112 protein-coding genes and 1 tRNA gene (2 of these 113 cut by a window edge) are annotated in these 115,343 nt (G+C 38.9%); 111 read left to right on the top strand and 2 right to left on the bottom strand.

Annotated features, from left to right (window positions below):
* Both gltX and BM097_RS02785 read left to right on the top strand, forming a co-directional pair.
* Positions 1-744 carry the 3' portion of a glutamate--tRNA ligase gene (gene gltX, locus BM097_RS02790; RefSeq protein WP_090545671.1) on the top strand. The gene continues 705 nt to the left of window position 1, outside the view, so 744 of the gene's 1,449 nt are visible here — the last part of the coding sequence; its start codon lies off the left edge, out of view; its stop codon occupies positions 742-744.
* Positions 745-798: 54 nt separating this feature from the next.
* Entirely contained in the window at positions 799-2,625 is a 1,827-nt protein-coding gene (locus BM097_RS02785; RefSeq protein WP_090545668.1) for an ATP-dependent helicase, read from the top strand.
* Here BM097_RS02785 and BM097_RS02780 read toward each other — a convergent pair.
* The gene (locus tag BM097_RS02780; protein ID WP_090545666.1) at positions 2,598-2,909 is read right to left on the bottom strand and encodes a DUF1292 domain-containing protein; all 312 of its coding nucleotides are present in this window, start codon (positions 2,907-2,909) and stop codon (positions 2,598-2,600) included. The two genes, BM097_RS02785 and BM097_RS02780, sit on opposite strands and share 28 nt — an antisense overlap.
* Before the next feature lie 143 nt (positions 2,910-3,052).
* Here BM097_RS02780 and BM097_RS02775 point away from each other — a divergent pair, with 143 nt between their 5' ends.
* From BM097_RS02775 to BM097_RS02445, 67 genes are all read left to right on the top strand, one after another.
* Positions 3,053-4,906 (top strand): alpha-amylase family glycosyl hydrolase, encoded by a 1,854-nt coding sequence (locus BM097_RS02775; RefSeq protein WP_090545664.1) that lies wholly within the window; start codon positions 3,053-3,055, stop codon positions 4,904-4,906.
* The gene (locus BM097_RS02770) at positions 4,907-5,440 is read left to right on the top strand and encodes a DUF5662 family protein (RefSeq protein ID WP_090545661.1); all 534 of its coding nucleotides are present in this window, start codon (positions 4,907-4,909) and stop codon (positions 5,438-5,440) included.
* 20 nt (positions 5,441-5,460) lie between these two features.
* Entirely contained in the window at positions 5,461-6,468 is a 1,008-nt protein-coding gene (gene trpS / locus BM097_RS02765; protein ID WP_090545659.1) for a tryptophan--tRNA ligase, read from the top strand.
* A 90-nt stretch (positions 6,469-6,558) separates the two neighbouring features.
* A complete protein-coding gene (locus BM097_RS02760) occupies positions 6,559-8,091 on the top strand; it encodes a YifB family Mg chelatase-like AAA ATPase (protein ID WP_090545656.1) in 1,533 nt (510 codons plus the stop codon).
* Positions 8,091-9,197, top strand: a complete 1,107-nt coding sequence (dprA, locus tag BM097_RS02755) for a DNA-processing protein DprA (RefSeq protein WP_090545654.1) — start codon at positions 8,091-8,093, stop codon at positions 9,195-9,197. The genes BM097_RS02760 and dprA overlap by 1 nt, the downstream gene beginning before the upstream one ends.
* Before the next feature lie 116 nt (positions 9,198-9,313).
* Positions 9,314-11,386 (top strand): type I DNA topoisomerase, encoded by a 2,073-nt coding sequence (gene topA / locus BM097_RS02750; RefSeq protein ID WP_090545652.1) that lies wholly within the window; start codon positions 9,314-9,316, stop codon positions 11,384-11,386.
* Positions 11,387-11,514: 128 nt separating this feature from the next.
* Positions 11,515-12,291: a GTP-sensing pleiotropic transcriptional regulator CodY gene (gene codY, locus BM097_RS02745; RefSeq protein WP_028236272.1), complete on the top strand. Its 777-nt coding sequence runs from the start codon at positions 11,515-11,517 to the stop codon at positions 12,289-12,291.
* Between the two features lie 245 nt (positions 12,292-12,536).
* Positions 12,537-12,932: a flagellar basal body rod protein FlgB gene (gene flgB / locus BM097_RS02740; RefSeq protein WP_090545650.1), complete on the top strand. Its 396-nt coding sequence runs from the start codon at positions 12,537-12,539 to the stop codon at positions 12,930-12,932.
* Between the two features lie 20 nt (positions 12,933-12,952).
* Positions 12,953-13,405, top strand: coding sequence for a flagellar basal body rod protein FlgC (flgC, locus tag BM097_RS02735; protein WP_090545648.1), 453 nt, complete (start codon positions 12,953-12,955; stop codon positions 13,403-13,405).
* Positions 13,406-13,432: 27 nt separating this feature from the next.
* Positions 13,433-13,738: a flagellar hook-basal body complex protein FliE gene (gene fliE / locus BM097_RS02730; protein WP_090545646.1), complete on the top strand. Its 306-nt coding sequence runs from the start codon at positions 13,433-13,435 to the stop codon at positions 13,736-13,738.
* Positions 13,739-13,763: 25 nt separating this feature from the next.
* Positions 13,764-15,380: a flagellar M-ring protein FliF C-terminal domain-containing protein gene (locus BM097_RS02725; RefSeq protein ID WP_090545644.1), complete on the top strand. Its 1,617-nt coding sequence runs from the start codon at positions 13,764-13,766 to the stop codon at positions 15,378-15,380.
* Positions 15,381-15,383: 3 nt separating this feature from the next.
* Positions 15,384-16,391 (top strand): flagellar motor switch protein FliG, encoded by a 1,008-nt coding sequence (gene fliG, locus BM097_RS02720; protein ID WP_090545642.1) that lies wholly within the window; start codon positions 15,384-15,386, stop codon positions 16,389-16,391.
* Entirely contained in the window at positions 16,381-17,277 is an 897-nt protein-coding gene (locus BM097_RS02715; protein ID WP_143084948.1) for a FliH/SctL family protein, read from the top strand. Before fliG ends, BM097_RS02715 begins: the two co-directional genes overlap by 11 nt.
* 31 nt (positions 17,278-17,308) lie before the next feature.
* Positions 17,309-18,601: a flagellar protein export ATPase FliI gene (gene fliI, locus BM097_RS02710; RefSeq protein WP_090545712.1), complete on the top strand. Its 1,293-nt coding sequence runs from the start codon at positions 17,309-17,311 to the stop codon at positions 18,599-18,601.
* A gap of 10 nt (positions 18,602-18,611) precedes the next feature.
* Entirely contained in the window at positions 18,612-19,067 is a 456-nt protein-coding gene (fliJ, locus tag BM097_RS02705) for a flagellar export protein FliJ (RefSeq protein ID WP_090545638.1), read from the top strand.
* 3 nt (positions 19,068-19,070) lie between these two features.
* A complete protein-coding gene (locus tag BM097_RS02700; RefSeq protein ID WP_090545636.1) occupies positions 19,071-19,964 on the top strand; it encodes a MotE family protein in 894 nt (297 codons plus the stop codon).
* Between the two features lie 53 nt (positions 19,965-20,017).
* A complete protein-coding gene (locus BM097_RS02695; RefSeq protein ID WP_090545634.1) occupies positions 20,018-21,475 on the top strand; it encodes a flagellar hook-length control protein FliK in 1,458 nt (485 codons plus the stop codon).
* A 17-nt stretch (positions 21,476-21,492) separates the two neighbouring features.
* Positions 21,493-22,245 carry a flagellar hook assembly protein FlgD gene (locus BM097_RS02690; RefSeq protein ID WP_090545631.1) on the top strand — a complete coding sequence of 251 codons (753 nt, stop codon included), beginning with the start codon at positions 21,493-21,495 and terminating at the stop codon, positions 22,243-22,245.
* A 17-nt stretch (positions 22,246-22,262) separates the two neighbouring features.
* Positions 22,263-22,664 (top strand): TIGR02530 family flagellar biosynthesis protein, encoded by a 402-nt coding sequence (locus BM097_RS02685; RefSeq protein WP_090545628.1) that lies wholly within the window; start codon positions 22,263-22,265, stop codon positions 22,662-22,664.
* 89 nt (positions 22,665-22,753) lie between these two features.
* Entirely contained in the window at positions 22,754-24,460 is a 1,707-nt protein-coding gene (locus tag BM097_RS02680; RefSeq protein WP_090545626.1) for a flagellar hook protein FlgE, read from the top strand.
* Positions 24,461-24,860: 400 nt separating this feature from the next.
* Positions 24,861-25,655, top strand: coding sequence for a motility protein A (locus BM097_RS02675; protein WP_090545624.1), 795 nt, complete (start codon positions 24,861-24,863; stop codon positions 25,653-25,655).
* On the top strand, positions 25,655-26,557 hold the full coding sequence (locus BM097_RS02670) for an OmpA/MotB family protein (protein ID WP_090545622.1): 903 nt from the start codon (positions 25,655-25,657) through the stop codon (positions 26,555-26,557). The genes BM097_RS02675 and BM097_RS02670 overlap by 1 nt, the downstream gene beginning before the upstream one ends.
* A 12-nt stretch (positions 26,558-26,569) precedes the next feature.
* The gene (locus BM097_RS02665) at positions 26,570-27,097 is read left to right on the top strand and encodes a flagellar basal body-associated FliL family protein (RefSeq protein WP_090545620.1); all 528 of its coding nucleotides are present in this window, start codon (positions 26,570-26,572) and stop codon (positions 27,095-27,097) included.
* A 38-nt stretch (positions 27,098-27,135) separates the two neighbouring features.
* Positions 27,136-28,116, top strand: a complete 981-nt coding sequence (fliM, locus tag BM097_RS02660; RefSeq protein ID WP_090545618.1) for a flagellar motor switch protein FliM — start codon at positions 27,136-27,138, stop codon at positions 28,114-28,116.
* Between the two features lies 1 nt (position 28,117).
* Positions 28,118-29,299 carry a flagellar motor switch phosphatase FliY gene (gene fliY / locus BM097_RS02655; protein WP_090545616.1) on the top strand — a complete coding sequence of 394 codons (1,182 nt, stop codon included), beginning with the start codon at positions 28,118-28,120 and terminating at the stop codon, positions 29,297-29,299.
* 28 nt (positions 29,300-29,327) lie between these two features.
* The gene (locus BM097_RS02650; protein ID WP_090545614.1) at positions 29,328-29,690 is read left to right on the top strand and encodes a response regulator; all 363 of its coding nucleotides are present in this window, start codon (positions 29,328-29,330) and stop codon (positions 29,688-29,690) included.
* Position 29,691: 1 nt separating this feature from the next.
* Entirely contained in the window at positions 29,692-30,054 is a 363-nt protein-coding gene (locus tag BM097_RS02645; protein ID WP_090545612.1) for a flagellar biosynthetic protein FliO, read from the top strand.
* 19 nt (positions 30,055-30,073) lie between these two features.
* A complete protein-coding gene (fliP, locus tag BM097_RS02640) occupies positions 30,074-30,934 on the top strand; it encodes a flagellar type III secretion system pore protein FliP (protein ID WP_090545610.1) in 861 nt (286 codons plus the stop codon).
* 40 nt (positions 30,935-30,974) lie between these two features.
* Positions 30,975-31,244 carry a flagellar biosynthesis protein FliQ gene (gene fliQ / locus BM097_RS02635; protein ID WP_090545609.1) on the top strand — a complete coding sequence of 90 codons (270 nt, stop codon included), beginning with the start codon at positions 30,975-30,977 and terminating at the stop codon, positions 31,242-31,244.
* A gap of 5 nt (positions 31,245-31,249) precedes the next feature.
* A complete protein-coding gene (locus BM097_RS02630; protein ID WP_090545607.1) occupies positions 31,250-32,029 on the top strand; it encodes a flagellar biosynthetic protein FliR in 780 nt (259 codons plus the stop codon).
* Positions 32,029-33,162, top strand: a complete 1,134-nt coding sequence (gene flhB, locus BM097_RS02625; protein ID WP_090545605.1) for a flagellar biosynthesis protein FlhB — start codon at positions 32,029-32,031, stop codon at positions 33,160-33,162. The genes BM097_RS02630 and flhB overlap by 1 nt, the downstream gene beginning before the upstream one ends.
* Positions 33,163-33,186: 24 nt before the next feature.
* Positions 33,187-35,238, top strand: a complete 2,052-nt coding sequence (gene flhA / locus BM097_RS02620) for a flagellar biosynthesis protein FlhA (RefSeq protein ID WP_090545603.1) — start codon at positions 33,187-33,189, stop codon at positions 35,236-35,238.
* A gap of 5 nt (positions 35,239-35,243) precedes the next feature.
* Complete coding sequence (gene flhF / locus BM097_RS02615) at positions 35,244-36,614, top strand: flagellar biosynthesis GTPase FlhF (RefSeq protein WP_090545601.1); 1,371 nt, start codon at positions 35,244-35,246, stop codon at positions 36,612-36,614.
* On the top strand, positions 36,615-37,490 hold the full coding sequence (locus tag BM097_RS02610) for a P-loop NTPase (protein WP_090545599.1): 876 nt from the start codon (positions 36,615-36,617) through the stop codon (positions 37,488-37,490).
* 3 nt (positions 37,491-37,493) lie between these two features.
* Complete coding sequence (locus tag BM097_RS02605) at positions 37,494-38,237, top strand: flagellar brake protein (RefSeq protein ID WP_090545597.1); 744 nt, start codon at positions 37,494-37,496, stop codon at positions 38,235-38,237.
* A 3-nt stretch (positions 38,238-38,240) separates the two neighbouring features.
* On the top strand, positions 38,241-39,509 hold the full coding sequence (cheB, locus tag BM097_RS02600; protein ID WP_090545595.1) for a chemotaxis-specific protein-glutamate methyltransferase CheB: 1,269 nt from the start codon (positions 38,241-38,243) through the stop codon (positions 39,507-39,509).
* Positions 39,510-39,513: 4 nt separating this feature from the next.
* Positions 39,514-41,622, top strand: a complete 2,109-nt coding sequence (locus BM097_RS02595; protein ID WP_090545594.1) for a chemotaxis protein CheA — start codon at positions 39,514-39,516, stop codon at positions 41,620-41,622.
* Between the two features lie 14 nt (positions 41,623-41,636).
* Complete coding sequence (locus BM097_RS02590; protein ID WP_090545592.1) at positions 41,637-42,104, top strand: chemotaxis protein CheW; 468 nt, start codon at positions 41,637-41,639, stop codon at positions 42,102-42,104.
* 12 nt (positions 42,105-42,116) lie between these two features.
* Complete coding sequence (locus tag BM097_RS02585) at positions 42,117-42,731, top strand: chemotaxis protein CheC (RefSeq protein WP_090545590.1); 615 nt, start codon at positions 42,117-42,119, stop codon at positions 42,729-42,731.
* A gap of 13 nt (positions 42,732-42,744) precedes the next feature.
* On the top strand, positions 42,745-43,233 hold the full coding sequence (locus BM097_RS02580; RefSeq protein WP_090545588.1) for a chemotaxis protein CheD: 489 nt from the start codon (positions 42,745-42,747) through the stop codon (positions 43,231-43,233).
* A 28-nt stretch (positions 43,234-43,261) separates the two neighbouring features.
* On the top strand, positions 43,262-43,570 hold the full coding sequence (locus BM097_RS02575; RefSeq protein WP_090545586.1) for a hypothetical protein: 309 nt from the start codon (positions 43,262-43,264) through the stop codon (positions 43,568-43,570).
* A 34-nt stretch (positions 43,571-43,604) separates the two neighbouring features.
* The gene (locus tag BM097_RS02570; RefSeq protein WP_090545584.1) at positions 43,605-44,372 is read left to right on the top strand and encodes a FliA/WhiG family RNA polymerase sigma factor; all 768 of its coding nucleotides are present in this window, start codon (positions 43,605-43,607) and stop codon (positions 44,370-44,372) included.
* A 45-nt stretch (positions 44,373-44,417) separates the two neighbouring features.
* A complete protein-coding gene (locus tag BM097_RS02565) occupies positions 44,418-44,744 on the top strand; it encodes a hypothetical protein (RefSeq protein ID WP_090545582.1) in 327 nt (108 codons plus the stop codon).
* Positions 44,745-44,821: 77 nt separating this feature from the next.
* Positions 44,822-45,490, top strand: a complete 669-nt coding sequence (locus BM097_RS02560) for a DUF6115 domain-containing protein (RefSeq protein ID WP_143084946.1) — start codon at positions 44,822-44,824, stop codon at positions 45,488-45,490.
* Positions 45,490-46,056, top strand: a complete 567-nt coding sequence (locus tag BM097_RS02555; RefSeq protein ID WP_090545578.1) for an MltG/YceG/YrrL family protein — start codon at positions 45,490-45,492, stop codon at positions 46,054-46,056. Before BM097_RS02560 ends, BM097_RS02555 begins: the two co-directional genes overlap by 1 nt.
* Before the next feature lie 150 nt (positions 46,057-46,206).
* Positions 46,207-46,938, top strand: a complete 732-nt coding sequence (rpsB, locus tag BM097_RS02550; protein WP_090545576.1) for a 30S ribosomal protein S2 — start codon at positions 46,207-46,209, stop codon at positions 46,936-46,938.
* 4 nt (positions 46,939-46,942) lie between these two features.
* On the top strand, positions 46,943-47,872 hold the full coding sequence (gene tsf, locus BM097_RS02545) for a translation elongation factor Ts (protein ID WP_090545574.1): 930 nt from the start codon (positions 46,943-46,945) through the stop codon (positions 47,870-47,872).
* Positions 47,873-48,055: 183 nt separating this feature from the next.
* The gene (locus BM097_RS02540; protein ID WP_242944644.1) at positions 48,056-48,970 is read left to right on the top strand and encodes a polysaccharide deacetylase family protein; all 915 of its coding nucleotides are present in this window, start codon (positions 48,056-48,058) and stop codon (positions 48,968-48,970) included.
* A 20-nt stretch (positions 48,971-48,990) separates the two neighbouring features.
* Entirely contained in the window at positions 48,991-49,764 is a 774-nt protein-coding gene (locus BM097_RS02535; RefSeq protein ID WP_090545572.1) for a polymer-forming cytoskeletal protein, read from the top strand.
* Between the two features lie 20 nt (positions 49,765-49,784).
* Positions 49,785-50,480, top strand: a complete 696-nt coding sequence (gene pyrH, locus BM097_RS02530) for a UMP kinase (RefSeq protein ID WP_090545570.1) — start codon at positions 49,785-49,787, stop codon at positions 50,478-50,480.
* A 9-nt stretch (positions 50,481-50,489) separates the two neighbouring features.
* Entirely contained in the window at positions 50,490-51,044 is a 555-nt protein-coding gene (gene frr, locus BM097_RS02525) for a ribosome recycling factor (protein ID WP_090545568.1), read from the top strand.
* A gap of 66 nt (positions 51,045-51,110) precedes the next feature.
* Positions 51,111-51,809 (top strand): isoprenyl transferase, encoded by a 699-nt coding sequence (locus BM097_RS02520; protein WP_090545566.1) that lies wholly within the window; start codon positions 51,111-51,113, stop codon positions 51,807-51,809.
* Positions 51,810-51,821: 12 nt separating this feature from the next.
* Positions 51,822-52,625 carry a phosphatidate cytidylyltransferase gene (locus BM097_RS02515; RefSeq protein ID WP_090545564.1) on the top strand — a complete coding sequence of 268 codons (804 nt, stop codon included), beginning with the start codon at positions 51,822-51,824 and terminating at the stop codon, positions 52,623-52,625.
* Between the two features lie 30 nt (positions 52,626-52,655).
* Entirely contained in the window at positions 52,656-53,804 is a 1,149-nt protein-coding gene (locus tag BM097_RS02510; RefSeq protein ID WP_090545563.1) for a 1-deoxy-D-xylulose-5-phosphate reductoisomerase, read from the top strand.
* 2 nt (positions 53,805-53,806) lie between these two features.
* The gene (gene rseP, locus BM097_RS02505) at positions 53,807-54,841 is read left to right on the top strand and encodes an RIP metalloprotease RseP (RefSeq protein WP_090545562.1); all 1,035 of its coding nucleotides are present in this window, start codon (positions 53,807-53,809) and stop codon (positions 54,839-54,841) included.
* A gap of 20 nt (positions 54,842-54,861) precedes the next feature.
* On the top strand, positions 54,862-55,920 hold the full coding sequence (gene ispG, locus BM097_RS02500) for a flavodoxin-dependent (E)-4-hydroxy-3-methylbut-2-enyl-diphosphate synthase (RefSeq protein WP_090545560.1): 1,059 nt from the start codon (positions 54,862-54,864) through the stop codon (positions 55,918-55,920).
* A 171-nt stretch (positions 55,921-56,091) separates the two neighbouring features.
* A complete protein-coding gene (locus BM097_RS02495) occupies positions 56,092-60,522 on the top strand; it encodes a PolC-type DNA polymerase III (protein WP_090545558.1) in 4,431 nt (1,476 codons plus the stop codon).
* A gap of 16 nt (positions 60,523-60,538) precedes the next feature.
* Positions 60,539-61,558, top strand: a complete 1,020-nt coding sequence (locus BM097_RS02490) for a DUF5050 domain-containing protein (RefSeq protein ID WP_090545556.1) — start codon at positions 60,539-60,541, stop codon at positions 61,556-61,558.
* A 7-nt stretch (positions 61,559-61,565) separates the two neighbouring features.
* The gene (gene pheA, locus BM097_RS02485; protein ID WP_090545554.1) at positions 61,566-62,702 is read left to right on the top strand and encodes a prephenate dehydratase; all 1,137 of its coding nucleotides are present in this window, start codon (positions 61,566-61,568) and stop codon (positions 62,700-62,702) included.
* Positions 62,703-62,721: 19 nt separating this feature from the next.
* Positions 62,722-64,245 (top strand): Ppx/GppA phosphatase family protein, encoded by a 1,524-nt coding sequence (locus tag BM097_RS02480; protein ID WP_177197342.1) that lies wholly within the window; start codon positions 62,722-62,724, stop codon positions 64,243-64,245.
* An 8-nt stretch (positions 64,246-64,253) separates the two neighbouring features.
* Positions 64,254-66,419, top strand: a complete 2,166-nt coding sequence (locus BM097_RS02475) for an RNA degradosome polyphosphate kinase (protein ID WP_090545550.1) — start codon at positions 64,254-64,256, stop codon at positions 66,417-66,419.
* Positions 66,412-67,227, top strand: a complete 816-nt coding sequence (locus tag BM097_RS02470) for a Cof-type HAD-IIB family hydrolase (RefSeq protein WP_177197341.1) — start codon at positions 66,412-66,414, stop codon at positions 67,225-67,227. Before BM097_RS02475 ends, BM097_RS02470 begins: the two co-directional genes overlap by 8 nt.
* Before the next feature lie 202 nt (positions 67,228-67,429).
* Positions 67,430-67,927: a translation initiation factor IF-3 gene (gene infC, locus BM097_RS02465; protein ID WP_028243828.1), complete on the top strand. Its 498-nt coding sequence runs from the start codon at positions 67,430-67,432 to the stop codon at positions 67,925-67,927.
* 17 nt (positions 67,928-67,944) lie between these two features.
* On the top strand, positions 67,945-68,142 hold the full coding sequence (rpmI, locus tag BM097_RS02460) for a 50S ribosomal protein L35 (RefSeq protein WP_028243827.1): 198 nt from the start codon (positions 67,945-67,947) through the stop codon (positions 68,140-68,142).
* 43 nt (positions 68,143-68,185) lie between these two features.
* Complete coding sequence (rplT, locus tag BM097_RS02455) at positions 68,186-68,545, top strand: 50S ribosomal protein L20 (protein WP_090545544.1); 360 nt, start codon at positions 68,186-68,188, stop codon at positions 68,543-68,545.
* Between the two features lie 199 nt (positions 68,546-68,744).
* Positions 68,745-69,761 (top strand): UDP-glucose 4-epimerase GalE, encoded by a 1,017-nt coding sequence (gene galE, locus BM097_RS02450; RefSeq protein ID WP_090545542.1) that lies wholly within the window; start codon positions 68,745-68,747, stop codon positions 69,759-69,761.
* 193 nt (positions 69,762-69,954) lie between these two features.
* Positions 69,955-70,026, top strand: a tRNA-Glu gene (locus BM097_RS02445).
* Positions 70,027-70,091: 65 nt separating this feature from the next.
* On the opposite strand, the gene BM097_RS02440 is transcribed toward BM097_RS02445, so the two are convergent.
* Positions 70,092-71,261: a tRNA(Met) cytidine acetate ligase gene (locus tag BM097_RS02440; protein WP_090545540.1), complete on the bottom strand. Its 1,170-nt coding sequence runs from the start codon at positions 71,259-71,261 to the stop codon at positions 70,092-70,094.
* Positions 71,262-71,401: 140 nt separating this feature from the next.
* Between BM097_RS02440 and BM097_RS02435 the strand changes: the two genes are divergently transcribed.
* From BM097_RS02435 to BM097_RS02230, 42 genes are all read left to right on the top strand, one after another.
* Complete coding sequence (locus tag BM097_RS02435) at positions 71,402-72,598, top strand: acetate/propionate family kinase (RefSeq protein WP_090545538.1); 1,197 nt, start codon at positions 71,402-71,404, stop codon at positions 72,596-72,598.
* A gap of 90 nt (positions 72,599-72,688) precedes the next feature.
* Positions 72,689-73,219, top strand: a complete 531-nt coding sequence (locus tag BM097_RS02430) for a YceD family protein (RefSeq protein WP_090545536.1) — start codon at positions 72,689-72,691, stop codon at positions 73,217-73,219.
* Between the two features lies 1 nt (position 73,220).
* On the top strand, positions 73,221-73,400 hold the full coding sequence (gene rpmF, locus BM097_RS02425) for a 50S ribosomal protein L32 (protein ID WP_028243823.1): 180 nt from the start codon (positions 73,221-73,223) through the stop codon (positions 73,398-73,400).
* Positions 73,401-73,494: 94 nt separating this feature from the next.
* On the top strand, positions 73,495-74,517 hold the full coding sequence (plsX, locus tag BM097_RS02420; RefSeq protein WP_090545534.1) for a phosphate acyltransferase PlsX: 1,023 nt from the start codon (positions 73,495-73,497) through the stop codon (positions 74,515-74,517).
* Positions 74,518-74,520: 3 nt separating this feature from the next.
* Positions 74,521-74,757, top strand: coding sequence for an acyl carrier protein (gene acpP, locus BM097_RS02415; RefSeq protein WP_090545531.1), 237 nt, complete (start codon positions 74,521-74,523; stop codon positions 74,755-74,757).
* Between the two features lie 63 nt (positions 74,758-74,820).
* Positions 74,821-75,525: a ribonuclease III gene (gene rnc, locus BM097_RS02410; RefSeq protein ID WP_090545529.1), complete on the top strand. Its 705-nt coding sequence runs from the start codon at positions 74,821-74,823 to the stop codon at positions 75,523-75,525.
* Between the two features lie 204 nt (positions 75,526-75,729).
* On the top strand, positions 75,730-79,290 hold the full coding sequence (gene smc, locus BM097_RS02405) for a chromosome segregation protein SMC (RefSeq protein WP_090545528.1): 3,561 nt from the start codon (positions 75,730-75,732) through the stop codon (positions 79,288-79,290).
* A gap of 15 nt (positions 79,291-79,305) precedes the next feature.
* The gene (ftsY, locus tag BM097_RS02400) at positions 79,306-80,235 is read left to right on the top strand and encodes a signal recognition particle-docking protein FtsY (protein ID WP_090545526.1); all 930 of its coding nucleotides are present in this window, start codon (positions 79,306-79,308) and stop codon (positions 80,233-80,235) included.
* Between the two features lie 23 nt (positions 80,236-80,258).
* Positions 80,259-81,470 (top strand): threonine ammonia-lyase, encoded by a 1,212-nt coding sequence (ilvA, locus tag BM097_RS02395; RefSeq protein WP_090545524.1) that lies wholly within the window; start codon positions 80,259-80,261, stop codon positions 81,468-81,470.
* A gap of 121 nt (positions 81,471-81,591) precedes the next feature.
* Positions 81,592-81,927, top strand: coding sequence for a YlxM family DNA-binding protein (gene ylxM / locus BM097_RS02390; protein WP_090545522.1), 336 nt, complete (start codon positions 81,592-81,594; stop codon positions 81,925-81,927).
* A gap of 3 nt (positions 81,928-81,930) precedes the next feature.
* Positions 81,931-83,271, top strand: coding sequence for a signal recognition particle protein (gene ffh, locus BM097_RS02385; RefSeq protein WP_090545520.1), 1,341 nt, complete (start codon positions 81,931-81,933; stop codon positions 83,269-83,271).
* Between the two features lie 41 nt (positions 83,272-83,312).
* On the top strand, positions 83,313-83,555 hold the full coding sequence (rpsP, locus tag BM097_RS02380; RefSeq protein WP_015549838.1) for a 30S ribosomal protein S16: 243 nt from the start codon (positions 83,313-83,315) through the stop codon (positions 83,553-83,555).
* Positions 83,556-83,584: 29 nt separating this feature from the next.
* Positions 83,585-83,821 carry a KH domain-containing protein gene (locus tag BM097_RS02375; protein WP_090545518.1) on the top strand — a complete coding sequence of 79 codons (237 nt, stop codon included), beginning with the start codon at positions 83,585-83,587 and terminating at the stop codon, positions 83,819-83,821.
* 523 nt (positions 83,822-84,344) lie between these two features.
* A complete protein-coding gene (locus BM097_RS02370; RefSeq protein ID WP_090545708.1) occupies positions 84,345-86,606 on the top strand; it encodes an ABC transporter substrate-binding protein in 2,262 nt (753 codons plus the stop codon).
* Between the two features lie 187 nt (positions 86,607-86,793).
* A complete protein-coding gene (locus BM097_RS02365; protein WP_090545516.1) occupies positions 86,794-87,780 on the top strand; it encodes an ABC transporter permease in 987 nt (328 codons plus the stop codon).
* A gap of 13 nt (positions 87,781-87,793) precedes the next feature.
* Positions 87,794-89,341: an ABC transporter permease gene (locus BM097_RS02360; RefSeq protein WP_242944643.1), complete on the top strand. Its 1,548-nt coding sequence runs from the start codon at positions 87,794-87,796 to the stop codon at positions 89,339-89,341.
* A gap of 9 nt (positions 89,342-89,350) precedes the next feature.
* A complete protein-coding gene (locus BM097_RS02355; protein WP_090545515.1) occupies positions 89,351-90,496 on the top strand; it encodes an ABC transporter ATP-binding protein in 1,146 nt (381 codons plus the stop codon).
* Positions 90,489-91,472 carry an ABC transporter ATP-binding protein gene (locus BM097_RS02350; protein WP_090545513.1) on the top strand — a complete coding sequence of 328 codons (984 nt, stop codon included), beginning with the start codon at positions 90,489-90,491 and terminating at the stop codon, positions 91,470-91,472. Before BM097_RS02355 ends, BM097_RS02350 begins: the two co-directional genes overlap by 8 nt.
* An 18-nt stretch (positions 91,473-91,490) precedes the next feature.
* Entirely contained in the window at positions 91,491-91,883 is a 393-nt protein-coding gene (locus tag BM097_RS02345) for a hypothetical protein (RefSeq protein ID WP_090545511.1), read from the top strand.
* Positions 91,884-91,895: 12 nt separating this feature from the next.
* A complete protein-coding gene (rimM, locus tag BM097_RS02340; RefSeq protein WP_028243807.1) occupies positions 91,896-92,417 on the top strand; it encodes a ribosome maturation factor RimM in 522 nt (173 codons plus the stop codon).
* Between the two features lie 4 nt (positions 92,418-92,421).
* Positions 92,422-93,120 carry a tRNA (guanosine(37)-N1)-methyltransferase TrmD gene (gene trmD / locus BM097_RS02335; RefSeq protein WP_090545509.1) on the top strand — a complete coding sequence of 233 codons (699 nt, stop codon included), beginning with the start codon at positions 92,422-92,424 and terminating at the stop codon, positions 93,118-93,120.
* Positions 93,121-93,226: 106 nt separating this feature from the next.
* On the top strand, positions 93,227-93,577 hold the full coding sequence (gene rplS, locus BM097_RS02330; protein ID WP_090545507.1) for a 50S ribosomal protein L19: 351 nt from the start codon (positions 93,227-93,229) through the stop codon (positions 93,575-93,577).
* 96 nt (positions 93,578-93,673) lie between these two features.
* Positions 93,674-94,273, top strand: a complete 600-nt coding sequence (gene lepB / locus BM097_RS02325) for a signal peptidase I (RefSeq protein WP_090545504.1) — start codon at positions 93,674-93,676, stop codon at positions 94,271-94,273.
* 17 nt (positions 94,274-94,290) lie between these two features.
* Positions 94,291-95,130 carry a ribosome biogenesis GTPase YlqF gene (gene ylqF / locus BM097_RS02320; protein WP_090545502.1) on the top strand — a complete coding sequence of 280 codons (840 nt, stop codon included), beginning with the start codon at positions 94,291-94,293 and terminating at the stop codon, positions 95,128-95,130.
* 71 nt (positions 95,131-95,201) lie between these two features.
* Complete coding sequence (lepB, locus tag BM097_RS02315) at positions 95,202-95,825, top strand: signal peptidase I (RefSeq protein WP_090545704.1); 624 nt, start codon at positions 95,202-95,204, stop codon at positions 95,823-95,825.
* Position 95,826: 1 nt separating this feature from the next.
* The gene (locus BM097_RS02310) at positions 95,827-96,591 is read left to right on the top strand and encodes a ribonuclease HII (protein WP_090545500.1); all 765 of its coding nucleotides are present in this window, start codon (positions 95,827-95,829) and stop codon (positions 96,589-96,591) included.
* Between the two features lie 10 nt (positions 96,592-96,601).
* The gene (fliK, locus tag BM097_RS02305) at positions 96,602-98,473 is read left to right on the top strand and encodes a flagellar hook-length control protein FliK (RefSeq protein ID WP_090545498.1); all 1,872 of its coding nucleotides are present in this window, start codon (positions 96,602-96,604) and stop codon (positions 98,471-98,473) included.
* A gap of 2 nt (positions 98,474-98,475) precedes the next feature.
* The gene (locus BM097_RS02300) at positions 98,476-98,763 is read left to right on the top strand and encodes an EscU/YscU/HrcU family type III secretion system export apparatus switch protein (RefSeq protein WP_090545496.1); all 288 of its coding nucleotides are present in this window, start codon (positions 98,476-98,478) and stop codon (positions 98,761-98,763) included.
* An 18-nt stretch (positions 98,764-98,781) separates the two neighbouring features.
* Positions 98,782-99,141 carry a YraN family protein gene (locus tag BM097_RS02295; protein ID WP_090545493.1) on the top strand — a complete coding sequence of 120 codons (360 nt, stop codon included), beginning with the start codon at positions 98,782-98,784 and terminating at the stop codon, positions 99,139-99,141.
* Positions 99,135-100,454: a DUF512 domain-containing protein gene (locus BM097_RS02290; protein ID WP_090545491.1), complete on the top strand. Its 1,320-nt coding sequence runs from the start codon at positions 99,135-99,137 to the stop codon at positions 100,452-100,454. The genes BM097_RS02295 and BM097_RS02290 overlap by 7 nt, the downstream gene beginning before the upstream one ends.
* Positions 100,455-100,688: 234 nt before the next feature.
* Positions 100,689-102,014: a ribosome biogenesis GTPase Der gene (gene der, locus BM097_RS02285; protein ID WP_090545490.1), complete on the top strand. Its 1,326-nt coding sequence runs from the start codon at positions 100,689-100,691 to the stop codon at positions 102,012-102,014.
* Positions 102,014-102,673 (top strand): glycerol-3-phosphate acyltransferase, encoded by a 660-nt coding sequence (locus tag BM097_RS02280; protein ID WP_090545487.1) that lies wholly within the window; start codon positions 102,014-102,016, stop codon positions 102,671-102,673. Before der ends, BM097_RS02280 begins: the two co-directional genes overlap by 1 nt.
* A 120-nt stretch (positions 102,674-102,793) precedes the next feature.
* Positions 102,794-103,825, top strand: coding sequence for an NAD(P)H-dependent glycerol-3-phosphate dehydrogenase (locus BM097_RS02275; protein ID WP_090545486.1), 1,032 nt, complete (start codon positions 102,794-102,796; stop codon positions 103,823-103,825).
* Entirely contained in the window at positions 103,806-105,530 is a 1,725-nt protein-coding gene (locus BM097_RS02270; RefSeq protein WP_090545484.1) for a DUF2207 domain-containing protein, read from the top strand. Before BM097_RS02275 ends, BM097_RS02270 begins: the two co-directional genes overlap by 20 nt.
* Complete coding sequence (locus BM097_RS02265) at positions 105,524-106,513, top strand: radical SAM/SPASM domain-containing protein (RefSeq protein WP_177197340.1); 990 nt, start codon at positions 105,524-105,526, stop codon at positions 106,511-106,513. The genes BM097_RS02270 and BM097_RS02265 overlap by 7 nt, the downstream gene beginning before the upstream one ends.
* 170 nt (positions 106,514-106,683) lie before the next feature.
* Positions 106,684-108,807, top strand: a complete 2,124-nt coding sequence (gene nrdD / locus BM097_RS02260; protein WP_090545480.1) for an anaerobic ribonucleoside-triphosphate reductase — start codon at positions 106,684-106,686, stop codon at positions 108,805-108,807.
* Positions 108,808-108,929: 122 nt separating this feature from the next.
* Entirely contained in the window at positions 108,930-109,421 is a 492-nt protein-coding gene (gene nrdG, locus BM097_RS02255; protein WP_090545478.1) for an anaerobic ribonucleoside-triphosphate reductase activating protein, read from the top strand.
* Between the two features lie 20 nt (positions 109,422-109,441).
* Positions 109,442-109,879: a dUTP diphosphatase gene (gene dut / locus BM097_RS02250; RefSeq protein ID WP_090545476.1), complete on the top strand. Its 438-nt coding sequence runs from the start codon at positions 109,442-109,444 to the stop codon at positions 109,877-109,879.
* Between the two features lie 75 nt (positions 109,880-109,954).
* A complete protein-coding gene (locus BM097_RS02245; RefSeq protein ID WP_090545474.1) occupies positions 109,955-111,880 on the top strand; it encodes a DNA gyrase/topoisomerase IV subunit B in 1,926 nt (641 codons plus the stop codon).
* Positions 111,873-114,113 carry a DNA gyrase/topoisomerase IV subunit A gene (locus BM097_RS02240; protein WP_090545472.1) on the top strand — a complete coding sequence of 747 codons (2,241 nt, stop codon included), beginning with the start codon at positions 111,873-111,875 and terminating at the stop codon, positions 114,111-114,113. Before BM097_RS02245 ends, BM097_RS02240 begins: the two co-directional genes overlap by 8 nt.
* Positions 114,110-114,763: an HAD hydrolase-like protein gene (locus BM097_RS02235; protein ID WP_090545470.1), complete on the top strand. Its 654-nt coding sequence runs from the start codon at positions 114,110-114,112 to the stop codon at positions 114,761-114,763. The genes BM097_RS02240 and BM097_RS02235 overlap by 4 nt, the downstream gene beginning before the upstream one ends.
* Positions 114,750-115,343: the 5' portion of a CPBP family intramembrane glutamic endopeptidase gene (locus tag BM097_RS02230; RefSeq protein ID WP_090545467.1), read on the top strand. 48 nt of this gene lie beyond the right edge of the window; only the first 594 of its 642 coding nucleotides appear in the window; its start codon is at positions 114,750-114,752; the stop codon falls past the right edge of the window. Before BM097_RS02235 ends, BM097_RS02230 begins: the two co-directional genes overlap by 14 nt.

The raw sequence follows: 115,343 nt of genomic DNA, 5'->3' as shown, positions 1-115,343 counted from the left end.
GTACCAAAGTACATCCACTGCCCACTTATTACAAACGAGGAGCATCAGAAGCTTTCAAAGCGTTCAGGTCACTCTTCTTACGAGGATTTAATCGAGCAGGGCTTCCTTACAGAGGCTGTTGTTAACTTCGTAGCATTACTTGGTTGGTCTCCAGAAAATGATAACGAAATCTTCTCTTTAGAGGAGCTTGTTAAGGAATTCGATTATCATCGTATTTCAAAGTCACCTGCAGTATTCGATATCACAAAGCTTAAGTGGATGAATGGTGAATACATGAAGGCTATGGACTTTGATAAGTTCTATGAGATGGCTGAGCCATACCTTAAGGAATACATTAAGGGCGATTACGACCTTAAGAAGATTGCCAAGATGGTTCAGACAAGAATCGAAATCTTCCCAGACATCAAAGACCACGTTGATTTCTTTGATGCAGTACCAGAGTATGACAGCTCAATGTATACTCACAAGAAGATGAAGACAAATGAGGAAACATCACTTGCAGTTCTTAAGGAACTTTTACCTGTTCTTGAGGCTCAGGATGATTACTCTAACGATGCTCTTTATGCACTTCTTTCAGGATTTGCTTCAGAGCACGAATATAAGAATGGATACGTGCTTTGGCCAGTTCGTACAGCTGTTTCAGGAAAGCAGATGACACCTGGTGGAGCAACAGAGCTTATGGAGATTCTTGGAAAGGAAGAATCAATCAAGCGTATCAAGGCAGCAATTGAAAAATTATCATAATTAAAAAAGGTTGGGGAACCTAGTATTTTGGTAAGTTAGACTATTAGGAGATTTATGAATCTGAATGATAGTCAGCTTAAAGCTGTAATGAAAAAGGACGGGCCATGTATGGTTTTGGCAGGTCCTGGTAGCGGTAAGACCGCGGTGCTTACACGAAGAGTAAGCGAGCTTATAAAATCTGGTGTCCCAGCTGAAGAGATTTTAGTGATTACTTTCACTAAAGCAGCAGCGATTGAAATGAAGGAACGTTTCGATAGGTTATCAGATGATGTTTATCCGGTGACCTTTGGAACGTTCCATTCTTTATTTTGGGGGATTTTAAAGGCAGAGCTTGGTTACAAGCAATCTGATATTTTGATGGGTAATGCCAGAAATAAAGTGCTGTATGATTCAATGCAGGCTATAGATAGCAGATTAGAGGATAATTCTCTTGTTAGTTCTTATGCGGGAGAGCTGTCTGCATTTTATAATTCGTCCCTTGATATCGGTCAGTACATTCCAAAATATGTGCCAAAGGATGAGCTTATCAAATTTGCAAATAGGTATGAAGCCTATAAACAAAAGTATCATGTGATAGATTTCGACGATATGCTTACAAAGACCTACAAGCTATTTAAGGAAAGACCTGATATTTTGGCTAAATGGCAGAATAGGTTTTCATATTTTCTTGTGGATGAAATGCAGGATATGAACGACATTCAGTTTGAGTTAATTTCCATGCTTGCTAAAAGGACTAAAAATATTTTTTGTGTGGGAGATGATGATCAATCTATTTATGGCTTTAGAGGCGCTAATCCAAAGCTGATGAATAGGTTTGTGGATACCTATAAGGATACGGAAATTATAGTGTTGGATTTCAATTACAGAAATCCTGAAAATGTTGTGGTCCAATCCAGCAATCTGATTTCAAAAAACACCTGCAGGTTTGATAAAAATATAAATAGCACAAAGGAAGCGGGCACCTTTAAAATACAGGGCTTTGAGGATGAATTCCAAGAGGCAAGGGGTGTAATAGAACAAATTAATCAATTGCGAAATAGTGGCACAGCTTTTGATGAAATAGCTATACTGTATCGCAATCATACTGATGCCAGATATATAGTTGATGGGCTGATTAATGAGAAGCTTCCATTTTATCTGAAGGAGCAAATGCCTAATATTTATACTCATTTTATAATCAAGGATATTGAAGATTATTTTCAGATTGCTATCGGAAATTGTACCAAGGAAAGGCTTTTATCCATCATCAATAGACCAAATCGATATCTGCATAGAAGAGCAGTGGAATTCGGCGGAAATCTAGAAGGGATGCTTAAGTTTTATCAAGATTCACAATCTGGCTATAGGCAGGTTCAGGCTTTAATCAATGATATAAATCTTATTTCAAAAATGAGTCCTGTAGCGGCCATAAATTATATTAAAAACATTGTTGGTTATAGCATGTTTTTGCGGGAGGAGGCTGTAAAAAAGCAGGTTCCAATTAATGAATACATGGAGATTTTGGATTTTCTAACAGGAGTACTTAAGGACTGCAGAACCATTAAGCAAAGTATTGATAAGCTGAATATTCTTAGGCTTAAGGTTGATTATGAAAACAAGAACAAATCTCAGGATAAAAGCGGAAAAATAGGATTATATACAATGCACGCAAGTAAAGGCCTGGAATTTGAAAATGTTTTTATAATATCCGTCAATGAAGGAATAGTCCCTACCAACAAAGCGACCACTAAGGAGGAGCTTGAGGGAGAGCGAAGATTGTTTTATGTAGGAATTACACGAACGAAAAGAAATTTGTTTTTAAGCTATACAAATAAAAAGAACCGGGATAAATCCCGATTCTTAAGAGAGCTGGATTATTCTTCGTCGAGGCTTTCACCATAAAGCTCGTCGAATTTTGCTGAAACAGCTGCGTATTCTTCATCTGATTCGATGTTATCAAGTGAAGGAGCGCCTGTTTCATCCTCAAAGTAACGATAGATGTAAACTTCTCCATCAGGGTTTTCCTCACCATTTTCATCGAGAGGTAAAAGGACAATATAGTCCTGTTCTCCTATATCGAAGATTGTGAGGATTTCGCATGTTACTTCAGAACCATCATCTAGATTAAGAGTGACAACAACGTCATCGTCTTCGTTGTCAACTGGAAATACTTCATTTTCGTTCATGTTTAGATATCCTTCCTAATAATTTATTTGTTTAAGACATGTCCTTATGATATAATTCATCAGGAATATTGTCTAGTGAAAATGAAAAATTTCGTTGAAATTACGTGTATTAATACACTATGCGATTGAATTGAGGCTTATTTATGAAGATAACTAGAGGTGATTTTGGGGAATTCGGCCCTAGAATCGGAAAAAAGAATTCAATAATTATAACTTTATCAATTAAGGCAAACACTGAAAAAGCAGGGATTGTTTTGTTTGATAAATCATCGAAAAAAAAGCTTGATGAAATTATTCTGACTGACGACTACGCAATTGGCAGAGTATATTCTGTGGAGATTTCAGATGTTGACATAGAAAAGCTTTGCTATCTTATAAAAGAGGATGACCAGCTTTACGTTGACCCTTATTCCACTGTTATTTGTGGAAGGGATAAATGGGGTGACGAAAATGGCCGCAAGGCATCTGAATTCAAGGTATATTCAGGTATTGGCAATCTTGAAAAGCCTTGGAAGGATTATGAAGTGTACATTGAGCCTAAGGACATGGTTATGTATAAGCTTCATATGAGGGGCTTTACTGCAGGAATGGGCATGAGCTCATCTAGAGTAGGCACCTATAAGGGGTTATTATCCAAGCTTGGTTATTTAAAAGAGCTTGGCATTACAAGTGTTGAAATAATGCCTGTATATGATTTTGAAGAGCTTTTCCTAGAGAGGAAGATGTCTATTTCTCCTAAAGGAAAGATTACCGAGGTATGTGAATACACAGGCAAGCGCAATTATTGGGGCTTTGGCGAGGCTTCCTATTTCGCACCTAAGGCAGCTTATTTTGGCGGAAGTGAAAAGGCCATCGCTGGCTTCCGTGACATGGTATCTACCTTCCATAAGAATGGTCTTGAAATCATTATGGAAATGGTTTTTGCTGCCACTACTTCTGCAGAAATGATTATTGACTGCTTAAAGTATTACGTTAAATATTTCCATATCGATGGTTTTCATTTGGTGGGATGCACCTGCCCAATAGAGCGTATTGCAAATGAGCCATATCTTGCTAATACAAAGATTTTCTACGAGTATATTCCAGAGGAAATACTTTGTAATGAAAAGGGAAGAAAGCATCTATTCATTTACAATGATTCCTTTATGAATGTCACAAGACAAATCGAGAATCACATGAATGGTAGCATGGTACAGTTTGCAAATCATATGCGCAGACAAAATAGCGCCTACGGCTTTGTAAATTACATGGCTAATGTAAATGGATTTTCTCTTTGGGATTCATTCTCTTATGGAGAAAAACATAATTTTGATAATGGTGAAGATAATAGAGACGGTACAAACAACAACTATTCCTTTAATTATGGAATAGAAGGCAAGACCACCAACAGAACTATAAATGCAAATCGTTTTAGAGAGATGCGAAACGCTTTTACTGCGTTGATGCTGTCCCAAAGTGTTCCTCTATTTGTGGCAGCTGATGAGGCTGCGGCAACACATCTTGGTAATAATAATCCATATTGTCAGGACAATAAGGTGGGTTACACAGTATTCTCTAAGACTAAGAGCAAAGAGGAGCTTACCGCTTTTGTTAAAAAGCTTGTGGAATTTAGAAAGAATCATAAATGCTTAAGAGCGGAGTCGCCATTTTTAATGAACGATTACAAACACTTAGGCTTACCTGATATGTCCTTCCATGGAACAGAGCCATGGATGATGTCTATCGGTGAGGAACAGAAGGCTCTTGGAGTTTTATACAATGGTGCTTACGTAAAGGAAAATGAGGAAGTTTTCGTTTGCTATAATTATCACTACGATAGTGTAAATATGGCGTTGCCTTTACTTGCCCCTGGAAAACGATGGCGTTTATGTTTTAATACAGCAGATTATGATGGCGATTTTTCACCAAAGCCAATCCATGATCAACAGACAATTGATGTTCCAGGCAATTCCATTAGCGTTTTAGTTGGAATTAAGATAAAGAAGGGTATGAATTAAATGAAAGCTTGGGAACATTTTAAAACAATTACACATCATAGACACTTAGTTATGAAGGGCTGCTTTGCAGTAGGTCTATATAAGCAGGGCCTTTTACACGATTTATCGAAATATTCACTTGTGGAATTTCGTGTTGGGGCAAAATACTATCAGGGTGATAAAAGCCCAAACAACGCTGAAAGAGAAGATAAGGGCGTATCAATGGCCTGGCTTCATCACAAGGGAAGAAATAAGCATCATTTTGAATATTGGATTGATTATGCCTTAGACGGAAAATCCGGAATGGCTGGTATGAAAATGCCTGTTAATTATGTTGTAGAAATGTATTGCGATAGAGTTGCTGCTTGTAAGACTTATCAAAAGGAAGCCTATAAGGATTCAAGTGCATTGGAATATTATAACAGGGGTAAGGCCAAATATTTAATGCACGAGGAAACAGCAAGGCTGCTAGAGGATATGCTTACACATCTTGCAGAATATGGCGAAGAGTCTACTAATGAGTATATACGAAAGAATATACTTCATAATAAATAATATTTTTGGAGAATAATGCTATGGAAAAAGAAAGAAAAGTTTTATATTCGGGTATGCAGGCTACAGGAAAGCTTACACTTGGTAATTATATAGGAGCTCTTAAGAATTGGGTAAATCTTAACGAAGAGTACGATTGCTTCTTTGGTGTAATGGATTTACATTCACTTACAGTTAGACAGAACCCTACAGAGTTTAGACAGAATGCTAGAAGAATCTACACACAGTATGTTGCAGCTGGTCTTGATCCTAAGAAGAACTGCATTTATTTCCAGTCACACGTTCCAGCTCACGCAGAGCTTGGTTGGGTTTTAGATTGCTTTACCTATATGGGAGAGCTTAACAGAATGACTCAGTTCAAGGATAAGTCTGCTAAGCATGCTGATAACATTAACGCAGGTCTATTTACATATCCTGCACTTATGGCTGCTGACATTTTACTTTATCAGGCAGATTTGGTTCCAATTGGCGCTGACCAAAAGCAGCATTTGGAGATTTGCCGTGATGTGGCTGAAAGATTTAACAATATCTATGGTGATGTATTTACAATCCCTGAAGGATATTTCCCTAAGGCAGGAGCTAGAATCATGTCTTTAGCAGAGCCTAACAAGAAGATGTCAAAATCTGACGAAAATGTAAATGCTACAATTTATCTTATCGATGATAAGGATACAATTATCCGTAAGTTCAAGAAGGCTGTTACAGATTCAGATGCTGAGGTTAGATATGATGTAGAAAACAAGCCTGGTGTTTCAAATCTTATGGAAATCTATGGTGTCGTTACTGATAAATCTATGGACGAGGTTGCTAGAGAATTTGAGGGCAAGGGCTATGGCGATTTCAAACTTGCTGTTGGTGAGGCAGTAGCAGATATGCTTGAGCCATTCCATGCTAGATGTGCACAGCTTGAAAACGATAAGACCTTTATCAACGAGTGCATCAAAGAAAACAGCGAAAAGGCTGCTTACTTTGCCAATAAGACACTTAGAAAGGTTCACAAGAAGCTTGGCTTAACAGAAAGAATCAGATAGTTATTTTTAGCCTTGAATAGAAGACGGGAGTATGTTATTATAACTCCTGTCTTTTTTTCTATTTACTTAATAATTCCCAGAGGAGTTTAATTGTATAGTATTGTAAATACAGCTACCATTTATGGTATCGATTCTAAGCTTATATCTGTTGAGGCAGATATATCTGAAGGTATGCCAATTTTTGAGATGGTTGGATACCTTTCATCTGAGGTGAAGGAGGCAAAGGAGAGAGTTAGAGCTGCTCTAAAAAATGCAGGGTATGCTTTGCCTGTAAAAAGAATCACCATCAATTTATCACCAGCTAGTATAAGAAAAACTGGAGCAGGCTTTGATTTGCCCATCGCTGTGGCGATTTTATCTGCTATAGGCATCATTGAGTGCGAAAAGCTTCCAACTATATGCCTGTGCGGAGAAATTGGCTTAGACGGCAAAATACAGCCAATAAACGGTGTGCTATCTATGGCTATCGAAGCGAAGAAGAATAATTTAGAAATTTTGATAGTACCAAAGGAGAATCTTACAGAAGCAAGACTGGTTTCGGGGATAAAAAGCATTGGTGTTGAAAAAATTACAGATGTAATTGAACTGATGAACGCAGGTCGATTTGAGGAAGAAAAAATTGAAGTGATCACAAAAACACCTGCAAATGAGGATGAATACGATTTTTCTATGATTAATGGCCAGCAGGCTCTTAGACGAGCATGCGAAGTAGCAATTTCAGGAATGCATAATATGCTTATGGTGGGACCGCCGGGAGCAGGAAAATCCATGATAGCAAAATGCATCCCCTCTATATTGCCTGAAATGGATGCAGACGAACAACTAGAGTTGTCAAAGATTTATTCAGTATGCGGAATGTTTGATGAACGCAAGGGCTTGATTCAAGCCAGACCGTTTAGAAGCCCCCATCATACAGTATCAGCCCAGGGGCTTGTTGGAGGAGGTCATAATCCTCATCCGGGAGAAATATCATTGGCACATAGAGGCGTTCTGTTTTTAGACGAGATGACAGAATTCAATAAAAGCACACTTGAAATTCTGCGTCAGCCATTAGAGGACAAGCAGGTGAACATTTCAAGGGCGGCAGGTAGCTTTACCTTCCCTGCGGATTTTGTACTGGTGGCAGCCATGAATCCTTGCTCCTGCGGATATTATCCGGATTTAAACAGATGCCACTGCACAAGGCTTTCCATCCAAAGATATCTTTCTAAGATTTCCCAGCCTTTACTTGATAGAATTGATATCTGTGTAGAGGCACCAACTTTGAATTTTGCTCAAATCACAATGAAGCAGAAAAACGAAAGCTCAGCTGAAATCAGAAAAAGGGTAATTGCCTGCCAGAATATCCAAAGAAAACGCTATGAAAACTATGATTTTAAATTCAATAGCCAGATACCAAGTGGCCTTATTGAAAGGTTTTGTCCTCTTACAGATGAGCAGACAGAATATATGCAGGCTATGTACGACAAATATTCCCTCACTGCCAGAACCTACCACAAGGTTTTAAGGGTGGCAAGAACCCTTGCGGATATGGCATCCAGTGAGGATATTAAGCTGGAGCATCTGCAAGAAGCCTTGTGCTATAGAGGCTTGGATAAAAGATACTGGGAGGTGGGAATCTAATGAATGATTTACATTACCAGTATTGGTTCATGAAAAACGAGGATATAAGCTACGGGAAAAAGCCTAAATTAATCGAATACTTTAACGACAGCTTTAATATTTATAGGGCTACCAAAGCAGAACTGATGGCATCAGGGCTGTTAGAGGAAAAAACTGTTGATGCATTTTTGGAGCACAGGAAAAGCTTTGATTTGCAAAAGGAGTTTGATGAATTCAATAATTCTCCATTTTCTTTTATTACAATGGAAAACGATTTATATCCGAAAAAGCTTTTAAATATTTATGATTATCCCTATGGTCTGTTTTACATTGGGAAGCTTCCTAGCTTTGAAAGGGCGGTATCTATTGTAGGAGCCAGAAGATGCAGTGCCTACGGAAAAAAGCTGGCCATAGAATTAGGCGAAAAGCTAGGGGAAAATGGTTTTACAGTAATAAGCGGTATGGCTAGAGGCATTGATTCCTACGCTCATAGAGGCTGTCTTGATAAAGCTGGAAATACAGTTGCGGTTTTGGGAAGCGGCTGTGATATAATATATCCGCATGAAAACAGATTATTATATGAAGAAATAGTTTCATCTGGCGGAGCTGTAATTTCTGAATATCAAATGGGCGCAAGTCCACTTCCCATGAATTTTCCAAGAAGAAATCGAATAGTTTCAGCTTTATCTGATATTGTGATAGTGGTAGAGGCGAGAGATAAATCTGGTTCCTTGATTACAGCAGATTTTGCATTGGAGCACGGAAAAGATATTTACGTCACTCCAGGTCGAATAGGAGATTCTCTTAGTACAGGAACAAACAAGCTAATCGCCCAGGGGGCTGGAATTATCTATGACATAGACAGCTTTATAAATGAAATGTTAGGCATATACGGACAGGATGTAGTGCAATCAAATATAAAAAAGAATAAGATTAATCTTAATTTTGAACAGAAAAAGGTATATGATATGTTTGATGACTATCCAAAAAGTCTTGCCACAGTTTTAGAAGAAAGCAAGATGGACTATTTAAATCTGATGTCAGTTGTGTTATCTCTAGAGAAGATTGGGGTGCTGACAGAGGTCTTTAAAAATAATTACGTAAAAAATGGAACGATTTGTACCTAGATTATATATTCTTTAAGGAATTGTTCCATCAATACACAAAGTTTTCCTTGAAAACAAAAAAATAATGTTGTATAGTGAAAAACGATTTCTATTTTAAGATATAGGAGCAAATTTAAATGGCAAAAAATCTAGTTATTGTAGAGTCGCCTGCTAAGGTGCATACAATTAAGAAATTTTTAGGTAGCAATTATGAGGTTATGGCTTCACAGGGACATGTTAGAGACATGCCAAAGAGCCAGCTTGGATTTGACCCAGATAATGATTTTGAACCTAAATATATTACAATTCGTGGTAAAGGGGAGTTGCTTGCTGCACTTCGTAAGGAAGTGAAGAAGGCTGATAAAATATATCTCGCAACTGATCCCGACCGTGAGGGAGAAGCCATTTCTTGGCATCTGACTCACGCCCTTAATTTACAAGATAAAAAGGTGTACAGAATCACCTTCAATGAAATTACAAAAACTGCTGTTAAAAATTCACTTAAGAATCCTAGAGAGATTGATATGGATCTTGTTGATGCACAGCAGGCAAGACGTATGCTTGATAGAATGGTTGGATACAAGATTTCACCACTTCTATGGGCAAAGGTTAAGAGGGGCTTATCAGCTGGACGTGTTCAGTCGGTAGCTCTTCGTATTATCTGCGACAGAGAAAAAGAAATTGAGCAGTTTATTCCACAGGAATATTACACACTTGATGTTTTACTTGATGCAGAGCATTCAAAAAAGCCTATTGTAGCGAAATATTATGGAGATACATCAGGCAAAAAGGATATCTCTGATAAAGAGAGCCTTGATAAGATAATGGAAGATTTACAGGGAGCAGATTTCAACATTGCTTCTATCAAAAGAGGTACTAGAGAAAAGAAGGCACCACTTCCATTTACAACATCTACTATGCAACAGGAAGCCTCAAAGGCTTTGAATTTCTCAATTCAAAAGACTATGAGCGTTGCACAGCAGTTATACGAAGGTGTTAGCGTTAAAGGCCACGGAACAATCGGTCTTATCACATATCTTCGTACAGATTCCACCAGAGTTTCAGATGAAGCTAGAGCAGCAGCTGAAGAATTTATTACAGCTAATTACGGTGAGAACTATCTTTCAGAGGTAGCTTCAACTGGTAAGAAGAATACAGGTAAGGTTCAGGATGCCCATGAAGCAATCCGTCCTGCCAACATAGAGCTTATTCCATCAGAAATCAAGGACAGTCTTACAAGAGACCAGTTCAGACTCTATCAGCTTGTTTGGAAGAGATTCGTTGCAAGCCAGATGTCAAATGCCATATATGATACAGTATCTTTAAATGTTCAGGCTAATAATCATGTATTTACTGCAGCTGATTCATCTATCAAATTTGATGGATTTATGATGATTTATGTATCTGCTGATGATGAGGAGGAATCTAAAACTCATCCACTTTCAAAGCTTACAGAAGATACAAAGCTTAAGTTTAACAGTTTTGAGGAAAAGCAGCATTTCACACAGCCTTCACCTCATTTTACAGAGGCTTCTCTTGTTAAGACCTTAGAGGAGCTTGGAATTGGTAGACCAAGTACCTATTCACCTACAATTACAACATTAATTAAGCGTCATTACATTACAAAGGAAGCTAAAAATCTTTTCGTTACAGAATTAGGCGAGGTTGTTAATTCAATTATGGAAGCATCCTTCCCAATTATTGTTGATGACAAGTTTACAGCTAACCTTGAGCTTCTTCTTGATGGAGTTGAGGAAGGTACAGTTGAGTGGAAATCAGTAGTCAGAAACTTTTATCCTGATTTGGAAAAGGCAGTAAAGATTGCTGAGGAAGAGCTTGCAAAGGTAGAGATTCATGATGAGGTAACTGATGTTATCTGCGAAGAATGCGGACGTAACATGGTTGTAAAATTTGGTCCTCATGGTAAGTTCCTTGCCTGCCCTGGTTTCCCAGAGTGTCGCAATACAAAGCCATTCCTTGAAAAGATAGGAGTGCCTTGCCCTAAGTGTGGCGGTGATGTTGTAATCAGAAAGTCACAGAAGGGTAGAAAGTTCTTTGGATGTGCAAATCATCCAGAATGTGATTTTATCAGCTGGTCTAAACCAACTACAGAAAAATGTCCTAAATGTGGTACATACATGGTTGAAAAGGGCAATAAATTAGTTTGCGCCAACGATGAATGCAGATTTGTTGAAAATCAGAATAAATAGTTATAATATTCTGAAATTAATTGTAATTTGTTTTAATCGGTGCTATAATATACACAAATTTCACAAAATAGGGGATAGATGATTATGAATATTTGAGTATGTTTAGATTTAGGAGGAATATAGTTTAAATGAGTGTACAGTTATTAGACAAGACAAGAAAGATTGGAAAGCTTCTTCACAATAACAATTCTTCGAAGGTAGTGTTCAATGATATTTGTTCTGTTCTTACAGAAATCCTTGATTCTTCAGTTCTTGTTATTTCAAAGAAGGGAAAGGTCCTTGGACTTTCACATCTTCCAAATACCACAGAGATAGGCGAGCTTATCGTGGATGAGGTAGGTGGATTTATCGACCCTCTTTTAAACGAAAGATTACTTTCAATCCTTTCAACAAAGGAGAATGTAAATCTTAAGACTCTTGGTTTTGAAAAATCTGATATCGATATGTATTCAGCAATCATTGCTCCAATTGATATTGCAGGCGAAAGACTTGGAACTTTATTTGTTTACAGATTCGATAAGCAGTATGATATTGACGATATCATTCTTACAGAGTATGGCACAACAGTAGTTGGACTTGAAATGATGCGTTCAGTAAATGAAGAGTCAGCTGAGGAAAACAGAAAGCTTCAGGTTGTTAAGAGTGCTATCTCAACACTTTCATATTCAGAGCTTGAAGCAATCATTCACATCTTTGATGAATTAGATGGTAATGAAGGGGTGTTGGTTGCATCAAAAATTGCCGATAGAGTAGGTATAACAAGATCAGTTATCGTAAATGCTCTTCGCAAGTTCGAGTCAGCAGGTGTTATCGAGTCTCGTTCTTCAGGTATGAAGGGTACATACATTAAGGTGTTAAATGATGTGGTATTTGATGAGCTTGATGAAATCAAGAAAAATAAATAAACGGATTTGTGTATTAAAAGGACTTACTTAAAGTAGGTCCTTTTTTGCATCTTTAAAAAAATGGGTTATTTTTCATAACTTATACACAAAAATGTCATAAGATATATATAGGTATTTCATAAGAAAAAAGCGGCATAACACTATTTATAGTATCTGGCTTTTGTGTAATATACCATATGATGTAAAAAATCCTTGTGTTTTTTTATATATAATTTATAATTAAATTAATCTAGGAGGATTGTAATATGATTAGTTCAGATGCTTTTGGATTCATCAACGCTCTAGACAGCACCGCAGATGTGAGCTGGCAGAGACAGACACTCATATTGAATAATATGGCTAATGACGATACTCCTGGTTATAAAAGACATGATATTGAATTTGAAAGTGTCCTAAAAAAAGAGCTTCTAGGCACTCGCGAGACATCTCTTGAGCGAGCTGTTAATAAGCTGGATGATGATGGACACAAGGTCGAAGGAATAGAATATACAGATTATAAAAATTATTCATATAGATTAGACGGTAACAATGTAGATATGGATACCGAAAACGTAGAGCTTGCATCAGAGACTCTAAGGTATCAGGCACTAATGACTAGTACTACCAACGAAATTAATAGGTTCAAGTCTGTTATTAAGTAGTGGGGATAAGGAGGTAGACTATGGGATTATTTCAGCCTTTTGATATTGCAGCTACGGGCATGACGGCACAGCGTTTCAGAATGGATGTTATTGCAGAAAATATCGCAAATGTTAGCACCACAAGAACTGAAAACGGCGGTCCATACCGAAGAAAAATTGTTACTTTCCAGGAAAAACAGCTTAAAGCTGGTGTTCCTTCTTTTAGACATATTTTGAAGGATAGTACAGCAGCATACATGGGAAATGGTGTTAAGGTTACCAAGGTTTCTGAGGACACAGAAACGGATTTTATTATGGCCTACGACCCATCTCATCCAGATGCTGATGAAAACGGATATGTTAGATACCCTAATGTAAATACTGTTACAGAGATGACCAATCTTATTGATGCCAGCCGTTCTTACGAGGCTAACGTTACAGCCTTCCAGGCAATCAAGAGTATGGCATCATCAGGAATACAGGTTGGACAGTAAATATATCAAGGGCAGGGGAGGAGCTAAATGGATATAACTGCTATTAAGGAATTATATGGCGCTACGCCAGTTACATCCACAGCAGAAGTAAAAGTGGATGCAGATACAGGGTTTCAGAGCATGTTGGATTCTGTTATGAATTTGGTAAATGATACAAATTCACAGATTCAAGCTGCTCACAAGGAGGAGGTTGCATTTCAGTTAGGTGAGACAGATAACACTCATGATTTGATGATAGCTGAACAAAAGGCCAATATCGCCCTTCAGTACACAGTTGCTGTTAGAGACAGAGTGTTAGAGGCTTATCAGCAAATCATGCAGATGCAAATCTAGTTAATGTGTTTAAAGGGGAGATCATATGCCAGAACAGATTCAAGCTATCATTAATCGAATACTTGAATGGTGGAGGAAGTTTACGAAACGACAGCAGGTTTTGATTATTTCAATAACTGCTGTTGTTCTTGTGTCATTCATTATTTTAGGTATTGTCATCACGCGTCCTAACATGGTGGAGCTGATTCAGTGCGAGGACGGAGCACAGGCGGCTCAGGTTAAGGAGCTTTTAGAAGGAGAGAACATAAAATACGAAACCAGCGAGGATGGCTTCACATTTTATGTAGAAGATAAGGACTATGGACAGATGAATGTTGTCCTTGGTTCAAATGATATTCCAAGTTCTGGTTATTCCATGAAGGATGTCTTTGATGGAAGCTTTTCTACCACAGAGGCTGACAAACAAAAGATGTATAAAGAATTTCTAGAGCAAAAGTACGAAAAGACTCTAGAACTACAATCAATGATAGAACATGCAGATGTAATACTAAATATTCCTGAGCAGGATGGAACGTTAATCGCAAAAAGAGATCCATCTTGGGCTACAATTACACTTTCATTATCATCTGAAATGCCAGAAGAAACAGCTAGAGGCCTTGCCCGATATGTAGCCTGCACCTTAGGAAATGATAACACTGATAATATTGCTATTATGGACACTGAAGGCAATATGCTTTTCCCAGGAGATGAGGAGACAACATCCTTATCCAGTGCGAAAGGCAATCAGGATGTTAGAGAAAAGGCCAGTCATGAGATATCGGAAAGAGTGCATAAGGTATTAGAGGGAACAAATCTTTACGATGATATTTCTGTTGGCGTTAATCTTTCTATGAATTTTGATGAAAACAGCTATGTTGATTACGATTATTCAATAGATGAAGGTCGTACAGAAGGCTATCTAGATAGCGAATCAGGTTCCAGCTCTAACTCAGTAAATGGCGCAGGTGGTGTTCCAGGAACGGATACAAATGATGAAGATACCACCTATGTTATGGAGGACAATAATCAAACTGAAACATCTACAGAAGAATTCTATAAGGACTATTTGCCAGATGAGAGAATCACCACTCATAAGGATGAAATGGGAAAACGAGTTTTGGATGATTCATCTATATCTGTAACATGTAAAACCTATGCAATATATAATCAGGACAAAATGGAAAAGGATGGTACTCTAGAGGAGGCTGGCCAGACCTTCGATGAATTTGTAAAGGCAAATTCAGACCCAATTCAGCAGGAGGTATCTGACGATATTGTAGAGGTTGTAGCTCAGGCTACTGGCTTCCCGGTTGCCAGAGTAAAGGTCGTTGCGTATGAAATTCCAATGTTCCAGTACAAAGAGGGACCTGCAATTTCAATTACGGATATACTTCAAATCGTACTTGCATTCCTTATCTTTGCAATGCTTGGCTTCGTTGTATTTAGAAGTCTTAAGACTGAAGAAGAGGAACCAGTGGAGCAGGAGCTTACCATTGACGATTTGATTGCTTCCACTCAGGAAGAGGAGGAAGAAGAACTTGAGGATATTGGTTACACTGAGAAATCAGAGGCACGTATCCTTATCGAAAAATTTGTGGATGAGAAACCAGAAGCTGTTGCGCAGCTTTTGAGAAACTGGCTAAACGAGGATTGGGGAGCATAATTTATGGCAACTGAAGATTTAAATGGCGTACAAAAAGCAGCTATACTTTTAATTGCCCTTGGCCCAGAGAAATCCGCTCAGATTTTCAAACATCTCAAGGAAGAGGAAATAGAGGAACTTACACTTGAGATTGCGAATACCAGAAGCATTTCTCCAGCGCTCAAGGAAGAAGTTCTTGAAGAATTTTATCAGGTGTGTCTTGCACAGCAATACATTGCAGAAGGTGGTATTGGCTACGCAAAAGAGCTTTTGGAAAAGGCCCTTGGCGACGACAGAGCACAGGATGTTATTACAAAGCTTACTGCCAGCTTGCAGGTTAGACCTTTCGAGTTTATTCGAAAGACAGAGCCTTCACAGGTACTTAACTTTATACAGGAGGAGCATCCACAGACAATTGCTATGATTCTTTCATACCTGTCGGCGGGACAGGCATCCCTTATTATTGGGGCACTTCCACCTGAAAAACAGGCGGATGTTGCAAAACGTATAGCAATGATGGATAGAACATCACCTGAGGTTATCAAAGAGGTTGAGCGAGTGCTTGAAAGAAAGCTATCATCTCTTATCAATCAGGATTACTCTATCGCTGGTGGTGTAGATGCTGTAGTTAATATTCTTAATACTGTAGACCGTGGTACAGAAAAACGTATCATGGAATCTCTGGAAATCGAAGAGCCAGAGCTTGCAGAAGAAATCAGAAAGAAGATGTTCGTATTCGAGGATATCTTGCTTCTTGATGATAGAGCTATTCAGCGTGTTCTTAGAGATGTTGATAACTCAGATCTTGGAGTTGCACTTAAGGGAGCTAATGATGAGGTTCAGGCAGCTATATTCAAGAATCTTTCTTCTCGTCTTGCAGCGATGATTAAGGAAGATATGGAATTCATGGGACCTGTACGAATGAAGGATGTTGAGGAAGCTCAGCAGAAGATCGTTGGTATTATCAGAAAGCTTGAGGATTCCGCAGAAATCGTAATTTCAAGAGGTGGAGGAGACGAACTTGTTGTCTAGTAAAAATGTCATTTATGGCTTTACTGTTGCACCGGATAGTGTGGATGAAGAAGGGGAAAGAGAATCTGCAGTTATTGATTCTAACGACCTGGTAAGACGCATTATCCAAAAGCAGGAAGAGGAATATAAGGCAAAGCTTCTAGCTGAAGAGCGTGAAAGACGTCTTGCGGCCATGCAGGAATCGGGAGAAGAGGTTCCTGATGGTATGGACGTGGATGAGTTCTTGGGACTGGTGGACACTATCTCTCAACAGGAGGAAGAGCCTGTAGATATGTCGGAACAGACAGAGGCTATTCTTAATGAGGCCAGAGAGGAAGCTGAACGCATTATTGCAGATGCTAATGCTCAGGCTGATGAAATTCTTTCTGCTGCCCAATTAAATGCCGATGCCATGAAAAATCTTGCCAGACAGGATGGTGAAAAGGAAGGCTACAACGAAGGTACTCAGCGAGCAGCCCTAGAGCTGCAGGATGCCCAAATGCAGATGCAGTCAGAGGTAAGCCGTATCCAAAACGACTACATGGAAAAGCAGCTTCAAATGGAGCGGGAAATCGTAGAAATGTGCCTACCTGTTTTTGAGCATGTTTTTTCAGTGGAGTTAGGTGGACGAAAGGATGTTATTTATCATCTTTTGGATCACTGCATTATGAAGATAGAACGCACTGGTCAGATGCAGATTAAGGTCAGTGATGCTAATGCCGAATTTATAAAAAGCAAAAAGGACGAGATACAAGGAAAGATTGGAGCAGAGGTAGGTCTTGATATAATAGCAGACCCACTTTTGAATGATAGTCAATGTATCATAGAAACTGATGGGGGTATTTTTGATTGCAGTATTGATACAGAATTAGATAATCTTATACGCGAGATAAGAGCCTTGAGTTAAGGAGAAGATAATTTTGGATGTGAATTCTTTAATGCAGCTTGTTGAAAAAGATTATTTTAAATCTCTTGGCAAGGTGGTTAAGGTAGTAGGACTTACAATTGAATCAGTTGGACCAGAGGCAAAGCTACGTGACTTGTGCGAAATCATCGTAGAGGGGTCTCATGAACGTATAAAAGCAGAGGTTGTCGGATTTAAGGACAAACGTCTGCTTTTGATGCCTTATGAGAATGTTGAAGGTATCGGCGTTGGTTGCATGGTGGAAAACACAGGTCATCCTCTTGGGGTTGCAGTTGGGAATGAGCTGTTAGGTCATTTGGTAGATGGACTTGGTGTGCCATCGGATGTGGATGATTTGACAAGCTTTGAGAATTTGATTGAATACCCTGCTGAGGCAGATCCTCCAGATCCTATGTCCAGGGTAATTATTAAAGAGCCTCTTTCCTTAGGTGTGAAGGCTGTTGATGGTCTGATAACAGTTGGAAAGGGACAAAGAATTGGTATATTCGCAGGCTCTGGTGTCGGTAAATCTACTCTGATGGGTATGTTTGCCAGAAATACAAAGGCGGAAATAAATGTCATAGCTCTTATTGGTGAGCGAGGACGTGAGGTTAGAGAATTCGTAGAAAATGACTTAGGCCCTGAAGGTATGGCAAGGTCTGTGGTGGTGTGTGCTACCTCGGATAAGCCTGCGCTGATTAGAAAAAAGGCAGCCCTTACAGCTACAGCCATAGCAGAATATTTTAGAGATCAGGGAAGAGATGTACTTTTAATGATGGATTCCCTTACCCGTTTTTCTATGGCCCAGCGTGAGATAGGTCTTGCTTCGGGAGAGCCACCAGTCACTAGAGGCTATCCTCCTTCAGTGTATTCAGAGATGCCTCGTTTGTTGGAGAGAGCTGGAAATTCTGCGGTAGGTTCTATCACAGGTCTTTATACTGTACTTGTTGATGGTGACGATTTCAACGAGCCTATAACAGATACAGCCCGTTCTATTCTTGATGGACATATTATGCTAAACAGAAAGCTGGCACAAAAGAATCACTATCCGGCTATCGATGTGTTGCAATCTATTTCCAGAGTTATGTCTGCTGTGGCTACGCCAGAACATAAGGCGATAGCAGGAAAGCTTAAAAATGTCCTTGCTACCTATCAGGAGGCAGAAGATTTGATAAATATTGGAGCCTATAAAAATGGTTCTAACAAAGCTATAGATTATGCAATTAAAAAAATAGATGCTGTAAATGAGTTCCTGCTGCAGCAGACTCATGATAAGTATGAATTTGATGATATCATTAACCAAATGACGGCTATTTTTGATGATTAAGGGGTAAGCTATGGCAAAATTTGTTTATAGAATGCAAAACATTCTTGAATTGAAACAGAAAATTGAAGAGCAGGAAAAAGCAAATTTTGGTATGGCTACAGCCAGGTTTAATGAGGAGCAGCAAAAGCTTAGAGATTTAATGATTCGCCAGGCTGGCTATGAAAGACAGCTTAGAGAATTGTCAGTAGGTCAGATTGATGTTAAGGAAATCAAGACCTGTAAGAATGCTATCGCATCTATGAAGGTGGCCCTTAGGGACCAAATGATTGAGTTATCCAAAGCACAAAAGGCCATGGAAAATGCCAGAAAGAAGCTTAACGATGTAATGATGGAAAGAAAGATGCATGAAAAGCTTCGAGAGCATGCCTTTGAAGAATTTTTAGATGAAATGGATTATGAAGAAGGTAAGGTAACAGACGAACTTGTTAGCTATTCATATTTTAACACTGAAAAAGAGGAAGGATAAGTTATGGCAGATGTAGCAGAAGAGACAAAGGAAGCCTCAGGAGAGGACAAAAAGGCGGAAAAAGAGGCTAAAAAGGAAGCCAAGAAGGCTGAAAAAGAGGCCAAGAAGGAAGCCAAAAGGGCTGAAAAGGAGGCCAGAAAAGAGGCCAAGAAAAACGGAGAGGTTTATCCAGGCGATGAGGAGCGATTAGGAGTAGTAGGCGGCTTAATCATGGCTTTTGTTGTATTGCTAATCATTCTTATTTGGCTGGTTATTTTTGCGTTCCTTGTAAAGATGGATGTAGGTGGCTTTGGTTCTACAGTATTGTTCCCAGTCCTTAAGGATGTTCCCTATGTAAACCAAATTCTTCCTGGTATCGAGGAATATATACCACAGGAGCCAGAAGAGGAAATTCCTTACAAGACTGTTGAAGAGGCAATGGAAAGAATCAAGGAGCTTGAGGTTGAGATAGAACAGCTGAAGCAGGACGGAAGTGCAAATAGCGATTACATTGCAGAGCTTGAGGCTGCATCTGCAGAGCTGGCAGAGTACAAGGCAAACGAGGCTGCCTTCGAAGAAGAGAAAGAAAAATTTTATGAAGAGGTTGTTTTTTCAGATAAAGCACCCGATATAAATGAATATAAGAGTTACTATGAGTCCATTGAGCCTGATAATGCAGAGGCTATCTACAAAAAGGTTGTTTCACAGCTTCAAACTGATGAAGAAATCGAAGACTACATCAAAGTTTACTCTACTATGAAGCCTAAAAACGCTGCATCAATTTTTGACACAATGACGGATGATTTTGATTTGGTATGCGAGATCCTTTCGGGAATGGATGCAGCCACCAGAGCAGATATCATTTCATCAATGAGTACAGAAAATGCAGCTATCATTACAAAGATGATGGAACCTTAATAATCTCTTATATAGCAGCTTGAAAACAGAATATGTGAGAAAGGAGGAAGAGCATGACAAATAGCAATGTTTCTAATTTGCTGGTCAAGGTCAATAGCATCAATGTGGAAGTGCAGTCCAACAAAGTGGATGCATCAAAGCAGGCAGGCTTGTTTGAAAATACCTTGAAAAACATTGCTGGATCAAATGCGAAGGCTACCGACACAAAAGCTACTGACAAAAAGGCATCAGCTATTGAAAAATCAACCTTAAATAATACCGACAAGCTTGTGGGCACGAAAGATAATAAGCTTGGGGGTAATGATGAAAAAATTGATGATGTAAATTCCCAGCTTGTGGAAAAGATTGAAGATGCAGTAGCGAAGATTGAAGAGGTCATAGAGGGCGAGTTAGATGTATCTAAAGAAGAAATAGAGAAAGCTCTAGAGACTCTTGGACTTACATTTATCGACTTATTCAATCCTCAGAATTTAGCAGAGGTGGTGGCTAAGCTTACAGGGGAAGAAGAGTCTATCGTTTTAGTAATGAGCGACGAGTTTAAGACAATTCTTGATTCAGTAAATGACATTGCAAACCAGCTGATTAGCGAAACAAATAAATCCTTTGAGGAATTAAAGGAAGTATTCAACACCTTTATAGAACCAAAGGAGGAGACACTTGTTAATCCAGAGGATGTTCCTTTTGTAGAGCCTGAAATGGATGTTAATAATGAGCCTGAAGAAAAGCTTGTTGTAACCATTGAAAAGCCAGGTGAGGTAGTAGTTAAGGAACAGCTAAAGGAAGCTCCAGATAAGGAGCCTCAGATTGACAATCAAAATGAAGATGTCAGTGAAACCATTACAAAGGTTTCAAAGGATAATCCGAATTCACAGGCTTCAGATAATAACGATGAAAGCTTCGTTCAGACTAAGGCATTTCAGCCTGAGGTAAAACAGGCAAAGGAGTCTGAAATTAAAAATGAAGGTATCATTTTTGCAGAACCAAAATTTGAAATTACATTTTCACCTGAAGAAAACATAGTCGCACTTCCAACAGGTGAGACAGTAAGAGCGGAAGAAATTGTAAATCAACTAGTGGAACAGGCAAGAGTTATATCTGATGCAGAAACAACTACTATGGAGATGACACTTAACCCAGAAGGCTTAGGAAAAATCTTCATGGAAATCACTCAAAAGGGCTCTGAAATCACTGCAAAGATATTTACAGAAAACGACGCAGTTAAACAGGCACTTGAGAGCCAGATGGCTAATCTAAAAATCGAGATGAATCAAAGCTCTACAAAGATTACTTCTATCGAAGTATCTGTTGGAACACATGAGTTTGAGAGAAATCTAGAACAGGATGCCAGAAATCAGCAGGAACGACAGTCCCGTGAAGAATCTTCAAGAAAACAGACTAGGGGAATCAATCTGAATAGTTTAGACGAGCTTTCAGGATTGATGTCTGAGGAAGAACAACTTATAGCACGGATGATGCAGGATAATGGCAACACCTTAGATTACCAGGCTTAACAGGGAGGAGGAATTAAATGGCAGATGTAAAGCTTGACCTTGTTGGCGGTGTTACTAATGGGGAATATAAGAAAACCCAGGCATCCCAAGAGGCTACAAAGAATAACAATGTAGCATCTACATCAAAGACAAAAGACGCAAAGAGTACTGAGTATAATCAGGATATGTTTTTACAGCTACTTGTAGCTGAAATGCAATATCAGGATCCACTACAACCAACAGATAATAGCCAATATGTTGCACAGCTGGCTTCATTTACACAGATTGAAGCGATTCAAAGTGTACAGGCCGGAATGGAAAACATTGAGGGCAATAGCTTGGTTGGCAATTATGTAACCTTAAATGTAAACGGAAAAGAAATATCAGGCATTGTTGATTTCGTTCAAAAGGATGATGAAAAAGGACTGATGGTTTCCGTTGGTGGAAACATGTACGAAAAGACAAAGATTACATCAGTTGTAGATGGCGAGTACTATATGTCAAAATATGTGGCTAATCTTTTCGTAGAAGCAATGAAAAAGCTTCCAGATAAGGATCAGGTCACTGTCAGAGATGGAAAACTTATTGAAGAGGTTGCAGGTTATCGCAACGCATTAGACGCATATCCACGTTCATACGATTTCATTGAAAAGAAGGATGACGTTCTTAACAAATTCAGTGAAGTACTAGTTCAATATCAAAAGCTAAAAGAAGCAGTGGATAATGCCGATAAAAATAATGAGACTGATTCTGACAAAAAGGAAGAAGTCGAAGAAGCCGTTAAAGTTTAAGGCTTAGGAGGAATAGCATGAGTAATATAAGTATTAATCCAAATTTTACCTCCATAGAGCAGGTTGCTGGAACATACCTAAATCCAGCTGCTGAGGCAAGACCTTTAGGCAACCTTAACGGCGCAAGCTTTGAAGATATTTTTAAGCAGAAGCTTGAAAGTGCTTCTGAACTAAAATTCTCTAAGCATGCAACCCAGAGGCTAGATGACAGAAATATTAAGCTTTCAGAAGAGCAATCAATGAGACTGGAAGAAGGTGTACAGAAAGCTCAGGCCAAAGGGATAACTGATTCTCTTGTTTTAGTAGATACACTTGCATTCATTGTAAACGTGCCTAATCAGACAGTTGTAACTGCTATGGATCAGACTGAATCAGAAGAGAACATTTTTACAAATATTGACGGTGCTGTTATAGTTTAGCTGGACCTTATGGAAGCTAATTGCCCCTGACTGACAGAAGGGGCAAACAGTCACCTCAAGTGCATTATGCTTTGAGGAGGTCATTCATTATGATGAGATCACTTTTCTCTGGTGTGGCAGGTCTTAAAACACACCAGACTAAAATGGATGTTATTGGTAATAACATCTCTAACGTAAACACTGTTGCGTTCAAATCATCTTCAACAACCTTTTCTGATATTATGTATCAGACAACTGCACAGGCATCTGGCGCTACTGCAACTCGTGGTGGTGTTAACGCTAAACAGATAGGTCTTGGTGTTACTAACGGAGCTACCAAGATATCTGTTACTTCATCAGGTGCTGCACAGTCTACTGGTGATGCTCTTGATATCAGATTATCTGACACTAATACTACCAACTTTTTTGTAGTTAATAACGGTTCTGAGAATGTGTTCACAAGAGCAGGTTCTTTCTACATCGATGGTAATGGTAACCTTGCTATGACCACAACAGGTTATCTTGTAATGGGCTGGCAGGTAGATCCTGATAATCCATCTGTAATCACAAAAAATACTGTAACTCCACTTAGAGTTATGCAGGCATCCAATCTTACATCGCCTCCTGAGGCTACAACAGATGCCAGCTTTAGTGGTGTATTAGATAAGTATGATTCACAGTTTAAATCTACTGGTGGATATATTCGTTCCTTCACACTTTATGATAATTTAGGTTATCCATACACAGCAAAGTTTTCTCTTAAGCTGGAAGATGAAATAATGGGCAAATATTCAATTAGCTTGACTGGTATCTATGATAAAAACAATGTAGATATTCTTGCCAGCTACTTAAATGCAGAGGTTCCTGCAGGAGAAGAGCCTAATACTCTTGATAAGATTTTTGGTGGTGATACAACAGAAAAATTCGAAAAAACCTATCAGCTAAGCGAGGGTTTTGCAGCTACAAGTACAACTAGCCCACAGACCTATTCTTATGGCGGTATTTCTGACTATACATACGATGAAAAGAGTAAGAGCTTTGTAAGTGCTACACCTGGCGCGATGCCAGTTTCTTTAGCACAGGCTTGTGGTTTGGATGATTCTAGTGCTGTAATTGGTGTTGAGTTTTCACCAGCAGATACAGCTACTGATCCAAATTCAAAGGATTCTCTGAAAATTACATTTGCATCATCATTATTACAGTTTGATACAAAAGAAGGTAATTTAATTTATGCAGGCGCACCAGGAAGTACAAAGGTTACTTTACACACCTCACTTCTTGGACCTAACAGAAGTACTAAAGACCCAGAGGAGCCACCAGAGATTAATCAGGCTCTTTCAGACATCACAATTGATTTTGCACAGCTTATGAATTATGACAACGGTGGTACTTCAACAGCTGTTGCAAATAGAGGTGTTCCAGAAGGTACTATCATGAAGGGTGAAGGTAAGAAGCTTGGTACAATGACAGGCCTTTCTGTTTCCAATGATGGTAGAATTTATGGTTCATACTCAAATGGTAATACAGTTCTTTTAGGACAGATTGCAGCAGCACAGTTTGCAAATGCATCTGGTCTTGAGGAAATCGGTAACAACTGTTACAAGACAACACTTAACTCAGGTGAGTTCGATGGTATTGGTGTAGATATTTCCGCTGATGGTTCATCTATGAACACAGGACAACTTGAAATGGCTAACGTAGACCTTTCTGCTGAATTTACAGATATGATTACAACTCAACGTGGTTTCCAGGCCAACTCACGTATCATCACAGTATCAGATACGATGCTTGAGGAACTTATAAATCTTAAACGATAATGTAGTTTACGTTAAATCTCGCTAGGGCGTCTACGCGCCCTAGCTATTTTTATGTATAGTAAGCGGCTACTCAACCTAGGCAAGCGCGAGCAAGAGGGCCCCATTCAGCTAAGGAGGGACCCTTTAGGGAAGTTCCCTTGGCTGAAATGGGAGATGGCTTGCGGGAGCATGTAATTCTTGGAGGCCGCGTAGAATAATTGTGTAGGAAAATTCTAAAAATTTTGTGAATATTCTATATATAGGGGTTAGGACATGGAAAAAACACAATAATATGAGAGGATTTTATGTATAAAAGTAGACAATAAATGCTAAATCTAGTAAAATAAACACAAAAGTTAAAACGCGTAATTCCATACAATTTGGCTAGATTTTCTAAAAAATTACGGGGTGGTGAAGAGTTTTGGATATAGCTACTTTAGCTGGTTTGGTACTGGGTGTTGTAATGGTTATCTTCGGAATCGTTTCATCCGGTGGTGTGGCAGCGATGGCAAACTTCATAGACGTTCCATCAGTTATCATCACAATTGGTGGTTCTTTGTCTTCTTGTTTAGCCTGTAATAAGATGGCAGATTTCATTAGTGGCCTAAAAGGTATCACTTTAGCAATTAATGAGCCTAAGGTTGTCAGCCCAGCTGATAGTATTTCTCAAATCATCAATTTAGCCAATATTTCCAGAAAAGAAGGTATACTTGCCCTTGAAGAGGCAGCACATAGTATAGATGATGAATTCCTAAAAAAAGGAATCAACTTAGTAGTAGATGGTACAGATCCAGAACTAGTTAGAGCTATTCTTGAAACAGATTTAGATAATATGGAAGCCAGACACAAAGTTGTAATAAACTTTTGGTCTAAATGGGGTGAAATGGGACCTGCCTGGGGTATGATTGGTACCCTTGTCGGACTGGTTAACATGTTAAAGAACCTTGAAGATGCTTCCACAATCGGTCCTAACATGGCCGTTGCCTTACTTACTACACTTTATGGTTCTCTAATCGCCAACTGGCTTACAGGTCCTATCGGTACAAAGCTTGGTGTTAACAGCGGTTTGGAGACAATGTCAAAGAGTATTACAGTGGAAGGCTTGCTATCAATTCAAGCAGGTGAAAACCCACGAGTAATAGAAGAAAAGCTTAAATCCTTCTTGCCACCTTCAGCACGTGAAGGCATCGGAGGAGATGGAGGAGGTGAAGGCTAATGGCAAAGAAGCCAAAGCAAGAGGAAGCTCCTGCTGGTTCTCCTGCCTGGATGGCCACCTTCTCAGACTTGATGAACCTGTTACTTTGCTTTTTCGTATTGCTGTTCTCTATGAGTAGTACTGATACGGAGAAATTTCAGGAAGTAATAGCAAGTATCCAGTCTAGCTTTAGTATTTTTTCATCAGGTGGTACCTCTATTGGTGAGGGACAAATGATTTCATCGGGAATCAGCCAACTTGAAATGTTTGATGACTATTTCAATAGTGTTCATGATGGTGATGATGAACAGTATGAGAAAGAAGGCGCTAGCGACCAAGAGAATGAAGGAGAGCAGCAAGAAGATGGTTCTGCTTCAAATGAAGGGGAGGAAACCTCAAACGGTGTATCTGTAGAAGAAGCCCAGGAAGCCCTTGAAGAGGCAGGCGCTACAGAGAGCGAGTCGATAGCAGAAGAAATTGAAAACAAGCTTTCAGAATATGGTCTTCAGGACCAGGTGGAAGTTGAGTTTAATGCAAATTATGTAATGATTACTATCAACGGTGCATTACTTTTTAACTCAGGTAAAGCAGAGCTTACTGAGGATGCAGTTCAGATAGTTGATAATTTAGGTAAGATTCTTGCCCAGTATAATGAGAATATCATTGAAATTGAAGGACATACAGATAACGTTCCGATGAAGTCTGGTACATACGAAAACAACGATGTACTTTCAATGTATAGAGCACTTTATGTTGCAGAAAGAATAAGACAGGTTACAAACCTTAATCCAGCCCATATTAAATCAGCTGGTAGAGGACAGTATGTTCCTATAGCAGATAATGGCACTGCAGAGGGACGCGCAAGAAATAGACGTGTTGAAATCAAAATCTACAACTCATATTCATCAGATTTGGGTGAATAAGAAAGGCAAATCATGAAGAAGAATCTGATTACGGTAATTATACTTGCATTGGTTGTTGTAAATCTTGTCCTGACAGCAGTTTTAACGATTACCATTGTGCCAGAGACAAAAAAAGCAAATGAATTGATTACAAAGGTTTGTTCTGCAATTGATTTAGATTTGGTTGCAGGAGATACAGCAGGTTCTTTAGCTGTTAATGTTGCCGATATGGTTGATTATGCTGTTAACGGCGGCGAGACAATGACAATTAACCTTGCAGACAGCGGTGATGGAAATTTGCATTATGCTGTCCTTGGAATATCATTATCATTAGATTCTACAAATGAGGATTACGCTACTTTTGGTGGCGGCACAGGAGACCTTACAACCTCTGATAATATTATATGCGATACAATCAAAACAGTAATTGCATCACATACAATAGATGACATGAGAAATAATGAGGATCAGGTCAAAGAAGAAATCCTTGAAGCCCTTCAGGGACTTTATAAGTCGGCATTCATAGTTAGAGTTAACTTCAGTAGCGCGACTTACCAGTAAATGCAGTTAATTTTGGGACGAATGGTGGTGAGAAAACTTTGGGTGACGTTCTTTCACAAAACGAAATAGATAATCTGCTCAACGCCTTAACCAGCGGTGAGTTAGATGCCGAAGAAATAAAAAATAATAAAGAAAAACCTGTAAAGAATTATGACTTTGCAAGACCATCCAAGTTTTCTAAGGAACATCTTCGAACAATGGAGATTATATTTGAGCATTACGGCAGATTACTTTCCACCAATCTACCAATTTTTCTTAGAAAGAACATACAGGTTGAGGTAATGAACTCCGAGGCTGTTACCTATATGGAGTTTTCGAACTCTCTTTCAAACCCTGTACTTCTAGGTGTTGTAGACTTCTCTCCATTGGAGGGAAATATAATCGTTGAAATGGCTTCTAATCTTGGCTTTGCAATGGTAGACAGAATGTTAGGTGGCGAAGGGGAACCACTAGACAAGATTAGAGACTTTTCAGAAATAGAGCTTTTGTTAATTGAAAGAGTAATGACCTCCTGTGTGGATTTGCTCAGAGAGCCTTGGGAAAACGTATTAGATGTTCATCCTAGACTTGAAAGAATTGAGACAAACTCACAGTTCGCACAGATTATATCGCCATCAGAAATGATAGCGATTGTCACCGTTAATATTAAAATCGGTGATGTAGAAGGTCTCATGAATGTTTGCTTGCCTTTTATTACTTTAGAGCCAGTTATGGACAAATTAAACACAAAGTTCTGGTATAGTAGTCAAAAGGAGAAAGCAGGTGAAAGTTATTCAGAGGCTGTAGAAGCACTTATTACACATGCTAAGATTCCAGTTACAGCAGTGCTTGGCAATAGCACAATCACTGTAGCTGATTTCTCACAACTTCAGGTCGGAGATATAGTTAGACTTGATACAAAGGTAGATCAAGAGCTAGATGTTTTCGTGGGCGACATAAAGAAGTTCCAAGCCCTTCCAGGAGCATCAGGTAAGGATTACGCAGTTAGAGTGACACAAATCATTAGGGAGGAGCAGTAGAATGGGTGACGGTGTATTATCACAGGATGAGATTAATGCACTACTAAGTGGGGGAATTCCAGATGCACCAGCTGCTGAACCATCGTCTGGAGGCGGTGGTGGAGGAGAACTTTCTGAACAGGAGATTGATACAATTGGTGAAGTTGCCAACATAAGCATGGGTAGTGCAGCGACCACACTTTTCTCACTGGTTAATCAGAAGGTAGAAATCTCAACCCCAGTTGTTACTGAAACTAATTGGGATGAGCTGGCATCTAATTATGACAATTCCTGCGTTGTAGTAAGAATTGGTTATACCAAAGGTCTTGATGGTTCTAACATTCTTGTATTAAAAGAGGATGACGTAAAAGTTATCACAGACCTGATGATGGGTGGAGATGGTACAAATATTGACGGCGAGATTTCAGATCTTCATTTATCAGCTATATCAGAGGCCATGAACCAGATGATGGGTGCAAGTGCAACTTCCCTTTCATCTATGCTAAATAAAATGGTAGATATTTCACCACCAACGGCAACGCTTACAGATCTTGCAACAATCGATGCTGGTGAAATTGATGAATTCTTAAAAAGTAATTTCGTAAGAATTGCTTTTAAGATGGAAATAGGAACCTTGGTAGACAGTGAAATGATGCAGCTGTATCCAATATCACTTGCCAAGGAGATGTGTGATTCAGTACTCAACAATATGGAGTCTGATTCAAATTCTACGGTGGACGATGGAGTGGCAGAAGCACCTCCACCAGCACCGGCAGAAGCGCCGGCGGCAGCTCCACCACCACAGGCGGCTCCGCCACCTGCGATGGACCCAAATATGATGGCAGGTCAAATGCCACAGGGGCAGCCAATGATGATGCCGCAGTACATGTATCCGCCACAGCAGCAGATAAACGTACAACCGGCACAGTTTACTCCTTTCGGACCAGGCTTTGCAGCCCAGTTTGCACAGGAGAACATAGATCTGATTTTAGATGTACCTCTTGAGGTTACAGTTGAATTAGGTCGTACCAATAAGACAATCCAAGATATTTTGGATTTTGCACCTGGTACCATCATCGAGCTAAATAAAATAGCCGGTGAACCAATAGATGTACTTGTGAACGGCAAGTATGTGGCAAAAGGCGAAGTCGTAGTAATCGAAGAGTCTTTTGGTGTACGAATAACAGAAATCATCAAAGAATAAACAATATATTATTTAAGGAGATGAAGACATGGCAAAAAACATTTTAATCTGTGACGATGCTGCATTTATGAGAATGATGATTAAGGACATTCTCACCAAGAATGGCTACAATGTAGTCGGAGAAGCTGAGAACGGCAAGATTGCTGTTGATAAGTTCAGCGAGCTTTCTCCAGATCTTGTACTTCTTGATATTACAATGCCTGAGATGGATGGTATTGGCGCCCTTAAGGCTATCAAGGAAAAAGATCCTAACGCATGTGTTATTATGTGCTCTGCTATGGGGCAGCAGGCTATGGTTATCGAAGCTATTCAGTCTGGTGCAAAAGACTTTATCGTTAAGCCATTCCAGGCTGAGCGTGTACTTGAAGCTGTAAAGAAGGTAATTGGATAATATGATTCTTCTTTCTTCGGCGGGAGAAAGCTTCTTTCAATTAATCTTTGCCTTGGTTGTTTTTGTAGGGATACTTGCCCTGACCACCTTTGTAACCAAGTGGATAGCTGGTTATCAAAAGAGCGTGGGACTAAACAAGAATCTTGAAATAGTCGAGGCGATTAGGCTTTCAAACAATAAATTTGTCCAGATTATTCGAGCTGGTGAGGATAAATATTTTGTCGTTGCTATTGGCAAGGACGAGGTCACTCTCCTAGGTGAGTTATCCTCATCACAGCTCAAGGATATTGATGAGCCTACAGAGACTATTCAGGCTGTTGATTTCAAGACGGTTTTGGAGAAGCTTTCTATAAAACAAAAATAACTAGACGGACGAGTGTGTTATGAAAAAATTAAAGAAGGGGTATGTAATCTTTAGCCTACTATTTGCACTTTCAGTGATTACATGCACGCTTTTTACCTGCAGCACAAAGGCTTACGCAACTGAATATAGTACAGAATATGGGGCCAGTAACGAGCAATATGGTGCAACTGAAAATGCACCTAATGCTTCGGACGAGGTTGTCGGCAGTGGCAATAAGGGCTTTTCATTAACATTTGATGGTGAGGACGGTAATTTTACAGCAACCTTAAGGATGCTACTTGTGCTTACTATCATTACCTTGGCGCCTTCAATTCTGATAATGCTAACATCCTTTACCAGATGCGTCATTGTATTGCACTTTGTGCGCGCTGCTATTGGAACTAACACAGCGCCTCCAAATCAGATTTTGATAGGGTTGGCGTTGTTTTTAACATTATTCATTATGTCACCTGTTTTAACACAGATTAAAACAGATGCTATTGATCCTTTTGATGCTGGGGAGATTACCCAGGAAGAAGCTATTGATGCAGCAATAGCACCAGTAAGAGAGTTTATGTATCCTCAGACACAGGAAAAGGATTTAGCTTTATTTTGTGACATTGCAGGTATTACCTATAGCTTAGATGAGCTGGACGAGGTTCCTTTTACAGTCCTTGTTCCTTCTTTTATTTTATCTGAGCTTAGGGCAGCGTTTATAATAGGCTTTCTTATCTATGTACCATTTATCGTTATTGATATGGTTGTGGCATCAGTGCTTATGTCAATGGGTATGATGATGCTTCCACCTACAACGATTTCTTTACCATTCAAAATTCTACTTTTTATTTTGGTAGATGGATGGGATTTGGTTATTGGCGGGTTAGTGAAGACGTTCTATTAGTTAGTAATTTAAGGGGTTTATAATTTAGGAGAGGATGGTTATGACTGAAGGACAGGTATTAGATATCATCAGAAATAGTATATATATTCTTTTGATTACATCATTACCACTTTTGCTAGTTTCACTTGTGATAGGTCTTGTTATCAGTATTTTCCAGACAGTCACATCTATTCAAGAGCAAACGCTTACCTTTATTCCAAAGATTGTTGGAGTATTTGCTGCGCTTATGTTTTTCGGTCCATGGATACTTACAGTTCTAACAAATTACATTACCGATTTGTGGACTAATTTTTCCATTTACCTAGGTTAGAATAGATGTTTAGTATTCATTTCACATTACAAAATTTTGAATATTATTTGTTACTCCTTACCCGCATATCCATGTTTGTAGTAGTGGCACCATTTTTCAACACTAGAAATACGCCTGCCAGGCTAAAAATCGGCTTTTCGGCCCTGGTTGCGCTTCTTTTGTATTTTGTTGTTGATTTTAGCGAGCTTAACTATTCTACAGTAGTTGGATATGCTTTTTTAGTTGTTAAGGAAGCAGTTACAGGTTTAATAATCGGTTTTGCTACCTTCTGCTGCAATTTCATCATACTTTTAGCCGGAAATATGATTGATATGAACATTGGTCTATCAATGGCCCAGGAGTATGACCCATCCTTGCAGACAGAAACCTCCGCAACCGGAACCTTATATAACAACTTTATTATGATTCTGCTGATTTTATCAGGAATGCATCGCTATATTTTTAGAACCTTCTGCGATGCCTATAAGCTGATTCCAATAGGGGGAGCGGTTTTTGAATGGGACTCACTTATGAGCTCTACCGTAATCTTTATAACAGATATTTTTGTTATTGGTTTTAGAATTGTTCTTCCGATATTTGCAGTTATTATGGTTTTAAATGCTATTTTAGGAATCATGGTAAAGGTTGCACCTCAGATTCACATGTTTTCTGTAGGTGCCCAATTAAAGATTATTGTTGGCTTTATAGTTTTGTTTTTAACGGTATTTTTGCTACCAGATATTGCAGCATTTATTTTCAAGGAAATGAAAAAGATGTTGTCTCTTTATTTACAGGGGATGTATTGATGTATGAAGAAAAAGCCTTACTAATTCCATATAACCTCCAGTTCTTTGCCCCTGATGGAGAGGGTGGAGAAAAAACGGAAGACCCTACCAGTAAAAAGCTTTCTGATGCCAGAAAGGAAGGTAAGGTTGCCAAAAGCAAGGAGGTTGTAAATGGGGTTTCTCTTCTAGGTTTTTTCCTTGCTCTTAGGATTTTCTTAGGATTTGCAGGAGTGAGAATAGAAGAGATATTCAGGTGGATATATGCTTTCTTCCCAGATATTGTAAATATGAAGGGTGGTCTTACAATCCAGGCTTTTACAGGAATGTTTCGAGGCGTGTTGGGAAAAACCTTAATTATCCTTATGCCGTTTTTATTGATTGGTTTTGCCGCCGATTTCGTTACAAACCTTGTACAGGTAGGTTGGAAGCCAACCTTGAAGCCGCTTGAGCCCAAGCTTTCGAAATTCAATCCAATCAGTGGCTTTAAACGTATTTTTTCAAAGCAGTCAATTGTCAATTTAATCCTTGCTATTGCAAAGATTACTCTTGTTTTTTATATAGCCTACATTAGTATCAGAGATCAGGCTAAGACCTTGTTTTTGTTTTATGACATATCCTTAAAGGCAGCTCTTAGTCTGATATTTCAAATTATCGTTGATACGGGAATAAAAATATCTGTTGTTTATATTGCGCTTGGCCTTGCAGATTATGCATATCAAAGATGGAAATTCAAGGATGATATGAAGATGACAAAACAAGAGGTCAAGGATGAATATAAAAATACTGAAGGAGATCCTCAGATTAAGGGTAAACAAAGGCAGAGGATGATGGAAAGCTCTCAGCGAAGAATGATGAGCAATGTTCCAAAGGCCGATGTTGTTATCACAAACCCTACCCACTTGGCAGTGGCAATTCTTTACGATAATACAAAGGATGATGCGCCACGAGTTGTGGCAAAGGGTGAGGATTATCTTGCTAAAAAAATCAAGGATGTTGCTAAGGAGAGCAATGTTCCTATCGTCGAAAATAAACCGCTTGCCAGAGCACTTTATGCAACGGTTGAGATAGACGAAACAATCCCGCCAGAGCTTTACCAGGCGGTGGCTGAAATACTTGCCGTGGTTTATACAAATCGCAATCAGCAGGTTAGCTAAAATTAAGGAAAGGGGGAGGAGAAAATGGATATCACTGCATCTGTTAAGAAAACTGATCTTGGCATAGCTGCGTATCTGCTTGCAGCTGTAATCTTTTTTGTAATCCCTATTCCAAATTTTTTACTGGATATAATGATTGCTTTTAATATTTCAGTGGCTCTCATTATTCTTATGAATACGCTGTTTGTGCAGGAAGTTTTGGATATGTCCTTCTTCCCAACCTTACTTTTGTTTTCTACCATTTTTAGAATATCACTTAACGTTTCATCTACCAGACTTATTCTTTCAACTGGCGACCCTGGAAATGTTGTCAGAACCTTTGGTAGCTTCGTAGGTGGCAATAACCTTGTAATTGGTGCCATTATTTTCATCGTGCTGATTATCATTCAGTTTATGGTTATCAATAAAGGTTCTGAGCGTGTAGCTGAGGTTACAGCCAGATTTACACTTGATGCTATGCCTGGTAAGCAGATGGCCATCGATGCAGATCTTAATACAGGCGCCATAGATGATGCGGAAGCAAAAAGACGAAGAGATAAGATTCAGGAAGAATCCTCCTTCTTCGGCGCCATGGATGGTGCTACTAAGTATGTAAAGGGAGATGCAACAGCTGGTCTTATCATCACAGTAATCAATCTTGCAGGTGGTACTGTGATGGGTGTAATGAATCAAGGCTTGCCAGCAGCTGAGGCTCTTCAGCAGTTCGGTATCCTTACCATTGGTGATGGACTTGTATCTCAAATTCCATCTCTTTTGATTTCTTTATCAACTGGTATTTTGGTTACAAAGGGTTCTAAGGCTGCAGATTTTTCAGGTACCCTTGTACGTCAGCTTTTTGGAATTCCAAAGGTTTTGTATATCGTAGGTGGCGCCATGGCGTTCCTTGGTATTTCAACTCCACTTAACAGTGTACTATTCTTAGCCTTTGGTGCAGCTTTCATAGTTACAGGCTATTCTATGAGCAAGACACTTGGCGAAGAGGAAATAGAGCAGGAGGTTGCGGCGGAAGAAACAGAGGCAGAGGAAATCAGAAAACCAGAAAATGTTGTTTCACTCCTGCAGGTTGATCCAATTGAGCTGGAATTTGGCTATGGAATTATTCCACTGGCAGATGCAAATCAAGGTGGTGACTTGCTTGACAGAGTGGTTATGATACGAAGACAAATTGCCCTGGAGCTTGGTACTGTGGTTCCAATCATCCGCCTTAGAGATAATATTCAGCTAAATCCTAATCAATATATTATAAAGATTAAAGGTATACAGGTAACTGAAGGAGAAATCCTTTTTGACCACTATATGGCAATGAATCCAGGGTATGTAGAGGAGGAGATTACAGGTATTCCTACCTTCGAGCCATCCTTCCATCTACCTGCAATATGGATTACAGAAAGCCAGCGTGAAAGGGCTGAATCCTTAGGTTATACAGTAGTAGATCCACCTTCTATTATCGCTACTCATCTGACAGAGATAATTAGAAGTCATATAGCAGAGCTGCTTACCCGACAGGATGTTCAAAATCTTATCGACAACCTCAAGGAAACCAATCCTGTTATTGTGGAAGAGCTTGTTCCAAAGCTACTTGGCCTTGGCGATGTTCAGAAGGTACTTCAAAATCTTCTTTCAGAAGGTGTTTCTATCAGAGATTTACTTACTATATTCGAAGTGCTGGCTGATCATGCAACCACAACCCATGACACAGATGTACTTACAGAATATGTAAGACAGGGACTTAAGAGAGCTATTTCTGGAAGGTATTTTGCACCTAACGAAACTACTCAGGTAATTACAGTGGACCCTAAGGTGGAACAGGATATTATGGCTTCAATAAAGCAAACTGAGCAGGGAGCATATTTAACCTTAGATCCGGAACGTATCAAAGCAATCATTGCATCTTTGGAGGAGGAGATTAAGAAGCTTGAGGAGATGGGACGAACACCAATTGTTGTCACCTCTCCAATCGTAAGAATGTATTTTAAGAGCTTGACTCAGGATTATTTTAAGGATTTGATAGTTGTTTCTTATAACGAAATTGATTCTAATGTAGAACTTTCATCAGTTGGCATGGTAACGGGGTAGAGTAAATGACAATTAATAAGTACACAGGAAAAACAGAAGAAGAAGCAATGGACAAGGTAAGAAAGGAGCTTGGCAACGCAGCGGTGATTATGAATGTCAAGGTTGTTAAGCCAAAGGGCTTTGGCGGTCTTTTCAAAGGCAGTACCTATGAGGTTACCGCCGCAGTGGAGGATGAGGGCTTTTCAAATGACGCAAAGGCCTTTGCCAATCCAATACCTGAGCCAAAAGCAGGTTCCTTTGAGGCAGTTGCTGATGATGCAATTAGGCTTAAGGATGCATTTTCTGCTGTTAATGAGGTCCTTGAAAAGCAAACAGGTGATGAAGCTAATGCTCCTAAGCCTGACAAAGTATCACAAGATGTAAAGCCGATGCCAAAGGAAGCGGCTGAAGCATCCTTTGAACCTCTTGTAGATAATGTTAAGCATGCCAAGCTTTTCGAGGCTACCTATACAAATCCTACAAAGAATAAGGTTAATGTTATTCAAAATGAACCTGTTAAAGTTATGAATTCAAATCCAGATGACGATATTCAAATTAAGGAGCATGACGGAAAGCCATCCATAGATGGTGATAATCATGTTTTTGTTAAGATGCTTTACAATGTGCTTCTTGAAAATGAAGTACAGGAAAAGTATATAAATCAGGTATTAGAGGATATGGATAAGGTCTTAAGAACCAGCCATTCCTTGGATAATTTATTATCTAATGTGTACCAAAAGATGGTTCTAAAGCTTGGTACTCCTACTAAAATTGTACCTGGGGAAAGAAGACCAAAGGTTGTATTTTTCATTGGCCCTACAGGCGTAGGTAAAACCACAACTATTGCTAAAATTGCATCTAAATTTAAGGTAGAAGAAGGCAAAAAGGTAGGTTTGATTACTGCAGATACCTACAGAATGGCTGCTGCAAATCAGCTTCAGACTTATGCTAATATCTTAGGCGTTCCTTTAAATGTAATTTATTCTGCTGATGAGCTTTTAGATACTGTTAAAAAGCAAACCAGAGAGAATAATGATTTAGATGTCATTTTGGTAGATACCATTGGATTTTCTCACAGAAATGAGGAGCAGAGGCTTGATACCAAAAAGCTTATATCTGCCCTAGGTGATTATTATGATAACGAGGTTTATCTTGTTTTATCTGCAACCACAAAACAGAAGGACTTAATTGATATAGCAGATTCCTATATGGAATTTGCCAAGTTCAACTTAATATTTACAAAGCTGGATGAAACAAAATGCCTTGGAAATATTTTCAATATGAAGTTATATACAGGAGCTTCCCTTTCATATATTACCACAGGTCAAAATGTGCCAGATGACATAGAGATTGTAAACGCCCAGAAGCTTGTTAAACAGTTGTTGGGAGGAAACTAAATGGATCAAGCAGAAAACTTACGAAACGTCATCAAAGCGCAGAATATACGGACAGTTGAGAAAACAAAGGTAATTACCATTACCTCTGGCAAAGGTGGTGTGGGTAAGTCAAACATGGCGGTAAATCTGGCGGTTTGGTTTACTCGTTTAGGGAAGAAGGTTATTATTCTCGATGCAGATTTTGGACTTGCCAATGTAGAGGTTATGTTTGGTACTTTGCCTAATTACAATTTGTCTGATGTGATTTTCAAGGGAATGAGCATCAGAGATATTATTACTGAAGGTCCCATGGGAATTGGATTTATTTCTGGAGGATCTGGAGTTGTAGGTCTCAACAATCTGAATCGTGAACAAATTGCGTTTTTAGTCCATAACCTATCACTTTTAAATGACTTATGTGATATTCTTATAATAGATACTGGTGCGGGTGTATCGGACCAGGTGTTAGAGTTTGTATTAGCCTCACCTGAAGTAGTTTTAGTATCCACACCAGAGCCTAGTTCCTTGACGGATTCTTATTCTCTTATGAAGGCTATGTATAAAAGTCCTAAGTATTCTAAGAATGGAACGAACGTGCATCTTGTTGCAAATAAGGTCATGAGCGAGGCAGAGGGCACGGCTGTATATAGCAAAATGAACTCTGTAGTTCAAAAGTTTTTAGGTGGAAATCTGGATTATCTTGGGTATATTGCCTATGATACTCAGCTTGAAAAGTCGGTTAGAAATCAAAAGGTTGTTTCTCTGGAGGTACCTTCCTCCAAGTCAGCTAAATGTTTCCAGGCAGTGGCTTCCAAGCTGTTAAAGAAAGATGAAGGTACCCATTTCAAATGGGGGGTATCTCATATATTTACTGCATTACTTAAGGATAGGGCATAGTTTATGGAAGTATTCGAACTGAGACCTGGCACACCTATTGAGTTTTCATTTGCCAGCACCAACTCTGACGTAGAAAATTACATAGAAGAGGATAGAAGTATTTATATCTCAAGCGTATTCGGAGTAACCAAAAAAGGAGAGATAATATTTCATATCCCTACCAGAAAGGGACATACCGTCACTATACCTATGGATGTTCCTTTTAATGCAGTTTTTAATACAAAACAGGGTATGTTTCAGTTGTCAGGAATTATTACTAAAAGAGGTCGTTTGGAGAATTTTCCAGTATATGTTTTCTCTCCAGACAGTAAGCTTACAAAGGTTCAAAGAAGAGACTACTACAGATTTCAATGTCTCATTCCTATAAAGGTTCTTCCTATACCAAAGGATGTTGCTATTTTGCCAAACATGACTCTTGTAGAGGATGATTTAGAAAAATACGGCAATACCTACGGTATGCCCGTTTCAGGAAATATTTTAGATTTAAGCGGCGGTGGAGCAAAATTTACTGCAAAGACAGATATTTTCACAGAACGATTTATGTATGCTTCTTTCAAGCTTAAGTCCAAGGATATTGACCAGACCATCAATGTGGTTGCCAGAAGAATTAAAACAGAATATAAAGAGAACCTTGGTGTTTATGAACATCGTATTGAGTTTCTTTTTAAAGAACCGGAAGATAGAGAAACAATTATTAAGTACATCTTTGATGAGGACCGACGTTTAAGAAAAAAAGATCAGGGGTAAAGAATGTATAAGATTTTAGTTGTTGATGATTCTGCACTCATGAGAAGGATTATTTGTGATATTATCAACGCAGATAATGATTTTCGTGTATTAGACGTCAGTGCAGACGGCGAAGATGCTTACAACAAAATAAAGAATAATCCGTACGATTTAGTTGTTCTTGATATGATTCTTCCTAAGCTAACAGGTCTTGAACTTCTTGAAAGACTTTATTTTGAGAAGAAGGATATCAACGCTGTACTGATTAGCTCCTCTTTAAAGGAGGATGCTGATAGTACTATGAAGGCTATGGAATATGGTGCATTGGATTTCGTAGTTAAGCCTATCCGTTCTAGTGGTGAGACAAGAGAAATCTTTGGCAAGCAGCTTTTAGAAGCACTTCACAATGTTACAAAATCAAGAGCCTTTAAACAAATCGCATCAAGAGGTACAGTTAGCACTACTACTAGAGCTATTGGTGATGCTCAAAGGAAGACAGCTGAGAGGATGGATGATGTGCGAAGCAGGTTAGCTCAGGCTAAAGCAGGTATCGGTAATGCGCAGACTGGTACCACAGCAAGCGAGCCAAGGAGAACAAGCTTTACACAGACATCACAGCCAACACCAACAACATCCTCTCCAAGGCCGATTCCTTCAGCACCAAAAGCAGCAGCGGCTGAAAAACCAGTGACACCAACTGGAACTCCTTCTAGAACAAAGAAGCTTATAGCTCTTGCTTGTTCTACAGGAGGCCCACAGGCACTACACACCTTTGTGCCAATGCTTCCAGCTAATTTATCAGTCCCTCTTGTTTTGGTACAGCACATGCCAGAAGGCTTCACAGGTTCACTAGCTGCCAGATTAAATCAAATATCTGACATTACAGTGAAGGAAGCAGAAAACGGAGAATATTTTAAGCCTGGAGTAGTTTATATCACCCCAGGTGGTAAGCACATGAAAATCTGCGAAGACGGAAGTCGTGCAGCTTATTGTCAATTAGACGATGGCCCACCTGTAAACAGCTTGAAACCATGTGCTGATGTTATGTATCAGTCCTTGGCCAGAACGAGCTTCGATGAGATTATTTGTGTGGTACTTACAGGAATGGGGGCAGATGGTTCGGAGGGCATCAGGTATCTGAACCAGTACAAAAAGACTTACGTTATTTCGCAAGAGGCATCTACTTGTGTTGTTTATGGAATGCCTAAAGCGGTGGAACAAGGTGGTCTATCTAATGAGGTGGTACCACTTAAATCAGTAGCTAATTCAATAGTAAAGAAACTTGGAGGTTAGTAGGATGGATGTAAGTCAATATTTGGATATCTTTATCGACGAGACAAGTGGTCATATTCAGAGCCTTTCTGACAACATTATGGAGTTGGAAAAGGAGCCTGATAACAAGGATGTTGTAAATGAGATTTTCCGTGCTGCTCACTCTTTAAAGGGTATGGCAGGCACTATGGGATTCAAACGAATGCAGCATCTTACCCATGATATGGAAAACGTTTTCCAGGAAGTTAGAAATGATAATGTCAAGGTAAATTCTAACCTTATTGATATTCTTTTTAAGTGTCTTGATGCTATCGAAGGCTATCTGGATACAGTAAAGGCTACTTCTAACGAGGGCGAGGAAGAAAACGAGGCCTTAATTAAGCTTTTAAATGATTATCTTACTCAGGCTGAAGGTGGAGATGCCCCAGCAGCGGACGCTCCAGCAGCAGACGCAGCACCTGCAGAGGGCTCAGATGCCCCAGCAGCAGATGCAGCTAGTGGTCCACTGTTCAAGCAGATGAAGCTTGAGCCTGAGCTTATAGAAAAATTAAAAGGCGAAAAACAGCTTTACGGCTTTACTATTCATATTAGCAAGGAATGCCTGCTTAAGGCAGCAAGAGCTTTCCTTGTATTTAAGGCTGTTGAAGAATTTGGTGAGATTATGGCCTTTGATCCAAGCTCATCAGATATTGAAGATGAAAAATTCGAATTTGACTTTTCATTTATTCTCTCAACAGAATCGGAATTAGACCCTATTCTTGAGGCAGTTAAGACTGTTTCTGAAATAGAGTCTGTTGAGGCCGAGAAGGTTACACCTGATATATATGAAAAGAAGGAAGAAGAAGCTCCGGCTCCAGCACCAGAAGCATCAGCACCAGCCCCTGCACCAGCAGCGGCGGCACCAGCTCCTGCACCAGCAGCTAAGCCAGCAGCACCTGCAGGTAAAGCAGGCGGAAAGAATCAGCCAGCTAATAAACCTGTTACTTCACGTACAATTCGTGTTGATATTGAAAAGCTTGATGCTCTTATGAATCAGGTTTCCGAGCTTATCATTGCAAAGAACTCACTTGCTTCACAGAGCAACAGCTCAGGTGAAATTGATCACCAGACATTACATGAAAATATCGAATACCTAGAGAGAATTACAACCAATCTTCATGAATCAGTTATGAAGGTTCGAATGGTTCCTATCGAATCAGTAGTTGCCAAGTTCCCTCGAATGATTCGAGACCTTGATAGAAAGCTTAACAAGCCAATGGAGCTTGTTATGACAGGTGAGGATACAGAGCTTGATAGAACTGTAGTAGATCAGCTTGGTGACCCACTTCAGCATTTGCTTAGAAATTCAGCTGATCATGGTATTGAATCTCCTGAAGACAGAAAAGCTGCAGGAAAGCCTGAAAAGGGTACAATTTTCCTTAACGCTTTCCAGGAGGGCAACAACGTTATCATCGAAGTAGGCGATGATGGTGGCGGTATCAATACTGACAAGGTTCGTGACAAGGCTGTAGAGAGAGGCCTTGTAACTCCTGAAGAAGCAGAAAATCTTACTCAGAAGGAAATTATCGACTTCCTGTTTATGCCATCCTTCTCAATGGCTAAACAGATTACAGACATTTCTGGTCGAGGCGTTGGTCTTGATGTTGTTAAGAGTAATATTGAAGCTCTTGGCGGTGATGTATCCGTTAAATCTGTAATGGGTGAAGGCTCTACATTTACCGTAAGACTTCCTCTTACACTTGCTATTATTCAGGCTCTTATGGTTGAGATAAGAGACGAAAAATATGCTATTGCTTTAGCATCAATTATGAACATTGAAAATATACCAGTATCTGAAATCAAGTACGTTGAATCTAAAGAGGTTATCCATCTTAGAGGTCAGGTTATTCCTCTTATTCACCTTGATAAGATTCTTGATTTTGAGCCAAAGGAAAGCCAGGAGGATACAATGACAGTTGTTATTTGTAAGAAGGGCGACACTTTAGGCGGTATAATCGTAGATAATCTTATTGGACAGCTTGAAATCGTTATTAAGTCACTTGGTAAGCTTGACAATAACAAGCTCATCAGCGGTGCAACTATCCTTGGTGATGGCGAAATCGCTATGATTCTTGATGTCAATGCTGTTATTTAATAGGAGGTGAGACCATGTCAGATATGGCTATGTATGATGTAGTTGAGAAAGAAAAGAAGCAATACATTGTTGTAAAAATAGGTGGCGAGCATTATGGTATCGACATTTCCTATATTGATAATATTGTTCGTATGAGCAAAATCACCAGAGTTCCAAAGGCTCCATCTTATTACAGAGGTGTTATAAACCTTCGTGGTGAGGTTGTTCCAGTAATGAGCCTTAGACGTAGAATGGATCTTGATGATGATGAATTCACAGATGCTTCTCGTATTATTATTTTAAAGCTTGATGGTGGCGGTCTTATGGGCGTTATTGTTGACGAAGTAAAAGAGGTTCTATCATTATCTGAGGATGACATCGAAGCACCATCTTCTACACTTAAGAGTAAGAATTCTTTCATCAATGGTGTAGGAAAGAATGGAGATGAGCTTATTTCTATTTTTGAAATCAGCTCTATCATAGGGGAAAATGATGCTTCTTAATGGGAGGTATGTATGCTCACACTTAATGAGGTTAATGAGAAATACTTTGATGTCCTCAAAGAGATAGGTAATATTGGCGCTGGCAATGCAACAACTGCCATCGCCAATATGCTTGGCCTTAGAATCGATATGAGCGTTCCAGAGGTTGCTTTTTTACCTGTAGAGGATTTAGGTTCAGCAATTGGCTCGGAGGATGAGATAATTGTTGGTATATTACTTGGCGTTGAGGAAGATATAGATGGTTCTATGATGTTTCTTATGGACATGACCAGTGCCCATCACATCGTAAATAAACTAATGATGCGCGACATGTCTTACAGTGAACCTTTTGATGAGATGGATTTGTCTGCAATCAAAGAGGTTGGAAACATTATTGCGGGCTCATATCTTTCCGCCCTTTCTGGTCTTACTAATTTGACAATTGTTCCATCAGTACCATTTGTAGCAGTAGATATGGCTGCGGCTATTCTTTCCGTTCCTGCTGTTCAGTTTGGTATTTTTGGTGATAATGCACTTATGATAAATACAGATTTTTCTGATGATTTGGGAATAAAGGGGCATTTTATTCTTATGCCTGAGGAAGATTCTTATGCAAAGATATTAACGGCACTAGGTGTACCAATTTAAGGAGTGTTGAGTTATGGGGCAGATGATTAAAGTCGGCATGGCCGATCTGAAAATATGCAAAGCTCCAGATAATCTTACTACCATTGGTCTAGGGTCGTGTATTGGAATTGCAATTTATGATCCTTCCACAAAGATTACCGGGCTTGCGCACATAATGCTACCTGACAGCACAGCTATCAGAAATAATTCCAATATTGCCAAATTTGCAGATACGGGAATCCAAAAGCTTTATGATGATATGCTTAAAGCTGGTGCAAATAAGGCCAGACTTGTTGCGAAGATTGCTGGAGGGGCAAAAATGTTTGAAATGCCTGGAGCCAACGCCGCCGGTATCAATGTTGGTGAGAGGAATGCTGAGGCTTCCAGGGCTAAGTTAAAGCAGCTTGGAGTAAAGCTGGTTGCAGAGGACTGTGGCTTAAACTATGGTCGAACTGTAGAGATTTATAGTGAAACAGGGCAATACTATATAAAAGCAGTTGGCAAAGAGCTGAAGATTATTTAAAATATAGATTAGATGGTTGGAGGAAATCATGAAAACTAAGCCTATACCGATTATTATTGCACTTGCAGCGGCATCTATTTCATGCGTTATTTCTATTATGCAGCATGTGGAATTTTCTGTATTTGTAAGTAGGCTTTTAGTGGTTGTTGTTATTTTCCTTGTTATGGGCACCATCATTAAAATGATTTTAGATTATTCTTTCAGAACTATTGAACCAACTGTGGCTATGGATGAACAGATTGATGCAATGATACCTGATGAAGAAGGCACAGAAGGTGCATCAGATGAGGATGTTGCAACTGCTGAGGAAAATTCGAGTGATTCTGAGGAAGGTTAAAATATCAAGAATACTCGTATTGAAGGGGGCATAAATGAAAGCAGGTGACAGAGAAAAGCTCTGGGACAAGTACAAGGCTACTCCCACACAAGAGCTTAGAGAGCAATTAATACTTGAATATGCGCCACTTGTTAAAATTGTTGCAGGTCGACTTTGCATGTATTTGGGAAATACTGTGGAGTATGAGGACTTATGCAGCTATGGTATTTTTGGCCTTATTGATGCTATAGACAAGTTCGATTTAGCAAAGGATGTTAAATTCGAAACTTATGCTAGTCTGCGCATTAGAGGCTCTATTTTGGACCAAATCAGAAAAATGGATTGGATTCCACGTACCATCAGACAGCGTCAGCGTATGATTGATGATGCTATCAAAAATATAGAAGCACGCACTGGTCATAGTGCTTCAGATGAAGAGATAGCTGACGAATTAAACATTTCTACAGATGAATTTATGAAATGGCAATCTCAGCTTAATGTTACCAACGTAGTTTCCCTAAATGAGTTTGTGGAATCTGGTAACGAGCCTGTAATGGAGGCTGAGCATAATTCTCATTTCATACAGCCAGAGGATAATATTTCCAAGCAGGAATTATCCGAAAAGCTTAAAGAAGCCTTAGATCAGCTTACAGAAAAGGAAAAACAAGTAATTTTACTTTATTATTATGAGGATTTAAATTTAAAGGAAATTAGCGCGGCTTTGGAGGTTTCTGAATCCAGAGTTTCGCAGCTTCATACCAAGGCACTTCAGAAGATGAAGTCATCACTTGGTGAATATATGGGAATATTAACAAATAGCTAGGGTAAATTATTAATTGTATGGTGTTCCAATTAGGGAGGGAATGTTATGTCAATTAGTCCAATTAATTTCAACGGAATGATTCAAAATACCAATGAAATTAGTCACACTAAAGCTAGTGAAGACCAAAAGCCATTGCTTCAGCAATCTGCTTTAACAGATACTGTTGAAAAACAACAGGAGAAGCTAGCCCATCAAGTTAATGATACTTACAATGCAAAGCGCACAGAGGATAGCTTAGACAGAGAGGGCAATGGTAAAGGTTACGAGGGTAATAAAAAACGTAGACCTCCTAAAGACAAAAAAGACGAGAAATTACAGGGCGATGGCACTGTCACAGAAAAGACAACGCCTTCGTTTGACATAAGGATTTAAAAGGGGGACTAAAAATGACAGTACTTGAAATTGTACTCCTAATCATTGGGTTATCCTTTTGCATTGGGAGTTTTTTTGTGTCTGAAAAGCTTTCTGGCAAGGACAGAGAAAATCTTCAAAAGCTCACAAAGGAGCAGATTGAAGAAATAATCAAGGATAAGATGGCAGACGCAAGGGTGGAAATGGAGGATAAGCTTTCAGCCACTATTGATGAGGCCATGGAAGAAATCGACAGAAAAACAGATAAAGAAACTACTGATAAGATTATGCAAATCTCTGAGTATTCTGATACTGTTTTGGAATCTGTAGACAAGTCTCATAAAGAAGTTACCTTCATGTATTCCATGCTTAACGAAAAGCAGCAGGATACAGTTGATATGACAAAAAAGCTTTCAGAGCTTGAAGATACACTTGTGGCATTGGATGCCTCTATCGCTAAAAAGCTGGATTTACTTAGAGATAGAGAGATAGAAATCGAAGGGGAAATGGCAGAGCTTGAAAAGGCTAAAAAGGAATCAGAAAAGTCCTTTGTAGCTTTAGGCGAAACTGTTCCTGAACCAATATCCTTTACAGAGGCCTTGGCAGAAAAATTTGCTGATGAAACCCCAAGTATCAAACCAAGTGGCAATATGGAAATACTTACTCTTCATGACGAAGGTCTATCCGAGGTTGAAATAGCTAAAAAGCTTGGAAGAGGTTTAGGAGAGGTTAAGTTTGTTCTTGGACTTTATCAGGAGGGAAGATAATGAGACTGAAATATTACATTAGAGGAATTGGGATTGGTATTACTTTTGCAACTCTTCTTTTGGCTATCAGCTTTTATTTTGGAAAGGATAGCCTTGCCAAAGAACAGCTTTCAGATGCTGAAATCATCAAAAGGGCAACGGAGCTTGGAATGGTTATGACAGAAGAGGGGCTTGAAGAAAATGTTGGAGAGGACCTTCCAGAGGAAGAGATTGATAAAACAGAGCCTGTGGCTGAAAATGAGGTACCAGAAGGTGCTTCAGAGCAATCAGTAGAAGAGGTACCACAGACTGTTGAAGAAGTAGCTAATACTGGTGATGCTTCTGTAACCTATGTCCCATTTACAGTTCGCGGTGGCGAATCTTCAGAAATGGTTTGTAGAAATCTAAAAAAGGCAGGTCTTATTGATTCTGTTGATGATTTTAATAAATATCTGAATAAATTAAATATAGATAATCTTATTCAGGCAGGTACTTTTTATGTGCAACAGGATTGCAGTTATGATGATCTTGCTGCATTACTAGTAAATAAAGATGAAAGAACAACAACCCCACCTAAGCAGGAATAACAAAAAGGCTTGCAAGAGGTCTTAATCTATGATAAATTAAAGGGGCTGTTGAAAATACACGCGTGAGGACTGACATTGGTTCCCAACCTACAGTAGGCAGGGTTTTTGTCAGGAGGAATCATGCGGAAGAACAAACCAGGAGGTATTAAAATGAGTGTTATTTCAATGAAGCAGTTACTTGAGGCAGGTGTTCACTTTGGACATCAGACACGTAGATGGAACCCTAAGATGGCTCCTTATATCTACACAGAGCGTAATGGTATCCACATTATCGACCTTCAGAAGTCTGTAGGTATGGTAGACGATGCTTACGATGTTATCTTCGATATCGCACAGCAGGGTGGTACAATCCTTTTCGTAGGTACAAAGAAGCAGGCTCAGGATGCTATCGCTACAGAGGCAGAGCGTTGCGGTATGTTCTACGTTAACGAGAGATGGCTCGGTGGTATGCTTACAAACTTTAAGACAGTTCAGACAAGAATCGCTCGTCTTAAGGAAATCGAGAAGATGGAAGCAGATGGAACATTTGATCTTCTTCCAAAGAAGGAAGTTACAGGTCTTAAGAAGGAGCAGGAGAAGCTTACAAAGGTTCTCGGCGGTATTAAGGAAATGAACAGAATTCCTGATGCTATCTTCGTTATCGATCCTAAGAAGGAGCACATCTGTATCCAGGAAGCACACGCACTTGGTATTCCACTTGTAGGTGTTTGCGATACAAACTGTGATCCAGATGAGCTTGATTATGTAATCCCTGGTAACGATGATGCTATCCGTGCAGTAAAGCTTATCGTTGCAAAGATGGCAGACGCTGTTATCGAAGCAAAGCAGGGTGAAATGAATGAGGTTGCTGAGGAATCAGCAGAAGCAGTAGAGGAGGCATAAAATTATGGCAGCTATTACAGCAGCAATGGTAAAAGACCTTCGCGAGCAGTCTGGCGCAGGTATGATGGATTGTAAGAAGGCACTCGCTGAGTGCGATGGTGATATGGATGCAGCTTTCGAGCTCCTTCGTAAGAATGGTGCGGCTAAGGCTGAAAAGAAGGCATCTCGTATCGCAGCAGAGGGTATCTGCAAGGTTGTAGTTGATGGCAATACAGCAGTTGTTCTTGAGGTTAACTCAGAGACTGACTTCGTTGCTAAGAACGAAAAGTTCCAGACTTACGTAGAAAAGGTTGCTAACCAGATTCTTAAGTCTGATGTTAAGACTATCGATGAATTATTAGCTCAGCCATGGGCAGAGGATTCATCAAAGACAGTTAATGATGTACACGTAGAAATGGTTGCTACAATCGGTGAGAAGCTTTCTCTTCGTCGTTTTGAGAAGGTTACAGCTGATGGTTTCGTAGTATCATATACACACGGTGGTGGACGTATTGGCGTTATCGTTAATATGGCTGGCGCTGAGTGCGATGCAGCTAAGGAAGCAGCTACAAACATTGCTATGCAGATTGCAGCTCTTAATCCTAAGTATGTATCACGTGATGAAGTTTCTGCAGACTACATCGCACACGAGAAGGAAATCCTTCTTGCTCAGATTATGAACGATCCTAAGGAGTCACAGAAGCCTGAGAAGGTTATCAATGGCATGATCGAAGGCCGTGTATCTAAGGAGCTTAAGGAAATCTGCTTACTTGATCAGGTTTACGTTAAGGCTGAGGATGGAAAGCAGACAGTTGCTAAGTACTTAGAGCAGGTATCTAAGGAAGCAGGTTCTGACATCACAGTTAAGAGCTTTGTTCGTTATGAGACTGGTGAAGGTCTTGAGAAGAAGAACGAAGACTTCGCAGCTGAGGTTGCTGCTCAGATGAACGCATAATTCGTAAGAATTTTAGGCAGTCACGAAAGTGACTGCCTTTTTTTATATTCTGGGCTGGTGTGGCTTGTCCTATAGAATTACTGGATTGTGCGAATAGTAACATTGTCTTTGTTTTTTTGCCTTTATATTGAGAATATGTTGTGTTAGAATGGAAAAGGAAAAATTTAAGGGGGAGGACGAGCTGTGGAAAATGTAAACGAGGGGCTTGAAAGACAACGCGCTAAGCGGAAACGCGTTGCACGTATGAAGAAATTCATTGTTACAACGATTTTGGCCTTTATGGTACTTACCATTACAGTCATGAGTGTTTTATGCTACCAGGTATTATCCCTGAAGAAAGAGCTTCGTGAGCTTTCTAAACAGGTTTATGTATCTACAGATGTAGCAGATTCGAATGAAATGGTTGATGATAGCGTATTAGACGATGTCTACAAGGTGGATGACATCGATAATATCGCTGAGGAGGGGGATATTCCAAAGGTTTATCTGACTTTTGATGATGGCCCAAGTTCTAATACAGACAAGATACTTGATATTCTAGATGATTATAATGTCAAAGCTACCTTCTTTGTATGTGGAAAGGATTTGGAGGTTTATGGTGACGCCTATAAACGAATAGTTGAAGATGGCCACACCATAGGAATGCATTCTTACAGTCATAGCTTTGGAGATATTTATTCTTCTGGTGATGCTTTTGCTGCAGATTACAATAAGATTCATGATCTTATATTAAATACTACAGGAGTGGATACTAAATACTATAGATTTCCTGGTGGTAGTAGTAATAAGGTGAGCAGCACAAGCATGTCTACTTTCATTAATTATCTGAATGAGCAGGGGGCGATTTATTACGATTGGAATGTTGCCTCTGGTGATGCTACTTCACAGGCTTTTTCATCAGAACAGCTTGTTGATAATGTGATGAAAGATGTGGTAAAATACAAGACGTCTGTAGTATTGTTGCATGATGCATCAAATAAAAATGCTACTGTAGAAGCTTTACCAGGCTTAATAGAAGCACTACAGGAAAAGGGAGCTATGATTTTACCAATCACAGATGAAACGACAATTATACAGCATGTAAATGTTGTACAATAAATAAAATTGGAGGATTTGTTATGGGCTTTTTTAAGGATTTTAAAGAGGATTTCAATGACGCTTTAGACGAAATGGCTGGAACAGAAGAGACACCTAACGAAGAGGTTATGGTCAACACTCTAGATGGGGATATTGATGTTGAGTCTGAGCTTAATAAGCTTGATGGTCTTTTAGAGCAAGTCACAAAGAAGGTTGAAACTCCTTCCGTTAGTAAGCCGGAGGCTAGTACACATGTTGAGCCTCAAGAGGAGAGAAAATCATTTTTCGACACAAAAAAAGAAACTAAAATGGAGGCACCAAGGGCAATGGAAGTTATGGGAAATGCACCTGAGACAAGAGCTCAGGCATCAGATGAAAATGCAGTTATTACTGCAGGTATGAAAATCACAGGTAATGTTGAATCAGTTGGTTCAATTGAAGTACAGGGAGAAATCGTTGGTGATGTTGCTTGTAATGGCAAGCTTGTTATTACAGGTAAGGTAAATGGTAATTCTAACTCATCTGAGTTTTTTGCAGATGCTGCTAAAATCGAGGGTGAAGTTATTACAACAGGTACAGCAAAAATTGGTGTTGGATCTGTAATTATTGGTAATATCACTGCTACATCAGCAGTTATCGCAGGCGCTGTTAAGGGCGATATCGATGTTAACGGACCAGTTGTTGTTGACACATCAGCAGTTGTAATGGGTAACATTAAGTCTCGCTCAGTACAGATTAATAATGGCGCTGTTATCGAGGGCTTCTGCTCACAGAGCTACTCTGATGTTGATGTTAACAGTGTATTTAATATTTAAAACAAAGGAAAATTCTAATAATGAAGAGAGTATTACTTAAGCTTAGTGGAGAAGCGTTATCAGGTGATAAGGGGTTTGGTTTCGATGAAGCTACATGTGTCATGGTAGCAAAGCAGGTAAAAAAGCTTGTTGATGATGGCGTTCAAGTAGGCGTTGTTATCGGCGGTGGTAATTTCTGGAGAGGTCGTTCATCAGAAAAAATCGATAGAACAAAGGCTGACCAGATTGGTATGCTTGCTACAGTTATGAACTGTGTTTATGTTTCTGAAATCTTTAGAACAGAAGGCATGAGAACTTCAGTTTTAACTCCATTTGAATGTGGAAATGTTTCAAAGCTGTATTCAAAGGATAGAGCTAATAAATACTTCGAAAGAGGAATGGTTGTTTTCTTTGCCGGTGGTACAGGACATCCATATTTCTCAACAGATACTGCTACTGTACTTCGCGCAGTTGAGATTGAAGCAGATGTTATTCTTCTTGCTAAATCTATCGACGGTGTATACGATAGTGATCCTGCTAAGAATCCTGACGCTAAGCGTTATGATGAAGTTAGCATTAGTGAAGTAATCGATAAGAAGCTTCAGGTAGTAGATATGACAGCATCTGTCATCGCTATGGAGCAGAAAATGCCAATGTATGTATTCTCTTTAAATGAAGAGGATTCAATAGTTAAGGCTATTACAGGAAAATTTAATGGAACAGTTGTTACTGTTTAAGGAGGATTAATGGATAATATACTTTCAACCTACGAAGAGAAAATGACAAAGAGTTATAATAATCTCGAAAGCGAATACACAACTATTCGTGCAGGAAGAGCTAATCCACATATCTTAGATAAGATTACAGTTGATTACTACGGAGCACCAACTCCACTTCAGCAGGTAGCTAATATCTCAGTCCCAGAGCCACGTCTTATTCAGATTCAGCCATGGGAACCATCACTTGTTAAAGAGATTGAAAAAGCTATTAACATGTCAGATATTGGTATCAACCCAACAAACGATGGAAAGCTTATTCGTCTTGTATTCCCAGAGCTTACTGAAGAGCGTCGTAAGGAGATTGCAAAGGAAGTTAAGAAGCATGGTGAAGATGCAAAGGTTGCAATCAGAAATATCAGAAGAGATGCTATCGATACATTAAAGAAGCACTCAAAGGATGAGGGCGTTTCTGAGGATGAAATTAAGGACCTTGAGGACAAGTGCCAAAAGATGACTGATAAGTTCATCGCGGAAATCGATAAGGCTGTTGAAGCTAAGACAAAGGAAATTATGACAGTTTAATTTTTAGTCTTTTAAGGGCACAGTTTTGTGCCCTTTTCAATTATTTATAGAACTTTGGAGGGTGCTATGAACGTACCAGAACATATTGCGATTATATTAGACGGAAATGGTCGTTGGGCCAAGTCGAAGGGAATGCCACGTACTTATGGCCACACTGTAGGGGCTAAGAACGTGGAAGTCATTTGTAGAGCTGCCCATGATCTTGGCGTTAAATATGTGACCATGTATGCTTTTTCTACAGAAAACTGGTCACGACCAGCTGATGAAGTTAAAGCTTTAATGAAGCTACTTGGAGAATACATTAAGACTTGTATGAAAACAGCAAAAAAGGATAATCTTCGAGTTAGATTCATTGGTGATTTATCAAAATTAGATGATAAGCTTAGAGCCAGCATTGCTGAACTTACAGAATATTCATCTCAATTCACAGGATTAACACTTACTATTGCTATAAATTACGGTAGCAGAGATGAAATGACAAGAGCAATTAAAAAGGTTGCCAGTGATGTAAAGGATGGCTCTATAGATATAAACGATATAGATGAAAAGTTATTTTCTGGATATCTTGATACTAAGGATATTCCAGATCCAGATTTTATGATTCGTACATCCGGGGAGCAGAGATTATCAAACTATTTACTATGGCAGTTGGCTTATGCTGAGTTTTATTTCACTCCAGTTCCATGGCCTGAATTTACACCAGATGAGCTTAAAAAAGCTATAGAAGAATATGATAAAAGAAACCGTCGATTTGGCGGAATTTAGGAAGGAAATAATATGTTTGTTACCAGATTGATAAGTGGGGTAGTTCTTATAGCTCTTTCGCTATTATTTATTTGCACAGGTGGGGATGTTTTACTTGGCGTAATGCTAGTTCTTTCTTTGATAGGAATGTTTGAGCTTTACAGGATATTTAAGGTTGAAAAGAGCTTGCCTGGAATATTAGGCTATGTTGCTTGTATCACTTATTACATGGATTTAAGATTCAAATTCTGTCAGGATAATATGGTTATATTCTTAGGATTTCTCATTTTCCTATTAGCAGTGTTTGTATTTGGATATCCTAAATATCATAGTCACCAGATAATGGCTACATTCTTTGGATTATTTTACGTTGGCGTAATGCTTTCATTCTTGTATCAAACAAGAATGCTTCCAGATGGACAGTTTATTGTATGGGCAATTTTCTTATGCTCATGGGGTAGTGATACATCAGCTTATTGCGTTGGCGTTTTATTTGGAAAGCATAAAATGTCACCTATTTTGTCGCCAAAGAAATCTGTAGAAGGTGCTATTGGCGGAGTGCTTGGTGCAATGCTATTTACACTAATCTATTGTTATGCTATTTCTGCAGCATTCCATATGGATGATTTTGCTATTTTACCACTTGTAATTATCTCAGGCGTTGGTGCGCTTATTTCTATGGTAGGAGATTTGGCAGCATCAGCTATTAAGCGTAATTTTGAGATTAAGGATTATGGCAAATTAATCCCAGGTCACGGCGGAGTTTTAGATCGTTTTGATAGCATGATTATTACTGCACCAATTATCTTTTTCTTGGCATATTATTTTTATGTATAATACTTAAATTTTGATTCGAGGTGTTTTTGTATGTCACAAAAAATTGCTATATTAGGTTCTACAGGATCAATAGGAACACAGACTCTTGATATTGTTTCTCAGAATCCTAATGACTTACAGGTTGTTGCCATGTCATGTGGTAGCAACATAGATCTTTTTGAAAAGCAGATTAGAAAATACAATCCAGCTTTGGTTTCTGTTGGCACAGAAGAGTTGGCCAAGGATTTAAAGACTCGTATTGCAGATTTGGATGTTACTGTTTTATACGGTATGGATGGTCTTATTTCTGTAGCTGCCTTTGATAGTGCAGATACAGTTGTAACAGCAGTTGTGGGTATGATTGGAGTTCAGCCTACTATAGCTGCAATTAATGCAGGGAAAAATATTGCTCTTGCCAACAAAGAGACATTAGTTACTGCAGGACATATCATAATGCCACTTGCAAAGGAAAAGGGTGTTTCAATACTTCCTGTTGATAGTGAGCATAGTGCTATTTTTCAATCCTTAAATGGCGAGAGACACAATGAGATATCTAAGATTCTTCTTACTGCGTCGGGTGGCCCTTTTAGAGGTCGTACCTTGGAGGAGCTTGAAAATGTTAGAGTAGAGGATGCCTTAAAGCACCCTAATTGGTCAATGGGAGCAAAAATTACTATTGATTCTGCGACTATGATTAATAAGGGCTTGGAGGTTATGGAAGCTAAATGGTTATTTGGCGTTAATCTTAATCAGATTGAGGTTGTTGTTCATCCTCAGAGTATATTGCATTCTGCAGTAGAGTTTATGGATGGGGCAGTTATTGGTCAGATGGGAACTCCAGATATGAGACTTCCTATTCTTTACGCATTGTTCTACCCTAACAGAAAGACTTTATATGCCGAGCCTCTTGATTTATTCAAAGTAGGCACACTTACCTTTGAAAAGCCTGATATGGAGACTTTCTACGGCTTATCGTTAGCTTATGATGCAATGGACGCAGGTGGAAATATTCCTACAGTTTTCAATGCGGCAAATGAGAGAGCTGTAGCAAAGTTTTTAGATAACAAGATTAAGTTTTTAGAGATACCAGAAATCGTATCTGAGGCAATGATTAATGTTAACTTTATTAATAATCCTACTATTAAGCAGGTTCTTGAAACTGAGCAGATGACTTACGACTTTATTGAGAGCAGGTGGTAATAATGAAAATAATACTCGCTATACTTATTTTTAGCTTTATTATTATTTTTCATGAATTAGGACATTTTCTTTTTGCAAAGAAATGTAATGTTAAAGTAAATGAGTTTACTCTTGGACTTGGTCCAACAATTCTTTCTTGGGGCAAGGGCGAGACAAAGTATTGTCTTAAGCTTCTTCCTTTTGGTGGTTCTTGTGTAATGGAAGGTGAGGATGAGGAAAGTGATAGTGAAAGAGCATTTGGCAACAAATCTCTTTTTGAGAGATTCCAAATCGTTTTTGGTGGACCACTTTTTAATTTTATTCTGGCCTATATTCTTTCAGTGGTTTACATTGCATCAATAGGTGTTAATGACACCACCATTACTGATGTAATGGAAAACATGCCTGCTGCCGAAGCTGGTATGGAAGCAGGTGATGAAATCATCAGTATTAATGGCTACAATGTTCATTTTTATAATGAGGTTAGTATATATACCTTCCTTCACGCCAATGAAGATAGCTATAAGGTTGTATATATGCGAGATGGTCAGAAGCACACCACCACACTCACACCTAAGTATTCCGAGGAGACAGGAAGAAAGATGATTGGTGTTACAAAGAATGCCGATTATCAAAAGGTTTCTCCAATAGGCGTGCTTAAATATTCTCTATACGAGATTAAATATCAGATATATGTTACATTATCAAGCTTAAAGCTACTGTTTACTGGTCAGGTATCTGTAAACGAAGTGTCAGGACCTGTCGGTGTGGTTACCACTATATCATCTGTATATGACCAGTCAGTTACTAGTGGTATTTTCTATGTATTTATTAATTTAACATCTATTGCAATTTTACTTTCTGCAAACTTAGGTGTTATGAATTTGCTTCCATTTCCAGCTTTAGATGGAGGAAGAATTTTACTTATCATTATCGAAGCAATCAGAGGAAAGAAGATGAAGCCTGAAATTGAAAATGGCATTAATCTTGTGGGATTTGCATTGCTAATGCTGTTGATGGTTGTGGTTATGTATAATGATATTATTAAGTTAATATAGCTGACGGTTGAGGTGTATATATGAAGACTACAGAAGTAAAAATTGGAAATAGAGTTATTGGAGGAGATAATCCAATCCTTATCCAATCTATGACAAATACAAAGACACAGGACGTTGCAGCTACTGTTGCCCAGATAAAAGAGCTTGAAAAAGCAGGCTGTGACATCATTCGCTGTGCTGTTCCTGATATGGAAGCAGCAAAAGCTATAGCTGAGATAAAAAAGCAGATTAGCATTCCTCTTGTTGCAGATATTCATTTTGACTATAGACTTGCAATTGCTGCTATCGAAAACGGTGCTGATAAGATTAGAATTAATCCTGGTAATATTGGAAGCCAGGATAGAATCAAGGCTGTTGTAGATGCTGCAAAGGCTAAAAATATTCCTATCCGAGTTGGCGTTAATTCTGGCTCTTTAGAGAAAAATCTTGTGGAAAAATACGGTGGAGTTACTGCTGAAGGTTTGGTTGAATCTGCCCTTGATAAGGTAAAGATTATTGAGGATATGGGATATGATAATCTTGTAATCAGTATTAAATCCTCTGATGTTATGATGTGCGTTAAGGCTCATGAATTAATAGCAGATAAGACTACACATCCACTTCATGTTGGTATTACCGAGGCGGGTACTGTTAAGGCTGGTAACATTAAGAGTGCCTGCGGACTTTCAATGATTCTTTCGCAGGGCATTGGTGATACAATTAGAGTTTCACTTACCGGTGATCCTATAGAAGAGATTAAATCAGCCAAGCTCATTCTTCGTACACTTGGTCTTAGAAAGGGTGGAATCGAAGTTGTATCTTGTCCAACCTGTGGACGTACACAAATAGATTTAATCGGCCTTGCAAATAAGGTAGAAAATCTTGTTGAAGAATTTTCTGATTTAGATATTAAAGTAGCCGTTATGGGCTGCGTAGTAAATGGCCCAGGCGAAGCAAAAGAAGCCGACCTCGGCGTAGCCGGTGGCATTGGCGAAGGCCTCCTCATAAAGCATGGTGAAGTCATCCGCAAAATGCCCGAGTCCGAACTTCTTGGCGCCCTCCGTCAAGAACTTATCGCCTGGCCTCGCCCACAATCGTAAAGTAATAAGTGAGGGGTGTACACAGTCTAGGCAGGCGCGAGCAAGAGGGCCCCATACCGAGTGAGGACCTACTGGACCGGAGCGAAAGTATGGGAGATGGCTTGCGGGAGCTTTGAAAACCTAAATAACACCCCTGCTCAAACCCCCGGACTAAACCCCTGGAGATATGTTATGGATCAAATGAGTTTTTATGATGTGTTTCCAAATATGGATACGGAAAACGATCTTGAGACTGCCTTAAGTGACGCCACTGTCACTAAGGTAAGTACAGGTCGTAACAAAGATGATATACGTATATACGTTACTTTTAATACGTTGATTCCAAAGCGCCGTATTTGGCATTTGGAAAAATCCATTAAGAAACAATTCTTCCCAAACAATGGTGTTACAATCAGAATTCTAGAAGACTTTGATTTATCTAGTCAGTACACACCATCTAATCTTATAAGTTCATACAATGATAGTATTTTAGAGGAGCTAGAAGATAGAAGTGCTCTTCTTTTTAACATATACAAAAAAGCAGATTTAGACATTACTGATGATGGCCATCTAAAGGTTACTATCGAAGATACTGTTATTGGCAGAGAAAAGGAGCATGAGCTTTTCGATGTGCTTCATTCTATTATCTGCCGTAGATGCCATCAGGACGTAGTAATTGATTTTGCTTACAAGGAGCCTGTTAAGAGTAAGTATCTGGAAAATGCAATCAAGGAAATGGAAAACAAGATTGCTGCCATCAATTCTAGAACTAATGCTGTTGAGGAAAAGGCAGAGGAGAAAAAGGTTGCCGAAGCTTCCAAGGATAATGTAGAAGAGAAGGAAGAGCCTCAAAAGATTATTAAGCCACTTACTAAATCTGATGACCCTGATGTTATTTACGGAAACGAGATACTTGAAAATGCCACACCACTTGAGGACATCAATGGTGAACAGCTTGGACCAATTATTATTCGTGGTCAGCTTACAGCTCTAGAGTTTAGAGAAACCAAAAAGGGTGGATACTTCGGAACAGGAGCTATTACAGATTTTACAGATTCTATTTCTATTAAGTTCTTCTTTAGCGATGCAGACCAGGGACGTCAGCTTGAGAGTGCTCTTAGTGTAGGTGGTTTTTACAAGATTTCTGGTAAGCTTGACGAGGATATGTATTCTAAGGAGCTTACTGTTGGTCGTATAAATTCCATTCAAAAAATTCGTGATTTTAGGGTGGTAAGACAGGACAATGCTGTAGATAAGCGTGTAGAGCTTCACTGTCATACCAAGATGTCGGATTTCGATGGTGTATCAGAAATAACCACAATCATCAAGCGTGCTATGGACTGGGGCCACAAGGCTCTTGCTATTACAGACCATGGCGTAGTTCAGGCATTCTGTGACGCAGACCACATGAAGGGACTTGGAGATTTCAAGGTTATCTATGGCTGTGAAATCTATTTGGTAGATGATACTAAGCAGATTGTCACAAACGATAGAGGCCAGTCCCTTAGAGGGGAATTTGTTGTATTTGATATTGAGACTACAGGATTTAATCCTCGTACCTGCAAGATTATTGAAATTGGTGCAGTAAAGATTGTAGATGGTCAGGTAGTTGATAGATTCTCTGAGTTTGTAAATCCTGAGGTTCCAATTCCATACAAGATTACTGAACTAACTTCTATTAAGGATGAAATGGTAGAGGATGCTCCAACAATCGATGTTATTCTGCCTAGGTTCATGGAGTTTTGTAAGGGTACCGTGCTGGTTGCTCACAACGCAGGCTTTGATACAAGCTTTATCAAACACAATTGCAAATTGCTTGGCCTTGAATATGATTTCACACATGTGGATACAGTAGAGATGGCCAGATATCTCCATCCAAATATGGCAAGATTTAATCTTGATGCCGTATGTAAAGCTGAAAATCTTGTGAATGAGCACCACCACAGAGCGGTAGATGATGCTGAGGTTACCTCCAAGATTTTTGAAAAGTTTATTGTCAAGCTTGAAGCAGAAAACATATTTAATCTTACCGAGCTTAATGCCCACAGCAAGCCAGGTCCAGAGCAGATTAAAAAGATGCGAAGCAACCACTGCATTGTGCTTGCTAAAAACGATTTAGGACGAATCAATCTTTACAGGTTAGTTTCTGAATCTCATTTATATTATTTCAGTAGACATCCGAGAGTGCCAAAGAGCCTTCTTGAGGAATGTAGAGAGGGACTTATTATTGGTTCTGCCTGCGAGGCTGGTGAGCTTTATGATGCCATAGTTGATGGCAGGGATGAATCAGAAATTATGCGTATTGCTAATTTCTATGATTATCTTGAAATTCAGCCTGTGGGAAATAATGAGTTTATGATTCGCTCGGAAAAGAGTAAATATGAGCATATCAATTCTGTAAAGGATTTGCAGGAGATAAATAAACAAATTGTTGCTTTAGGCGAAGAATTAAACAAGCCTGTAGTTGCCACATGTGACGTGCATTTCCTTGATCCTGAGGATGAGGTATATAGACGAATTATCATGGCTAATAAGGGCTTTGATGATGCTGATCAGCAGGCACCTTTGTATTTGCATAGCACAGATGAAATGCTTGAAGAGTTTGCATATCTAGGCCTTGCAAAGGCCCATGAGGTAGTAGTAGAAAATACCAATAAGATTGCAGATATGTGCGAGCGCATTCATCCAGTTCGACCAGATAAATGTCCTCCAGTTATCGAACATTCGGAGGAGGATTTACGACGCATTTGCGAAACCAGAGCACATGAGGTTTACGGTCCTGAGCTTCCAGAAATAGTATCAGCCCGTCTTGAGCGAGAGCTTAATTCTATCATTGGTAATGGCTATTCCGTTATGTATATTATTGCTCAGAAGCTGGTTTGGAAGTCCAACGAGGATGGATATCTGGTAGGCTCCCGTGGTTCTGTAGGTTCATCCTTTGCTGCCACAATGGCTGGTATTACAGAGGTTAATCCATTGCCACCTCATTATAGATGTCCTAACTGCTTCTATGTAGATTTCGATGGACCAGAGGTGCAGGATATTGTAAACCAGGGACTTTCCGGTGTAGACATGCCAGATAAGATTTGCCCTAAGTGCGGCAAGCCTCTTGCTAAGGATGGATTTGATATTCCATTTGAAACCTTCCTTGGATTCAAAGGTGATAAAGAGCCTGATATCGATTTGAACTTCTCAAACGAATATCAATCGAAGGCTCATAAATATACAGAAGTTATTTTCGGTGATGGTCAAACCTTTAAGGCTGGTACAGTTTCCACTCTTGCTGATAAAAACGCCGTAGGTTACGTGCTTAAGTATTATGACAAGCGTGATATCAGAAAACGTCGTGCTGAAAACGAACGTCTTGCAAAGGGTGTTGAAGGTGTTAAATCTACCACAGGTCAGCATCCAGGTGGTGTAGTAGTTCTTCCAAATGGTGAGGACATTTATTCCTTCACACCTGTTCAGCATCCAGCTAATAAGGATACGGATATTGTCACCACTCACTTCGATTACCATAAGATTGATGCCAACCTGCTTAAGCTTGATATCCTAGGACATTTGGATCCTACCATGATTAAGCGATTAGAGGATTTGACAGGAATAGATGCTACAAAGATTCCTTTAGATGATAAAGGGGTTATGTCCCTTTTCCAAAGCACGGAAGCACTTGGAATTACACCAGACGATATTATGGGAACACCTCTTGGTACACTTGGAATTCCAGAGTTTGGTACTGATTTTGCCATGCAGATGCTTGTGGAGGCAAAGCCTAAGTATTTTACGGACTTGGTTCGTATAGCAGGTCTTGCCCATGGTACTGACGTATGGTTAGGTAATGCCCAGGATCTTATCTTAAACGGTATTGCTACCATCACGGAGGCCATTTGTACTCGTGATGATATCATGGTTTATCTTATTCATAAGGGCCTTGATCCAGCGGAATCCTTCACCATTATGGAGCGTGTACGTAAGGGTGTTGTAGCAAAAGGAAAATGTGATGAATGGCCAACCTACAAGCAGCACATGCAAGAGCATGGAGTGCCAGATTGGTACATTGGTTCCTGCGAAAAGATTAAATATATGTTCCCAAAGGCTCATGCTGCTGCCTACGTTATGATGGCTTGGCGCGTTGCCTATTGTAAGATTAATTATCCATTGGCATATTACGCTGCCTTTTTCTCAATCAGAGCTGGTGGTTTTGATTACGAAAAATGCTGTCTTGGTAAGGCTAGATGTGAGCAGGAAATTAAATACTATAAATCTCAGTCAGATTTATCTGCAACTGATAAAGATATATTAATTGCCCTTCGTCTTTGTCAGGAAATGTATGCAAGAGGTTTTGAATTTTTACCTATGGACCTATACCAATCTGACTCAAGATACTTTAAAATAGTAGATGGGAAGCTACTTCCTCCATTCAATGTTATTTCGGGAATGGGTGATAAGGCTGCCGAACAATTGCAGATTGCTGCAAGTCAGGGTAAATTCTTATCTCAGGACGAAATTAGAGATAGAGGAAAGGTTTCTCAGACAATTCTTGATAAAATGATTGAACTTGGAATCGTAAAGGATTTACCTAAGTCTAATCAGCTTTCACTATCAGATTTCTTTAACCTTTAACGGGGAGGGCAGGTAAATGAAGGTAGTAAAAAGGATTATCATTTTAGTTGTTGCATTAGGTATTATTGGAGGTTTAGGTTATTACAAATATATTAATACCGTCACCTATTTCAACGAGCCAGGCACCGTAGGAAATACCACTGGTAATCTATACGGAAATGGTCTGTTCTGCGAGAATGACGGTGTTGTATATTTTGCCAATCCAAATGATTACAGTAGGATTTATAAAATGAATCCTGATGAATCAGATATTGAAGTATTAGCTAATGACAGTGTTTATTTTATAAATGCTGATTCTCACTATCTTTATTACAGCCGTAATGGTAATAGAGACTATTCGCAGATGGGTTTTTTAAATGTAAACATTAATAGCCTTTGTAGAATGTCTAAAAGAAATGGTAAAGTCATCATTTTAGATGATGCGAATTGTAATGCTGCTGCACTTTGCGATAACAAAATAGTTTATTTCCACTATGATGCTGAAGATGCAACATCAGTCTATACTGTTAAAATAGATGGAAGCGAAAGAGAGCAGCTTACAAAATCAGCAATTGATCCACGCTGTATTTATAATGGAAGACTATATTATTCCGGTGTAGAGCATGATCATAACCTACACAGCATGAACCTTGATTCAAAAGATTCGGCATTTGTTTCTTCAGAAAATTTATGGTTGCCTATTATTGACGGTAATAATTTATATTACATGAATCTTGACGATAAGAATCGTGTATACCGTAGCACATTATCAGGCGAGAACAAAACAGGCATTACCACCTATGGAACAAGTGGCTACAATGTGGCAGGCAATTATTTATATTATCAGTCAATCAAGGGAAATCCAGATGGAATATACAGAGTGGACTTAACCAGTGGAGCAGAAATACTGCTGGCTGAAGGAGAGTATAATAATATCAATGTAACTAGTAAATATGTATATTTTGCAGATTATCGATCAGGTACTACCTTCCATTCGCCTGTGGGAAGCAATCAGGTAGAACTGTTTGATCCGCCTATTATACCGCTTGATGATTAGGAGACTTATGAGAGATTTAGGGGAATTAAGAGAAGATATTGACAAGGTAGATAAGGAGATACTTAAGTTATTTACCGAAAGAATGGAGCTGGCCTGTCAGGTGGCAGAATATAAAATTGCCACAGGCAAAAAGGTTTACGATAAGGCTCGCGAGGATGAAAAACTTGCAAAGCTTGCTTCTTACGTAGACGACCCATTCAACGCTCAGGCTGTACATGAATTATATACTCAGATAATGTCCATTAGTAGAAAGAAGCAGTTCGCTATTCTTAGGGATAATGGTGTTAGCTTTGATACAGGATTTACACAAATCCAGGACTTCGATTTTTCTGATGCTACGGTTTGCTTTCAGGGAGTGCAGGGAGCTTATTCCCAGCTTGCCATGCTTGCTTTTTTTAATGAAGATATGAAGGACAGCTTCCATGTAGATTTGTGGCGGGATGCTATGGATGCCATCAGCGATGGTAGAGCAGACTATGCCGTGCTTCCTATCGAAAACAGCTTGGCTGGTTCAATAGAAGAAAATTTTGATTTACTTTCTGAATACAATGTTGCAATTATTGGAGAGCAGATTTTAAAGGTGAATCACGCCCTTCTTGGAATAAAGGGAGCTACAATAGATGATATTAAAACCGTCTATTCTCATCCAAAGGCAATTTCTCAATGCGAAGGTTACATTAGAACAAAGCACCTCGATTGGGACGTTAAAAACCTTAGAAATACAGCCATGTCTGCCATGAAGATTCGTGACGATGGGGACATTACCCAGGCTGCAATCGGAAGTAAATATAATGCTATTCTTTATGATCTTGATATACTCGAAGAAAATATCCAGGATGATAAGAATAACGAAACAAGATTTATTATTGTTTCAAAGGATAAGAAATATAGAAAATCAGCAGATAAAATCAGCCTATGTCTGGAAATCAGTCATCAGCCAGGAAGTCTTTATCGTATACTTTCAAATCTTATCTTCAATGGAATTAATATGAACAGAATAGAATCACGACCAATTAAGGGGGTTAATTGGCAGTATAGATTCTTTATTGATATTGATGGCAATCTTAATGATGAAGCCGTCAGAAATGCGCTTATTGGTCTTTCCGAAGAATGCGTAAGTGTTAGAGTACTAGGTAACTACTAGAAGATAAATGGGGGAATTTATGAAACTATTTGCTAGCATTTATATAGGTTCTTATGAAACTACTATGAAGGTGTTTGAAATAGGTAAGCAGAAGGGGATTAAGACTATTGACACTCTTAAAATCCCTTCTGATGTTATTAAGGATATTCTGTCAGTAGGTAAGATTCTGCCTGAAACTACTGATAAATTATGTCGTATTCTAAACGATATGAAACGCACCATGGAGGGCTACAAGGTAGATAGCTTTTCCATTGTTGCAGGGCCAAATATTAGGCTTGCAAGCAATTCTTTAATTGTTCTTGAACAGATTAAGGTTCACACAGGCTTTTCCGTTACAGTATTATCAAATTCAGAACAGAGATTTTTAGGATATCAGGCTGCCGCTGCCATTCCAGATTTTGAGGAGATTATTTCAGATAGCGCAGTCATGATTGATGTAGGCGGAATTTCTCTTCAAATCACCTTCTTTTCAAAGGGTAAAATCGTAACTACACAACACCTGTCTTTGGGAACAGTTTCGATTAGTGAAAATCTGAAGAAGCTTGGAACAGCTTCCAGCAATTCACTAGAGCAGACCTACGAGATGATGTACAAGGAGCTTGAGGTATTTAAAACCATGTTTTTAAATGACCTTGAACCAAAGTACATGATTCTTTTAGGAGTGCAGGTTAGTGCTATTGCAGAGCGCTTGTCTGGCTTTACCTCCAGAAAAGTTAAGATAAAGGACTATATGGAGTTTTTAAATAAAATTAATAAAAACTTCATCCGAAGCTTTGAATCAGAAAATGATGTTTATTTAGATAATAAAGGCTTTGTGGAGCCAGTTGTAATGCTTTATAAAGCTTTGGCTTTAACCTTAAATCCATCCATTGTGTATGCACCAGGTGTGTCCATAAGTGAGGGCATTGCCTACAACCATAGCTATTCGAAAAAATGGCTGACTGCTACACATGATTTCGAAAACGATATTATATCTGCTGCCTGGGCTATTGCAAAAAGATATGGCAGCTATCAGCCTCATCTTAAGGCTTTGTATAAGCTTTCCTCAGAAATATTTGATGCTATGAAAAAGTATCATGGCATGGGAAAAAGAGAGCGTATTCTGATTCAGTGCATAGCTATATTGCATGATTGCGGAAAATATATTTCCTTGGCAGAAGCCTCCAACTGTTCCTACACTATAATTATGGCCTCTGAGATTTTAGGCCTTAGTCATAAGGAAAGAGAGCTTGTAGCAACCACTGTAGAATACAATAGAAAAAATGTTGCACCTTACGAATATCTTTCAGATAGATTTACACAGGATGAATATATTGTAATTCTAAAGCTATTAGCTATTTTGAAGGTGGCAAATGCCCTTGATCGTTCGCATAAGCAGAAAATCAAAAATGTATCCATGAAGGTAAAGGATGGAGAGCTTGTGATTTCCATAGAAGCTAACAGCTCTCTTGCCTTGGAAAAAGGATTATTTAAAAAGAACGCGGATTTCTTTGCAGATATATTCTCTATAAAACCTGTTCTTAAGGATAATGGAAAGCTTTAGGAGGTAATATGGCAAATAAATTAAATCTATCAGATCCAAAATATTATGATAATAGAGAGCTAAGCTGGCTTAAATTCGAGCTTAGGGTTTTAAATGAAGCCATGGTGAAGGATTTGCCTATTTTGGACCGTGTAAAATTTGTAAGTATTACATCTTCAAATTTAGATGAGTTTTTTATGGTCAGGGTAGCCTCTTTAAAGGATATGGAGCACGCTGGTTACACAAAGCCTGATATTGCTGGAATGACACCTACAGAGCAGCTGATTTGCATAAATGAAAAGACAAGAGAATTGGTGGATTTACAATATAATATTTTTGGCAAGCACCTAAATCCGATCCTCAAGGAAAATGGAATTATTATATATGATAAGTATGAGGACTTAAATGAAGAACAGTTAAAGTTTATTGATTCCTTTTTCATGAGTCAGGTTTATCCGGTTCTTACGCCAATGGCCTTTGATGCTTCAAGACCATTTCCACTTATTCGAAACAAGTCCTTAAACATAGCTGCCTTGATAGAAAAGAAAAAGGATAGCACTGTTGCAGGAAGAACCAATGATGATGTTGAATTTGCCACAGTTCAGGTGCCATCAGTACTGCCACGATTCGTAGCACTTCCATCTGATGAAAAAAGCCATGATTGCTTTATTCTTTTGGAGCAGATAATCGAGCATAATATGGACAAGCTGTTTTTGAATTACAATGTGGTGGCAGCATCTCCATATCGAATCATGCGTAATGCCGATTTTTCTATTGATGAAGAGGGCGCAGAGGATTTGCTGCTTGAAATAGAAAAGCAGATAAAGTCCCGTCAATGGGGTGAGGTTATTCGACTAGAGGTTGAATCCACCATTAACAAAAAGCTGCTTTCAATTCTTAAGAAGAATTTGGGTGTAAATGAAATTGATATCTATAAAATAAAGGGGCCAATAGATTTAACCTTCCTTATGAAGCTTTATGGAATTGAAGGGCGTGACAATCTTAGACAGCCAGCCTTCAAGCCACAGGAGAACCCAAGGCTTCGACCAGGTGAAAAGATTTTTGATGAAATTAAAAAGGGTGACATTTTATTACATCATCCTTACGAGACCTTTGATCCTGTAGTTGATTTTGTGGCCCAGGCAGCCTTTGATCCTCAGGTTCTTGCGATTAAACAGACCTTATACCGAGTCAGCGGTAATTCTCCAATTATCGCAAGTCTTGCACATGCTGCCGAAAATGGTAAGCAGGTTACTGTTTTAGTTGAACTAAAGGCTAGATTTGATGAGGAAAATAATATCATCTGGGCAAAGAAGCTTGAAAAAGCAGGGGTTCATGTAATATATGGTCTTGTTGGACTAAAGACTCACTGTAAAATCGCCCTTGTTGTACGCCGTGAGGAAGATGGTATTCGTAGATATGTACATCTTGGCACAGGAAATTATAATGATTCTACAGCAAAGCTTTACACAGACTGCGGCATGTTTACCTGCAACGAAACCTATGGTGAGGATGCTACCGCTGTATTTAATATGCTATCAGGATATTCAGAGCCAGAAAGCTGGAACAAACTGGTAGTTGCCCCATTATGGCTTCGAGATACCTTTATCAATCTTATCAACAGGGAAATCAGTCATGCCAAGGAGGGTAAGGAGGCAATTATTATTGCCAAGATGAATTCTCTCTGCGATAAGCAGATAATTGAAAAACTCTATGAAGCAAGCTGTGCAGGGGTAAAGATTCAGCTTATTATTAGAGGAATCTGTTGCCTTAGAACAGGAATTCAAGGCGTTAGCGAAAACATACATGTAACCTCAATTGTAGGAACTTACTTAGAGCATGCTAGAATTTTTTATTTCTACAATAATGGTGTAGAAGATATTTACATGGGCTCTGCCGATTGGATGCCACGTAACTTAGACAGACGTGTGGAAATTATTTTTCCAGTAGAGGATGAGGCTCTAAAGTTAAAGGTTAAGCACATTCTTGATGTTCAGCTTGCAGATAATCTTAAGGCTTATCAGATGACAGATGATTCTACTTATGTTAGAATAAAGCCGCTTCGTGGAAAGAAGGCAGTAGGTGCACAGGATACCTTCTGCAAAGAAGCAAAAAGAAATAATGAGCCAGAAGTAGACTTCTTAAACAAACGAACATTTACACCAATTCTAGCAAATGAGGTTATCGATGAGTAGAAAGCTATTAGCCGTTGATATGGACGGTACACTATTTAATGATGATAAGACTATTTCAAAGGAGAATCTTCAGGCTATTACCAAGCTTTTAGATGCTGGCCATGTTTTTGCATTTAATACTGGAAGACCAAATCATGCATTAAGAGAAATCTTGTCTGTTTATGATGAGTTTAACAGAGATAATGTTTTTATACTTGGTCATCAGGGTAATATCGGTACTAAATTCGATAGTGATGAAGCCTTATTTGGCGATTACCTAGATAATAACGATGCAAGAGAAGTAATAACAGAGGTTTTAAATTCCGGTTTTACCTGCGTTACGTTTGACGCCACACACATTTATACATTTAATGACAATTGGTTTGTAGAAAGCTATAAAAAGCTTTCAGGGGAACAGCTGGTTTATCTGTCCAGCGTAGACGAACTTAAAGGAAAGAACATTACAAAGCTTATTGCAATAGACTATGATCATCCTGAAAACTTACAGGCCTTTAAGGATGAACATGAGGCTGTCTATGGAGATCGATTCGAAAGCTTTTTCTCACATTATGCATTTTTAGAGTACATTAAAAAGGGTACCGGAAAGGGCGATGGTGTTAAAAAGCTTGCTGGTATTATGAATATTTCCATAGAAGATGTTGTAACTGTAGGTGATGAGAGAAATGATATCAGTATGGTGGAAGCTGCTGGCACTGGTGTAGCAGTCGCAAATGCCAGAGAAGAGCTTAAAGCCGTAGCTGATTACATTACTGAAAACGACAATAATCATGGGGCAATAGCAGAAGTAATTGATAAATTTATATTTTAATTTCCAAAAACTGTTGACGTAACATAGGTTTTATGTTAAATTATCAATGTTGTGAAAACAAAGTAGAGTATCCACTCTCACCTTAGCACTTGTTAGTGACTCGGGTTTATATTTCACACAAACCTTGTTTGTGATGATTTATGGTGGATATTCTGTATCCACTATTTTTTTATTATTTGGAGGTAGTACCATTAGCGATTTAATGATTAATGAGCAGATTCGTGACAAAGAGGTTCGTGTAATTGGCTCTGATGGGGAACAGCTTGGCATTATGTCAGCAAGAGAGGCACAGAAGATTGCCGATGATGAAGGTTTAGATTTAGTTAAGATTTCACCTAAGGCAAATCCACCAGTGTGCAAGATTGTAGATTACGGTAAATACCGCTATGAGCAGGCACGCAGGGAAAAGGAAGCTAAGAAAAAGCAGCATGTTGTTGAGGTAAAGGAAATACGTATGTCTCCAAACATTGATGCTAATGATATGAACACAAAGGTAAATGCAGCTAAGAAGTTCATTTCGAAGGGTGACAAGGTTAAGGTTACACTTCGTTTCCGTGGACGTGAGATGGCTCACATGCAGTCTTCTAAGCACATCTTAGATGATTTTGCAGAGGCACTTGCTGATGTTGCAGTAGTGGAAAAGGCACCAAAGATTGAAGGCCGTAGTATGAGTCTGGTGCTTACAGAAAAGAAATCGTAATACAGGAGGAATTTATCATGCCAAAGATGAAGACAAGAAGAGCAGCTGCAAAGCGCTTTAAGGTAACAGGAACAGGAAAGCTTAAGAGAAACAAGGCATACAAGAGCCATATCTTAACCAAGAAGACTACAAAGAGAAAGAGAAATCTTCGTCAGTCAGCTATCGTTGATTCAACAAATGTAAAGAACATGAAGAAAGTACTTCCATACATCTAAGATGTTGGTAGTGTAATTGATTTTTGGTTAGGAGGAATTTAAAATGGCAAGAATTAAAGGCGGATTAAACGCTAAGAAAAGACATAATAGAACATTAAAGTTAGCAAAGGGTTACAGAGGCGCTAGAAGCAAGCAGTATCGTGTTGCAAAGCAGTCAGTTATGCGTGCCCTTACATCAGCATACGCTGGTAGAAAGCAGAGAAAGAGACAGTTCAGACAGCTTTGGATCGCTCGTATCAATGCTGCAGCTCGTATCAATGGACTTTCATACTCTAAGTTCATGTACGGTCTTAAGCTTGCAGGTGTTGAAATGAACAGAAAGATGCTTGCTGAGATGGCAGTTAACGATGCTGAAGGATTTGCTAAGCTTGTTGAGCTTGCTAAGTCTAAGGTTGCAGCTTAATCTTAACATGATGAAAAATGCTCTTATCAGATTGATTCTGATAAGAGTTTTTTTATTGCAAAAAAACATTTAATACATATTTCCAAAAATTTGAGTAATTTATGATTATTTTTGTAAAAAATTTACTTTTATTCGACTTTTATTATTGATAGATATCTGTTAATCTAATTACTGAATTTATTTTAAGGAGGATAAAACTATGGCTATATTAGTTACAGGTGGTGCAGGTTTTATTGGAAGCCACACATGTGTTGAGCTCCAGCAGGCAGGTTATGATGTAGTTGTTTATGATAATCTTAGTAATTCATCAGAAAAGTCTTTAAAGAGAGTTGAGGCAATCACAGGAAAGCCTGTTAAATTCTATAAGGGGGATATTCTTGATAGAGATAGATTAAATGAAGTATTCGAAAAGGAGCAGCTTGATTCATGTATTCATTTTGCAGGTCTTAAGGCAGTTGGTGAATCAGTTGCAAAGCCTTGGGAATACTACGAAAATAATATTGCAGGTACACTTACGCTTGTAGATGTTATGCGTCAGCACAACTGCAAGAATATTATCTTCTCATCATCAGCTACAGTTTACGGTGATCCAGCAGAGATACCTATTACTGAGAATTGCCCAAAGGGACAGTGTACAAATCCTTACGGATGGACCAAGTCAATGCTTGAGCAAATTCTTTCAGATATGCAGAAGGCTGATAATGAGTGGAACGTTGTACTTCTTCGTTACTTTAACCCAATCGGTGCTCATCCATCAGGAACAATGGGAGAGAACCCAAATGGTATTCCAAACAACCTTATGCCATACATTACACAGGTAGCAGTAGGAAAGCTTCCAGAACTTGGTGTATTTGGTGATGATTACGATACTCCGGATGGTACAGGTGTACGTGATTACATCCATGTAGTAGATCTTGCTAAGGGACATGTTAAGGCTCTTAAGAAGATTGAAGAGAATGCAGGTCTTAAGATTTACAATCTTGGAACAGGTGTTGGATACTCAGTTCTTGATATTGTAAAGAATTTCGAGGAAGCTAATGATATTAAGATTCCTTATTCTATTAAGCCACGTCGAGCTGGTGATATTGCAACATGCTATTCTGATGCTACAAAGGCTAAGGAAGAGCTTGGTTGGACAGCAGAGTACGGAATTAAGGAAATGTGTGCAGATTCTTGGAGATGGCAGAAGAATAACCCAAATGGTTACGAAGACTAAAATGCCTTCCCCCTAAGTAGGGGGAAGGTGCCCCTTCGGGGCGGATGAGGGTATGAATAGAAGGCTCTTTTGATAAATTAAAATATGGTAATAGTATTCATGAAAAATTTCTTTAAAAATTTTCAAAAAACCTGTTGACTTATCTTTCAATCCATAGTAATATAACACTCGTCGCAAGCGACAGAAACAATTTGGTTCCTTGGTCAAGCGGTTAAGACGTCGCCCTCTCACGGCGAAAACAGCGGTTCGATTCCGCTAGGAACTGCTAAAAGCACTCGATAATTCGAGTGCTTTTTTGTTATATAATCTTATGGATAAACGCTGTTACTATTAGATATTATTAAGTGTGAATTTTCGAGTGTATTCTGTTGGAAGAGGAGCTTTGCTTTTTGCTGTTTGTACAGCTCTGTAAATATCGCTTGAATATATATCTGATTTATAGGTTAAATCATTAGGACGTGTAAGTAGTGGCACTTTTTTATATTCTTTAATTGCAGATAAAAGAGCAGCTCCATTTTTGCTAAATCCTAGCATTCGTATATACGATATATATCCTTTATTTTTAGCTACTTCAAAATCATCCCAGGTTATGTCTAATAGAATATGGCACAGGACGCGGCTAATTTTTGAATAGGTATTGTTTTTAGATTTGAGTAAATCACAAAACTGGGTAAAGGAAATAAATTTACCCTTTGAATTATTAATCCTGTCAGAAAGGTCCTTGTTGCAATCAAGGTAATTGCTGAAATCCAAAGTAGACAAAAGCTTGTAGTGTAGCATTTCTGAAATAGAATCTGGGTTAATGGCTATAGCTTTTTCGTATATTTTTTTTGCAGTCTCTGGTACGGCGGTTATGACACCCTGTTCATTGAGATTTTTTCTGATGGCAGATGCGGAACTGATTTCTCCAGTCAATTCTGTTGAATTATAATCATTTCCCTGTCGCTTTATGATGGCTATATCCATATTAAGCTTGTTTGCGTCGATATACCTGCAATATTCAAGCCCAAGTATGTTATTTGGGCTACTAATCAATTCGGCGGGAATATGAGCTTCTAAGGCCTTTGAACGGGCTGTAGCGAAGCTTTGGCCGGAGGCCATGGATTTGCGTATACTTTCGTCTAATTGACCGCTGTTTTCTAATTCATTAAGTTTTATAGCGCAGCTTTTAAACATATTTACATCATCGCATTCTGCGCCAAATAATATAGTATCAACTACATTTGTTGCGGCTAGAAGAGCCACTCCGGCTGAAGCGAATTCTCTAGCAGAGCTTGTCGCAAAAATAGTAGGAATTTCTAAAATAATATCTGCTCCACATTTAAGAGCGGCCTCTGCTCTTACATATTTATCGTAGCAGGCAATTTCGCCTCGTTGGGTAAATGAACCTGACATTGCGACTACTACTGTATCGGCACTAAGCACCTTTTTAGCATAATCTATTTGGAATTTATGGCCGTTATGGAATGGATTATATTCTGCAACTATTCCTATAGTCATCTTGTTCCTCCGAAAAAACTTTTATTATGTACATTATACATGAAAATTATGTTGTGATGATACCATTTAGTGGTATAATATACTAGTTATGAGAAAAATTTTAAAGAAAGAAAAATTTCGACAAGAAAGGATTTTTTACTATGAAGATTTTAGTAATCAACTGTGGTAGCTCATCTCTTAAGTATCAGGTGATTGATTCTGAGAGCGAGCAGGTACTTTGCAAGGGTCTTTGCGAGAGAATTGGTATCGATGGACGTATCGTATACCAGAAAGCTGGTCTAGGTAAGGAGACAACAGAAATCTCTATGCCTACACACAAAGAGGCTGTAGCAGCTGTTATTGATGCTATTACTAACGATAAAACAGGCGCTATTGCATCTCTTGATGAAATCGATGCTGTAGGTCACAGAGTTGTACACGGCGGTGAGAAGTTCGCTGCGTCTGCTCTTATTACAGATGAAATGATTAAGGTTGTAGAAGAGTGTAATGACCTTGCTCCACTTCACAACCCAGCAAATATCATTGGTATTAATGCATGTCGTGAGCTTATGCCAGGTAAGCCACAGGTTGGTGTTTTTGATACAGCATTCCACCAGACAATGCCTAAGGAAGCATACATGTATGCAGTTCCTTACAAATATTATGAGAAGTACGGCGTTCGTCGTTACGGCTTCCACGGAACAAGTCACAGCTATGTTTCAAAGCGTGTAGCTGAGATGGACGGATGTGATCTTAAGAACTCTAAGATTATCGTTTGCCACATCGGTAACGGTGCATCTTGCTGTGCAGTATTAAACGGTGAGTCTGTAGATACTTCAATGGGTCTTTCACCACTTGAGGGTCTTGTTATGGGAACACGTTCAGGTGATATCGATCCTTCAGCTGTTGAATACATGGCTAAGAAGGAAGGTCTTGATTTCGCAGGTGTTATGAACGTACTTAACAAGGAATCAGGTGCACTTGGTGTTTCTGGTATTTCATCAGACTTCCGTGACCTTATCGCAGCTTCTGCAGAAGGAAACGAGAGAGCACAGCTTGCTATGGATATGATTGCATATCGTATCGCTAAGTATGTTGGTGCATACGCAGCAGCTATGAACGGTGCAGACATCATCTGCTTCACAGCTGGTCTTGGAGAGAACAATGCAGGTCTTAGAAAGGCTGTATGTAACCACCTTGGATTTATGGGCGTTGAGATTGATGATGAAAGAAATGATGTAGCTGGCGAAGAGAGACTTGTTTCATCTGATTCTTCAAAGGTTAAGGTATACGTTGTACCTACAAATGAAGAGGTTATGATTGCTAGAGATACAGCTGCAATCGTATCAGGAAAATAATTTTCTTAATTGCTTTGTTAATTTTGAAAAAATGTTTGACAAGAAATATAAAGCTTAGTATAATTGAGCAAGTGTGGATAGGAGATATTTATGAAGATTTCTATTAAAGATATTACTTCATTACCTGATCAAAGTAAGAAGTTTGCTGGAACATGTGATATAAGTAATTTTTCTTATCTTGGCAGTGATTTTTCTATCAATCACATAGAGCCATTTGATGTAGTTTTATCTATGATTGGTTCGGGTAAGCTTCACATTACCTTCAATACTAACAGTACTATTAAGGGGCAGTGTGACAGATGCTTATCAGAGGTAACTTTTAATGTTCCTGTTTCTGTTGATGAAACTGTTGAAGTTTCAGAAGGACAGGTCGTTGCAGATGAGGACCTTGGACCTTATTCCTTTGCCGAAGGCGAAGAAATAGATGTAGATGAACTCATTTTAAACGAGATCTTAGTGAATTTCCCGGCAAAGATATTGTGCCAGGATGACTGCAAGGGCATTTGCCCAGTGTGCGGTAAGAATCGTAACATCGAGCCTTGCGGTTGTGATGATACAGTTTTAGATCCTAGAATGGCACAATTTTTAGATGTCTTTAATAGCTTTAAGGAGGTGAAATAGCATGTCTATTTGTCCAAAGAACAAATCTTCTAAGGGAAGAAGAGATAAAAGAAGAGCAAACTGGAAGATGAGCAACCCTACTCTTGTTAAGTGCAGCAAGTGTGGCGAGCTTATGGTACCACATAGAGTTTGCAAGAACTGTGGATCATACAACAAAAAAGAAATCATCGCAGTTGATTAATTTGAAGCCTCTCGGTGCTGCCGAGAGGTTTTTTATTTGAAATATTTTCATATATCATATATACTTTTATAAGTATGCATGGAAAGGATTTCTTATGAGTGAATTAACAGTTGTTGCACTTGATGCCATGGGTGGAGATAATGCTCCTTCAGAGATGGTAAAAGGTGCTGTAGATGCAGTAAATCTTAAAAAAGATATAAAGGTTATTTTGGTCGGAAGAGAAGCTGATATCAACACAGAATTAGCTAAATATTCCTACCCAAAAGAGCAGCTTGAAATAAAAAACGCTACAGAAGTAATTGAGACAGCTGAACATCCTGTTGCAGCTATTAAGCGCAAGAAAGATTCTTCAATGGTTGTTGGTCTTCATCTTGTTAAGGATGGGGAGGCAGATGCTTTTGTTTCTGCTGGTAATTCAGGGGCACTTTTAACAGGTGGACTTGGAATGGTTGGTCGTATTAGAGGAATAGAACGCGCTCCATTTGGCGCAATTTTCCCAGTTAAGACTGGCGTGGCATTCCTTGCCGATTCTGGAGCGAATGTGGATTGTAGAGCAAGCCATCTTGTGCAGTTTGCAAAAATGGGAAGCATCTACATGGAAAAGGTCGTTGGAATCAAAAATCCACGTGTTGCTATCGTCAATGTTGGTGCCGAGGAAGAAAAGGGTAATGCTCTTGTAAAGGAGACTATGCCTCTTTTAAAGGAATGCAAGGATATTAATTTCATCGGTAGCATTGAAGCTAGAAATATTCCAAATGGTGATGCAGATGTAATTATCTGCGATGGATTTGTTGGTAATGTTATTTTAAAATTATATGAAGGCTTAGCGGGCACTCTTGTATCAATTATTAAGGGTGGACTTATGAGTACTCTTAGGTCAAAGATTGGTGCAGCCCTTGCTCTTCCAGCATTGAAAGGTACATTAAAGACTTTTGATGCAACTGAATATGGCGGAGCTCCTTTGCTTGGTCTTAAAGGCCTTGTTGTAAAGACTCACGGCAGTGCTAAGGCTGGAGAGGTTAAGAATACTATTTTCCAGTGTGTAACCTTTAAGGAACAGAAAATTAACGAGCTTATTAGAGATAACATTGTTTTAGAAAATAAAAAGGAGGAATAAGACATGGAATTCGATTTATTGAAAGAGATTATTGCAGAGGTTTTAAATGTAGATGCTGCTGAAATCACAGCAGAGACTACTTTTGTAGACGATCTTGGTGCAGATTCACTTGATGTATTCCAGATTATCATGGGTGTTGAGGAAAAGCTTAACATCGAAGTTGATACTGACGCTGCTGAAAAGCTTTCTACAGTTGGTGATGCTGTTGAGCTTATCAAGAAGACAGTTGCAGGTAATTAATTGAATTGCTGAAAGCATCCAGCTTTTCACTGGATGCTTTCTTAAACTCAGGAGGTAAGATTATTGAATAACGATTTAAAGGAATTTCAGAAGATTATCGGTTATGAGTTTAGAGACGAAAGCTTACTAAAGCAGGCCCTTACACACAGTTCTTATGCAAATGAGCATCACATGCCTAAGCTTAGTGATAACGAGCGATTAGAGTTTTTAGGGGATGCAGTGCTAGAAATTGTATCTAGTGAGTTTTTGTATCTAAATTATACTGATTTAAACGAGGGAAAGCTTTCAAGACTCAGAGCAAGTATTGTTTGTGAGCCTACATTAGCTTTCATCTGTAAAGAGATTAATCTTGGAGATTTTGTTCTCCTTTCTAAGGGCGAGGATATGACTGGGGGCCGTGAAAGAAAGTCAATTCTTTCAGATGCCTTTGAAGCTACTATCGGAGCCATTTTCCTGGATGGCGGCATGGAGCCTGCCGCTAAATATATCCATAGATTTGTTTTAAATGATATCGAACATAAACAGCTATTCCATGATAGTAAGACCAGATTGCAGGAGGTTGTTCAGGCAAATTACAAAGAGCCACTTACCTACAACCTTATATCTGAATCAGGTCCAGATCATGCAAAGGAATTTAAAGTAGAAGCCGTTGTAGGCTCTAAAGTCCTTGGTACCGGAATTGGTCGCACCAAAAAAGCCGCAGAACAAGAAGCTGCCTACGAAGGCCTTCTTCGTTTACACAAAGAGGAATCGATTAATATAATATAGTTCAATATTGTTGTGCAGATATTAATCAGGGAATATTGGTTTATGAAAAATTTTAATGAGCCTGAATAGATACGTACAAATAGCTTGTAGCAGACAATGATTTATCCTCTGAAAGGAACATCCAGTGACTGTAAGAGGATTAATTATTGTCTGCGTAACAAGCGAGAGTAAGACTATTTTTCAGGCGGACTATAGGAGTGAATAATGTATCTAAAGAGTATTGAAATATATGGATTTAAGTCTTTTGCCAATAAGATGAAATTTGAATTTCACAATGGTATTACAGGCATTGTAGGTCCAAATGGTTCAGGTAAAAGTAATGTTGCGGATGCCGTTAGATGGGTTCTTGGTGAACAGTCAGCTAAGCAGCTTCGTGGTTCTTCTATGCAGGATATCATCTTTGCAGGAACAGAAGCCAGAAAGCCACTTTCTTACGCCTATGTAGCCCTTACAATGGACAATTCTGACCATGTACTTCCAGTTGAATACGAAGAGGTAACAATAGCGCGAAGAGTATATCGCTCTGGAGAAAGCGAATATCTTCTTAATGGAACACCATGTAGATTAAAGGATGTTTCAGAGCTATTTTATGATACAGGTGTAGGTAAAGAAGGCTATTCGATTATCGGACAGGGTCAGATTGAAAAAATTCTTTCTGGTAAGCCTGAAGATAGACGAGAGCTTTTTGATGAAGCTGTTGGTATTGTTAAATACAAAAAGCGTAAAGCTGCGTCTGTTAAGAAGCTTGAAAATGAAAGAGAAAATCTTGTTCGTGTAAATGATATTCTATCTGAGCAGGAGCGTCGCATCGGGCCTTTAGAGAAGCAATCTGAGGATGCTAAAAAATACTTAAAATATAAAGAAGAATTAAAAAGAATTGATGTCAATTCATTTATGCTTGAGGTTGATAGATTAAATGCCGCTTTAAATGAAGTAGAAAAGAATACAACTCTTGCAAAGGAACATATGGAAGAGAGCAAGACTGCCCAGGAAGAGATTCGTGCTAAATACGATTCTTTAGAGGAACAGATTACAGGTCTGGATGAGCAGATTGAAACTCTCAAGAAAAATCAATCAGACTCCACACTTCTCAAGGGAAAGCTTGAAAATGAAATCCTGCTTTTAGAAGAGCAGATTCGTTCTGCAAATGCTACTGATGAAAGCTTGGCAGCACGTGTGGCTGAAATTGAATCAGAAAAGGCTACAAAGCAAGCTCAGTTAGATGAGTTTAAGCAGGAAAAGGAAGAGCTTGATAAGACCTTAGAGGAGGCTGTAGAGCGTCTTACATCAGTTAAGAATAATTACAGCGAATTGCAGATTGCAATTAATGCAAACAATGAGAAAATTGAAGCTGATAACAAGGCTATTATGGAATTGCTTAATAATAGGGCTTCAATTAAGTCTAAGGAGCAGCGTCTTGAGACAATGCTAGAGCAGACTAATATCCGTAAAGCAAAGCTTACTCAGAGATTGTTAGAGCGTAAGACTCGTGAAGAAGATTTGGATGTAGCCGTATCTCTGGCAGAGGAAGAGTTTAAGAAGGCTCAAGATTTACTTATTGAATTACAGGATAAGGACAAAGAATTTTCTGCAAAGGCTGTTGAGTGGAAGCAGAAGGGGAAGGAGAATACTGAAAAGCTCCAGGCGAAAAAGGATGAATTTGCCCGTGTTCAGACAAGACTTGAATCCGTAAAGAATATTGCAGAGCGATACGAGGGCTATGGCAATTCTACTCGTAAGATAATGGAGCAGAAGGGCAAAATCGATGGTATCGAGGGCGTTGTTTCTGATCTTATTCATGTAGAAAAGAAATATGAGATGGCCATCGAAACAGCACTTGGTGGTAACATCCAAAATATTGTTACTGCAGATGAGTCCAGCGCTAAAAAGCTTATTGCCTTTCTTAAGGAAAACAAGCTTGGTAGAGCCACATTCCTTCCACTTACATCTGTTGATGGACGAGGTAATTTCAAGAAGACTGAAGTCTTAAAAGAAAAAGGTGTTCTTGGTCTTGCGTCAGAGCTTGTTAGCTGTGACAGCAAATTCGACGGCGTAGTTGCTTATTTGTTAGGAAGAGTTGTTGTTACAGATCATATTGATTCGGCTATTGCTCTTGCCAAGAAAAACAACTACAGTATTCACATCGTCACTGTTGATGGTGAATACCTGGCCCCAGGTGGCTCAATGACTGGTGGTCATTTTAAGAATAAATCTAATCTTCTCGGCCGTAACCGTGAAATCGAAGAATTAGAAACAAAGCTTGATGCTATTTCCGAGGAAATTGATCAGCTTAAAAATAGAGCTGGTGAAATTGAAACAGCTGCTGCTTTGCTTGATTCTGATAGAGAAGAAAACACAGCTAAGTTAAACGAAGCAGCCATTGCTCTTAACACAGCAAAGTTAGGTCTTGATAGGGCTAACGAGCAAAAGAAGGAAAGTCTTACAGCTTATGAAGGTCTTTCTAGAGAAAGCGAAGAGCTTGAAGCACAGCTTACTGAAATCGCAGCTGGCAGAAAAGAAATCGAATTCGAAAAGAATGAATCCGAGGCTAAGGAAGCAGAGCTTAAGGCGGAAATCGCAAAACTTTCTGATGAAGTAGATGAAAAGACTTACATGGAGACTTCTGTCAATAGAACTATGTCTGAGGTTCAGATTGAAGAGGCTAATGCTAGACAGAAGGTTGATTTCGTTCAGCAGAACTTAGACCGTGTACTTTCTGAGATTGAAAAATGTGACAGTGATATTGCTAACATCAAAGAAAATGCTCAGTCTACAAAAGAAGAAACTGAAAATAAAAAGAATCGAATTGAAGAAATAAAGGCTACAATCGCAGCATCTGATGATTCCTTTGGACAGCTTGAGGAGGAAATCAAAGAAGCTACAGCTAAGCGTGAAGAGCTTAATAGCTCTCATAAGAATTTCTTCGAGCAGCGTCAGGAAATTTCAGATAGAATTTCTGAGCTTGATAAGGAAATCTACAGATTGGATTCGCAGCATGAAAAGATTGTTGATGCAATTTCAAGTCAGAATAATTATATGTGGAATGAATATGAGCTTACATATCATTCTGCTGAGGAATTAAAGGACCCTGAGTACACTGATTTAGATCAGATGAAAAAGGATGCTGCAAAAATAAAAAATGCAATTCGTTCAATGGGCAATGTAAATGTAAATGCCATTGAAGAATTTAAGGAACTTTCAGAAAGATATAATTTCCTTAAGGGACAGCATGATGATTTGGTTGAGGCAGAGGCTTCACTTATCAGAATCATTGACGAGCTGGACGAAGGAATGAGAAAGCAGTTTGCTGAAGGCTTTAAAGATATTCAGCGTGAGTTTGATAAGGCTTTTAAGGAATTGTTTGGCGGTGGACATGGTTCACTTGCACTTGTTGATGAGGATGATCTTCTTGAGACAGGTATTATAATTAATGCTCAGCCACCAGGAAAGAAGCTTATCAATATGATGCAGATGTCCGGTGGTGAGAAATCCCTTACAGCTATCGCACTTTTATTTGCAATTCAGAATCTTAAGCCATCACCATTCTGTCTTCTTGACGAGATTGAGGCGGCATTGGATGATGCAAACGTAGATAGATTTGCAGGCTATTTACACAAGCTTACAAAGAATACACAGTTTATTGTTATTACTCATAGACGTGGTACCATGAATGCTGCTGATAGATTGTTTGGTATCACCATGCAGGAAAAGGGTATATCTGCTCTTGTTTCTGTAAATCTTATTGAATCACAGTTGGATGACTAATCATCTGGAGGCAACATGGCAGAAAAGATTGGTTTCTGGCAGCGCCTTATTAAGGGCCTGACCAAGACAAGAGATAATTTTATTAAATCCATGGATTACATTTTCAATGGATTTACCAATATCGATGATGATTTTTATGAGGAGCTGGAAGAGGTTCTGATTATGGGAGATATTGGTGTACGTACTACAGAAACTATCCTTGATGATTTAAGGGATGCTGTTAAAAAGGAACACATCAAGGAGCCTTCTGAATGCAAGGAATTTCTCATTAATGAAATTAAAAATCAGATGGCTCTTGGTGAGACTGCCTTTGATTTTGAGAAAAAGACATCTGTAGTACTTGTAATTGGAGTAAATGGTGTTGGAAAAACTACCACAATTGGCAAGCTTGCAGGAAAGCTTAAGGCAAACGGCAAGAAGGTTATGGTGGCTGGAGCCGATACCTTTAGAGCGGCTGCATCTGATCAGCTTAAGGAATGGGCCGATAGAGCAAGTGTTGATTTCGTTGGCGGTCCAGAAGGCTCTGATCCAGCAGCAGTTGTGTATGATGCGGTTCATGCTGCTAAATCAAGAGGGGTTGATGTCCTTTTGGTAGATACAGCAGGTCGACTTCATAACAAAAAGAATCTTATGAATGAGCTTTCTAAGATTAATAATACAATTTCAAAAGAGTTCCCAGAGGCTTATCGCGAAACACTTATAGTTTTAGACGGTACAACTGGTCAAAATGCCTTAGTTCAGGCTAAGGAATTCTCTGAGGTTACAGATATTTCTGGTATTGTTTTAACAAAATTAGATGGAACTGCTAAAGGGGGTATTGCAATTGCAATACAATCTGAGTTAAAATTGCCAGTAAAATATATTGGTGTAGGAGAAACTATTGACGACTTAGAGAAATTCAACGCAGATGAATTTGTGGATGCTTTATTCTACGCTGAAGGCTAAGACAAACAAGAGGGAGATTAATTATGCTTACATTGGACAAATTTGAAGAAGCCTCAAAGATCGTAACAGAAGTTACTCATGAGACAAAGCTAGTTTACAGTGATTATTTTAGTGAGAAATGCGGTAATATGGTTTACCTTAAGCCAGAAAATATGCAGCTTACTGGTGCATACAAGCTTAGAGGCGCCTATTACAAAATAAGCACACTTTCTGAGGAAGAGCGTGCAAAGGGCTTAATCACAGCATCGGCTGGTAACCATGCACAGGGCGTTGCCTATGCAGCCAGCAAATATGGTGTTAAGGCTACAATTGTTATGCCTACCACAACACCTTTGATTAAGGTTAATCGTACAAAGAGCTATGGAGCAGAGGTTGTTCTTTATGGCGATGTATATGATGAGGCATGTGAATATGCATATAAGCTTGCAGATGAGCATGGATATACCTTTATTCATCCATTTGATGATTTGGCTGTGGCTACAGGTCAGGGTACAATTGCAATGGAAATCTTCAAGGAGCTTCCACTTGTAGAGTATATTTTAGTTCCAATTGGAGGAGGCGGACTTGCAACAGGTGTTTCTACACTTGCAAAGCTTCTTAATCCAAAGATAAAAGTTATTGGTGTAGAGCCAAGTGGTGCTGCATCCCTTAAGGCATCCTTTGAAAAGGGTGAAGTTACAACACTTAAGAGTGTTAATACTATTGCTGATGGTACAGCTGTTAAGACACCAGGTAGCAATATTTTCCCATATCTTCAGGAAAACATTGATGAGATTATTACAGTTGATGATGATGAGCTTATCGTTGCCTTCCTTGATATGGTAGAGAATCATAAGATGGTTGTTGAAAATTCAGGTCTTCTTACAGTAGCGGCCCTTAATCATCTTGGATTTAAGGATAAGAGAGTGGTTTCAGTTCTTTCTGGCGGCAATATGGATGTTATTACAATGTCATCTGTTGTACAGCAGGGACTTATCTTCCGTGATAGAATCTTTACTGTTTCTGTTTTGCTTCCTGATAAGCCAGGTATGCTTGCCAAAGTTTCTCAGGTTATAGCGGATGAACAGGGAAATGTTATCAAGCTTGAGCATAATCAGTTTGTTACAACCAATCGTTCCGCAGCTGTTGAGCTTCGTATTACACTTGAAGCTTTCGGCACAGAGCACAAGGAGCAAATCATAAAAGCTTTAGATAAAGCAGGCTACAGACCAAAAATAGTAAGAACTTCATTATAATAGCCTTCCCCAGAGAAGGAAGGTACTTTGAAGGGGAGGATGAGGAAAGAGGTGTCAAGCAAAAACACTTGACACCTCTTTTTTTATATAGTATATTATATGAGGTCATAAGAGGAGCACAATGGAAGATAAGATTAAATCAGGTTATTTATATGATTTCTACGGTGAGTTACTTACAGAACATCAGCGTAGTGTATACGAGATGAGCATCAATGAGGATTTATCCCTTTCAGAGATTGCCGATTCACTTTCTATATCTCGTCAGGCTGTTCACGATATTTTAAAGCGTTGTGATAAGCTATTATCTGATTATGAAAACAGGCTTCACTTAGTAGAAAAGTTTATGATTATTAGAGAGGATGTACTTCGTATCAACGAGCTTACTGAAAAGGAAGCTGATACAGATACACTTTCACAGATAGCTAGTATATCCAAATTAATTTTAGAGGAATTATAATTTATGGCATTTGATTCTCTTTCAGAGAAGCTTCAAGGGGTTTTTAAAAGCCTTAAGAGCAAAGGTAGACTTTCTGAGGCAGATGTTAAAGCTGCACTTAAGGAAGTTAAAATGGCTCTTCTAGAAGCTGATGTTAATTTCAAAGTTGTAAAACAGTTTACAAACACTGTCACAGAGCGCGCCATTGGTTCTGATGTAATGAATGGTCTTAACCCTGGACAGATGGTTATAAAGATTGTTAACGAAGAGCTTGTTAATCTTATGGGCTCTGAAGTTACAGATATTACCTTTGGCAAGGGTGGAGAAATCACCACAATCATGATGGTTGGTCTCCAGGGTGCTGGTAAAACTACCACCACAGCAAAGCTTGCAGGTAAGGTAAAGCAGCGTGGTAAGAAACCACTTCTTGTTGCTTGTGATATTTATCGTCCAGCCGCTATAGAGCAGTTGCAGATAAATGGTAAAAAGCAAGAGGTTGAGGTGTTCTCCTTAGGCGATAAGGAAAAGCCAGTAAAGATTGCCCGCGAAGCTATGGATTACGCTAAGAAGAACGGCTTTGATGTAGTCATTTTCGATACAGCTGGTCGTCTTCATATAGATGAGGATATGATGGATGAGCTTGCATCTATAAAGAAAAATATCAATATCCTCAACACCTTATTGGTAGTAGATGCCATGACAGGTCAGGATGCTGTTAATGTTTCATCTACCTTTGATGAAAAAATTGGCATTGATGGTGTTATCATCACAAAGCTTGATGGTGATACAAGAGGTGGTGCGGCACTTTCAATTAAGGCCGTTACAGGAAAGCCTATTCTTTATGCTGGTATGGGGGAAAAGCTTTCAGATTTAGAGCAGTTCCATCCAGACAGAATGGCTAGCCGAATCCTTGGCATGGGTGATGTACTTTCCCTAATTGAAAAGGCAGAGGCAGAAATCGATAAAGATGCAGCCCTTCAGTTATCTAAAAAGGTAAAGAAAGCTTCCTTTGATTTCAATGATTATCTTACATCTATGGAGCAAATGAAAAAGCTTGGTGGTTTGACTTCCATTCTTGGAATGATGCCAGGTATTAATGCAAGCCAGATGGCTCAGATAGAAGGCGCTGTAGATGATAAAAAGCTTGCGCATATTGAAGCAATCATTCTTTCAATGACACCAGCTGAGCGCGAGAATCCAAAATTACTAAATCCTAGCAGAAAGCACAGAATTGCTGCTGGAGCTGGTTTAGATATAGCAGAGGTAAACCGCTTTGTTAAACAGTTCGAGCAATCGAAAAAAATGATGAAGCAGATGCCAAATATAATGGGTAAAGGCAGACGTGGTATGCGTTTCCCATTTTAACAAGACCATTTAAAGTATTATAATTTAGGAGGAAATTAAAAATGGCAGTAAAGATTAGATTAAAGAGAATGGGACAGAAGAAGAGACCTATCTACAGAATCGTAGTTGCAGATGCAAGAGCACCTCGTGATGGTAGAAACATCGATGAAATCGGTACATACGATCCTAACCAGGAGCCAGCTGAAGTAACAGTTGACGCTGAAGCAGCTAAGAAGTGGATTGCTAACGGTGCAAAGCCAACAGAGACAGTAGCAAGACTTTTCAAGCAGGCAGGTGTTCAGTAAGATAACTCGAAAGGAAAAGGATAATAGTGATGAAAGAATTAGTTGAAGTAATTGCTAAGTCACTTGTAGACAATCCTGATGAAGTTGTAGTATCCGAGAAGGAAGATGCTAAGTCTATTGTTGTAGAGCTTCGTGTTGCCCCTTCAGATATGGGCAAGGTTATTGGAAAGCAGGGCCGTATCGCCAAGGCTATCCGTGCAGTTGTTAAGGCTGCAGCTTCAAAGATTGACAAGAAGGTTATTGTTGACATAATTGATGTAGAGTAAAGACAAAGGAGTCTGATTTTTATCAGGCTCCTTTTTTGCTTATTTTTAGGGATTTTCTAACATAATTAAATATAGATTGTTTTTTTATCGATACAATACACCACCGCTTTAAAGTGATAGGCGTTTAAATGAATAAAACATCCTATAAAACCGCTATTTTTAATGCAAAATGTATAAATATAATTCGAAAATGCAAGAATATGCAAAAGTTGAATAATGAGTAAATTTTTACTATAATAAGCATACTTTATACGATATATGGGGTTTTTGTATAAGGGTTGTCTTTCGGGGGTGTACAGTTGTTTTTAAGGGAGAAATTTTAATGCAAGCATTAGATAGTCTTAATGTATTAAGATACATTTCTACATGCCCTACATTATTCCATTAGTTTCTTTTCTTAATACTGTTTTTACAGGAGAAGCATTTTTAATGAATAATAATGCTTTTTTATGTTGTGTTTTATTTACAGGGGTTTGCATTCTCGGGAAGAGATGTAGATAAATATAATTCAGGAGGATTACTTATGAAGAAGAAAAAGGTAGTTTCCCTTGTTCTTGCAGCTGCAATGGCACTTTCAATGGTAGGCTGTGGTTCAAAGGGCGACGACAGCGCTTCAAAGGGTGGAGATACAAAGGGCTCAGATACTCCACTTGTTATTGCTTGGGACGCAATGAGCCAGAAGTTCAGCCCATTTTTTGCTGAGTCACATCCAGATATGTACATCGAGGAGAAGCTTGTTAATATCACATTAACAAGAACTACAAGAGGTGGTCAGTACATTCTTGATGGTATTGACGGTTACAAAGAAGATTACAACGGTACAGAGTACACTTACTACACACCATCAAAGATCGATATTAACGAGAACGAAGATGGAACAGTTACTTATGATATTACACTTAGAGATGACATTAAGTTCTCAGATGGTGAGCCACTTACTATTGATGACTTAATTTTCAGTATGTATGTACAGGCAGATCCAACTTATGATGGACCTGGTACATTTGCTTCACTTCCTGTAGAGGGTATGGAAGAATATAGAAGCGGTGTTTCAACACTTTCATCACTTATCGCTGCTGCTGGTAAAGACAATACAGACTTTACTAATTGGACAGAAGAACAGCAGAAGGCCTTCTGGGATGCATGCGCTAACGAAGGTGCAGCATTTACACAGTCTATCGTAGATTACATGGTAGAAGCTGGTGCAGCTGCTGATAAGGATGATGTTAAGACAGCTGCTGCTGGTTGGGGATTTGAGCTTCCAGATGGCGCTACAACAGAAGACTTCTTCATGGCAATCGGTGAGCAGTACGGATGGAACTTCTCAGCTATGGATAAGGAAGCTGCTAACGTAACAATCGCTGATTCATTCCCAGCAGATGTTCTTGCAATGTCTACAACTGGTGTAGAGACAGGTGAGTCTGCAGATCACATTGCTGGTATCGTTAAGACTGGCGATTATTCAATGACACTTACACTTACTGAGTTCTCAGCTCCAGCAATCGAGAAGCTTGCACTTCCAATTGCTCCAATGCACTACTATGGTGACAAGGCTCAGTACGATTTTGATAACAACAAGTTTGGTTTCCCTAAGAATGATCTTTCATTAATCAGAGAAAAGACAACAAAGCCACTTGGTGCTGGTCCTTTCACATTTAAGGAATACTCAAACAAGGTTGCTTACTTAGAGGCAAATGAGAACTACTACCTTGGTGCTCCTGGCGTATCTGAGATTCAGTTTAAGGAGACACAGGAAGCTGATAAGGTACCTGCTATTGTTCAGGGTACAGCTGATATTGCTGAGCCTTCATTCTCTAAGGCAACATCAGAGCAGATTTCTTCTGAAAACTCTGAAAAAGACTTAGTTGGTGATAAAATCACAACTCAGCTTACAGATTATCTTGGTTATGGTTACATTGGTATGTGCTCACTTAACGTAAAGGTTGGTAATGATCCATCAAGTGAGCAGTCAAAGGATTTACGTAAGGCTATTGCAACAGTTATTGCAGCATACCGTGATGTAGTTATTGATTCATACTATGGAGAGGCAGCAGAGGTTATTAACTACCCAATTTCAAACTCTTCATGGGCAGCTCCACAGAAGTCTGATCCAGATTACGCAATTGCATTCTCTAAGGATGTTGATGGCAACGAAATCTACTCAGATGGAATGAGCGATGATGAGAAGTATGATGCAGCTCTTCAGGCAGCTCTTGGCTACTTCGAGGCAGCTGGTTACACAGTAGAGGATGGCAAGCTTACAGCTGCTCCAGCTGGTGCTAAGCTTTCTTATGAAGCTATGATTCCAGGCGGAGGTTCTGGTGACCATCCATCATTTGGTATCCTTACAGCAGCTTCTGAGGCATTTGCTAAGATTGGTTTTGAGCTTACAATCAACGATCTTTCAGATTCATCAGTACTTTGGGATACACTTTCAGCTCAGAAGGCTGAAATCTGGTGTGCAGCTTGGGGTGCTACAGCTGATCCTGATATGTATCAGGTATACCACAGTGAAGGTGGTAGCGCTTACCAGTATGCTATTTATTCTGATGAGCTTGATCAGCTTATTGAAGATGCTAGAGCATCAGCAGACCAGGCATACAGAAAGGCTACTTACAAGGAATGTCTTGACTTTATCGTAGATTACGCTGTTGAGATTCCTATTTATCAGAGACAGAACTGTGTAACATATTCAACACAGCGTGTTAACACAGATACAATAGTAAAGGATGCAACACCTTTCTATGATTGGTCTGATGCTCTTACAGATATTCAGATGAGATAATTATCAATACTAGATATTGATTAAGTTGCTTCTTGGGGCTTAGGCCCCAAGAAGACATTTTTATGATAAAGGTATTTTATGATGGGATGGGGTTTTGGAAAGTTTGTAAACGTTTGAATAAACGTTTTTTTGTCCTATCATAAAATACCTTTATTGGGGTCTAAAAATAAAGAAAGGAATTACAATAATGAAAAAATTTGTAATCAAAAGACTATTATTATCGATAGTAATATTGTTTTTTGTTTCTATGATTATCTATTGCATCATGCGTGCAATGCCTACTTCATTCGTAGAACAGAAAGCAATGCAGCTATCACAGAAACCTGGTGCAAAGAGCTATCAGGAATGGATTGATCAGCTCAATGCTGCATATGGCTTGGACGTTGGCATCGTTCCGGGTTATTTTAAATGGCTGGCTAAGGCTATCCGCTTTGATTTCGGAGACAGCTGGTACTTTAATATGCCAGTACTTGAAAAGTTCTCAAGCGTTATTTGGTATTCATTTGCACTTGGCCTTGCATCTTTCATCCTTGAGATAGTTATCGCTATTCCTCTTGGTGTTGTTGCTGCAAGAAAGCAGTATAGTGCCGTAGATTATTCTGTAGTCGTATTTGCACTTATCGGTATTTCATTACCTAGCTTCTTCTTTGCTACAATTTTGAAATACATTTTCTCAGTTAAGCTTGGAATTTTTGATTTGTATGGTATTGTAGGTCGTGATTTTATGAACCTGTCTACTGTTGGTAAGATTTTTGATATGGCATATCACATGGTACTTCCAGTGATTACTCTTACTATTGTATCAGTAGGATATTTAATGCGTTACACTCGTACTAACATGCTTGAGGTTCTTAGTGCCGATTATATTCGTACAGCTAGAGCGAAGGGTCTTTCTGAAAAGAGAGTAGTAAATTATCATGCTTTCAGAAATATCTTGATTCCAATCGTTACATTACTTGGTTCATCACTTCCAGGATTATTTGGTGGTGCTCTTATTACAGAAACACTGTTCCAGATTCCAGGAATCGGCTATACATCATATCAGTGCATCGTACAGGGAGATATCCCATTTGTAATGTTCTATATGCTGTTCTTTGCAGTTTTAATTCTTTTAGGAAACCTTATTGCAGATATTCTTTATGCTGTAGTAGATCCTAGAGTTAGAGTAAATTAAAAGGAGAGATATCGTGGCAGACGTAAGAAATATTGAAAATGAAGAAGAGCTTGCTTTAGATGATGCTAACCGTGTCCAGGTACTTTCTCCTGGAATGATGGTAGCAAAGCGTTTCTTTAGAAATAAGCTTGCTATTGCAGGTCTTGTAATTATAATTTGTATGTTTTTATTCGCTTTCTTAGGCGGAGTTATTATTCCATATTCTCAGAGTCAGGTATTTTATACTACTGAGGAAATGAAGAAGGACTATGCTGGTGCAACTCTTATCACTGATTACCAGGTTTTTGCAGCTGATGGCGTAGAGCTTCCTTCAGATATTGGGGCAAAGCTTATTCTTGCTCTTACAAAGAAGCAGGATGTTGTTGAGACAAGAGATGGTTCACAGTTTTCTCTTACTCAGCTTGATGACAATTCATTTGAAATTAAAAAAGTAGGTGGGGCAGAAACACTTGCTGTTGCAGCAAAGCTTCAGGTTACACCAGTTGATTCATCTAAAAAGCTTTCAGGTACATTCAATGTAAATCTTATTAAGGCTCTTGCAACAGATGAGACAATGTTTGCAGCTGATGATGAAAGATATACAGTAGATGAGCACGGAAATGGTGCATTAGTTACTGCAGCTGATGGTAGTGAAGTAGCATATATCAGCGGCTATAGCATGAATGCAGTTGAAAGTGGTGTTACACTTACAGTTGATTTCAGAGAAGCTATTGTAGAAGCTATTAATAATGGTTCTTCGGAGTTTAAATTTGCAGGCGAAGATGGTGAGGAAGAATATCAGGTTTCTAACAAGAACGGTCAGTACCTTATTACAAAATATAAGTCTACAAGTGTTATTAATCAGTTCGAGTCACCTTCAGCAAAGCATTTAGTTGGTACAGATGGAAATGGTATGGACTTACTTGCAAGACTTATGTATGGTGGTCGTATTTCTCTTCTTATCGGTTTCGTAGTAGTAGCTATCGAGCTTTTACTCGGTATTATCGTCGGTGGTACAGCTGGTTTCTTTGGAGGTTGGGTAGATAACCTTCTTATGAGATTTGTAGATATTATCTACTGTATCCCAACAATGCCACTTTACCTTATCATTGGTTCAATCATGGATTTCTACAAGATAGACGCCGGTGTTCGTATTTTCTACCTATGTATTATCATGGGTGTTATCGGTTGGGTTAGCTTGGCTCGTATAGTACGTGGTCAGATTTTATCTCTTCGTGAACAGGAATTTATGACAGCTTGCGAGGCTTGCGGTATTAGCATTAGAAGAAGAATCTTCAAGCACTTGATTCCTAATGTTATTCCACAGCTTGTAGTATTTGCATCTATGGGTGTAGGTGAGGTTATCCTTGCAGAGTCTACACTTTCATATTTAGGACTTGGTGTTAAGTATCCTGCAGCATCTTGGGGTAATATCATCAATGCTGTTACAGATTCATACGTTATGACTAACTATTGGTTCGTATGGATTCCAGCTGGATTCTTAATCCTTCTTACAGTACTTGCATTTAACTTTATCGGAGACGGACTTCGTGACGCCTTTGATCCAAAGATGAAGAGATAGAGGTGTGAAATGGCAAAAAAGAATGTAAATTATATATCTGCCAGAGAATCTCGTAGAATTGCGAAGGAAAATCGCAAGATTACAAAGGAGTTCGAGGCAAAGAGAAATAGAAAGCATATTCCAGAAGAGGAATATGTAACTCAGATGAAAAATCCTGAGAACTGTGTTGAATTTGATGATGTTCATACATACTTCTTCACAGATATCGGAACAGTTAAGGCTGTTGACGGTGTTTCATTCAACGTACCACAGGGAAAAACTGTTGGTATCGTTGGTGAATCTGGCTGTGGTAAGTCAGTTACTTCACTTTCAATGCTTCAGCTTGTTCAGCGTCCACAGGGACAGACAGTTTCTGGTGAAATCAGATTTAACTCTGGTGACAAAGTTATTAACGTTGTTAACGCTCCAGATTCAGTTATGCGTAGCATGCGTGGTGAGAAGATGTCTATGATCTTCCAGGAGCCAATGACAGCTCTTAACCCTGTATTTAGAATTGGCGCTCAGATTGATGAAGTTATCAAGCTTCACCGTCCAGAAATGAGCGACGAGGATATCAAGGCACGTACAATCGAAATGCTTGGTATGGTTGGTATTGCTAATAAGGAAGGCGTTTACAGCATGTATCCACATGAGCTTTCAGGTGGTATGAGACAGCGTGTATGTATCGCTATGGCTTTAGCTTGCGAGCCAAAGCTTATCGTAGCTGATGAGCCTACAACAGCTCTTGATGTTACTATCCAGGCACAGATTCTTGACCTTCTTCGTGACCTTAAGGACAGAATCAACAGCTCAATCATGCTTATCACACACGACCTTGGTGTTGTTGCTGAGATGGCTGATTATGTTGTTGTTATGTACGCTGGCCGTGTAGTAGAAAAAGGTACAGCCCAGGAAATCTTCAAGGACCCTAGACATCCATATACAATCGGTCTCATGAAGTCTAAGCCTGTAGTTGGACAGAAGGTTGATGAGCTTTACTCAATCCCTGGTTCTGTTCCAAACCCAGTAAATATGCCAAATTATTGCTATTTCAAGGATAGATGTGATATGTGCATGGGATGCTGCAATGGTGATTTCCCAGAGGAATACTATGTATCACCAACACATATGGTAAGATGTTACAGATGTAAAGAGGAGGGTGAAAGACATGAGTAACGAGAAAGATTATATTCTAGAAGTCAATCACCTTAAGAAATATTTCCCTATTAAGGGAGGCTTCTTCGGTGGTGTAACTGGAGAGGTTAAGGCTGTTGATGATGTCTCTTTCAAAATTGAGAGAGGCACAACAATGGGTCTTGTAGGTGAGTCTGGTTGTGGTAAGTCTACAACAGGACGTACAATCCTTCGTCTTATCGAAAAGACAGAGGGTGACGTTATCTTCAACGGCAAGGAAGTTTATGATAACGATAAAAAGGAAATGAGAAACCTTCGTACAAAGATGCAGATTGTTTTCCAGGATCCTTATTCATCACTTTCACCACGTCTTCCAATCGGTGAAATCATTGGTGAAGCTGTTAGAGAACATGGTCTTGTAGATAAGAAGGACTATGATGAATACATCTCAAAGATTATGGCAGAGTGTGGTCTTCAGGAGCACCACAAGGATAGATATCCTCATGAGTTCTCAGGTGGACAGAGACAGCGTGTATGTATCGCTCGTGCACTTGCTCTTAATCCTGACTTCATCGTTTGCGATGAACCAGTATCTGCTCTTGATGTTTCTATTCAGGCACAGATTATTAACCTTCTTCGCAAGCTTCAGAAGGATAGAGGTCTTACATACCTCTTCATTTCACATGACCTTTCAGTTGTAGAGCACATCTCTGATACTGTTGGTGTTATGTACCTTGGCGGTCTTGTTGAGACAGGTAAGACAGAGGATATTTTTGCTAATCCTCTTCATCCATACACAAAGGCATTGTTCTCAGCTATTCCAATGCCAGACCCTGATTTCAAGAAGGACAGAGTTCCTCTTGAGGGTGATATCCCATCACCAGCCAACCCACCTAAGGGATGTAAGTTCCACACAAGATGCTCAGAGTGCATGGGTATTTGTAAGGAAGTTGCTCCAGAAGCAAAGGATATGGGTAACGGCCATGTTGTAAGATGTCACTTATATGATGACAAATAAAATTTAGGAAATTTTAATATGAAAGATAAATTTGATTATTTAAGAAAGATATTTTCTTGTGACAATCCAAATTTACTTTTCAAGGCATACAAGTCTCTCAGCAATGAGGGACTTGAAGTCTATATAGAAGTAAATTATGGAGATTTTAAAATAGTTAATGATAAAAGCGATTTTTCAGAAGCTGACACTTTATATGTTCCAGCAGCGGATTGGGCTTTTTCAAAAGAAATTTTGACAAAAGAGGGTCTTTCAGAGTATATTACTGAGTATGTTATCCCTTCTCATATTCAGGCAGAAATCGATAAGACAGAGGAGATATTATTAAAGAAGCGAAAAACAGTATATATAGAAACGCTTGTAGTTTTCGTTCTCTTTGTGTTTTATATTATTTTTACAATGCTTACGCATTAGAAGGAGTTATATTTGGAAGATTTATATCAGGTTGGAGCAATTACACAGACTCATGGTATCAAGGGTGAAGTAAAGGTTTTTCCTTTAACTGATGATATTTCACGTTTTAAAAACATGAAGCATCTACTTTTGGACGGAGGCAAGGACGGCTATATCGAGCTTGAGGTTCAGAACGTTCGTCAACAGAAGAATATCGTTATTCTTAAATTTAAGGGAATCGACAATATTAACGATATCGAAAAATATAAGGGACGCGGTCTCTATGTTACAAAGGAAAACCGTGTTGAGCTTAAAGAGGATGAATACTTTATCGCAGATTTAATCGGTGTAAAGGTTTATCTTGATACAGATGAGAATACAGAATTTGGTGAGATTACAGATGTATTGCAGACAGGTGCAAATGATGTGTATGAAATCGAAATGACAAATGGCTCATCAGTTCTTGTCCCTGCAATCAAGGACTGTATCAAAGCCGTAGATATGGAAAACAATAAAATGATTATTCATCTTTTGGATGGATTGTTAGGAGAATAGATTTATGAAGTTTTATATACTAACATTATTTCCAGAGATGATTGAAGGAGTACTTAACACAAGTATTCTTGGCAGAGCTAAAAATGCAGGCTGCATTTCCTTTGAAGCAATTAATATCCGAGATTACACATTAGATAAGCATAAAAAGGTAGACGATTATCCTTATGGAGGTGGAGCTGGCATGGTTATGCAGGCTCAGCCTATATATGATGCATACCAGGCTGTTTGCAAAAAAGCAGGTCATCACGTTAAATGTATTTATCTTACACCACAAGGACAGCTTTTTACTCAGCCAGCGGCTAAAACACTTGCCTTAGAAGAGGATATTTGCTTGCTTTGTGGCCACTACGAAGGTATTGATGAGCGAGTTTTAGAGGAAATCGTTGATGAATATTATTCTATTGGTGATTATGTGCTTACAGGTGGAGAGCTTCCATCTCTTGTTATGATTGATGCTATATCAAGAATGGTTCCAGGAGTTCTTACTAATTCAGATTCTGGTGAGGATGAATCATTAGAAAACAATCTGCTTGAGTACCCTCAGTATTCAAGACCTGAAACCTGGAATGGACGAAAGGTTCCACCTATTTTATTATCAGGAGATCATGCTAAGGTTGATGCATGGAGACATGAGCAATCAATTGAGCGTACAAAGGAAAGAAGACCTGATTTATACGCAAAATTTCTTGAAAATGATTGTTGAAATTAATGTAAAGTCATGCTATCATTAATGAGTTGCTAAAGAAGAGATGGTCCGCTGTTATTCAATAGGGAATATCAAGAACGTCGCCAGTTTAGGAGGATTTAAAATGAACGCAAACGAGATTATTAGAAACATCGAAGCAGCTGAGCTTAAGAGCGAAGTTACAGAGTTCGCAGTAGGCGACACAGTTAAGGTTTACGGCCGTATCGTTGAAGGTAACCGTACACGTACTCAGGTATTTGAAGGTACAGTTATTAAGAGACAGGGCGGAAGCAACCGTGAGACATTCACAGTTCGTAAGTCATCAAACGGTGTTGGTGTTGAAAAGACTTGGCCACTTCACAGCCCTAACGTTGAGAAGATCGAAGTAGTTAGAAAAGGTAAAGTTCGTAGAGCTAAGCTATTCTACCTCAGACAGCTCACAGGTAAGAAGGCTAAGGTTAAAGAGAGAATCTAGTCTCGAAAGTTCGAACAGTCGCAGGTTTTGCGGCTGTTCTTTATTTTTATTGCAAAGTGCGGTATATTTATACTAAAGATTAAAAGGATACTTAGTATGTTTACATCAATTAGCAATTTTTATAGTAGTTTATTCCGCCGCAGGTCAAATGGACTTAATTTTAATAGACGGCGTAGAAAAATCAATTTCGATAAAGTTCAATATGTTCTTATATTTGCTCTTGAGATTGCGGTAGTTATCGCAGTCGCATTTGGCGTTGTACTTGCGTTTGGAAAGCAGGTAGAATGTTCTAATGCATCTATGGAACCCACATACGAAACATCCGATATATTACTTGTAAACACTATTGCTTATAAATTTTCTGAGCCAAAGACAGGTGAGGTTATTGCATTTAAGCCAAAGTCTAATGTTAATGCAAGCTATAGTGTTAAGAGAGTTATTGCGGTTCCAGGGGATACCATTTATATAAACAATGGTCGTATCTACATTAATGACGAGATTTATAAAGAAAATCTTGAGGTAGAGCGCATAGAGAATCCAGGTATTGCTGCATCGCCAATTACTTTGCTGGAGGACCAGTATTTTGTTTTAGGTGATAATCGTAATTCTTCTGAGGATTCTAGATATGAGAGTGTTGGATTCGTTTCAAACGAGGATATATTAGGAAGAGTTTGGATGACTTATCCTTTCAAATAATAAATTAAGAGGTGCTTATGGAATTTCAATGGTATCCAGGCCATATGACGAAAGCAAAACGTCAGATGCAGGAGGATATAAAGCTTATAGATTTGATTATAGAGGTTATTGATGCAAGATGTCCTATTTCTAGTACTAATCCAGATATCAATGGTCTTGCAAATGGTAAGCTTAGATTGGTCCTTCTTAACAAATCTGATCTTTCGGATAAAGCTGCCAATCAAAAATGGATAGAATATTACAAATCAAAGGGATATTATGCTGTAGAGCTAGATTCTAGAGATAGAAAAAATATGAAGGGTGTACAGGCTACCTTGGACGAGGTCTGCGCTGCTAAGTTTGAAAAGGACAGAAAGCGAGGAATTAAGAATCGACCAGTTAGAGCTATGGTAGTTGGTATTCCTAATGTTGGTAAATCTACATTTATCAATTCCTTTGCCGGAAAATCAGTGGCAAAGACTGGCAATAAGCCAGGTGTCACAAAAGGAAAACAATGGATTAAGCTTAATAAATCTGTTGAGCTTTTAGATACGCCAGGTATTCTTTGGCCTAAATTCGAAGATAACACAGTAGGTCTTCATCTTGCATTCATTGGTTCTATTAATGATGCAATTATCGAAACCAGGGAATTGGCATTAGAGCTTACTGATTTTTTAAAGGAGCAATATCCTGGAGTTTTAAAAGCAAGATACGATGTTGATGAGGATTTAATTAATCACGAAATCATTTCTGGTATCGCTGCAAAAAGAAACTTTGTGAAAAAAGGTTCTGAGTTAGATTTTGACAAAGCTTGTTTTGTACTTATAGACGAATTTAGAAATGGTAGTCTAGGAAAAATATCACTTGAGAGGCCATAAACATGAATGTAATCGACTTTAACGAAGAAGAACAGCAAATTAAGAAAAACATTGAAAATGCAAGAAAGAACATGAAGGATGTTGAGGACTTATCAGAGTTTGCTTCAAAAGACAGTAAACCTTCCGAGGATGGTGATTCAGAAGAAATCACCAAGGAATCTATTGGTAAGGAAGTCATAAGCGTTATTATTAATGTTCTTATATGTTTTGCCATTGTATTTCTAATTACTCATTTTGTAGGACAGCGTACTGTTGTTAGTGGATCTTCAATGGAAGATACACTTTCAGATGGTGATAATCTTATTGTTGATAAAATCAGCTATAGATTCCATGATCCAGAGCGTTTCGATGTTGTTGTATTTCCATATCAGTATGAGGAGGATACATACTATATCAAGCGTATTATAGGTCTTCCTGGAGAGGTTGTTCGTATTGATATTGATGGTACTATCTACATCAATGACAAGCCTTTAGAAGAAAACTATGGAACAGAGGTTATTCTTAATTCAGGTCTTGCATCAAATGAAATATTACTTGGCACAGATGAATACTTTGTTCTTGGAGATAATCGTAATAATAGTACAGATTCACGTTTTGAGGCCGTTGGAAACATCCATGGGGATGATATTGTAGGTAAAGCGTGGGTTAGAGTATATCCTTTTAACAACTTTGGACTGGTAGATAACATAGAATAAGATGAGCGATAAGAAAATTTCAGAAATCCAAAAAGAATACAAAGAAATCTCTATAGATGGTTTGCCTAATTTTATTGAAGAATATATTTCTGATGGCAGACCTGGAGTTTCAAAAATCATCGGCGTTGCTCAAAAGCGAATGGAAAAGCTTAGAATTGAGCAGGAGCGTATAGAAAAGCTAAAGGAATATGAAAATCAATATTGGCAAACTTACGATTATATTGGTGGAATAGATGAAGTAGGCAGAGGCCCACTTGCTGGCCCTGTTGTTACAGCCTGTGTTATTTTGCCAAAGGATTGCAATATTCTTTATATTAATGATTCTAAAAAGCTTTCTGCTGCAAAGCGTGATGAGCTTTACGATATTATCATGAAGGAGGCTGTTTCTGTTAGCATCGGTGTAGTTTCAGAACAGCGCATTGATGAAATCAATATTTTACAGGCTACTTATGAGGCTATGAGACAGGCTATTTCAGAAGCTTCAGTTGAGCCTCAGGTTTTGCTTAACGATGCAGTCACCATTCCTGGGGTAAATATTCAGCAGGTCCCTATAATTAAGGGTGATGCTAAATCTATTTCTATCGGTGCAGCAAGTATTATTGCTAAGGTTACCAGAGATAGAATGATGGTGGAATACGATAACATTTATCCAGAATATCATTTTGCATCAAACAAGGGCTATGGAAGTGCTGAGCATATTGCGGCCTTAAAGGAATATGGCCCATGCCCAATTCACAGACGTTCATTTATTGGAAACTTTATATAATAGGTGATTTATGAACATTAACACTGGACTGAATCCTTACAACTCTAATTATGTAAATCAGGCTGCTGATAGAACAAAGATGAGTCAGAGTCAGTCGTTGACAGGTAGTGTTGCAGATACCTTAAAAGAAGGAGAAGTTTTTGAGGGCTCTGTAAACTCTATCGAAAACGGAAAGGTTACCATTGGACTTGCCAATGGACAGACTATGACTGCGCGTCTTGATTATGGCGTCAATATTACACCAGGGCAGTCTGTGTTTTTTGAGGTTAAAAGCAATGATGGTAATCTTGTGCAAATTCGTCCAGTTTCTTTAGAGGGTCTAGCTGCCAATCCCACACTTTTAAAAGCCCTTGATATGGCTAATCTTGTGGCAAATGAGCGTACCATTAATATGGTTAATTCAATGATGCAAAACTCTATGTCCATTAGTCCAGAGAGTCTTGCAGCTATGAATAGGGTTATGATAAATAATCCTGAAGCCAATATTAATACACTGGTTGCAATGAGTAAGGCAGGAATGGAGCTGACACCTGACAACGTTAACATGTTCCAAAACTATGTTAATGACAAGGCTGTGCTTTCAAACAATTTTGAAACAATATCTAATATGCTTCCAGAGCTTATGGCATCAGAGGAGCTTTCTACAGCTGATGTGATAAATATTAGCAATAGCATAAAAGAGATTTTTGTAGATGGTATGGAGCAGGCGGCCGCTTTAGAGCAGGTTACTACAGAAATGTCTGCTACAACAGAAAATATATCCTCCCAGCTAGCAGGTAATAATCCTGAAAGTGCATCTTCTATATCTGTAGAAGTGATAGAAGAAGGGGCTGCTACCGTTAAAGAAGCAGCGAATCTGGCAAAACAGCTTGAAATTACTATGGATAAAGGGCTAGAGAATATTCAGGCTAATAATGGCGCGCAGGAAAGTGCCCCTGCAGCCACAGCTGAGTCGACAACCCAAAGTCAGCTTGAAGCAAAGTCTTCAATTGAATCTAACCTTGCTCAAAACGAAATGGGCGAAAATGTAATTAATAGCTTTGCCAGTGAAAAGCAGGTATTGTCCTTTAATACAATTCTTAACACTCTTCCCGATTTTCCAAAGGATAATACGGCTATCTTTGCTGAAAATGGAGCCCTTAAGGCAGATGCAGATGTTAATCAGCTCTTTAGGGAAATTACGGATTATCTTAATAATCATCCTGATATTCCAAAAGAAACCTTGAATGATATAGTAAGAGAGCCTTTGTATAGAGGTTTGCTAAAGAGTATTATTTCCAATAGCTTTGCTATGGAGCCTAAGGATGTGACAAAGCCAGGAGAAATTTCAAAGCTTTATGAAAGAGTCTTAAAGCAAACAGAGGCATTAGATAAATTGGTGGCAGCCTTTAATAATAAGGCGGCAGAATCCATCAAGAATCAGACCAGTGAAATAAAGCAAAATATCAACTTTATGAATTCTGCCAATGATATGTACAATTTTGTGCAGATTCCACTTAAGATGTATAATCAAAATACTGATAGCATGCTTTACGTAAGGCAAAACAAAAAAATCTCCTACGAGGCAGGCGAAGAGATTACTGCATTTTTACATTTTGATATGGAGTATCTTGGTTCTACCGATGTATTTATTAGCTTGAAGGAATCAAATGTGGGCTGTAAATGGACTCTTGCCAATGAGGATTCTATGAAGCTTATAGAGGATAATTTGGATATACTTACGGAACGTTTGGCAAGAAAAGGCTTCAATGTTTCATCTGAGGTTACCTGTGGGGAACCAAAGGCAAGTAATGCTTTTGATTTTCTTGGAGTACCGCCTGTAGAGAACAAGGTTTCAAAAGATGGAATGGTTCACAGATATAGCTTTGACATGAGGGCTTAAGCATGGCAGCGGAAAAGGATTTTGATAAAAACAAAACTGCAGTTGCACTTTCCTATGAGGCGGGAGATTCTGCGCCTAAAATACTAGCATCAGGAAAGGGTTACGTGGCAGAACAAATTATTGAGGAAGCCAAGAAGGCGGATGTGCCATTTTATCAGGATAATGAGCTTGCCCAGACTCTTAGTAAACTTAATATAGGAGATGCAATTCCACCGGAATTGTACGAGGTTGTTGCGGAAATCTTGGTCTTTGTTAACGACATGGAGAAGATTAAAGCAAAACTTGCTTAGATTAGAATTGAGGTTTATTTGAATAGTAGAAAACAAGGGAATGATTTTGAAAAACTTGCAGCAAATTTCCTAAAAACCCAGGGAATGACTATACTTAAACTAAATTTTTATTGTAAAATGGGTGAGGTCGATATAATTGCTAAAGACGAGGAGTACCTAGTCTTTGTAGAGGTAAAATATCGAAAATCTTCTGCCAAAGGCTCTGGCTTTGAGGCAGTTAATTTCAACAAAATGAGAAAAATCAGTCGTGTTGCTGATTATTATATGTTTAGTCATCATTATAGTGGTGACACAAATGTTAGGTTTGATGTAGTTGTTATAGAGGAAGGACATTTAAAGCATCTAAAAAATGCTTTTGAATATATACCAGTATGTTAAATTCAAGTCATAAAATAGCCAGTATTATGGAAGGCAGCCCCGCTGAAAGAGCAGGCCTTTTACCTGGCGATATAATCACAAAAATTAATAATGTAACACTTGTAGATATTTTTGATTATCATTATTATTCGGACGATGCAAATATCACTGTTGAGCTTTTGCATGAGGATGGAGCTACCTCTACTGTTTTAGTTGAAAAGGAAGAGGGGGAGGATTTAGGAGTAATTTTTTGCAATGGTCTTATGGATGATTACAAATCCTGCTCCAATAAATGTGCCTTTTGCTTCATAGATCAAATGCCACCTGGCATGCGTGAGACTTTGTATTTTAAGGATGATGATACCAGACTTTCATTTTTGCAGGGTAATTATGTTACCCTTACAAATATGAAAATGGCGGATTTAGATAGAATCATCGCTTACAAGCTTGGACCTATCAACATTTCTGTTCATGCTACCAATCCAGAGCTTAGAGTTAAGCTTTTGCACAACCGATTTGCAGGAGATATATTAGATAAGATTCGTAAGCTTTACGAAGCAGAGATTCCTATGAATGCTCAGGTAGTTGCGTGCCCAGGCTTAAATGATGGGCCTGAATTAGACAGAACAATATCTGATTTGCTTCAATTTGCACCGGTAATGAGCTCCATGTCTGTAGTTCCTGTTGGTGTAACAAAATTTAGAGACGGACTTTTCCCATTAAGGACTTATACAGCTGAGGAAGCTGGCAAGGTTATTGACCAGATTGAGCATTGGCAGGATGTTGCTATGGAACGCTTTGGCAATCATTTTGTTCAGGCTTCTGATGAATGGTACATATTAGCAGGAAGACCTCTTCCAGAAGCAGATAGATATGACGGTTTTATTCAGCTTGAAAATGGCGTTGGAATGCTTCGTCTTTTACATGAAGAGGTTTTAGATGCTCTTGAGGACATCAAAAAGCCATTATTTATGAAAAAACGTCATGTTACGATTGCAACAGGAAAGCTTGCAGCTCCATTCATGAGAGAGCTTGCCGCAATAATCACTGAAAAGTTTAAAAAGGTTACTGTTGATGTTGTTGCAATAACAAATGAGTTCTTTGGTGAAGAAATAACAGTTTCTGGACTAATCACTGGCCAGGATTTAATTAAACAGCTTAAGGACAAAGATTTAGGAGATAATCTTCTTTTATCTTGTACAATGCTTCGAAGCGGGGAAGAGGTTTTTCTTGATGATATAACTCTCTCAGAGCTTGAGGATGCTTTACAAGTTAAAACACGTATAGTACAATCAGACGGTCGCGACTTCGTATACGCGATAATCGGACGATAAAATTTACGCTGTGTTCAAAATCTCACGTTAACAATGATTCCGAATTCTTACGTCGACTGATGTCTCCTTCAGAATTGAAATACATTGTTAACTAGATTTTGTTCTACAGTTTATAGATGAGTAATCAGTAGTTCACAAGCTATTATGATTCTCAAGAGAAGCGTTCTGCTGAACGGAGAATTATAATGCTTGTGAACGTAACTGATTACGGACTAGGAAAGAAAGAGGTAAGATATGGCAAGACCAGTTGTGGCTATTGTTGGCCGCCCAAATGTTGGAAAATCTACGCTTTTTAATGCACTTGCTGGAGAGCGTATTTCAATTGTAAAAGACACACCAGGTGTCACAAGAGATAGAATTTATGCAGATATTTCATGGCTTAACTATGATTTTACTATGATTGATACAGGTGGTATTGAGCCGGATTCAAAGGACATCATTTTGTCCCAGATGAGAGAACAGGCTCAGATTGCCATCGATACTGCAGACGTTATTGTTTTCCTTGTTGATGTAAAGCAGGGATTACAGGATAGTGATTCAAAGGTTGCAGATATGCTTCGTCGCAGTCACAAGCCTGTAGTACTTGTAGTTAACAAGGTAGATAGCTTTGAAAGAGATATGGCAGATGTTTACGAGTTCTATAATCTGGGAATTGGTGATCCAATCGCTATTTCAGCATCTTCACGTCTTGGTTTTGGTGATATGCTTGATGTTGTATGTAGCTACTTCCCAGAGCCTACAGGGGATGAGGAAGAGGACGATACTCCAAAGATTGCCGTTATCGGTAAGCCTAATGTAGGTAAATCATCTCTTATTAACAAGCTTTGTGGTGAGGACCGTGTTATTGTTTCAGATATCGCTGGTACTACTCGTGATGCAGTAGATACAAGGGTTCGCTACAATCACAAGGACTATATCTTTATTGATACTGCAGGACTTCGTCGAAAGAGCAAAATCAAAGAAGACTTAGAGCGTTATTCAATTGTTAGAGCTGTAGCTTCTGTTGAAAAAGCAGATGTTGTTATCATTATGATTGATGCCACTGAAGGTGTTACCGAGCAGGATGCAAAGATTGCTGGTATTGCTCACGAACGTGGAAAGGGTATAATTATTTGTGTAAACAAATGGGATGCCATTGAAAAGAATGATAAGACTATGAAGGAGCACGAGACAAAGATTCGCCAGATTCTTTCGTTTATGCCTTATGCTTCAATTCTTTTCATATCTGTTAAAAGTGGTCAGCGTCTTGGAAAAATTTACGAGACAATCGATGCAGTTATAGAGAACAACTCTATGCGTATTGCAACAGGTGTCCTCAATGAAATCGTATCTGAGGCAGTTGCACTTCAGCAGCCACCTACAGATAAGGGTAAGAGACTTAAGATATTCTACACAACTCAGGTTGCGGTTAAGCCGCCTACATTTGTAATTTTCGTTAATGAAAAATACTTGATGCATTTTTCATACGTTCGTTATCTAGAAAATCGAATTAGAGATGCCTTTGGTTTCGAAGGAACATCTTTAAAATTTATTATTAGAGAGAGAAAGGAAAACGAATAATGGCTGTAGTGGGGAGAATTTTAGCAATTATTATTGGGTATTGTTTTGGAATGGTTCTGATGGGATATTTCATCGGAAAATCAAAGAACATTGATTTAACAAAGGTTGGTAGCGGTAATTTAGGTTCTACCAACACTATGAGAAACTTAGGTGTTCCTGCAGGTCTTATTACACTTGCATGGGATTGCTTTAAGTGTGTTATAGCTGTATTTTTCATTTGGCTTACATTTGGAAGATTCGTAGAAAACGTAAATATTTATATGGTATATGCAGGTTTGGGCTGTGTACTTGGACACGATTTTCCTTGTTATTTACATTTTAAGGGTGGCAAGGGTGTTGCATCTACTTTAGGCTTCATCATTGCACTTTTCCCAATGGGAATTCCAATTCCTGCAGTTGTATTTATTGGTCTTGTTGCTTTAACAAGATATGTATCACTTGGTTCTATTATAGGTGAGCTTTCCTTTGCAATTGAAATAATCGTTGCAGCATGCCTTGGACTTTTATCTGAAAAGTATCCAGGTGGACAGCTTAAAGAAGTTGTAATTATTTGCTGTATTGTTTCAGCTCTTTCAATTGCACTTCATCATGCAAACATCGGACGCTTACTTAACGGCACCGAGAATAAGTTTTCATTCCACCCAGAGACAAGAGCGTAAAGTAACGGGCAGCTGGTAGGTAACAATCTCTATATTACTAAAGGAGCCAATCTCGCGACGTAGTAATATAGAGATTGTTGCCGTAACCAGCGTAATTTTTATAAAGACTAGAGGTAATTTATGGCAAGAATTAGTGTACTTGGTGCAGGTAGCTGGGGCATTGCCCTGGCTGTTATGCTTAATAAGAATGGTCATGAGGTAAAGGTTTGGTCACACAGACAGTCACAGGTAGACCAGATGAACGATACTCATACCAGCGATAAAATTAAAGGCGTAAAGCTTCCAAAGTCTATGGAGTTTACTGCCAACATTGAATCTGCTGCAAAATCAGCAGATGTTATTTTGTTCTCAGTTCCTTCAAAGGCTACAAGAGAGACTGCAGAAAAGGTTAAGGATTTTGTTAATTCAAATCAGATTTTTATTACTGTAACAAAGGGTATTGAAGAGGATACCTTATATACTCAAACAGAGATATTAGAAGATGTACTCGGAGCTGATAAGAAGATATGTGTTCTATCAGGTCCAAGCCATGCAGAAGAGGTAGTTGTATTCAAGCCTACTTTAGTTGTAGCTGGCTCAACCGATAGGCAGACAGCTCTATTCGTACAGAATCTTTTCATGAATAAATATTTTAGAGTTTATTCGTCCCCTGATGTTAAGGGTATCGAGGTGGGAGCTGCTCTTAAAAATGTCATCGCTCTTGCTGCAGGTATGTCAGATGGTCTTGGTTTTGGAGATAATGCAAAGGCGGCTCTGATTACACGTGGTATTAAAGAAATTTCAGAGCTTGCTGTTGCAATGGGTGGACAGGCAGAGACATTAGCTGGACTTACTGGTGTTGGCGATTTAATTGTCACATGCTCATCTATGCATTCTCGTAATAGAATGGCAGGATTTTACATTGGTCAGGGGATGTCCAAAGATGAGGCCATGGAAAAGGTAGCAATGGTTGTTGAAGGCGTTTATTCAGCTAAAGCTGCTAAAAAATTGGCAGAAAAATATGATATTGAAATGCCTATCGTTGATGTGGTAAATGCAGTTCTTTTCGATGGCATGGCTGCAAAGGATGCGGTCTATGAGCTGATGACTCGTTCAAAGAAAGATGAAACATCAGATTTAGAGTGGGAGTGTTATGATGTTCAAAAGATGTAAGGAATGGTTGCACTTCTTCGGTGTAACCTTTTTTATTTTAGGAATAATTGTTTTAATTTCGGCTGGAATCATGGTTTTTAGTCACATTAGTGCTACGTCAGGAAAAAACGATTCTAAAGCCGACGGTTTTACAATCGATTATTATGAAGTAAATCTGGATGTAAATACAAAAAATCAGATTCATGTTATAGAAATCATCGGTGTTAATTTCTATGAAACTGGGCATCATGGGATTTTTCGTTTTGTTCCAGAATGGCTTAAATATACTTCAAAGGATGGTAAAACTAAATCTAGACGAGGGGTAATAACAAATCTACGTTGCGAAAATGAGGACTATGAAGTAGATACAATTAAAGGCAAGCAAAGAGTCAAAATTGGAAGCGCCTATGAAACCTTAGATACAGGAATCCATGAGTATGTGATTTCATATGACTATGATATGGGCGGAGATATTTATAAGGGCTTCGACGAACTGATTTTTCATGCTTTTGGTGATTACTGGGGCACAGAAATAAATGGAGCCAAGGTCACTATAAATTTGCCAAAGAAGATTGACGATACAAGCGCTGTTAGATTCTTTGCAGATAAAAAGCGTAAAAAAGATATTACTTCTTACGTGGATTATACAGTCGAGGACAATACTATTGTAGCTCAGGTGTCAAAGGATTATAACCTTAATGGCGCACTTACTGTGGATGTGGAGTTGCCAGACGGTTATTTTGAAGCTGCTCAGGTTAATTACAAGACAACTGCATTTGTATTAAGCGCATTGTGTATGCTTAGTCTTTTAGTTAGCTTTTTCTTTTGGAATAAAAACAAAGACAGTGATTTGTTTGACAAAGGTGATGTATCAGGAATTAATGTTGGTGGGCTTGAAGCTGTTGAAATGGGATATATTTATGGTGGAAGTGGCCAACTGTTACTTATTACAGTAATCATTCAGCTGGCAACCAAAGGGTATATCCGAATCAAGAATCCAAGTAGCAAAAAGAAGCTGACATTACAAAAAGTAAACAAGAGCGAGGTCGCATTGTCCGATGCAGAAAAGCTTGTATATGACGGGCTTTTTAAAAATGGTTACAATGTTATTCCGGCTGAGGATACTCGTATACGTAAGCTCAATAGTAAGCTTAATAAAATGTTAGAGGAGAAATTCGATTCTAAGATTTACAATATTGCATCCTATGTTGAGTTTATGATTTCAAGCTTTTTGTTTTTGATTTCTTCAATAGGGATATGCGTTGCCTATATTTGGTCAGAGGATATGGATCCAACCCTTAGATGGTTCTTTTTACCTGCTTTTTTATCAGTAATAGCTACTGGTTTTTTTGCAGTCAAAACTCCTAAAAAATCTGCTTATGGTGAAGAGCTTATAGCTAGGATAGAAGCATACAAGAATTATTTATCTACAATCAAGAAGCAGGATCTAGAGGCTAAGATAAAAGACGACCATGATTACTTTGATGAGATCCTTCCTTATGCCTTTATATTGGGTATATCAAAAAAGCTTGTGCAGAAATATGATTACACTGCAAATGCAACAAATAGATATATTAAATATACAGATAATATAACAAGCTCTGTATATTACACAGATACATCTACAAGTAGCGGTTCTAGCTCTAGCTCTAGTTCAGGATGTGGCGGCGGATGCTCATCTTGTGGTGGTGGATGTTCTTCTTGCGGCGGAGGCGGCTCATGGTAAGAGAATTTGTATTGCAATGGCATATCAGTGAAAGCTGCAATCTTAAATGCTTACATTGTTATCAAGAAGGTCATGCACCTGTTTCACTTAATAGTGAGCAGCTTTTTGACATTTTAAATCAATACAGACAGCTTCTTAAGAAGCAGAAAATAAAAGGACATATTAATATAACAGGAGGGGAACCACTGTGTTCTCCTCATTTTTTTGAGCTCTTAGAAGAGTTTAAGAAGGATAGAGATTTATATAGTTTCTCGATTCTTACAAATGGCACGCTTATCACTGATGAGATAGCAAAAAGGATTGCCAGTTATGGCCCAGAATACGTTCAGGTGAGCCTGGAAGGCAGCAAGAAAACTAACGACTATATAAGAGGCAAGGGCGTTTATTCTAAAGTTGCAAAGGCTGTAAAGCTGCTGAAAAAGTACAATGTTTATGTTTCTTTATCTTTTACTGCAACGGCTCTCAATTATAAAGAGCTTCCAAAGGTCGTTAAGTTTGCAAAAAGATATGGAGTGGACACTGTATGGTCGGATAGATATATTCCATTGAATTCTCCAGAAGTTAACCTTTGCATGAATAAAGAGCAAACGAAAGAGTATCTTGATATAATCACAAGGGAGAGCTTTGCACTAAGAAGACAGGGCTGTAAAACAGAAGTGGCGCTATATCGTGCCCTGCAATTTTTAAAGACTAATAATTTGCCATATTCCTGCACAGCAGGAGATACCTTGCTGACTGTCATGGAAAATGGTGATTTAGTTCCTTGTAGACGTATGCCTATAGTGGTTGGGAATCTGCTAGAGGATAACATGATGGATTTATATTATAATTCTAGGGTGCTACAGGAGCTTAGAGATGATACTACCCCTGATGAATGTATGGATTGTGACTATTGCTCATTCTGTAAAGGTGGGCTAAAGTGCCTTACTTATGCCACCTATGGTGATTTAAATCATAAAGATGTAGGGTGTTATTATGACTAAATTGTGAAACTTTATTTTGTGGTACAGAAGTCTATTGACTACTAGATAATGTGGTGGTAGTATAATTCTATCAACACAATATCTAGTAGTTTTTTATTTGTGGGAAACTAGATATTGACAGAATATTATATACAAATGCAATTATTTTTAGATAAAACCCGGAGGTTGTGATGGAAAAATTTGTTGTTAAGAAGGACGGCGCACTGGAGCCTTTTAACGTACAAAAGGTTGTAGATGCTGTTGGTAAGTCAGCTACACGTGTGCTTGTTAAATTTACACCTGAGCAGGAGCAGTTTATTTGTCAATTTGTTGAGGAAAGAGTGGAGGAGCTTGGCCTTGAGAAAATTGAGATTGCGCAAATGCATAATATTGTTGAAGGTGCTTTGGAACGTGTTAATCCTATGGTGGCAAAGTCTTACAGGGATTATCGAAACTATAAGCAGGATTTCGTACAAATGCTTGATGATGTTTACAAGAAGTCTCAAAACATTATGTACATCGGTGACAAGGAGAATTCAAATACAGATTCTGCGCTTGTCTCTACAAAACGTTCATTAATCTTTAATGAGCTTAACCGTGAGCTTTATAAAAAGTTTTTCCTTACAACAGAAGAAATTCAGGCTATCCGTGATGGATATATTTACATTCATGATATGAACGCCAGACGTGATACCATGAACTGCTGCTTGTTTGATGTTAAATCAGTACTTGAGGGCGGTTTTGAAATGGGTAACATCTTCTACAACGAGCCAAAGAGCCTTGATGTAGCATTTGATGTTATCGGTGATATCGTTCTTTCTGCGGCCAGCCAGCAGTACGGTGGTTTCACTATTCCACAGGCAGATCAGATTCTTGAAAAATATGCTCAGAAATCATACGACAAATATGTTGAAAAATACATAAATCTTGGAATTGAAAAGGATAAGGCTGAAGAAGTTGCTATGGCTGAGGTTCAGCGTGAGATGGAGCAGGGCTTCCAGGGGTGGGAGTACAAGTTCAACACAGTTGCATCTTCTCGTGGTGATTATCCATTTATTACTGTTACAATTGGACTTGGAACTAGCGTTTTTGCAAAGATGGCATCTAAGGCATGCCTTAAGGTTCGTTCAATCGGCCAGGGCAAGCCAGGCTTCAAAAAGCCAGTTCTTTTCCCTAAGGTTGTTTTCCTTTATGATGAAAATCTCCATGGTCCTGGAAAAGAGCTCGAGGATGTTTTCGAAGCAGGTATTGATTGCTCTAGAAAGACTATGTATCCTGATTGGCTTTCACTTACGGGAGAAGGCTATATTGCTAGCATGTACAAAAAATACGGCAAGGTTATTTCTCCAATGGGATGTCGTGCCTTCCTTTCACCATGGTATGAAAGAGGCGGCATGAAGCCGGCTGATGAAAATGATGAGCCTGTATTTATTGGACGTTTCAATATTGGTGCAGTATCGCTTCATCTGCCTATGATTCTCGCAAAAGCTCGTCAGGAATCTAGAGATTTCTACGAGGTGCTTGATTACTATTTGGAGATGATTAGAAAGCTTCACATTCGTACCTATGCATACCTTGGTGAGATGCGTGCATCTACAAACCCACTTGCATATTGCGAAGGCGGCTTCTATGGTGGACACCTTGGCTTCCACGATAAGATTAAGCCACTTCTTAAGGCAGCTACAGCATCCTTTGGAATCACAGCATTTAATGAGCTTCAGGAGCTTTACAATGGCAAATCTTTAGTTGAGGATGGAGATTTCGCTATCGAGGTTCTTAAGCATATAAACGAAAAGGTTAATCAGTTTAAGGAAGAGGATGGCAATCTTTATGCTATCTACGGTACACCAGCTGAAAATCTTTGTGGCTTACAGATTAAACAGTTCAGAAATAAATATGGCCTTGTAGAGAATGTATCGGATAGACCTTATGTATCTAATTCATTCCATTGCCATGTTACAGAGGATATTACACCAATCCAAAAGCAGGATTTAGAGGGACGCTTCTGGGAGCTTTCAAACGGTGGTAAAATCCAATATGTTCGTTATCCAATCAACTATAACCGTGAAGCAGTTAAGACTTTAGTTCGTCGTGCCATGGATAAGGGATTTTACGAAGGAGTTAATCTTTCCCTTTCATATTGCGATGATTGTGGTCATCAAGAGCTTGAAATGGATGTTTGTCCAGTATGCGGTAGCAAGAATCTTACAAAGATTGACCGCATGAATGGATATTTATCTTATTCACGTGTAAAGGGCGACACTCGTCTAAATGAAGCAAAAATGGCAGAAATAGCCGATCGTAAATCAATGTAAATATAGAAGAGCAATTTATAGTTAATAAGCTATTATTGTTCTGAATGAGACATGTTAGTCGAATGAAGAATAATAATGCTTGTTAACGTAATAAATTGCGGACTAGGGAGAGAATAGACATAATGAATTACCATAATATTACGAAGGATGATATGCTCAATGGTGATGGCTTGCGCGTAGTACTTTGGGTAGCAGGTTGCGATCATCATTGTAAGGAATGCCAGAATCCTCAGACCTGGGATCCTGACAGTGGCATCAAATTCGACGATGCAGCAAAGGAAGAGTTGTACGAGTCATTATCTCGCGACTATATATCAGGCATAACATTTAGTGGTGGTGACCCACTATTTCCTGGCAATAGACAGGAAGTGACGGCCCTTGCCCGGGAGATTAGGGAGAGGTTTCCCGGGAAGACCGTCTGGCTCTACACAGGTTTCTCATTTGAGGAAATAAAAGAGCTAGAAATTATGAATTATTTGGACGTATTAGTTGACGGAGAATTTGAAATTGATAAGATAGATTTGCAGGCAAAATGGAGAGGAAGCATTAATCAGCGAGTTATTGATGTACCTCAGACACTTAAGCTAGGTCAGATTGTGCTTGCATGTGATTAAAATATAGGGAGAATTAAATAATGGATATTAATATTAAGCGTTTAACAGACTCTGCTAAGCTTCCAGATAGAGGTTCAGCATTTGCTGCAGGATATGATTTGTTTGCAGATGTTACAGAGGATGTTACTATAGAGCCTCACGAGACCAAAATGATTGGAACTGGTCTTGTAATGGAAATCCCAGAGGGATATTTCGGAGGCATTTTTGCAAGAAGCGGTCTTTCAGCAAAGGAAGGACTTAGACCTGCCAACTGTGTGGGTGTTGTAGATGCAGACTACAGGGGAGAAATTAAGGTTGCTCTTCACAATGATGGAGAGGTTCAAAGAGTTGTGACACCTGCTGAGAAAATTGCTCAGCTTGTGGTAGTTCCATTTTTACCTGTTAGCTTTAATGAGGTATCAGAGCTTTCTGATACAGTCCGAGGAGCTGGTGGATTTGGTTCTACAGGAAAACACTAAAGCTTTTAATTGGCGCCTGGTTTTTCCAGACGCCTTTAGCTGTTTTTTATAAAAAATTTGAAAGAGAGTAAGTTTATGGCAAAAAAGGTTACTTATGATGAAAGTAGCATATCCGTTTTAGAGGGACTTGAGGCCGTTAGAAAACGTCCTGGTATGTATATTGGTTCCACATCTAGAAAGGGTTTGAATCATCTTATTTACGAAATTGTAGATAACTCTGTGGATGAACATTTAGCCGGCGAATGCGATACAATTTATGTCACACTAGAAAAGGATGGCAGCTGTACAGTAGAAGATAATGGGCGTGGTATTCCTGTTGGTTTACATGCAAAGGGAGTTCCTGCTGCACGTCTTGTTTTCTCTACACTTCACGCTGGTGGTAAGTTTGACGACAGTGTATACAAAACCAGTGGTGGTCTTCACGGTGTAGGTTCATCTGTTGTTAACGCACTTAGCACATATATGACAGTTGATATTTCACGTGAGGGATATGTTCATCACGATAGATACGAAAGAGGTGTTCCAGTTGAGAAGCTGGTAGATGGACTTCTTCCAAAGATTTCAAAGACAACAAAGCATGGTACAAAGATCAATTTCTTACCAGATCCAGAAATCTTTGAAAAGACATATTTCAAGGAGGACGATATTAAGAGCCGTCTTCATGAGACAGCATATCTTAATCCAGGCCTTACTATAATTTACGCAGATTTACGTCAGGAAGAGCCTGATTATGAGACCTTCCATGAGCCAGATGGTATCAAAGGCTTTGTAAAGGAAATCAACAAGACTGCAGAAGCGCTTCATGATGTTATTTATTTTAAGGGCAGCGCTGATGGAATCGAGCTAGAGGTAGCATTCCAATATTGCAATGAATTCAAGGAAAACATCCTTGGCTTTTGTAATAACATTTACAACTCTGAGGGTGGTACACATATTACTGGTTTCAAGACTGTTTTAACTACAGTCATTAACAATTATGCCAGAGAGCTTGGCATTCTTAAGGATAAGGACGCTAACTTCACAGGCGCCGATGTAAGAAACGGTATTACAGCTATTGTCAGCATCAAGCATCCTGATCCTCGTTTTGAAGGACAGACTAAGACAAAGCTTGATAACCCAGATGCATCAAAGGCTACACAAAAGGTATGTCAGGATGAGTTTATTCTTTACTTCGATAGAAACCTTGAAACACTTAAGGCTATAATTTCCTGCGCAGAAAAATCTGCAAAGATTCGTAAGTCTGAAGAAAAGGCAAAAACAAATCTTCTTACAAAGCAGAAGTTCAGTTTTGATCAGAATGGAAAGCTTGCCAACTGCGAATCAAGAGATGCCAGCAAGTGTGAAATCTTCATCGTAGAGGGAGATTCCGCTGGCGGTTCTGCTAAAAAGGCTCGTAACCGTATGTATCAGGCAATCATGCCTATTCGTGGTAAGATTCTTAACGTTGAAAAGGCTTCAATGGATAAGGTTCTTGCAAATGCTGAAATCAAGACACTCATTAATGCCTTCGGCTGCGGTTTCTCAGAAGGCTATGGTAATGATTTTGATATTTCAAAGCTTCGCTATGACAAGATTGTAATTATGGCCGATGCCGACGTGGATGGTGCTCATATCAGCACACTTCTACTTACATTCTTTTATAGATTTATGCCAGAGCTTATTAGAGAGGGACATGTATATATTGCTATGCCACCTCTTTACAAGGCAATCCCTACAAAGGGTGAGGAGGAATATCTTTATGATGATGTTGCTCTTGAAAAATATCGTAAGAGAATGGTTGGAAAATCCTTCACCTTACAGCGATACAAAGGTCTTGGTGAAATGGATGCGGAACAGCTTTGGGAGACTACCCTTGATCCAGAACGTAGAAAGCTTAAGCTTGTAGAAATCGAAGACGCTCTTATGGCATCAGAGGTTACAGAGCTTCTAATGGGTAGTGATGTTGCTCCAAGAAAAGAATTTATCTATAAACATGCTAAGGAGGCTGAAATAGATGCCTAGTGAAATTATAAGAACAGAATATTCTGAGATAATGCAGAAGTCTTTCATAGACTATTCTATGTCGGTTATTCTTGCTCGTGCAGTGCCTGATGTTAGAGACGGCCTTAAGCCTGTTCAGCGTCGTACACTTTACGATATGTACGAGTTAAAGGTAGATTACAACAAGCCATATAAAAAGAGTGCCCGTATCGTAGGTGATACCATGGGTAAATATCATCCACATGGTGACAGCTCCATTTACGAAGCACTTGTTGTTATGAGTCAGGACTTCAAAAAGAGCCTTCCACTTGTAGATGGTCATGGTAACTTTGGTTCTATCGAAGGTGATGGTGCCGCTGCCATGCGTTACACCGAGGCTCGTCTTGCAAAGGTTGCCCAGGAGGTTTATCTTGGGGACCTTGATAAAGATGTTGTAGATTTTGTTCCTAACTACGACGAGACAGAAAAGGAGCCAGAGGTTCTTCCTGTTAGGGTGCCAAACATCCTTATTAATGGTTCTGATGGTATTGCCGTAGGTATGGTTACATCAATCCCTCAGCACAATCTTGGTGAAGTTATTGATGGCGTTATTGCCTATATGAAGGATCCAGATATTAACACAGCACAGATGCTAAAGGTTATTCCTGGTCCAGATTTTCCTACAGGTGGAATCATCACAAACAAGGATGATTTGCTTGAGATCTACTCTACAGGTGTTGGTAAAATCAAAATCCGTGGTAAGGCGGAAATTGAAAAGATTAAGGGCGGCAAGGAACAGATTGTTATTACTGAAATTCCTTACACAATGATTGGTGCCAATATCGGAAAGTTCTTAAATGATGTTTATTCTTTAGTTGAGACTAAAAAGACTAACGATATCACTGATATATCAAATCAGTCTAAGGGCGAGCAGATGAAGATTGTTATTGAGCTTCGTAAGGGAGCTGATGCTAACAATGTTCTTAATCTTCTCTACAAAAAGACTCGTTTGGAGGATACCTTTGGTGTAAATATGCTTGCGGTAGCTGATGGCAAGCCAGAGACTCTTGGTATCGTTCCAATCATCAGACATCATGTGAATTTCCAGTATCAGCTTTGCACTAGAAAGTATACACATTTACTTAGCAAGGAACAGGATAAGAAGGAGATTCAGGAAGGCTTAATTAAGGCTTGTGATGTTATTGATTTAATCATTGAAATTCTTCGCGGTTCTAAGGATGTAAAGCAGGCCAAGGCTTGCCTTGTTGATGGTGTAAGTGTTGGTATTAAATTCAAATCAGAAGCTTCAAGAAGAGCTGCCGAAGAGCTTCACTTTACAGAGCGCCAGGCTCAGGCAATTCTTGATATGCGTCTTCATAGACTTATTGGCTTAGAAATTGAAGCCTTAAGAGGTGACTATCAGGATACCTTGGACAAGATTGCTACTTATTCTAAGATTCTTTCTAGTCGCGCAGAAATGGCGAAGGTTATCATTAAGGATCTTCACGCAATCAAAAAGGAATATGCCACTGAAAGACATACTGTCATTGATAACGTTGAAGAGGCTGTTATTGAAGAAAAGCCAATCGAGGTTATTGATGTAGCAGTTCTTATTGATAGATTTGCTTATGCAAGAGTAGTTGATATGCCTACCTTTGAGCGTAATAGAGAGGCTGCTGAAACTGAATCGAAAAAGATTATTCTTTGTAAAAATACCGATAAGCTTTGTTTATTTACAGGAAGCGGTGATATGCATACTATCAAGGTTCTGTCACTTCCATTCGGTAAATTTAGAGATAAGGGTCAACCTATTGATACAGCCGAAAAGGGCTCAAAGCTTGATCTTAACAAAGAAAATCTGATTTTTGCAGATTCAATGGAAAATGTTATTTCTAAGAAGCTTTTATTTGGTACTAAAACAGCCATGATTAAGCTTGTTGATGGTAAAGAATTTGATGTTTCCAGAAAAGTAATTGCTGCTACAAAGCTTGCTGATAAGGATGAGTTAATCTGTGTCAAGGTGCTTAATCCAGGAAATAGTGTAGTTATGCAGTCTAAAAAGGATATGTTCCTTCGTATAGAAGGGGATACTGTTCCTGAAAAGAAGAAAACAGCCGTTGGGGTTCGTGGAATGAAGCTTGCCAAGGGTGACGAGCTTATTGATATCTATGTTCTTGAAGAAGGCGAAAATATAGATGTTAAGGTTAAGGACAAGACCGTAGCAATTGGCAGATTACATGTGGCATCAAGAGATACAAAGGGCGTTAAGAAATGATAAAAAATGTTTATTTTGATTTAGACGGTACACTGGTTGATTCAGCTCCTGGAATCATCGACGGTTTAAAGGTTGCACTTACAAAATACGGATATGATATTCCAGATTATGTCACTCTTCGCAAGTGTGTAGGACCACCATTTACATATTCCTTCCCTAATATTTTACATATTAGGGAGGAGGACTTTCATGGTGCTGTTGCTACCTACAGAAAGTTTTATGATGACGAAAATGGAATGTTTAATGCTAAGGTATATGCAGGTATTGAAGAGGTCCTTTCGGATTTGGTAAAAAGAGGCTATTGCCTGTTTGTTTGCACTTCCAAGCCTGAGCCTACAGCAAGAAAGCTTCTTAAGGAGCTTGGCATAGACCATTATTTTACAGATATTTGTGGAGCAACACTTGATGCTAAAATCGATACTAAAGCAGAAGTTATAGAGCTTTGCTTTGAAAGGGCTCCATGGCACAAGCGTGAAGAGACAGTTCTTATTGGCGATACAAAATATGATGCTGAGGGTGCAAAGCAAACTGGTATTTCCTGCATAGGAATTACCTGGGGCTTTGGCTCAAGATGGGATTTGGAGGATGCAGGAGCAACTGTTATTTTTGATTATCCAGGCGAGGTACTAGATTACATTGAAGCAAATTAAAACAAATCGCATTGTACAAATTATATATCCACTGTTAGTTTATTTTATTGTATATCAGTTAGGGGTTGCTCTTTTAATTGATATAATAGGCGATAAATATGGCAAGCTTACATGTCTGCTAATTGCAGGCATTGTTTGCATTATACCTATGTATATTATCTATCAATCCATACCAAAGCTAATCCCTGAAAAGCTAACTGATAAGAGACAGCTTGTAAACTATATTTTATGGGTGATTGGTGTAGTAGCTCTTGGAATCGTTCTTAATATTTTGCTTACCCAGACAGGCATAGCTCAGGTATCTGAGGGCTTTAAGCATGCCGAAAACACCTTGTCAGATGGGAATCTCATTATCAAGGTTCTTTGCAACTGCCTTGTGATACCTATATTAGAAGAGCTGTTACTTAGAGGAATAGTAACAGGCCAGCTATACCTTTGGTATGGCCTTATTCCATCAGTGCTTATTTCTTCGATTTTTTTTGGAATTCTGCACAATAATATAGTACAATTTATATATGCTTTGGTTGTAGGCATTGGTTTAGGGGTTATGTATGTTAGGACAAAGCGGCTTTCATTGTGT

It is taken from the genome of Pseudobutyrivibrio sp. OR37, from assembly GCF_900113655.1.
Classification (GTDB): domain Bacteria; phylum Bacillota; class Clostridia; order Lachnospirales; family Lachnospiraceae; genus Pseudobutyrivibrio.
The sequence above is the reverse complement of the archived record's forward strand: the minus strand, read 5'-3'. Positions and strand labels throughout refer to the sequence as shown.

Coding starts and splice junctions, on each gene's coding strand:
- BM097_RS02785 (WP_090545668.1), top strand. CDS start 799: ATGAATCTGAATGATAGTCAGCTTAAAGCTGTAATGAAAAAGGACGGG.
- BM097_RS02780 (WP_090545666.1), bottom strand. CDS start 2,909: ATGAACGAAAATGAAGTATTTCCAGTTGACAACGAAGACGATGACGTT.
- BM097_RS02775 (WP_090545664.1), top strand. CDS start 3,053: ATGAAGATAACTAGAGGTGATTTTGGGGAATTCGGCCCTAGAATCGGA.
- BM097_RS02770 (WP_090545661.1), top strand. CDS start 4,907: ATGAAAGCTTGGGAACATTTTAAAACAATTACACATCATAGACACTTA.
- trpS (WP_090545659.1), top strand. CDS start 5,461: ATGGAAAAAGAAAGAAAAGTTTTATATTCGGGTATGCAGGCTACAGGA.
- dprA (WP_090545654.1), top strand. CDS start 8,091: ATGAATGATTTACATTACCAGTATTGGTTCATGAAAAACGAGGATATA.
- topA (WP_090545652.1), top strand. CDS start 9,314: ATGGCAAAAAATCTAGTTATTGTAGAGTCGCCTGCTAAGGTGCATACA.
- codY (WP_028236272.1), top strand. CDS start 11,515: ATGAGTGTACAGTTATTAGACAAGACAAGAAAGATTGGAAAGCTTCTT.
- flgB (WP_090545650.1), top strand. CDS start 12,537: ATGATTAGTTCAGATGCTTTTGGATTCATCAACGCTCTAGACAGCACC.
- flgC (WP_090545648.1), top strand. CDS start 12,953: ATGGGATTATTTCAGCCTTTTGATATTGCAGCTACGGGCATGACGGCA.
- fliE (WP_090545646.1), top strand. CDS start 13,433: ATGGATATAACTGCTATTAAGGAATTATATGGCGCTACGCCAGTTACA.
- BM097_RS02725 (WP_090545644.1), top strand. CDS start 13,764: ATGCCAGAACAGATTCAAGCTATCATTAATCGAATACTTGAATGGTGG.
- fliG (WP_090545642.1), top strand. CDS start 15,384: ATGGCAACTGAAGATTTAAATGGCGTACAAAAAGCAGCTATACTTTTA.
- fliI (WP_090545712.1), top strand. CDS start 17,309: ATGCAGCTTGTTGAAAAAGATTATTTTAAATCTCTTGGCAAGGTGGTT.
- fliJ (WP_090545638.1), top strand. CDS start 18,612: ATGGCAAAATTTGTTTATAGAATGCAAAACATTCTTGAATTGAAACAG.
- BM097_RS02700 (WP_090545636.1), top strand. CDS start 19,071: ATGGCAGATGTAGCAGAAGAGACAAAGGAAGCCTCAGGAGAGGACAAA.
- BM097_RS02695 (WP_090545634.1), top strand. CDS start 20,018: ATGACAAATAGCAATGTTTCTAATTTGCTGGTCAAGGTCAATAGCATC.
- BM097_RS02690 (WP_090545631.1), top strand. CDS start 21,493: ATGGCAGATGTAAAGCTTGACCTTGTTGGCGGTGTTACTAATGGGGAA.
- BM097_RS02685 (WP_090545628.1), top strand. CDS start 22,263: ATGAGTAATATAAGTATTAATCCAAATTTTACCTCCATAGAGCAGGTT.
- BM097_RS02680 (WP_090545626.1), top strand. CDS start 22,754: ATGATGAGATCACTTTTCTCTGGTGTGGCAGGTCTTAAAACACACCAG.
- BM097_RS02670 (WP_090545622.1), top strand. CDS start 25,655: ATGGCAAAGAAGCCAAAGCAAGAGGAAGCTCCTGCTGGTTCTCCTGCC.
- BM097_RS02665 (WP_090545620.1), top strand. CDS start 26,570: ATGAAGAAGAATCTGATTACGGTAATTATACTTGCATTGGTTGTTGTA.
- fliY (WP_090545616.1), top strand. CDS start 28,118: ATGGGTGACGGTGTATTATCACAGGATGAGATTAATGCACTACTAAGT.
- BM097_RS02650 (WP_090545614.1), top strand. CDS start 29,328: ATGGCAAAAAACATTTTAATCTGTGACGATGCTGCATTTATGAGAATG.
- BM097_RS02645 (WP_090545612.1), top strand. CDS start 29,692: ATGATTCTTCTTTCTTCGGCGGGAGAAAGCTTCTTTCAATTAATCTTT.
- fliP (WP_090545610.1), top strand. CDS start 30,074: ATGAAAAAATTAAAGAAGGGGTATGTAATCTTTAGCCTACTATTTGCA.
- fliQ (WP_090545609.1), top strand. CDS start 30,975: ATGACTGAAGGACAGGTATTAGATATCATCAGAAATAGTATATATATT.
- BM097_RS02630 (WP_090545607.1), top strand. CDS start 31,250: ATGTTTAGTATTCATTTCACATTACAAAATTTTGAATATTATTTGTTA.
- flhB (WP_090545605.1), top strand. CDS start 32,029: ATGTATGAAGAAAAAGCCTTACTAATTCCATATAACCTCCAGTTCTTT.
- flhA (WP_090545603.1), top strand. CDS start 33,187: ATGGATATCACTGCATCTGTTAAGAAAACTGATCTTGGCATAGCTGCG.
- flhF (WP_090545601.1), top strand. CDS start 35,244: ATGACAATTAATAAGTACACAGGAAAAACAGAAGAAGAAGCAATGGAC.
- BM097_RS02610 (WP_090545599.1), top strand. CDS start 36,615: ATGGATCAAGCAGAAAACTTACGAAACGTCATCAAAGCGCAGAATATA.
- BM097_RS02605 (WP_090545597.1), top strand. CDS start 37,494: ATGGAAGTATTCGAACTGAGACCTGGCACACCTATTGAGTTTTCATTT.
- cheB (WP_090545595.1), top strand. CDS start 38,241: ATGTATAAGATTTTAGTTGTTGATGATTCTGCACTCATGAGAAGGATT.
- BM097_RS02595 (WP_090545594.1), top strand. CDS start 39,514: ATGGATGTAAGTCAATATTTGGATATCTTTATCGACGAGACAAGTGGT.
- BM097_RS02590 (WP_090545592.1), top strand. CDS start 41,637: ATGTCAGATATGGCTATGTATGATGTAGTTGAGAAAGAAAAGAAGCAA.
- BM097_RS02585 (WP_090545590.1), top strand. CDS start 42,117: ATGCTCACACTTAATGAGGTTAATGAGAAATACTTTGATGTCCTCAAA.
- BM097_RS02580 (WP_090545588.1), top strand. CDS start 42,745: ATGGGGCAGATGATTAAAGTCGGCATGGCCGATCTGAAAATATGCAAA.
- BM097_RS02575 (WP_090545586.1), top strand. CDS start 43,262: ATGAAAACTAAGCCTATACCGATTATTATTGCACTTGCAGCGGCATCT.
- BM097_RS02570 (WP_090545584.1), top strand. CDS start 43,605: ATGAAAGCAGGTGACAGAGAAAAGCTCTGGGACAAGTACAAGGCTACT.
- BM097_RS02565 (WP_090545582.1), top strand. CDS start 44,418: ATGTCAATTAGTCCAATTAATTTCAACGGAATGATTCAAAATACCAAT.
- BM097_RS02555 (WP_090545578.1), top strand. CDS start 45,490: ATGAGACTGAAATATTACATTAGAGGAATTGGGATTGGTATTACTTTT.
- rpsB (WP_090545576.1), top strand. CDS start 46,207: ATGAGTGTTATTTCAATGAAGCAGTTACTTGAGGCAGGTGTTCACTTT.
- tsf (WP_090545574.1), top strand. CDS start 46,943: ATGGCAGCTATTACAGCAGCAATGGTAAAAGACCTTCGCGAGCAGTCT.
- BM097_RS02535 (WP_090545572.1), top strand. CDS start 48,991: ATGGGCTTTTTTAAGGATTTTAAAGAGGATTTCAATGACGCTTTAGAC.
- pyrH (WP_090545570.1), top strand. CDS start 49,785: ATGAAGAGAGTATTACTTAAGCTTAGTGGAGAAGCGTTATCAGGTGAT.
- frr (WP_090545568.1), top strand. CDS start 50,490: ATGGATAATATACTTTCAACCTACGAAGAGAAAATGACAAAGAGTTAT.
- BM097_RS02520 (WP_090545566.1), top strand. CDS start 51,111: ATGAACGTACCAGAACATATTGCGATTATATTAGACGGAAATGGTCGT.
- BM097_RS02515 (WP_090545564.1), top strand. CDS start 51,822: ATGTTTGTTACCAGATTGATAAGTGGGGTAGTTCTTATAGCTCTTTCG.
- BM097_RS02510 (WP_090545563.1), top strand. CDS start 52,656: ATGTCACAAAAAATTGCTATATTAGGTTCTACAGGATCAATAGGAACA.
- rseP (WP_090545562.1), top strand. CDS start 53,807: ATGAAAATAATACTCGCTATACTTATTTTTAGCTTTATTATTATTTTT.
- ispG (WP_090545560.1), top strand. CDS start 54,862: ATGAAGACTACAGAAGTAAAAATTGGAAATAGAGTTATTGGAGGAGAT.
- BM097_RS02495 (WP_090545558.1), top strand. CDS start 56,092: ATGGATCAAATGAGTTTTTATGATGTGTTTCCAAATATGGATACGGAA.
- BM097_RS02490 (WP_090545556.1), top strand. CDS start 60,539: ATGAAGGTAGTAAAAAGGATTATCATTTTAGTTGTTGCATTAGGTATT.
- pheA (WP_090545554.1), top strand. CDS start 61,566: ATGAGAGATTTAGGGGAATTAAGAGAAGATATTGACAAGGTAGATAAG.
- BM097_RS02480 (WP_177197342.1), top strand. CDS start 62,722: ATGAAACTATTTGCTAGCATTTATATAGGTTCTTATGAAACTACTATG.
- BM097_RS02475 (WP_090545550.1), top strand. CDS start 64,254: ATGGCAAATAAATTAAATCTATCAGATCCAAAATATTATGATAATAGA.
- BM097_RS02470 (WP_177197341.1), top strand. CDS start 66,412: ATGAGTAGAAAGCTATTAGCCGTTGATATGGACGGTACACTATTTAAT.
- infC (WP_028243828.1), top strand. CDS start 67,430: ATGATTAATGAGCAGATTCGTGACAAAGAGGTTCGTGTAATTGGCTCT.
- rpmI (WP_028243827.1), top strand. CDS start 67,945: ATGCCAAAGATGAAGACAAGAAGAGCAGCTGCAAAGCGCTTTAAGGTA.
- rplT (WP_090545544.1), top strand. CDS start 68,186: ATGGCAAGAATTAAAGGCGGATTAAACGCTAAGAAAAGACATAATAGA.
- galE (WP_090545542.1), top strand. CDS start 68,745: ATGGCTATATTAGTTACAGGTGGTGCAGGTTTTATTGGAAGCCACACA.
- BM097_RS02440 (WP_090545540.1), bottom strand. CDS start 71,261: ATGACTATAGGAATAGTTGCAGAATATAATCCATTCCATAACGGCCAT.
- BM097_RS02435 (WP_090545538.1), top strand. CDS start 71,402: ATGAAGATTTTAGTAATCAACTGTGGTAGCTCATCTCTTAAGTATCAG.
- BM097_RS02430 (WP_090545536.1), top strand. CDS start 72,689: ATGAAGATTTCTATTAAAGATATTACTTCATTACCTGATCAAAGTAAG.
- rpmF (WP_028243823.1), top strand. CDS start 73,221: ATGTCTATTTGTCCAAAGAACAAATCTTCTAAGGGAAGAAGAGATAAA.
- plsX (WP_090545534.1), top strand. CDS start 73,495: ATGAGTGAATTAACAGTTGTTGCACTTGATGCCATGGGTGGAGATAAT.
- acpP (WP_090545531.1), top strand. CDS start 74,521: ATGGAATTCGATTTATTGAAAGAGATTATTGCAGAGGTTTTAAATGTA.
- smc (WP_090545528.1), top strand. CDS start 75,730: ATGTATCTAAAGAGTATTGAAATATATGGATTTAAGTCTTTTGCCAAT.
- ftsY (WP_090545526.1), top strand. CDS start 79,306: ATGGCAGAAAAGATTGGTTTCTGGCAGCGCCTTATTAAGGGCCTGACC.
- ilvA (WP_090545524.1), top strand. CDS start 80,259: ATGCTTACATTGGACAAATTTGAAGAAGCCTCAAAGATCGTAACAGAA.
- ylxM (WP_090545522.1), top strand. CDS start 81,592: ATGGAAGATAAGATTAAATCAGGTTATTTATATGATTTCTACGGTGAG.
- ffh (WP_090545520.1), top strand. CDS start 81,931: ATGGCATTTGATTCTCTTTCAGAGAAGCTTCAAGGGGTTTTTAAAAGC.
- rpsP (WP_015549838.1), top strand. CDS start 83,313: ATGGCAGTAAAGATTAGATTAAAGAGAATGGGACAGAAGAAGAGACCT.
- BM097_RS02375 (WP_090545518.1), top strand. CDS start 83,585: ATGAAAGAATTAGTTGAAGTAATTGCTAAGTCACTTGTAGACAATCCT.
- BM097_RS02370 (WP_090545708.1), top strand. CDS start 84,345: ATGAAGAAGAAAAAGGTAGTTTCCCTTGTTCTTGCAGCTGCAATGGCA.
- BM097_RS02365 (WP_090545516.1), top strand. CDS start 86,794: ATGAAAAAATTTGTAATCAAAAGACTATTATTATCGATAGTAATATTG.
- BM097_RS02355 (WP_090545515.1), top strand. CDS start 89,351: ATGGCAAAAAAGAATGTAAATTATATATCTGCCAGAGAATCTCGTAGA.
- BM097_RS02350 (WP_090545513.1), top strand. CDS start 90,489: ATGAGTAACGAGAAAGATTATATTCTAGAAGTCAATCACCTTAAGAAA.
- BM097_RS02345 (WP_090545511.1), top strand. CDS start 91,491: ATGAAAGATAAATTTGATTATTTAAGAAAGATATTTTCTTGTGACAAT.
- trmD (WP_090545509.1), top strand. CDS start 92,422: ATGAAGTTTTATATACTAACATTATTTCCAGAGATGATTGAAGGAGTA.
- rplS (WP_090545507.1), top strand. CDS start 93,227: ATGAACGCAAACGAGATTATTAGAAACATCGAAGCAGCTGAGCTTAAG.
- lepB (WP_090545504.1), top strand. CDS start 93,674: ATGTTTACATCAATTAGCAATTTTTATAGTAGTTTATTCCGCCGCAGG.
- ylqF (WP_090545502.1), top strand. CDS start 94,291: ATGGAATTTCAATGGTATCCAGGCCATATGACGAAAGCAAAACGTCAG.
- lepB (WP_090545704.1), top strand. CDS start 95,202: ATGAAGGATGTTGAGGACTTATCAGAGTTTGCTTCAAAAGACAGTAAA.
- BM097_RS02310 (WP_090545500.1), top strand. CDS start 95,827: ATGAGCGATAAGAAAATTTCAGAAATCCAAAAAGAATACAAAGAAATC.
- fliK (WP_090545498.1), top strand. CDS start 96,602: ATGAACATTAACACTGGACTGAATCCTTACAACTCTAATTATGTAAAT.
- BM097_RS02300 (WP_090545496.1), top strand. CDS start 98,476: ATGGCAGCGGAAAAGGATTTTGATAAAAACAAAACTGCAGTTGCACTT.
- BM097_RS02290 (WP_090545491.1), top strand. CDS start 99,135: ATGTTAAATTCAAGTCATAAAATAGCCAGTATTATGGAAGGCAGCCCC.
- der (WP_090545490.1), top strand. CDS start 100,689: ATGGCAAGACCAGTTGTGGCTATTGTTGGCCGCCCAAATGTTGGAAAA.
- BM097_RS02280 (WP_090545487.1), top strand. CDS start 102,014: ATGGCTGTAGTGGGGAGAATTTTAGCAATTATTATTGGGTATTGTTTT.
- BM097_RS02275 (WP_090545486.1), top strand. CDS start 102,794: ATGGCAAGAATTAGTGTACTTGGTGCAGGTAGCTGGGGCATTGCCCTG.
- BM097_RS02270 (WP_090545484.1), top strand. CDS start 103,806: ATGATGTTCAAAAGATGTAAGGAATGGTTGCACTTCTTCGGTGTAACC.
- BM097_RS02265 (WP_177197340.1), top strand. CDS start 105,524: ATGGTAAGAGAATTTGTATTGCAATGGCATATCAGTGAAAGCTGCAAT.
- nrdD (WP_090545480.1), top strand. CDS start 106,684: ATGGAAAAATTTGTTGTTAAGAAGGACGGCGCACTGGAGCCTTTTAAC.
- nrdG (WP_090545478.1), top strand. CDS start 108,930: ATGAATTACCATAATATTACGAAGGATGATATGCTCAATGGTGATGGC.
- dut (WP_090545476.1), top strand. CDS start 109,442: ATGGATATTAATATTAAGCGTTTAACAGACTCTGCTAAGCTTCCAGAT.
- BM097_RS02245 (WP_090545474.1), top strand. CDS start 109,955: ATGGCAAAAAAGGTTACTTATGATGAAAGTAGCATATCCGTTTTAGAG.
- BM097_RS02240 (WP_090545472.1), top strand. CDS start 111,873: ATGCCTAGTGAAATTATAAGAACAGAATATTCTGAGATAATGCAGAAG.
- BM097_RS02235 (WP_090545470.1), top strand. CDS start 114,110: ATGATAAAAAATGTTTATTTTGATTTAGACGGTACACTGGTTGATTCA.